Annotated in this window: 107 protein-coding genes, 2 tRNA genes and 1 riboswitch (1 of these 110 cut by a window edge); of the genes, 60 read left to right on the top strand and 49 right to left on the bottom strand. The window is 63.3% G+C overall.

Annotation, left to right across the window (positions count from 1 at the left end):
• Positions 1-47: 47 nt before the first annotated feature.
• Complete coding sequence (locus tag ACB031_RS10440; RefSeq protein ID WP_371139512.1) at positions 48-929, bottom strand: DMT family transporter; 882 nt, start codon at positions 927-929, stop codon at positions 48-50.
• A 96-nt stretch (positions 930-1,025) separates the two neighbouring features.
• Here ACB031_RS10440 and ACB031_RS10435 point away from each other — a divergent pair, with 96 nt between their 5' ends.
• Complete coding sequence (locus tag ACB031_RS10435) at positions 1,026-1,508, top strand: MarR family winged helix-turn-helix transcriptional regulator (RefSeq protein WP_011705436.1); 483 nt, start codon at positions 1,026-1,028, stop codon at positions 1,506-1,508.
• Between the two features lie 24 nt (positions 1,509-1,532).
• On the opposite strand, the gene ACB031_RS10430 is transcribed toward ACB031_RS10435, so the two are convergent.
• Positions 1,533-2,123, bottom strand: coding sequence for a TetR/AcrR family transcriptional regulator (locus tag ACB031_RS10430; protein ID WP_017781822.1), 591 nt, complete (start codon positions 2,121-2,123; stop codon positions 1,533-1,535).
• A 112-nt stretch (positions 2,124-2,235) separates the two neighbouring features.
• On the opposite strand from ACB031_RS10430, the gene ACB031_RS10425 reads away from it, so the two are divergent.
• Positions 2,236-2,901, top strand: a complete 666-nt coding sequence (locus ACB031_RS10425) for a peroxiredoxin-like family protein (protein ID WP_371139681.1) — start codon at positions 2,236-2,238, stop codon at positions 2,899-2,901.
• 77 nt (positions 2,902-2,978) lie between these two features.
• Here the strand turns inward: ACB031_RS10425 and mltB are convergent, their stop codons facing one another.
• The 8 genes from mltB to ACB031_RS10385 form a co-directional block, all read right to left on the bottom strand.
• On the bottom strand, positions 2,979-4,082 hold the full coding sequence (gene mltB / locus ACB031_RS10420; protein WP_371139511.1) for a lytic murein transglycosylase B: 1,104 nt from the start codon (positions 4,080-4,082) through the stop codon (positions 2,979-2,981).
• A gap of 95 nt (positions 4,083-4,177) precedes the next feature.
• Positions 4,178-4,780: a CDP-alcohol phosphatidyltransferase family protein gene (locus ACB031_RS10415; protein ID WP_244366281.1), complete on the bottom strand. Its 603-nt coding sequence runs from the start codon at positions 4,778-4,780 to the stop codon at positions 4,178-4,180.
• Between the two features lie 14 nt (positions 4,781-4,794).
• Positions 4,795-5,433: an ATP-binding cassette domain-containing protein gene (locus ACB031_RS10410; protein ID WP_244366277.1), complete on the bottom strand. Its 639-nt coding sequence runs from the start codon at positions 5,431-5,433 to the stop codon at positions 4,795-4,797.
• A 29-nt stretch (positions 5,434-5,462) separates the two neighbouring features.
• Complete coding sequence (locus ACB031_RS10405; RefSeq protein WP_371139510.1) at positions 5,463-7,133, bottom strand: ABC transporter permease; 1,671 nt, start codon at positions 7,131-7,133, stop codon at positions 5,463-5,465.
• Positions 7,133-8,317: an ABC transporter substrate-binding protein gene (locus ACB031_RS10400; protein WP_371139509.1), complete on the bottom strand. Its 1,185-nt coding sequence runs from the start codon at positions 8,315-8,317 to the stop codon at positions 7,133-7,135. The genes ACB031_RS10405 and ACB031_RS10400 overlap by 1 nt, the downstream gene beginning before the upstream one ends.
• A gap of 17 nt (positions 8,318-8,334) precedes the next feature.
• On the bottom strand, positions 8,335-10,485 hold the full coding sequence (locus ACB031_RS10395; RefSeq protein WP_371139508.1) for an FAD-dependent oxidoreductase: 2,151 nt from the start codon (positions 10,483-10,485) through the stop codon (positions 8,335-8,337).
• On the bottom strand, positions 10,485-11,066 hold the full coding sequence (locus ACB031_RS10390) for a carboxymuconolactone decarboxylase family protein (protein ID WP_371139507.1): 582 nt from the start codon (positions 11,064-11,066) through the stop codon (positions 10,485-10,487). Before ACB031_RS10390 ends, ACB031_RS10395 begins: the two co-directional genes overlap by 1 nt.
• 11 nt (positions 11,067-11,077) lie before the next feature.
• Positions 11,078-11,752 carry a DUF1499 domain-containing protein gene (locus tag ACB031_RS10385; RefSeq protein ID WP_371139506.1) on the bottom strand — a complete coding sequence of 225 codons (675 nt, stop codon included), beginning with the start codon at positions 11,750-11,752 and terminating at the stop codon, positions 11,078-11,080.
• A 51-nt stretch (positions 11,753-11,803) separates the two neighbouring features.
• Between ACB031_RS10385 and ACB031_RS10380 the strand changes: the two genes are divergently transcribed.
• Positions 11,804-12,364 carry a peptide-methionine (S)-S-oxide reductase gene (locus tag ACB031_RS10380; RefSeq protein ID WP_371139505.1) on the top strand — a complete coding sequence of 187 codons (561 nt, stop codon included), beginning with the start codon at positions 11,804-11,806 and terminating at the stop codon, positions 12,362-12,364.
• A 14-nt stretch (positions 12,365-12,378) separates the two neighbouring features.
• Here the strand turns inward: ACB031_RS10380 and ACB031_RS10375 are convergent, their stop codons facing one another.
• Positions 12,379-12,657, bottom strand: a complete 279-nt coding sequence (locus tag ACB031_RS10375) for a peptidylprolyl isomerase (protein ID WP_005299228.1) — start codon at positions 12,655-12,657, stop codon at positions 12,379-12,381.
• 81 nt (positions 12,658-12,738) lie between these two features.
• Positions 12,739-13,113: a hypothetical protein gene (locus tag ACB031_RS10370; protein WP_371139504.1), complete on the bottom strand. Its 375-nt coding sequence runs from the start codon at positions 13,111-13,113 to the stop codon at positions 12,739-12,741.
• A gap of 568 nt (positions 13,114-13,681) precedes the next feature.
• On the opposite strand from ACB031_RS10370, the gene ACB031_RS10365 reads away from it, so the two are divergent.
• Together ACB031_RS10365 and ACB031_RS10360 are read left to right on the top strand one after the other, a co-directional pair.
• Positions 13,682-15,457, top strand: a complete 1,776-nt coding sequence (locus tag ACB031_RS10365) for an autotransporter assembly complex family protein (protein WP_017783884.1) — start codon at positions 13,682-13,684, stop codon at positions 15,455-15,457.
• 79 nt (positions 15,458-15,536) lie between these two features.
• On the top strand, positions 15,537-19,319 hold the full coding sequence (locus ACB031_RS10360) for a translocation/assembly module TamB domain-containing protein (RefSeq protein WP_323996917.1): 3,783 nt from the start codon (positions 15,537-15,539) through the stop codon (positions 19,317-19,319).
• Between the two features lie 128 nt (positions 19,320-19,447).
• On the opposite strand, the gene ACB031_RS10355 is transcribed toward ACB031_RS10360, so the two are convergent.
• Positions 19,448-19,532 (bottom strand) — tRNA-Tyr (locus ACB031_RS10355).
• A gap of 52 nt (positions 19,533-19,584) precedes the next feature.
• Positions 19,585-19,669 (bottom strand) — tRNA-Tyr (locus ACB031_RS10350).
• Between the two features lie 125 nt (positions 19,670-19,794).
• On the opposite strand from ACB031_RS10350, the gene ACB031_RS10345 reads away from it, so the two are divergent.
• Positions 19,795-20,304 (top strand): VC2046/SO_2500 family protein, encoded by a 510-nt coding sequence (locus tag ACB031_RS10345; protein ID WP_042008255.1) that lies wholly within the window; start codon positions 19,795-19,797, stop codon positions 20,302-20,304.
• A 66-nt stretch (positions 20,305-20,370) separates the two neighbouring features.
• On the opposite strand, the gene hpf is transcribed toward ACB031_RS10345, so the two are convergent.
• Positions 20,371-20,709, bottom strand: a complete 339-nt coding sequence (hpf, locus tag ACB031_RS10340) for a ribosome hibernation-promoting factor, HPF/YfiA family (protein ID WP_010634460.1) — start codon at positions 20,707-20,709, stop codon at positions 20,371-20,373.
• A gap of 370 nt (positions 20,710-21,079) precedes the next feature.
• Here hpf and ACB031_RS10335 point away from each other — a divergent pair, with 370 nt between their 5' ends.
• The 5 genes from ACB031_RS10335 (at position 21,080) to yciA (ending at position 28,394) form a co-directional block, all read left to right on the top strand.
• On the top strand, positions 21,080-23,572 hold the full coding sequence (locus ACB031_RS10335) for a bifunctional diguanylate cyclase/phosphodiesterase (protein WP_244365400.1): 2,493 nt from the start codon (positions 21,080-21,082) through the stop codon (positions 23,570-23,572).
• Positions 23,573-23,681: 109 nt separating this feature from the next.
• Positions 23,682-25,598: a transglycosylase SLT domain-containing protein gene (locus ACB031_RS10330; RefSeq protein WP_117403925.1), complete on the top strand. Its 1,917-nt coding sequence runs from the start codon at positions 23,682-23,684 to the stop codon at positions 25,596-25,598.
• 179 nt (positions 25,599-25,777) lie between these two features.
• Entirely contained in the window at positions 25,778-26,776 is a 999-nt protein-coding gene (locus ACB031_RS10325; protein WP_017766068.1) for a LacI family DNA-binding transcriptional regulator, read from the top strand.
• Positions 26,777-27,034: 258 nt separating this feature from the next.
• Positions 27,035-27,847: an NAD-dependent epimerase/dehydratase family protein gene (locus ACB031_RS10320; protein WP_371139503.1), complete on the top strand. Its 813-nt coding sequence runs from the start codon at positions 27,035-27,037 to the stop codon at positions 27,845-27,847.
• Between the two features lie 148 nt (positions 27,848-27,995).
• On the top strand, positions 27,996-28,394 hold the full coding sequence (gene yciA, locus ACB031_RS10315; RefSeq protein ID WP_162519932.1) for an acyl-CoA thioester hydrolase YciA: 399 nt from the start codon (positions 27,996-27,998) through the stop codon (positions 28,392-28,394).
• Between the two features lie 6 nt (positions 28,395-28,400).
• Here yciA and ACB031_RS10310 read toward each other — a convergent pair whose 3' ends face one another.
• The gene (locus ACB031_RS10310; protein ID WP_005299261.1) at positions 28,401-28,625 is read right to left on the bottom strand and encodes a hypothetical protein; all 225 of its coding nucleotides are present in this window, start codon (positions 28,623-28,625) and stop codon (positions 28,401-28,403) included.
• Positions 28,626-28,736: 111 nt separating this feature from the next.
• On the opposite strand from ACB031_RS10310, the gene ACB031_RS10305 reads away from it, so the two are divergent.
• Complete coding sequence (locus ACB031_RS10305; RefSeq protein ID WP_005299265.1) at positions 28,737-29,582, top strand: endonuclease/exonuclease/phosphatase family protein; 846 nt, start codon at positions 28,737-28,739, stop codon at positions 29,580-29,582.
• 88 nt (positions 29,583-29,670) lie between these two features.
• Here ACB031_RS10305 and ACB031_RS10300 read toward each other — a convergent pair whose 3' ends face one another.
• Both ACB031_RS10300 and gloB read right to left on the bottom strand, forming a co-directional pair.
• A complete protein-coding gene (locus ACB031_RS10300; RefSeq protein WP_054545192.1) occupies positions 29,671-31,218 on the bottom strand; it encodes a LysM peptidoglycan-binding domain-containing protein in 1,548 nt (515 codons plus the stop codon).
• Between the two features lie 70 nt (positions 31,219-31,288).
• Entirely contained in the window at positions 31,289-32,053 is a 765-nt protein-coding gene (gene gloB / locus ACB031_RS10295; protein WP_371139502.1) for a hydroxyacylglutathione hydrolase, read from the bottom strand.
• A 71-nt stretch (positions 32,054-32,124) separates the two neighbouring features.
• Here gloB and ACB031_RS10290 point away from each other — a divergent pair, with 71 nt between their 5' ends.
• Positions 32,125-32,847 carry a methyltransferase domain-containing protein gene (locus ACB031_RS10290; RefSeq protein ID WP_010634452.1) on the top strand — a complete coding sequence of 241 codons (723 nt, stop codon included), beginning with the start codon at positions 32,125-32,127 and terminating at the stop codon, positions 32,845-32,847.
• Positions 32,848-32,890: 43 nt separating this feature from the next.
• Here the strand turns inward: ACB031_RS10290 and rnhA are convergent, their stop codons facing one another.
• Positions 32,891-33,355, bottom strand: coding sequence for a ribonuclease HI (gene rnhA / locus ACB031_RS10285; RefSeq protein WP_005299276.1), 465 nt, complete (start codon positions 33,353-33,355; stop codon positions 32,891-32,893).
• Positions 33,356-33,407: 52 nt separating this feature from the next.
• Here rnhA and dnaQ point away from each other — a divergent pair, with 52 nt between their 5' ends.
• Together dnaQ and ACB031_RS10275 are read left to right on the top strand one after the other, a co-directional pair.
• Positions 33,408-34,142 (top strand): DNA polymerase III subunit epsilon, encoded by a 735-nt coding sequence (gene dnaQ, locus ACB031_RS10280; protein WP_042050764.1) that lies wholly within the window; start codon positions 33,408-33,410, stop codon positions 34,140-34,142.
• Positions 34,139-35,407 (top strand): TIGR03503 family protein, encoded by a 1,269-nt coding sequence (locus tag ACB031_RS10275; RefSeq protein ID WP_371139501.1) that lies wholly within the window; start codon positions 34,139-34,141, stop codon positions 35,405-35,407. The genes dnaQ and ACB031_RS10275 overlap by 4 nt, the downstream gene beginning before the upstream one ends.
• 94 nt (positions 35,408-35,501) lie before the next feature.
• Here ACB031_RS10275 and ACB031_RS10270 read toward each other — a convergent pair whose 3' ends face one another.
• On the bottom strand, positions 35,502-37,019 hold the full coding sequence (locus tag ACB031_RS10270; protein ID WP_005299285.1) for an HD domain-containing phosphohydrolase: 1,518 nt from the start codon (positions 37,017-37,019) through the stop codon (positions 35,502-35,504).
• Positions 37,020-37,184: 165 nt separating this feature from the next.
• Complete coding sequence (fadE, locus tag ACB031_RS10265; RefSeq protein WP_216972620.1) at positions 37,185-39,641, bottom strand: acyl-CoA dehydrogenase FadE; 2,457 nt, start codon at positions 39,639-39,641, stop codon at positions 37,185-37,187.
• Between the two features lie 245 nt (positions 39,642-39,886).
• On the opposite strand from fadE, the gene lpcA reads away from it, so the two are divergent.
• The 3 genes from lpcA (at position 39,887) to ACB031_RS10250 (ending at position 42,053) form a co-directional block, all read left to right on the top strand.
• Positions 39,887-40,465: a D-sedoheptulose 7-phosphate isomerase gene (gene lpcA / locus ACB031_RS10260; RefSeq protein ID WP_005299294.1), complete on the top strand. Its 579-nt coding sequence runs from the start codon at positions 39,887-39,889 to the stop codon at positions 40,463-40,465.
• Between the two features lie 153 nt (positions 40,466-40,618).
• Positions 40,619-41,398: a class II glutamine amidotransferase gene (locus ACB031_RS10255; RefSeq protein ID WP_005299296.1), complete on the top strand. Its 780-nt coding sequence runs from the start codon at positions 40,619-40,621 to the stop codon at positions 41,396-41,398.
• A 319-nt stretch (positions 41,399-41,717) separates the two neighbouring features.
• Positions 41,718-42,053: an Hpt domain-containing protein gene (locus ACB031_RS10250; protein WP_005299299.1), complete on the top strand. Its 336-nt coding sequence runs from the start codon at positions 41,718-41,720 to the stop codon at positions 42,051-42,053.
• Between the two features lie 51 nt (positions 42,054-42,104).
• Here ACB031_RS10250 and yvcK read toward each other — a convergent pair whose 3' ends face one another.
• On the bottom strand, positions 42,105-43,016 hold the full coding sequence (gene yvcK / locus ACB031_RS10245; protein ID WP_005299302.1) for a uridine diphosphate-N-acetylglucosamine-binding protein YvcK: 912 nt from the start codon (positions 43,014-43,016) through the stop codon (positions 42,105-42,107).
• 112 nt (positions 43,017-43,128) lie between these two features.
• Between yvcK and ACB031_RS10240 the strand changes: the two genes are divergently transcribed.
• Complete coding sequence (locus tag ACB031_RS10240; RefSeq protein WP_371139500.1) at positions 43,129-44,313, top strand: FIST signal transduction protein; 1,185 nt, start codon at positions 43,129-43,131, stop codon at positions 44,311-44,313.
• Positions 44,314-44,331: 18 nt separating this feature from the next.
• Positions 44,332-46,428: an ATP-binding protein gene (locus ACB031_RS10235; RefSeq protein ID WP_162513168.1), complete on the top strand. Its 2,097-nt coding sequence runs from the start codon at positions 44,332-44,334 to the stop codon at positions 46,426-46,428.
• Positions 46,429-46,658: 230 nt separating this feature from the next.
• On the opposite strand, the gene ACB031_RS10230 is transcribed toward ACB031_RS10235, so the two are convergent.
• The 3 genes from ACB031_RS10230 to narQ form a co-directional block, all read right to left on the bottom strand.
• The gene (locus tag ACB031_RS10230; RefSeq protein ID WP_005299312.1) at positions 46,659-47,234 is read right to left on the bottom strand and encodes an LON peptidase substrate-binding domain-containing protein; all 576 of its coding nucleotides are present in this window, start codon (positions 47,232-47,234) and stop codon (positions 46,659-46,661) included.
• Between the two features lie 104 nt (positions 47,235-47,338).
• Positions 47,339-47,977, bottom strand: a complete 639-nt coding sequence (gene narL, locus ACB031_RS10225) for a two-component system response regulator NarL (protein ID WP_005299317.1) — start codon at positions 47,975-47,977, stop codon at positions 47,339-47,341.
• Positions 47,977-49,689: a nitrate/nitrite two-component system sensor histidine kinase NarQ gene (gene narQ / locus ACB031_RS10220; RefSeq protein ID WP_005299320.1), complete on the bottom strand. Its 1,713-nt coding sequence runs from the start codon at positions 49,687-49,689 to the stop codon at positions 47,977-47,979. The genes narL and narQ overlap by 1 nt, the downstream gene beginning before the upstream one ends.
• A gap of 79 nt (positions 49,690-49,768) precedes the next feature.
• Positions 49,769-49,908, top strand: a riboswitch (molybdenum cofactor riboswitch).
• Between narQ and moaA the strand changes: the two genes are divergently transcribed.
• The 16 genes from moaA to ACB031_RS10140 all read left to right on the top strand — a co-directional run bounded on the left by moaA (position 49,896) and on the right by ACB031_RS10140 (position 62,864).
• Entirely contained in the window at positions 49,896-50,891 is a 996-nt protein-coding gene (gene moaA, locus ACB031_RS10215; protein ID WP_371139499.1) for a GTP 3',8-cyclase MoaA, read from the top strand. (Overlaps the previous riboswitch by 13 nt.)
• A 248-nt stretch (positions 50,892-51,139) precedes the next feature.
• Positions 51,140-51,649: a ferredoxin-type protein NapF gene (napF, locus tag ACB031_RS10210; protein WP_005299325.1), complete on the top strand. Its 510-nt coding sequence runs from the start codon at positions 51,140-51,142 to the stop codon at positions 51,647-51,649.
• Positions 51,650-51,678: 29 nt separating this feature from the next.
• The gene (locus tag ACB031_RS10205) at positions 51,679-51,942 is read left to right on the top strand and encodes a chaperone NapD (RefSeq protein WP_017779249.1); all 264 of its coding nucleotides are present in this window, start codon (positions 51,679-51,681) and stop codon (positions 51,940-51,942) included.
• 147 nt (positions 51,943-52,089) lie between these two features.
• Positions 52,090-54,579 (top strand): nitrate reductase catalytic subunit NapA, encoded by a 2,490-nt coding sequence (napA, locus tag ACB031_RS10200; protein WP_017781794.1) that lies wholly within the window; start codon positions 52,090-52,092, stop codon positions 54,577-54,579.
• Positions 54,580-54,594: 15 nt separating this feature from the next.
• Positions 54,595-55,329, top strand: coding sequence for a ferredoxin-type protein NapG (gene napG, locus ACB031_RS10195; protein ID WP_371139498.1), 735 nt, complete (start codon positions 54,595-54,597; stop codon positions 55,327-55,329).
• Positions 55,326-56,201 (top strand): quinol dehydrogenase ferredoxin subunit NapH, encoded by an 876-nt coding sequence (gene napH, locus ACB031_RS10190; protein ID WP_371139497.1) that lies wholly within the window; start codon positions 55,326-55,328, stop codon positions 56,199-56,201. The genes napG and napH overlap by 4 nt, the downstream gene beginning before the upstream one ends.
• Positions 56,201-56,656 carry a nitrate reductase cytochrome c-type subunit gene (locus tag ACB031_RS10185; RefSeq protein ID WP_005299342.1) on the top strand — a complete coding sequence of 152 codons (456 nt, stop codon included), beginning with the start codon at positions 56,201-56,203 and terminating at the stop codon, positions 56,654-56,656. Before napH ends, ACB031_RS10185 begins: the two co-directional genes overlap by 1 nt.
• 11 nt (positions 56,657-56,667) lie before the next feature.
• Positions 56,668-57,258: a cytochrome c3 family protein gene (locus tag ACB031_RS10180; protein ID WP_005299345.1), complete on the top strand. Its 591-nt coding sequence runs from the start codon at positions 56,668-56,670 to the stop codon at positions 57,256-57,258.
• 268 nt (positions 57,259-57,526) lie between these two features.
• Positions 57,527-58,033, top strand: coding sequence for a molybdenum cofactor biosynthesis protein B (gene moaB, locus ACB031_RS10175; RefSeq protein WP_005299347.1), 507 nt, complete (start codon positions 57,527-57,529; stop codon positions 58,031-58,033).
• Positions 58,034-58,042: 9 nt separating this feature from the next.
• Positions 58,043-58,567, top strand: coding sequence for a cyclic pyranopterin monophosphate synthase MoaC (gene moaC / locus ACB031_RS10170; protein WP_010634440.1), 525 nt, complete (start codon positions 58,043-58,045; stop codon positions 58,565-58,567).
• Entirely contained in the window at positions 58,564-58,809 is a 246-nt protein-coding gene (gene moaD, locus ACB031_RS10165; protein WP_201899202.1) for a molybdopterin synthase sulfur carrier subunit, read from the top strand. Before moaC ends, moaD begins: the two co-directional genes overlap by 4 nt.
• A gap of 2 nt (positions 58,810-58,811) precedes the next feature.
• On the top strand, positions 58,812-59,285 hold the full coding sequence (moaE, locus tag ACB031_RS10160; protein WP_026141294.1) for a molybdopterin synthase catalytic subunit MoaE: 474 nt from the start codon (positions 58,812-58,814) through the stop codon (positions 59,283-59,285).
• 102 nt (positions 59,286-59,387) lie between these two features.
• On the top strand, positions 59,388-60,116 hold the full coding sequence (gene modA, locus ACB031_RS10155) for a molybdate ABC transporter substrate-binding protein (protein ID WP_371139496.1): 729 nt from the start codon (positions 59,388-59,390) through the stop codon (positions 60,114-60,116).
• Between the two features lie 153 nt (positions 60,117-60,269).
• Entirely contained in the window at positions 60,270-60,950 is a 681-nt protein-coding gene (gene modB / locus ACB031_RS10150; protein ID WP_016350259.1) for a molybdate ABC transporter permease subunit, read from the top strand.
• Complete coding sequence (gene modC, locus ACB031_RS10145; protein ID WP_371139495.1) at positions 60,947-62,023, top strand: molybdenum ABC transporter ATP-binding protein; 1,077 nt, start codon at positions 60,947-60,949, stop codon at positions 62,021-62,023. Before modB ends, modC begins: the two co-directional genes overlap by 4 nt.
• Positions 62,024-62,087: 64 nt before the next feature.
• Positions 62,088-62,864 carry an alpha/beta fold hydrolase gene (locus ACB031_RS10140; protein ID WP_017766042.1) on the top strand — a complete coding sequence of 259 codons (777 nt, stop codon included), beginning with the start codon at positions 62,088-62,090 and terminating at the stop codon, positions 62,862-62,864.
• An 84-nt stretch (positions 62,865-62,948) separates the two neighbouring features.
• Here ACB031_RS10140 and moeB read toward each other — a convergent pair whose 3' ends face one another.
• Positions 62,949-63,704, bottom strand: a complete 756-nt coding sequence (moeB, locus tag ACB031_RS10135; RefSeq protein WP_371139494.1) for a molybdopterin-synthase adenylyltransferase MoeB — start codon at positions 63,702-63,704, stop codon at positions 62,949-62,951.
• The gene (moeA, locus tag ACB031_RS10130; RefSeq protein WP_371139493.1) at positions 63,701-64,927 is read right to left on the bottom strand and encodes a molybdopterin molybdotransferase MoeA; all 1,227 of its coding nucleotides are present in this window, start codon (positions 64,925-64,927) and stop codon (positions 63,701-63,703) included. The genes moeB and moeA overlap by 4 nt, the downstream gene beginning before the upstream one ends.
• Before the next feature lie 304 nt (positions 64,928-65,231).
• Between moeA and folE the strand changes: the two genes are divergently transcribed.
• Together folE and ACB031_RS10120 are read left to right on the top strand one after the other, a co-directional pair.
• Positions 65,232-65,888 carry a GTP cyclohydrolase I FolE gene (gene folE / locus ACB031_RS10125; protein WP_005299391.1) on the top strand — a complete coding sequence of 219 codons (657 nt, stop codon included), beginning with the start codon at positions 65,232-65,234 and terminating at the stop codon, positions 65,886-65,888.
• A 396-nt stretch (positions 65,889-66,284) separates the two neighbouring features.
• Complete coding sequence (locus tag ACB031_RS10120) at positions 66,285-67,940, top strand: methyl-accepting chemotaxis protein (RefSeq protein ID WP_371139492.1); 1,656 nt, start codon at positions 66,285-66,287, stop codon at positions 67,938-67,940.
• A gap of 126 nt (positions 67,941-68,066) precedes the next feature.
• On the opposite strand, the gene ACB031_RS10115 is transcribed toward ACB031_RS10120, so the two are convergent.
• A complete protein-coding gene (locus ACB031_RS10115; protein ID WP_371139491.1) occupies positions 68,067-69,797 on the bottom strand; it encodes a formate--tetrahydrofolate ligase in 1,731 nt (576 codons plus the stop codon).
• Positions 69,798-69,863: 66 nt separating this feature from the next.
• Here ACB031_RS10115 and ACB031_RS10110 point away from each other — a divergent pair, with 66 nt between their 5' ends.
• Positions 69,864-70,280 (top strand): hypothetical protein, encoded by a 417-nt coding sequence (locus tag ACB031_RS10110; RefSeq protein WP_017766037.1) that lies wholly within the window; start codon positions 69,864-69,866, stop codon positions 70,278-70,280.
• A 23-nt stretch (positions 70,281-70,303) separates the two neighbouring features.
• On the opposite strand, the gene ACB031_RS10105 is transcribed toward ACB031_RS10110, so the two are convergent.
• The gene (locus tag ACB031_RS10105; protein WP_010634428.1) at positions 70,304-71,206 is read right to left on the bottom strand and encodes a LysR family transcriptional regulator; all 903 of its coding nucleotides are present in this window, start codon (positions 71,204-71,206) and stop codon (positions 70,304-70,306) included.
• A 111-nt stretch (positions 71,207-71,317) separates the two neighbouring features.
• Here ACB031_RS10105 and ACB031_RS10100 point away from each other — a divergent pair, with 111 nt between their 5' ends.
• From ACB031_RS10100 to ACB031_RS10085, 4 genes are all read left to right on the top strand, one after another.
• Positions 71,318-71,878, top strand: coding sequence for a YceI family protein (locus tag ACB031_RS10100; protein ID WP_010634427.1), 561 nt, complete (start codon positions 71,318-71,320; stop codon positions 71,876-71,878).
• Positions 71,878-72,615, top strand: a complete 738-nt coding sequence (locus ACB031_RS10095) for a hypothetical protein (protein WP_010634426.1) — start codon at positions 71,878-71,880, stop codon at positions 72,613-72,615. Before ACB031_RS10100 ends, ACB031_RS10095 begins: the two co-directional genes overlap by 1 nt.
• 186 nt (positions 72,616-72,801) lie before the next feature.
• On the top strand, positions 72,802-73,923 hold the full coding sequence (locus ACB031_RS10090; protein ID WP_005299415.1) for an adenosylhomocysteinase: 1,122 nt from the start codon (positions 72,802-72,804) through the stop codon (positions 73,921-73,923).
• A 37-nt stretch (positions 73,924-73,960) separates the two neighbouring features.
• Positions 73,961-74,272, top strand: a complete 312-nt coding sequence (locus tag ACB031_RS10085) for a SelT/SelW/SelH family protein (RefSeq protein ID WP_371139490.1) — start codon at positions 73,961-73,963, stop codon at positions 74,270-74,272.
• Between the two features lie 62 nt (positions 74,273-74,334).
• On the opposite strand, the gene ACB031_RS10080 is transcribed toward ACB031_RS10085, so the two are convergent.
• Positions 74,335-76,059, bottom strand: a complete 1,725-nt coding sequence (locus ACB031_RS10080) for a lysophospholipid acyltransferase family protein (RefSeq protein WP_371139489.1) — start codon at positions 76,057-76,059, stop codon at positions 74,335-74,337.
• A gap of 152 nt (positions 76,060-76,211) precedes the next feature.
• Entirely contained in the window at positions 76,212-77,435 is a 1,224-nt protein-coding gene (pepT, locus tag ACB031_RS10075) for a peptidase T (RefSeq protein WP_371139488.1), read from the bottom strand.
• A gap of 33 nt (positions 77,436-77,468) precedes the next feature.
• Between pepT and ACB031_RS10070 the strand changes: the two genes are divergently transcribed.
• Positions 77,469-77,768, top strand: a complete 300-nt coding sequence (locus ACB031_RS10070) for a hypothetical protein (protein ID WP_371139487.1) — start codon at positions 77,469-77,471, stop codon at positions 77,766-77,768.
• A gap of 735 nt (positions 77,769-78,503) precedes the next feature.
• Entirely contained in the window at positions 78,504-80,405 is a 1,902-nt protein-coding gene (gene speA / locus ACB031_RS10065; protein ID WP_005299427.1) for a biosynthetic arginine decarboxylase, read from the top strand.
• A 78-nt stretch (positions 80,406-80,483) separates the two neighbouring features.
• Here speA and ACB031_RS10060 read toward each other — a convergent pair whose 3' ends face one another.
• The 3 genes from ACB031_RS10060 to ACB031_RS10050 all read right to left on the bottom strand — a co-directional run bounded on the left by ACB031_RS10060 (position 80,484) and on the right by ACB031_RS10050 (position 84,215).
• Positions 80,484-81,002 (bottom strand): hypothetical protein, encoded by a 519-nt coding sequence (locus ACB031_RS10060; protein WP_371139486.1) that lies wholly within the window; start codon positions 81,000-81,002, stop codon positions 80,484-80,486.
• Entirely contained in the window at positions 80,999-82,981 is a 1,983-nt protein-coding gene (locus ACB031_RS10055) for an alkyl/aryl-sulfatase (RefSeq protein ID WP_371139485.1), read from the bottom strand. The genes ACB031_RS10060 and ACB031_RS10055 overlap by 4 nt, the downstream gene beginning before the upstream one ends.
• Before the next feature lie 325 nt (positions 82,982-83,306).
• Entirely contained in the window at positions 83,307-84,215 is a 909-nt protein-coding gene (locus tag ACB031_RS10050) for a LysR substrate-binding domain-containing protein (protein ID WP_371139484.1), read from the bottom strand.
• 313 nt (positions 84,216-84,528) lie between these two features.
• On the opposite strand from ACB031_RS10050, the gene ACB031_RS10045 reads away from it, so the two are divergent.
• Entirely contained in the window at positions 84,529-84,717 is a 189-nt protein-coding gene (locus tag ACB031_RS10045) for a hypothetical protein (protein WP_371139483.1), read from the top strand.
• 64 nt (positions 84,718-84,781) lie between these two features.
• Here ACB031_RS10045 and ACB031_RS10040 read toward each other — a convergent pair whose 3' ends face one another.
• The 3 genes from ACB031_RS10040 to ACB031_RS10030 form a co-directional block, all read right to left on the bottom strand.
• Positions 84,782-85,072, bottom strand: a complete 291-nt coding sequence (locus tag ACB031_RS10040; RefSeq protein WP_021469165.1) for a hypothetical protein — start codon at positions 85,070-85,072, stop codon at positions 84,782-84,784.
• Positions 85,073-85,352: 280 nt separating this feature from the next.
• Complete coding sequence (locus tag ACB031_RS10035; protein ID WP_371139482.1) at positions 85,353-87,359, bottom strand: methyl-accepting chemotaxis protein; 2,007 nt, start codon at positions 87,357-87,359, stop codon at positions 85,353-85,355.
• Positions 87,360-87,552: 193 nt separating this feature from the next.
• Positions 87,553-88,848, bottom strand: a complete 1,296-nt coding sequence (locus ACB031_RS10030; protein WP_005299451.1) for an amino acid permease — start codon at positions 88,846-88,848, stop codon at positions 87,553-87,555.
• Positions 88,849-89,106: 258 nt separating this feature from the next.
• On the opposite strand from ACB031_RS10030, the gene ACB031_RS10025 reads away from it, so the two are divergent.
• The 4 genes from ACB031_RS10025 (at position 89,107) to ACB031_RS10010 (ending at position 92,244) form a co-directional block, all read left to right on the top strand.
• Entirely contained in the window at positions 89,107-89,490 is a 384-nt protein-coding gene (locus tag ACB031_RS10025; protein WP_005299455.1) for a Rid family detoxifying hydrolase, read from the top strand.
• A gap of 22 nt (positions 89,491-89,512) precedes the next feature.
• Positions 89,513-90,802, top strand: coding sequence for a serine dehydratase subunit alpha family protein (locus ACB031_RS10020; RefSeq protein WP_005299458.1), 1,290 nt, complete (start codon positions 89,513-89,515; stop codon positions 90,800-90,802).
• A gap of 58 nt (positions 90,803-90,860) precedes the next feature.
• Positions 90,861-91,514 carry a transcriptional regulator gene (locus tag ACB031_RS10015; protein ID WP_005299461.1) on the top strand — a complete coding sequence of 218 codons (654 nt, stop codon included), beginning with the start codon at positions 90,861-90,863 and terminating at the stop codon, positions 91,512-91,514.
• A gap of 142 nt (positions 91,515-91,656) precedes the next feature.
• A complete protein-coding gene (locus ACB031_RS10010) occupies positions 91,657-92,244 on the top strand; it encodes a histidine phosphatase family protein (RefSeq protein WP_371139481.1) in 588 nt (195 codons plus the stop codon).
• Positions 92,245-92,301: 57 nt separating this feature from the next.
• Here the strand turns inward: ACB031_RS10010 and ACB031_RS10005 are convergent, their stop codons facing one another.
• The gene (locus tag ACB031_RS10005) at positions 92,302-92,979 is read right to left on the bottom strand and encodes an HNH endonuclease (protein WP_371139480.1); all 678 of its coding nucleotides are present in this window, start codon (positions 92,977-92,979) and stop codon (positions 92,302-92,304) included.
• Positions 92,980-93,328: 349 nt separating this feature from the next.
• Here ACB031_RS10005 and ACB031_RS10000 point away from each other — a divergent pair, with 349 nt between their 5' ends.
• On the top strand, positions 93,329-93,697 hold the full coding sequence (locus ACB031_RS10000; protein ID WP_371139479.1) for a VOC family protein: 369 nt from the start codon (positions 93,329-93,331) through the stop codon (positions 93,695-93,697).
• A 123-nt stretch (positions 93,698-93,820) separates the two neighbouring features.
• Here the strand turns inward: ACB031_RS10000 and ACB031_RS09995 are convergent, their stop codons facing one another.
• On the bottom strand, positions 93,821-95,404 hold the full coding sequence (locus ACB031_RS09995; protein ID WP_371139478.1) for an alpha/beta hydrolase: 1,584 nt from the start codon (positions 95,402-95,404) through the stop codon (positions 93,821-93,823).
• A gap of 471 nt (positions 95,405-95,875) precedes the next feature.
• Between ACB031_RS09995 and rluF the strand changes: the two genes are divergently transcribed.
• On the top strand, positions 95,876-96,910 hold the full coding sequence (rluF, locus tag ACB031_RS09990) for a 23S rRNA pseudouridine(2604) synthase RluF (protein ID WP_126882117.1): 1,035 nt from the start codon (positions 95,876-95,878) through the stop codon (positions 96,908-96,910).
• A gap of 76 nt (positions 96,911-96,986) precedes the next feature.
• Here rluF and ACB031_RS09985 read toward each other — a convergent pair whose 3' ends face one another.
• The 3 genes from ACB031_RS09985 to ACB031_RS09975 all read right to left on the bottom strand — a co-directional run bounded on the left by ACB031_RS09985 (position 96,987) and on the right by ACB031_RS09975 (position 100,928).
• A complete protein-coding gene (locus tag ACB031_RS09985) occupies positions 96,987-98,867 on the bottom strand; it encodes an exotoxin A binding domain-containing protein (RefSeq protein WP_371139680.1) in 1,881 nt (626 codons plus the stop codon).
• Positions 98,868-99,211: 344 nt separating this feature from the next.
• On the bottom strand, positions 99,212-100,432 hold the full coding sequence (locus tag ACB031_RS09980) for a cyanate transporter (protein WP_371139477.1): 1,221 nt from the start codon (positions 100,430-100,432) through the stop codon (positions 99,212-99,214).
• A complete protein-coding gene (locus tag ACB031_RS09975) occupies positions 100,425-100,928 on the bottom strand; it encodes a nucleoside deaminase (protein WP_371139476.1) in 504 nt (167 codons plus the stop codon). The genes ACB031_RS09980 and ACB031_RS09975 overlap by 8 nt, the downstream gene beginning before the upstream one ends.
• A gap of 110 nt (positions 100,929-101,038) precedes the next feature.
• On the opposite strand from ACB031_RS09975, the gene ACB031_RS09970 reads away from it, so the two are divergent.
• On the top strand, positions 101,039-101,887 hold the full coding sequence (locus ACB031_RS09970; protein ID WP_371139475.1) for a LysR family transcriptional regulator: 849 nt from the start codon (positions 101,039-101,041) through the stop codon (positions 101,885-101,887).
• Positions 101,888-101,909: 22 nt separating this feature from the next.
• Here the strand turns inward: ACB031_RS09970 and ACB031_RS09965 are convergent, their stop codons facing one another.
• From ACB031_RS09965 to ACB031_RS09940, 6 genes are all read right to left on the bottom strand, one after another.
• Entirely contained in the window at positions 101,910-103,109 is a 1,200-nt protein-coding gene (locus ACB031_RS09965) for an MFS transporter (RefSeq protein WP_371139474.1), read from the bottom strand.
• 109 nt (positions 103,110-103,218) lie between these two features.
• Complete coding sequence (locus tag ACB031_RS09960) at positions 103,219-103,686, bottom strand: GyrI-like domain-containing protein (RefSeq protein WP_371139473.1); 468 nt, start codon at positions 103,684-103,686, stop codon at positions 103,219-103,221.
• A gap of 40 nt (positions 103,687-103,726) precedes the next feature.
• A complete protein-coding gene (rsmS, locus tag ACB031_RS09955) occupies positions 103,727-103,882 on the bottom strand; it encodes a pleiotropic regulatory protein RsmS (RefSeq protein WP_005299504.1) in 156 nt (51 codons plus the stop codon).
• An 81-nt stretch (positions 103,883-103,963) separates the two neighbouring features.
• On the bottom strand, positions 103,964-104,434 hold the full coding sequence (locus ACB031_RS09950; RefSeq protein WP_017781751.1) for an acyl-CoA thioesterase: 471 nt from the start codon (positions 104,432-104,434) through the stop codon (positions 103,964-103,966).
• Between the two features lie 20 nt (positions 104,435-104,454).
• Complete coding sequence (locus ACB031_RS09945) at positions 104,455-104,754, bottom strand: hypothetical protein (protein ID WP_371139472.1); 300 nt, start codon at positions 104,752-104,754, stop codon at positions 104,455-104,457.
• Positions 104,751-105,602 (bottom strand): DMT family transporter, encoded by an 852-nt coding sequence (locus ACB031_RS09940; RefSeq protein ID WP_371139471.1) that lies wholly within the window; start codon positions 105,600-105,602, stop codon positions 104,751-104,753. The genes ACB031_RS09945 and ACB031_RS09940 overlap by 4 nt, the downstream gene beginning before the upstream one ends.
• A gap of 62 nt (positions 105,603-105,664) precedes the next feature.
• Here ACB031_RS09940 and ACB031_RS09935 point away from each other — a divergent pair, with 62 nt between their 5' ends.
• From ACB031_RS09935 to ACB031_RS09925, 3 genes are all read left to right on the top strand, one after another.
• Complete coding sequence (locus tag ACB031_RS09935) at positions 105,665-106,315, top strand: tellurite resistance TerB family protein (protein WP_371139470.1); 651 nt, start codon at positions 105,665-105,667, stop codon at positions 106,313-106,315.
• 229 nt (positions 106,316-106,544) lie between these two features.
• Positions 106,545-107,003: an N-acetyltransferase family protein gene (locus ACB031_RS09930; protein WP_371139469.1), complete on the top strand. Its 459-nt coding sequence runs from the start codon at positions 106,545-106,547 to the stop codon at positions 107,001-107,003.
• 372 nt (positions 107,004-107,375) lie between these two features.
• The gene (locus ACB031_RS09925) at positions 107,376-107,756 is read left to right on the top strand and encodes a DUF4354 family protein (RefSeq protein WP_336290410.1); all 381 of its coding nucleotides are present in this window, start codon (positions 107,376-107,378) and stop codon (positions 107,754-107,756) included.
• A gap of 96 nt (positions 107,757-107,852) precedes the next feature.
• On the opposite strand, the gene ACB031_RS09920 is transcribed toward ACB031_RS09925, so the two are convergent.
• On the bottom strand, positions 107,853-109,280 hold the full coding sequence (locus ACB031_RS09920) for a PLP-dependent aminotransferase family protein (protein ID WP_371139468.1): 1,428 nt from the start codon (positions 109,278-109,280) through the stop codon (positions 107,853-107,855).
• Between the two features lie 122 nt (positions 109,281-109,402).
• Here ACB031_RS09920 and ACB031_RS09915 point away from each other — a divergent pair, with 122 nt between their 5' ends.
• From ACB031_RS09915 to ACB031_RS09900, 4 genes are all read left to right on the top strand, one after another.
• Entirely contained in the window at positions 109,403-110,974 is a 1,572-nt protein-coding gene (locus ACB031_RS09915) for a cytochrome ubiquinol oxidase subunit I (protein WP_117404045.1), read from the top strand.
• Entirely contained in the window at positions 110,974-112,113 is a 1,140-nt protein-coding gene (gene cydB / locus ACB031_RS09910) for a cytochrome d ubiquinol oxidase subunit II (protein ID WP_010634395.1), read from the top strand. Before ACB031_RS09915 ends, cydB begins: the two co-directional genes overlap by 1 nt.
• 16 nt (positions 112,114-112,129) lie before the next feature.
• Positions 112,130-112,252 carry a cytochrome bd-I oxidase subunit CydX gene (gene cydX / locus ACB031_RS09905; RefSeq protein ID WP_017766001.1) on the top strand — a complete coding sequence of 41 codons (123 nt, stop codon included), beginning with the start codon at positions 112,130-112,132 and terminating at the stop codon, positions 112,250-112,252.
• Positions 112,253-112,330: 78 nt separating this feature from the next.
• Positions 112,331-112,777 carry the 5' end (the start) of an MBL fold metallo-hydrolase gene (locus tag ACB031_RS09900; protein WP_371139467.1) on the top strand. 513 nt of this gene lie beyond the right edge of the window, so 447 of the gene's 960 nt are visible here — the first part of the coding sequence; the start codon lies at positions 112,331-112,333; the stop codon falls past the right edge of the window.

Raw genomic sequence — 112,777 nt, 5'->3', positions numbered from 1 at the left:
ATGGCTCCTCTTTTTTATTGCGCTTTTTGTATTGTCCTTGAGCCGGCTTACGGCTTGCCGCACTGGCCGGTGCACGCCCGGCGGGCCTGCCAGCGCTTGAAGAAGGGGCGGGCAGGCAGCTTCATCAGAAACAGTGAGGCCAGGATCACCCCGATGCCGAGCCATTGGCGGGCATCCAGCGTCTCCCCCACCATCAGCACGCCGCAGGAGACGGCCACCATGGGGTTGGTGAGGGCCAGCATGCCCATCACCTCCGGGCCGTGGCGCTTGAGCCCCCACAGCCAGGCCCAGTAGGCCAGCGCCGTATTGAGCAGGATCAGCCAGAGCAGACCAGGAGCGCTTGCCGGCTGTGGCAGCGGCATGGGGCCGGCCAGCCACCAGGCGAGCGGGATCAGCATCAGGCCGCCCAGCAGCAGTTGCCAGGCGGTCAGCGCCAGCAGATCGCTGACCGGCCAGTGGCGCATCCAGCGGCTGGACTGACCGATGAGCAGGGTGGCCAGCAGGGCGCAGGTCACGCCGACAGGATCCAGATTGGCGGAAGGGTTGAGCAGCAACAAGACCCCGCCCAGCCCCATCAGGCCCAGCAGCAGCCATTTCAGGGACGGCCTGACGCCATCCTGCAGCCAAGCCAGCAACATCAAGACCAGTGGCAGGGTGGCACCGAGCGTACCCGCCACGGCCCCGGGCAGCCGGAAGGCGGCCACGAACAGCAGGGCGAAGAAGGCGGCGATGTTGCAAAACGCCAGCAGGCTCTGCTTGCCCCAAGGTAGGGGGGGCAGGCGCGGGTGCACCAGCAACAGGAGCAGGCCGGCTGGCAACGCCCGCCATACCGCCACCCAGTAGGGGGAGTAGTCGGTCAAGTAGAGGCTGACGACGGCATAGGTGCTGCCCCAGAGCAGGGGGGCCAGCAGGGCGATCAGCATGGGCATGCATTTGTCTCTCTATGAAGTATCTTTAAGTAAAGATAAATTAGCCTCTAATTGGTTTACCATCAAGTATCTCGATAAAAAGATAAGTGGCCGAAGATGGAATCAGATCATGTAGACCTGCTGCTGGCCCAGTGGGCCCGGCAGCGACCGGATCTCGACTGCTCTCCCATGGGCGTGCTGGGACGGGTGGCGCGAATGGCGGCGATCGCCGGACGGGAGGTGAGCGAGGAGCTCAAGGAGTGCGGCCTGCTCGGCAGCGACTTCGACATTCTGGCGACCCTGCGCCGAGCCGGCGAACCGCTCACCCCGACCGTGCTCTATCAATCCGCCATGTTGAGCTCGGGGGCCATGACAGCCCGGCTCGACAAACTGGCAGAGCGGGGTTTGATCGAACGTCAGGCCGCCCCGAGCGATCGGCGCAGCCTGCTGGTCTGCCTGACCGACGCGGGTCGGGAGTTGGTTGACCGGGCGGTGGAGCGGCACGTGGCCAACGAGCGGCGCCTGCTGGCGCCATTGACCCTGGCCGAGCAGGAGCAGCTGGCCGCCCTGCTCAAGCGCTGGCTGCTGGAAAACGAGTGACCCCCACAGCCTAGTGAGCGGTCGTCATGCCTCCGCAGACAAGATGGCCTGCATCTGGGCCAGCACGGCGTTCACCTTGGCGGCGGGCGGATGGGTGCGGCCCAGCACACGCAATCCCCACACCATGGTCATCAGCAAGGCGGCGGTGGCGTCGACGTCGCGCCCGGCGGCCAGCTCCCCTGCTGCCTGCGCCTGGCGCAGGGCTGCACTGACCCGCAGCTCGACCTCGGCGAGGTGGCTGCTGGCGGTCTCCTGAATGAGCGGGTGGTGACGGCCGATCTCCAGCAAGGTGTTGACCAGCAGGCAACCACGGTGCGCCTCGCTGGCGATGGCATCCCGGGCCACTGCATCGAGCAGGGCCTGCACGCCCGCCAGGGGGGAGGCTGCCGAACCCAGGATCTGCTCGATCTGCGCCAGGCTCTGCGCCGAATAGCGCTGCAGCACCTCCATGAACAACCCCTCCTTTGAGCTGAAGGCGCCGTACAGGCTGCTGGGCTTGAGTCCCATCCGTTCGACCAGCGCGGCAATGCCGGTGTTGCTGAAGCCGGTATCCCAGAAGGCGTTGAGGGCGATTTCCAGTACCTGTTCTCTGTCAAATGATGCGGGTCTTGCCATCTCGATTCCTGCCTTGTGAAACGTTATTTTATAGTGATCGCTAAAAAACAGCTTGACCATGGGTCGTGGTCCGCTTGATATTGTAGCGACCACTACAAAAAGGATGGTCATGATGCACACACTCGAGCAAAAAATCAAAGCGTACGATGAGCAGAAGCAGCGCCAGGTGCCGGCCCCGGTACTGGCCCTGATGGAGGAGGCGACCCGCAGCCTGCAAGCAAGCGGGCTGGAGCAGGCCGCCCTGGGACGCGGAGAGCGGATGCCCGACTTCGCCCTGCCGGATCAGCACGGGGTGGTGCGCCCGCTCTCCCACTATCTGGCGGAGGGGCCTGTGCTGCTCAACGTCTACCGCGGTGGCTGGTGTCCCTACTGCAACATGGAGATGCAGGCGCTCAACGCCGTGTTGCCGGCGCTGCGCGTGCGCGGTGTGAACCTCATCGGCATGACGCCGGAAACTCCCAGTTCGGCGCAGGATACCCTCACCGCCAACGAGTTGGCGATCACAGTGCTGAGCGATGAGGGCAACCGGGTCTCGGCAGCGCTGGGACTGGTGTTCGAGCTGCCGGAGGCGCTCAGGCCCATCTATGCCGGCTTTGGCATCGACATCCCGGCGAGCAACGGCGACGAGAGCTTCACCCTGCCGGTGCCGGCCAGCTACATCATCGGCCAGGACCGCACCGTGCTCTACCACTTCATCAACGCCGATTACACCCGTCGGGTGGAGCCGGCCGCCCTGCTTGCCGAGCTGGATCGTCTGGCGAAGGCGGGGGTGCTGTAAACGCACACTGCGCCCGAAGGCGCAGTGTGGATGGTTGGCGCGGCGGCCCCGAGGGCCGCCTTTTTTATCCGGCCGGATCAGAAACCGCCGCGGGCATCCTTGACCGCCAGCCCCAGCTGCCACACTGCCATGGCGTAGTGGGTGCTGTGGTTGTAGCGGGTGATGGTGTAGAAGTTGGGCAAGCCGTACCAGTACTGATAGCCGGTGCCCACATCCAGGCGCAGCAGGCTCGCCTCGCTGTGGTTGCCGAGGGTGCTGGTGGGAGTCAGCCCGGCGCGGCGCAGGGAGGCGACCGGGTAGCGAGTCTGGAAGCCGTGTTCGTAGCCGGGCAGCTGGCCCTGACCGCGCACCGCCACCGGTTGTCCCTTCTCCCAGCCGTGGGCCTTGAAGTAGTTGGCCACGCTGCCGATGGCATCCACCGGATCCCACAGGTTGGTGTGGCCGTTGCCGTTGAAGTCCACCGCATAGCGCTGGAAGCTGGAGGGCATGAACTGGCCGTAGCCCATAGCGCCGGCGTAGGAACCCTTGGGTTCGGTGGGATCCATCCCCTCGTCGCGGGTCATCACCAGGAAGGATTCCAGCTCGCTGGTGAAGAACTCGGCCCGGCGCGGGTAGTCGAACGCCAGGGTCGCCAGTGCATCCAGGATGCGGGTCTTGCCCATCACCCGGCCCCAGCGGGTCTCGACCCCGATAATGCCGACGATGATCTCGGGCGGCACCCCATAGATCTGCTGGGCGCGGTTGAGCTCGTTCTCGTACTCACGCCAGAAGCTGACGCCGTTCTGTACGTTGTCCGGGGTGATGAACTTGGCGCGGTAGCGATTCCAGGCGCCAGTCGGGCCGGTGGGCGGCGTGGTGGTGGGGGCCTGGGCATCCATCAGGCGGATGATCCAGTCATAGCGCTCGGCCTGGGCCAGCACCCGGTGCAGCTCAGCGCCGTCGAACCCGTGCTTTTGCACCATCCGCTGCACGAAGTTGTTCACATTGGCGCGATTGGCGAAGTCCCCCTTGCTGACTCCCGGCTGGCTCACCTGCCCGTAGAAGGGTTTGCTCGGTGGCGTCTGGTTGATGAAGGCGCTGTTGGGCTGGTGCTTGACCACGGGCTTGGCAGCCGGCGTGCTGCTGCAGCCATAGAGCATGGGAAACAGGGAGAGGGTGAGCACGGAGACAAGGCGACGCATAAGGTTCTCATGAGCCTGAAAAAGAGTGTCGCCATGGTAAAACATTGTCGTCCATGCGCAAGTGTTCCGTAGCGGCCCCCTCCCGCCGTCCTGCCTCAACGCAGGGTGTGGTAGCCGCTCCAGAGCCGGGTCAGGGTGGTGATGGCGCAGAGCAGGGCAAAGCCGTAGGCGAGCGGGGCGAAGGCGGCGGGCCACAGGCACATCAGCACGAACAGGGTTATGGTCTCGCTCCCCTCGGTGAGGCCGCCCAGATAGTAGAGGGACTTGTGGTGGTAGACCGGATTGTCGATGCCCCGCTTGCCCGCCATGATGGCAAATGCCAGAAAGCTCGAGCCGGTGCCCATGAAGGCAAACAGCAGGGTGGCGGCGGGCAGCGCATTGGCGGGGACGGCGAGGGCAAAGCCCAGCACCACGGCGGCGTAGAAGATGAAGTCGAGCGTGATGTCGAGAAAACCGCCGCAGTCGGTGATGCCGGTCTCCCGCGCCACGGCGCCGTCGAGCCCGTCCAGCAGCCGGTTGAGCAAGATGGCCACGAGCGCCCACTGATAGCAGCCAAAGGCCAGCAGCGGCAGCGCCAGCATGCCGATGGCAAAGCCGGTGAGGCTGACCTGGTTGGCGCTGATCCCGGCGCGACAGAGCGGTCTGGCGAGCCAGGTGAGGGGGCTGCGGATAACGGGGATCAGGTGGCGGTCAAACAAGGTGAACTCCTCGGTCAAAAACGGGATTCGGTGAGCTGGATTATGGTGCCCGGCGCGTCATCTTCGTCGTGGGTCACCAGAATGGCGGGGATGGCCAGCGCCTTGATCTGCGTGAACACCAGCGCGCGAAAGGCGGCCCGCAGCGGCTTGTCGAGGCGGGAGAAGGGCTCGTCCAACAACAATGCTTCGGGCTCGGCCAAGAGCGCTCGCAGCAGGCTGACACGGGCCTTCTGGCCGCCGGAGAGCGCCCCCGGCAGCTTGTCCGCCTGACTGGTCAGATCTACCTGCGCCAGCGCGGCCACTGCCTTTTCCCGCCGCGCTCCGAGCCCCTTCACGCTGGCCGGCATGCCGAACATCAGGTTCTCCGCCACCGTCAGGTGGTCGAACAGCAGATCATCCTGAAACAGCATGCCGATGCGCCGCGCCTGGGGCGGCAGTTGGGTGAGCCGGCGCGCGCCCTGGGTCACGTCCCCCTCCAGCCGGATGGGGCCGCTTGCGGGCAATACCCCCGCCAGCGCCGCCAACAGCGAGCTCTTGCCACAGCCACTGGGTCCCATCAGGGTCAACACCTCGCCCGGTGCCACCTGCAGGGCGGGCAGCGAGAGCAGCAGGTTCTCCTCCAGATAGAGGTGAAGAGGCGTGGTGCTCAACATATGGCTATCTCCATCATGAGAGTTCCTCGTCAGCGGGCGCCCTTGAGCGCCGGGTTGAGCCGGGCCGGCAGCCAGAGCGCCAGCAGATAGATAACGAGCGGCAGCAGCAGTTGCAGCAGGCCGTAGAGGCCCGCCAGCCGCCGGTTGAGGCCGCTGCCGATGGCCACCGCCTCGGTGGTAATGGTGATCACCCGGCCGGCGCCAAACAGCAGGGTCGGCAGGTATTGGGCCAGACTCACCGCCGCTCCGACGCCGAAGGCGAACAGCAGAGGACGGGCCAGCAGCGGCCCTTTCACCTGCCACCAGGCTCGCCACGGGGTGGCACCTAACAGCAGGGCGCTCTGGGTGATCCGCACGTCGAACTGGCGATAAGGGCCCTGCAGACACAAGTAAACATAGGGAAAGACGAACAGCAGCTGGCTCCAGAGCACCCAGCCCCAGCCGATGCCATCGCCCCCCCACCCGAGGCTGAACCAGTCCACCCCGAGCCGAATGCCGAACAGCAGGCTGGCCTGCGGCAGCAGCAGCGGCAGGCAGATGAGCCAGAGCGGCCAGGGGCTACGGCCCGCCTGCGCTTCCAGGCTCAGTACCGCCATCACCAGCGCTATCGCCCCGCTCGCCAATGCCAGCAGCATGCTGGTGGTCAGCAGCGGCGACAGGGTCGGCAGCAGTTCGAGCCAATGGCGGCCGCTCCACTGGCTCGGCCAGAGGGCGGGAAAGGGCCAGCGCCGGGTCAGCGACCAGAGCAGCAGCGCCCCCAGCACCGCCAGATTGATGGTGATCAGGGTCGCCACGCTGCCGGTGGCAAGGGTGCGGCCAAGAGTGCTTGGGTTGGCTCGCCTGCCATCGAGCCAGCCGGGTTTGCCAAGGGCTCTATGGGCCAGCTCGAGCAGCCGCAGCAGGGCCAGCAGCAGCGCCGTGAGGACGAGCAGCAGCAGGGCGCCGCTGGCGGTGGCGCCGCGCCAGGCCAGATCCGGGTCCTGATACCAGAGCCACAGGCGAACGGCCAGCGGGGCAGGGGCATCGGGCCCGAGCAGCTGGGCCAGATCCACCACCGCCACCCCGTAGGCGGCCACCGCATAGAGGGGCAGACGCAAGGCAGGCCACAGCGCCGGCAGCAGCAGGCGCCACCAGATCTGGGGGGCGCTGAAGCCAAGGCTCGCCCCCAGCCACTGCTGACGCGCCACCCTGGCGGGGTCTTGCGCACCGAGCGCCATCAGCAGCAGGAAGGGGGTCTCCTTGAGGGTCAAGGCGAGGATGAGCCCGAGCCCGGCGGGATCGCGCAGGGTCTGCCAGTCGGGGGGCAGCTCGAACCCGGTGAGGGTCGGCGAGAGCAGGCGTAGCAGCCAGCCGGAGGGGGCGAGCAGAAAGGCAAAGCCGATGGCAAAGGCGACGTGGGGCAGCGCCAGCAAGGGCGAAAGCAGCCGGCGCAGCCAGCCGACGGCCCGGCTGTCGCTGTGGGCCAGCAGCAGGGCGGTCAGCAGCAGGCTGGCCAGGGTCGAGGCGGCGCCAATCCACAGGCTCAGCAGCGCCGAGTGCCAGATGCCCGGCTGGGCCAGCAGCCGCTGCAGGTGGGCCTGACTCAGCCCCTCGGCCAGCAGCTGCCAGCCCCCCGCCAGCAGCGGGAGGCCAAAAACCAGGGCGCACCCCGCCGTGAACAGGGGGCGCCAAGCGGATGCAGAGCTGCCAAAGCGGCTCATCAGTGGCTGTAACGCTCGGCCCAGGCCGCTTCGAGCCTGAGTTGCCAGCTGGGATGGGGCTCAGCCACCGATTTGAAGCGCAGTGCCGGCGCCTGCTGCTGGGTGGCGGGCAGGGCATCGGCGCGCAGCACGCTGGGATCGCCCCAGAAGGCGGGCTCGGCCTTGCGCTCCTGGGCGGCGGGGCTCAGCAGGAAGTTCGCTACCACCTTGGCACCAGCACGGGCGTTGGCGTTGAAGGGGATGGCGAGGAAGTGGCTGTTGGTCAGCGCCCCTTTCGCCATGGCCACCGCCACCACGCTGGGGGGCAGGGTGCCGTTTTGCACAGCGCTCTGCGCCTCCTGCGGGTTGAAACTGATGGCCATCGCCAGCTCGCCGTCATCGAGCAGCTGGCGGGTTTCGGCGGCGCTGGTGGGGAACAGCTTGCCCTTGCGCCAGAGTGTCGGGTGCAACTCGTCCAGCCAGGCCCAGAGCGGGGCGGTAACTTTGGCAAAATCGGCATCGGTCGCCTCCCGATAGAGGGGGGCGGGATCCGGGGTCAGCTCCAGCAAGATCTGCTTGAGGAAGCTGGAGCCGTGAAACTGGGGCGGCTTGGGATAGGTGAAGCGGCCGGGGTGGGCCTGGGTCCAGGCGAGCAGGGCCGCCGCCGAGGTGGGCAGCGGGCTGACCTCTTCGCCGTTGACCATCAGGTTGATCTGGCCTATGCCCCAGGGGGCTTCCAGCCCCTCCACCGGCACGGTGAAGTCCTCGCTCACCGGCAGGGTACCGTCGACCAGCGCCATGTTGGGCAGCTCCCGGGTAAAGGGGGCGCCGAGCAGCCCCTGCTCCTTGAGCGCCTTGAAGTTCTCGCCGTTGACCCAGAGCAGGTCGATGGGGCCGCCACTGCGCTTGCCGGCCTGCTTGTTGGCCAGCAGCTGGCTGACGCTCTGGGCGATGTCATCCACCTTCACCTGCACCAGCTTGACCTGGTATTCGCGCGCCAGCTCCTGGCCGGCCCACACCAGATAGGCGTTGATCTCCGGGCTGCCGCCCCAGGCGTTGAAGTAGACGGTCTGCCCCTTGGCCTCCTCGAGGGTCTGCTGCCACTGCGGGTTGTCAGCGGCGTTGGCCTGGGTGAAGAGGAGGCTGCCAGCCAGCAGGGGCAGGGCACGCAGCAGCTGTTTGAACGAGGGCAATGAGTGTCGCATCTGGGTTACCTGGTTGGTCAGGCGCCGCGGCGCCAGCGGTGATAACGGGTCAGCAGCGCCAGCAGGGTGGCGGGCTGACGGGCCCGTCGCCACTCGCCCGCCACATACTTGTTCCCCTCCATCAGGGTGGGGTAGGCGTGGATGGTGGCGAGGATCTTGCCAAGGCCGAGGCGGTGGCGCATGGCGAGCACGAACTCGGCGATCCGCTCGCCGGCGTGAGTGCCCACTATGCTGGCACCCAGGATCTGATCCTTGCCGGGTACGGTGAGCACCTCGATAAAGCCCTGGCGCTCGCCGTCGGCGATGGCTCTGTCCAGCTCGGCCAGCGCGAAGCGGGTCAGCTCGAAGGGGATGCCCTGCGCCCTGGCCTCTTTCTGGTTGAGGCCGACCCGGGCAATTTCGGGGGTGGTGTAGATGGCGGCCGGCATGACCCGATAGTCGGCCCGAAAGCGCTTGAACGGGCTGAACAGGGCATTGACGGCGGCGTACCAGCCCTGATGGGCGGCGGCATGGGTGAGCTGGTAAGGGCCCGCTACGTCCCCCACCGCCAGAATGCTGGGGTAGTTGGTGGCAAGGAAGCCATCGACCGCCACCGTGCCGCGCGGGGTCAGCGCCACCCCCAGCGCTTCGAGCCCGAAACCGCTGACGTTGGCCACCCGGCCCAGCGCCAGCAGCAGCTGATCGCCTTCAATTATTTGCGTCTCGTCGCCCCGGCGCAGTTGCAGCCGGATGGGGAGATCCGAGGCCGCTGGCAGATAGTCGGCTCGCTCGGCGCGCCAGCCGTTGAGCACCCGCACGCCGTCGCGGGCCAGCTGCTCCGCCAGTAGCTCGGCCACCTCCCGCTCTTCGCGGGGCAGCAGCTGATCCGAGAGCTCTACCAGGGTAACGGGCACCCCAAGCAGGGCAAAACTCTGGGCCAGCTCGCAGCCGATGGGGCCGCCGCCCAGCACCAGCAGCTGGCGCGGTGCGCTGCGCAGCTGCCAGAGGCTGTCGGAGGTGAGCCAAGGCACCTGATCCAGCCCCGGCAGCTCGGGCACCAGCGGCCGGGCGCCGGTGGCGAGCACGATATGACGGCTGGCAAGGCGCTGACCATTCACCTCCACCTCCCAGGGAGAGACCAGCCTTGCCTCCCCCTGGATGCACTCCACCCCCAGCCCCTGATAGCGCTCGATGGAGTCGTGGGGTTCAACCTCCTTGATGACGCGGGCGACTCGCTCCATCACGGCGGCGAAATCGGCGCTGGTCTGGTTTGGGCCAAAGCCCAGTTCACTGGCCCGGCGCTGCTCGGCGGCAAAGCGGGCGCTTCGGATAAGCGCCTTGGAGGGGACGCAGCCGCTGTTGAGGCAATCGCCCCCCATCTTGTGCTTCTCGATGAGCGCCACCTTGGCCTTCACCGCCGCGGCGATATAGCTGGTCACAAGGCCGCCGGCCCCGGCGCCAATCACCAGCAGGTTGTAGTCATAGTGCGTCGGCTTGCGGTAGGGGGCGTACAGCCGATGCAGGGCGAGGCGCCGCTGCAGACCCTTGAGCAGCATCGGCATCAGCCCGAGCAGGGTCAGCGCCACCATCAGGCCGGGGGAGAGGATATTGCCGGTGCTGGTGAGGTTGGCGAGCTCGCTGCCCGCCAGCACGTAGACGAAGGTGCCGGGCAGCATGCCGAGCTGGCTCACCCAGTAGTAGGTGCTGACTCTGATGGGGGTGAGCCCCATCAGCAGGTTGACCAGAAAGAAGGGGAAGATGGGGATGAGGCGCAGGCTCAGCAGATAAAGCGCCCCTTCCTTCTTCATGCCGGCCTGCAAGCTGGCCAGCTTGTCGCCAAAGCGTCGCTCGACCCAGTCGCGCAGCAGAAAGCGGGCGCTGAGAAAGGCCAGGGTCGCGCCAATGCTGCTGGCAAAGGAGACCAGCAAGAGCCCCCAAGCAACGCCGAACACGGCGCTGCCGGCCAGGGTGAGCAGGCTGGCGCCAGGCAGGGAGAGGGCGGTGCTCACCACGTAGACGGCGACGAACAGCAGGGCGGCGGCGCCGAAATGGCGGTCGACCAGGGCGGCCAGCTCGGCCTGACGGGCCTGCAGCTGGGGCAGGCTCAGGTAGTGGCCCAGGTCGAAGGCGAAAAAGGCGCCGATGAGGCAGCCCATGACCAGCACCAGCAGCAGGCGGAAGCCTCTCATCAGGCATCCTTGCTGTTCGGCTGGGCCGGGCGCTCGGGTTGCACCGGCAGCTGGCAAAAGCCCTGCGGGGCGATATCGAGGGCGGCGTTGAACTTGGCCGACATGTTCTGGAAGGCGATGAGGCCGGTCAGCTCCACCATGGCGTCGTCGTCGAACCAGGGCTTGAGACGGGCGGCCTGCTCGTCGCTGACCCCATCGAGGCCCGTCATCGCCTCTGTGTAGTCGAGTACGGCTTTTTCTCGCTCATCGAACAGCGGGCTTTCGCGCCAGTTGGCGAGCACCTCCACCTTCTCGCTGGAGCCGGCTCTCTTTATCAGGGTCATGGCGTTGATGTCGACGCAAAAGCGGCACCAGTTGAGCTGGGATACCCGCACCGTCACCAGGGAGCGCAGCACGGGGTCGATGGGGGAGCGCTTGCGGTTGATGACGCCATAGAGGGTGGCGACGGCGGCAAACAGGCGTGGTGAGCGGCCCCAGCACTTGCCCGGAATGAGCACCTGGCCGTAGTTGCGCTTTTGCAACCAGAAAAAGGGGCGGATAAACCAGGCATATTCCCGATCGGGCTTGACCTCGACGCGCATGGATGACCTTCTTATTGCTTCAAATTGGGTTTGTAGGCCTGACCCAGCCGCTCGTTGAGGCGGATCAGAAACTCCTCTATACGGGCCCGGTTGGTGCCCAAGTCGCTGCGTCCCTGGCGGGAGGCGGAGCGCATGTCGATGCGGGTTTCGCTGGGCCCGGCAAAGACCCGCAGCGCCACGTCATCCTGAAAACCGAACCAGCCGGTGGTGACCACCGCCTCGAGCCCTTGTGGGCTTGGCCGCACCTGCCAGCCGAGCAGCTCCATCAGGGCGTGGGCCTCGGTGATCACCTCAGCCGGGGGGGCGCTGGTAAAGAGAGGACCGGGTTTCCCCTCAAATGCTTTCAAGGGGGCCGGATTAATGGGCAGATCCTGCGCCGTTCTGAGTTCGGCTGCCCAGCGCAGCTGGGGCGGGTTGCTGGGATCCGTGCTCACGTCGTTGACCAGCGGCGTGCGCAGCGCCTGCACCACGAAGGCCAGGGGCAACAGCAGGGGAACGACGCCCCAGCCGTTGGCGCAGCGGCTGCGACACCAGGGCAGGCGAACCAGCAAGGCGAGGGAGACGAGCGCCCCGAGCAGGCAGATGGCAAACCCCAGCCACCAGGGCCAGAGGTAAACACGGCTGCCGAGGGTGCCGGCGAGCGGCAGCAACCAGGCCAGCAGTGGCCACCACAAATAACTGGGCATAACGGGGATCCCCTGGTTATGATGAACAAGTGCCCAGAAGGATAAACTTAATTGACTGATAACGTTAGTAAATTTATCTCAATCCTGCTGCTTTTCCCAAGCGTTCCGCTGTGGGCGGACAGCGCCGTGCTGGCGGCGGGGGACATGTGGCGCGCCGAGGCCGTCTACGAGACCCTGCCCGGGGTCAGCCGGGTGGAGCCGGGCTATGTGATTCAGCGGGTGGCGACGGGGTCGAGCTGGCGGGAAGTGCCACCGCAGCGCCAGGCGGTGCGCATCGACTATGACCCGGTCAAGGTGGGGTATGGCGATCTGCTCAACGTCTTCTGGCAGCTGGTGGATGGGCGCGATGGCGACGGCCAGTATTGCAACCGGGGGCTGGCATTTGCGCCGGCCCTGCTGCCGAAGGATGACTATCAGTGGCGTTTGGCCCAGGTGAGCCTGACGCGCTGGCAGGCCCTGCACGGGCGGCCGAGCCGGGTAGCGCTCTGGCCGCAGAGCCGGTTCACCCCGGCGCCGGAGATGGAGGACTGGGCGGCGCGCCACCCCTGGCGTTTCGGCTTCTATGCCCGCCGCTGCGGTGGCTGGCCGGTGGAGCTGAACCCAGAGCCCTGAGCCGGGCCCTGAACTCAGCTGCGGTAGAGCACCTTGATAAGGTGGAAGCCGAACTTGGTGCGCACCGGGCCGAGCACGGTCAGCAGCTCGCCCTTGAACACGGCATCGTCAAACGACTTGACCATGTCCCCTTTCGAAAACTCCCCCAGATCGCCGAAGCGCTTGCCGGAGGGGCAGGTAGAGAAGCGCTTGGCCATCTGGCCGAAGTCGGCTCCCTTGGCAATCTTCTCCTTGATCTCCAGACACTCTTTCTCGGTCTTGACCAGGATGTGCTGGGCACAGGCTTTTTTCATCGGGGTGCTCCTCGGTAGCGGGCAAATCGGGGGCGCAAAGAGTACTCCAATTCCTGCCGCGCGTCAGCCGTCATCGGCATATCAGCCGCGGGCACGGGCCCCGAGCCGGGTTCTGGAGCGCGCCTGCCAGAGGATCTCCAGCCCGAGCAGGGCGTGCAGGCTCCAGATGGCCAGCGGATTGAGCCAGTTGCCCCCCAGCTGCAGGGTCGCCAGGGCGCTGCCTGCCAGCAGCAGGGTGATGCCCGGCAGGCGCCAGTGGGTCGGCAGCGGTGCCAGCATGGCCATGCCCAGCAGGATGGCGAGCCCGAACGGCAGGTTCAGCGCGGTGAAGGCCAGCGCCTGCTGGCCGTTCATGCCGGTCAGCAGGGCCAGCAGGGCGCTGCAACAGGCGAGAAAGGTGATGAATTCGAGTCGGTCGGCGATGTAGTCCGCCATCTGTTCGCTGCGTGCGTGCATACGGTGTCTCCTCTGGTGGGGCAGGGGTCTGATCCAATGGCTCCAGTGTGGGCGAGAAGTGAGCAGGGGGGCAGCGGGATAAATCGATTGGGTTGAACGAGGCTTTGATTGCGTGACGGCAACTGTTTGATCCGGCAAGATAAAATCCGCAGTCCCGCGGAGGGGCGAGTGAGATGGCCCAGTGTCGGCCAGGGGCCTGGCTGTGCCGCTTGGGGAGAGGGCATTGCTGCTATCTTGACCCGTTGCCGACAGTTGGTGTCGCGCCCATCGGGAAATCGGGGAGATTGCGCCGTCGGGCCGGATTGGCCGGCAGGGGCCATCTGGCCAGGCCCTGAGGGTCATGGATTGCCCTTTTGGGCTCATAGTGGCATAAGTCTGCGGGGGAATGGCTGAAAAATGGGCGGCCCGCGCGGGCAAAGGCTTCAATAATATGGCGAAATTCGCGGTCAACCCGCTCTGATGTCGAGCCGGGGATATGCTAGGATGAGGCGCGCTTGCGATCGAGTGAGCCTCATATTCGTTCTGAATATCGCATTATTTTAATCATGTTCTTCGGGGAAATTGACGTTTGACAGGATGCAATCCGCCCCTGCCTGCAGGGATCTCACCGCCCGCACGGGCTTTTCGTCGTGGGCTTCGCGCGCTGGGACTGAGCCTCTGTCTGCTGCTGTTCGTCACGCCCGCCATGGCGGCCAAACTCACCTATCAGATCAAGGGGTTGAAAGGGGAGAACAAGGACAACGTCGAAGCCTACCTCAATGCCCTGCCGGTCTATCAGGAGCGCCAGTACCGTCCGGCCCGCCCCAAGATCACCGAGAGCGTGCAAAAGGCGCTGCAGGTCTATGGCTACTACCAGCCCAAGATCACCCTGAGCCGGGACAAGAAAACCCCCTCTAAGGTGATCATCGAGGTGGATCCCGGCAAGCCGGTCATCATCTCCCGCCTCGACATCCTGCTGGAAGGGGATGCCGGCAGCGACGAGCTCTACAGCGAGCTGTTGGACAAGCTGCCCCTGAAAGAGGGGGATCCCCTCAACCACGGCAAATACGAATCCATCAAGGCGGATCTGGGCAGCCTGGGGCTGGCCCGCGGCTACTTCGACGCCAAGATCAGCAAGAGCCAGGTCAAGGTGTTCCCGGATCAGGGCACCGCCGAGATCTACATCCTGTTTCGCTCCGGCCCGCGTTACCACTTCGGCGAGATCCGCTACGACGCCACCCCGGAGGCGCTGCGTCTCATCCGCCCTCTCATCAACATCAAGAGCGGCGACCCCTATCTGGCGATCCGGCTGGCGGAGATGTCGCAGGATGTCTCCTCCACCAAGCTGTTCAAGCAGGTGGACATCAAGCCCCTCATCAGTCAGGCCGAGCATAACCGGGTGCCGGTGCAGGTGACTCTCTCCAACCGGGTCGATCACGAGATTGAAACGGGTATCGGCTATGCCACCGACGTGGGGCCGCGCATGAGTGCCACCTGGGAGAAGCCCTGGGTCAACCGCTACGGCCACCGGCTCAACGCCACCGCCAAGGTCTCCCAGCCCGAGGCGGAGCTCAGCTTCGACTACCAGATCCCGGTGGGCAACCCGCTGCGGGACTACTACTCGCTGCAGGCCGGCTATCAGTACAAGGACAACAACGATACCCGCTCCGATCTGACCACCTTCAGCGTGCACCGCTGGAAGCGGCGGCCGGAGAGCTGGGACCGGGACGTGTTCATCCGGCTGGAGAACGAGGTCTATACCCAGGGGGCCGACGAGGGCAACAGCTTGCTGTTGATCCCCGGCGTCTCTTGGTCGCGGCTGCGGGTGCGCGGCGGTCTGGTGCCCGACTGGGGTGATCGCCAGCAGCTCACCCTGGAGTTCTCCGACCCCTACTGGGGCTCCGACATCAGCTTCGTGCGGGTGTGGGGGCGCAGCAAATGGCTGCGTACCCTGGGGGAGGATCACCGCTTCCTGCTGCGGGCCGAACAGGGGGCCATCATAGGGGACAGCTTCTCGCTGGTGCCTCCTTCACTGCGTTTCTTTACCGGTGGTGATCAGACGGTGCGGGGCTACGGCTACGAGACCATCTCGCCGCGGGGCAGCGACGGCAAACTGCTGGGGGGCCGCTACGTGAGCGTCGCCAGTGCCGAGTACAACTACCGCTTCAGCGACAAGTGGCTGGGGGCCCTGTTCGTCGACAGCGGTACCGCCACGGTCGACTACAGCGAGGCCTGGAAGATAGGCACCGGGGTCGGTGTGCGCTGGGTGACCCCCATCGGCCAGGTCAGGCTCGATCTGGCGGTGGGCATTTCCGAAGATGAGAAGCCGCTGCGGCTCCACTTCGCGCTGGGGCCTGAACTATGATCCGGTCCTGCTCCACCTCTCTTCTCTTATGTTCTTCTGACCGGCCGCTGCGGCTGCATCTTTCGCGGGGGTCTGCACTGTGATCTGGGTAAAACGTATCTTTCTGTGGCTGATGGGGCTCATCTTCCTGCTGCTCATCGGCGTCAGCCTGCTGGGCTTCACCCATCAGGGCAACAAGTGGCTGTGGCAGCAGGCCAGGGCCGCCCTGCCTTCCCTCAAGGGGGAGCTGGTGGCGGGCCAGCTCGGCTATGGCTGGACCCTGGAAGGGGTCGGCTGGCAGGACGAGCTGGTGGATGTCACGGTAGATCGCGCCGTGCTGGACTGGGATCTGGGCAAGCTGCTGCAGGGAAAACTCTGGATCAAATCCCTTAACGTCACCCACCCTGTGGTGAAGGTGGCCGACTCCGAGCCGGCCCCGGAAGAGCCGTCGGAACCCTTCGTCTGGCATCCGCTGCCGCTGAAAATCCAAGTCGACAGCCTGAAGGTGGCGGATCTCGATGTGACTGTGCCCGGGGTCGGGGTGAGCCTCAAGTCCCTCGACATCGGCGCCACCCTCAGCCGCAAGGGGCTGATCGTGCAGGGGCCGGTGCTGGACGGCCTCAAGGTGACCCTGGCCGAGACGCCCGCGGCCGAGGCTGCCAAACCGGCTGGCGTCAAGGCGGCCCCCAACCCGCAAAACGTGGCCAAGGCTGCCGGCAACGGGAACAAAGCGGCAAATGCGGGCAAGGCGCAACCGCCCAAGCCGGCGGAGCCTATCGCGCTGCCCGCCATCCGGCTGCCGTTCCCCATCCAGCTGGAAGGATTGCAGGTCACGGCGTTTCGCTATCAGCAAGGTGAATTGATTGAAGGGCTCGACAAGCTGCTGCTGTCGGCCAGCGCCGAGGGGAGCGACATCGTGCTGCGCGAGCTCTCCTTGCGCCACGCCATGGCGGATCTGGCGCTCAAGGGCAAGATCCAGCTCAAAGAGGATTACCCCCTCGCCCTGACCCTGGATGCCAAGGCCCGCAAGGGGCTGCTGGATGGTGAGCTGCAGGGGCAGCAGGCCAGCCTGACCCTCGGCGGCTCGGTGGGCAAGCTGGCGCTGGCGTTGCAGGCCAAGGGGCCGGTGGTAGCCAATCTCAAGGGGTCTCTGGCGGCCCTCGACCCCGACTTGCCGTTTGATGCGGGGCTGGAGTGGAAGAGCCTGGGCTGGCCGCTGCATAAACCTGCCAAAGACGAGCCCAGCTACCGGCTGGAGAAGGGCACGCTGAGCGCCAAGGGCAAGCTCTCCGGCTACCAGTTTGCCTTGAATACCGCCGGCAAGGGCACGGACGTGCCCCCCTTCAAGCTGGCGCTGACCGGCAAGGGGGATCTGACGCAGCTGAACCAGATAAACCTGCTGCTCAACGCCCTCAAGGGGGAGCTCAAGCTGGACGGCAAGCTCGCCTGGGACAAGGGGGTACGCTGGCAAGGCACCACGGAGTTCAAGGGGATCAACCCGGCCGAGCTGGTGCCCGAGCTCAAGGGAGCGCTGGCGGGCAAGATTGCCAGCCGCTTCGAGCTCGATGAGGCAGGCCACTGGCAACTGCAACTGCCCGAGCTGAAGGTGGACGGCAAGCTCAACCAGTATCCGCTGGCCATCAAGGGCAGCGCGAGCGGCAACGACAAGATGGAGTGGACCATCCCGGCGCTGGCGCTGCAAAGCGGCCCCAACCAGCTGCAGACCAAGGGCAGCCTGAGCCAGCAGGCGTGGAAGCTGGATGCGGATCTCGACGCCCCCAACCTGGCCGGGCTCTATCCCGGACTCAAGGGGGACATCAAGGGGCAGGTGCGGCTGACCGGCAATCAGCAGGCGCCGCGGGTTACCACAGATCTGGCAGCCAGCCGCCTCTATTATGCCGGCACCGACCTGAAGGGGATCGCCATCAAGGGCGATGCCCTGGTCGGCGACAAGCCGGCAGGGGAGGTGGCCCTGACGGTGGCCAGCCTGGTGCAGGGGACGACCAGCCTCAGCCAGCTGGCGCTCAACCTGAACGGCGATCTCAACCAGCACGCCCTGTCGCTCACCATGAAGGGTGACCCGGTGGCGGCCAACCTCAAGCTGAGCGGCGGCCTGCGAGGGGATCGCTGGCGCGGCGCCCTCGGCGAGCTCAAGTTGAAGACGCCGCTGCGGCGCTGGGAGCTGAGCGCGCCCTGGGCCCTCGATCTCGATCTGCCGCGCCAGCGGCTGACCATGGGGGATCTCTGTCTCGGCTCCCAGGGGGCCAGCCTCTGTGTCAAGGGCAGTCAGGTATCGGCCCAGCAGGGCAGCCTGGAGTTTGCCCTCAACCAGTTCGACCTCAAGCGCCTGCGGCCCTGGCTGCCGGACAACTTCCGCTGGCAGGCGGTGCTCTCCGCCGACGGGCGGGCCAGCTGGCGCGGCAATCAGCCGACCCTGCACGCCACCGTGCGCACCACGCCGGGCACCTTCGTGGCCGACGAACTCAAGACCGACTATCAGCGCCTCGAGCTCGGGGTGGACTTCGAGCGCCAGCAGGCGGCCATCCGGCTCGACTTTGCCTCCGGGCAGATCGGCAACATCGACACCAAGCTCTATATCCGGGATCCCTCCGGTCGCGGCAATCTCTCCGGCCAGCTCAAGTTTGACGACCTCAAGCTGACCACCTTCGCGCCGCTCATCCCCGAGGTGCGCTCCCTGCAGGGGGTCATCTCGGCCGATGCCCGCTTCGACGGCACCCTGGCCTCGCCGCTGCTGTTTGGCCAGCTCAACCTGCTGGATGGGGAAGTGCAGACCCACTCCGACATGGTGACCCTCTCCAAGCTGGTGACCCGCCTCAAGATTGAAGGCAATCGGGCCGAGCTGGATGGCACCATGCTGGTGGGCAAGGGCCCGCTGGCACTGGGAGGCTGGCTGAGCTGGGCGCAGCTGCCGGTCACCGGCAGCCTCACCATCGAGGGCAAGGAGCTGGAAGCCCAGTATCCTGGCATGGGCCGGGTGCGGGTCTCCCCGGACATCGCCATCTCGCTGGGGGAGGAGACCCGGATCACCGGCCAGGTGGACATCCCCTGGGCGCGGATCCTGGTCAAGAGCCTGCCCGAGAGCGCGGTGGCGGTGTCGGATGATGTGACCGTGGTCTACGACGATCTGCCGCCGGTGCCCAAGGCCGCGCCGCTGCCGATGGAGATCAAGCTGGCCATCCGGCTGGGTGACGACGTGCGGCTGGAGGCGATGGGACTCAAGACCAAGGTGGGGGGCGGCATCAACATTCGCCAGGATCCCTCGCGGCCGCTGGCGGGCAACGGTCAGCTGGTGCTCAACGACGGGCGCTTCAAGGCCTATGGCCAGAACCTCATCATCAAGGATGGCCGCATCCTCTTCTCCGGCCCCCTCGATCAGCCCTACCTCAACATAGAGGCGTATCGGGATCCCGATACCATAGAGGACAAGGTGACGGTCGGGGTGCGGGTGACCGGGCCGGCCAGCAAGCCCAAGATCACCGTCTACTCGGAGCCGCAGATGGCCCAGTCCGAGCAGCTCTCCTACTTGCTGCGCGGCAAGGGGCTGCAGACCAGCGGCGAGGATGGCGGTTTCAACGGCCTGCTGGTGGCGGGCGCAGTCAGCCAGGCCAACGGCGTGGTCTCCAGTCTGGGGGAATCCCTCGGCATGAGCGATGTGGCCCTCGACACCGCCGGCAGTGGTGAAAACACCCAGGTGACCCTGTCGGCCTACCTGCTGCCGGGGCTGCAGTTCCAGTACGGGGTGGGGGTGTTCAGCCCCATCGCCGAGTTCAAGCTGCGCTACGAGCTGATGCCAAGGCTCTACCTGCAGGCCATGAGCGGGGTGGCCCAGGCGGTGGATATTTTCTATCGCTTCACCCTGTAGCGGGCAGAAAGAGACAAAAACGGGAGGCGATTGCCTCCCGTTTTTATGGGGGCGTTGAATGTACCGATAAATGTGGCGGGACGCTGAAAAGCGAAAACCCGGCGCGAGGCCGGGTTTTCTTGAATAGATGGTGGAGGGAGAAGGATTCGAACCTTCGAAGGCAGAGCCGTCAGATTTACAGTCTGATCCCTTTGGCCGCTCGGGAACCCCTCCACGGGGCATTGCTGATTTTGCATCACAACCTGGGTCGTGACGGCACTTGAAATGGTGGAGGGAGAAGGATTCGAACCTTCGAAGGCAGAGCCGTCAGATTTACAGTCTGATCCCTTTGGCCACTCGGGAACCCCTCCACAAGTGCGAGGCGCATACTAACAGATCTTCTGCGGTTGTGAACCCCTCGACGGGATTTTTCCTGCTCAAAGGATCGGATTTGCGGCCGATAAAGGATGAAACCACCGTTTCCAAGAGTTATCCCATGCTACCCAGCGCCGTTCGTGAGCAATGGCTGGTGGACGAAGCCCAGCTCGGGCAACGTCTCAACCAGGATCTCCAGCACGGAGACAGGGCGGACTTTCGTCTGCATCTGGCCCTGCTGACCGATGCGGTGGAAGAGCAGCCCTGGTTTGATCCCAGGCAGCCAGCAAAGGCAGAGAGTCGGGTCTGGCGCAGCCGCTTTGAGCTGCCACCGGCTACCCCATTGCAGGGGAGCGAGGATGATGCCGAGGCAAGCGTGCTCAACGAACGGCTGCAGCAGGGGGGCTCCATGGTGGATGTGCGGCTCTGGCTGGCGCTGCGTTCGCCGCCGCTGCTCGGTACCCCGCCTGCGCTGGAGCCCGCCGTCTATGACAACCTCTCGCCGCTTGGGCGCGAACGCTGGCGAGGCAAGCTGGCGGATCAGCCCAGACGCGAGGATCCCTTGCTGATGCTGCCCGTGCTAGATGCGCTCAAGGAGGGGGTGGATGCCGGTCTGCACTGGCTCAGCTGAGAGGACCAGGCAGCAAAAAGGCGGGGAGACCCCGCCTTTTGTGTGATGGATGTGTCGTGCCCTGGATCAGGCGTCGGCTTCGTCCGGCAGCGGGACTTCCTTGCCGGCCGCAGCGGCGCGACGGGCGATGGGTTTCTCGGTATGGCGGTTGATCTGACGCTCCAGTTTTTGCCCCAGTTCGGTGATGGCGGCGTACAAGTCCTCATGTTCTGCCTGGGCAAACAGTTTGCCGTTGGGGATGCCAGCAGTGGCTTCAACGATAAACATCAGACGCTCTTTGGAGACAATCACATGGGGTGTGATAAGAGGCACCTGAAGACGTTCGAGCTTGTCAAAGCGGGATTCAATGCGCTCGCGGATAGCCGGGGTGATCTCGATGATTTTGCTGGTAATTTCGATTTTCATATTGGCCCCCTTCGGGTCGTATTGCTTGTGTCTTCACCTTCAGATTACTCATGGCTGAACATTAAAATGTGATCTGTATCACTAAATGGTGCCTTGCTGCGAAGGGGAGGGGGAAATTGTGATCTTTTCCCGTTCTGCACCAAAAAGCACTTGAGCTCGACGAAACAGGCAGGCAGTATGGGGAAACTTGGATCGTTTCTGTCCCTTCGTGGCAGCGCCGCATGTCGACCTCATGTCCGGTTTTCACCGCTTAGTCTCGCATCTTTCGCACTTCCCCCCGCACCGCCCTTGCCGACGTGCGCGCTGAGAATGTGGGCGCTATCGAGTCGTCAGGGACTTGAACGTGGTTGTTGTGGTGTTGGAGTAGTACATGAAACAGCAAGCCACTCAGATGATGTGGTTTTATGATCGGCAACATGCCCAGTGGAGCCTGTCCGATCATGCCTCCTACCAGCTCTGGCAAGGGGAGGGGCCTCACCCCTGGTTCGGGCAACTGGCGGCGGATGACGAGGCCGGCTTTGCCGACTTTCTCGCCAGACTCTATCACTCCCAGCAACCGGCCCAGTTCATCGGCCACCTCGGCGACGAGAACGGCGAGGTGCGTCACGTGCTCTGGAGCGGCCAGTACGTACCGGCCCAGCAGATGTGCTGTGGCTGGATTGCGCCGCTCGACACCACCCGCAGCACCCAGCTGCCTGCCGATCTCTCCCAGCAATTGCCACTGCTGCAAGACCCCTTGCTGACCCAGCTGGCCCAGGCACTCTCCGCCCGGACCGGGCTCGATTTCTTCAATACCCTGGTCAGCCAGCTTGCCCACATTCTGGTGGCGGATGCGGTCTGGCTGGCGGAGCGCACCGGCAGCGAGCGGCTCAAGGTGCTGGCCTGTCACGGCATCGATCTCAAGGAGTACGAGCTGGCGGGCATGCCGTGTCAGCAGGTCTACCAGCGCGGCGAGACCTGCATCCTGCCGCTCACCGCCGAGCATCTGTATTGCGCCGGCTTCAAGGCTGGGCAGGGCTACTACGGCCTGCCGCTGTGTGATCGCAACGGCCAGTTGCTGGGACACCTGGCGCTGCTCTTCTCCGACCAGAGCGCGATCCCCAATCTGGGCTCGGTGCTGACCACCTTCTCCATGCGCATGGTGGCGGAGCTGGAGCGGCTGCAGAGCGATGCCCAGCTGCGCCTCTCGGCGGTGGCCTTCGAAACCCACGAAGGGATCATCATCACCGACCCCGACTTCAAGATCCTGCGGGTCAACCACGCCTTCAGCCAGATCACCGGCTTTGACAGCCAGCGAGTGATCGGCCTGCATCTGGGCAACGATCTCTGGTGCGGGCTGGGGGGGCTTGGCTACGAGCTCGGCAGTCTGAGCCGCTGGCAGGGGGAGACCCAGCGCCTGCACGCGGATGGCTATCCCTATCCACAGTGGGAAATCGTCACCCCGGTGCAGGATGACAGGGGGGCGATCAGCCACTTCGTTATCTGTTTTGAGGATATCTCCGAGCGCAAGGAGGCGGAGCGCCGCATCCAGGATCTCGCCTACTACGACGAGCTGACCGGCCTGCCCAATCGCCGCCAGCTGCACGAGACCCTGGCCCACGCCTTTGGCGAGGCGAGCCGCGACTATCTGATCGGCGCCCTGCTGTTCATCGATCTCGACCACTTCAAGACCATCAACGACTCCCTCGGCCACGCCACCGGCGACTGGCTGCTCAAGGAGGTGGCCAGCCGGCTCAAGCGGCTGGTACGCCAGGGGGATTGTCTGGCGCGCCTTGGCGGCGACGAGTTCGTGCTGCTGCTGCCCTCGCTCTCGGCCAGTCCCCCCCAGGCAGAGATGCAGGCCGACCTTATCGCCGAGCGGCTCATCAGCGAGATTGCGGCCCCCTACAACCACGCCGGTCAGGTGCTGCACATCGGCGCCAGCGTCGGCATCACCCTGTTCCCAGGCCGTGAGCAGGGGGTGGACGATCTGCTCAAGCAGGCGGACACCGCCATGTATCAGGCCAAGTCGGCCGGTCGCAAGACCCGGCGCTTCTTCGACGCTTCCATGCAGCTGCAGGCGGATCGCCGGCTGCTCATCCACAACGAGCTGCGCAGCGCCCTCAACCAGCAGGAGCTGACCCTCTACTACCAGCCCCAGCACATGGTGGAGGGGGGCGACATCATCGGCGTCGAGGCGCTGATCCGCTGGCAGCCGCCCGGTCGGGCGCTGGTCTCCCCTGCCGAGTTCATCCCCATCGCCGAGGAGACGGACCTTATCGTCGACATCGGCAACTGGGTACTGTACGAGGCCTGCGCCCAGTACGTGCGCTGGGAGGAGAACGGCATTCACATCCCGCAGCTGTCGGTCAACGTCAGCGCCAAGCAGTTTCACGCCGCCGATTTTGTCGACCGGATCCACGACGTGCTGGCCTCCACCGGCATGGATCCCGCCAGCCTGAATCTGGAGATCACCGAATCCGTGGTGCTGGGGCATGCAGAAGACACCATCAGCAAGATGAGTGAGCTCAAGGCGCTCGGCATCAGCTTTGCTATCGACGACTTCGGCGCCGGTTACTCCTCCCTGAGCTACCTCAAGCGGCTGCCGGCGGACGAGCTCAAGATCGACCGCTCCTTCATCCAGGACATACCGCGCGATGGCGACAACATGGCCATCGTCGAGGCGGTGATCGCCATGGCGCGTCACATGGGGTTCAACGTGACGGCGGAGGGGGTGGAGTCGCGCCAGCAACTGGAGTTTCTGCAGGCCCAGGGCTGCCACTTCTACCAGGGCTACCTGGCCTCCAAGCCACTGCCGGTACCCTATCTGGAGCGCTACGTGCGGCGCCTTGCCCGCAGTGAGAGCCTCGCCAGCGGCGAGTAAAAATAGTCTCGCCGGCGAGCTGTAGCCCCCGGGGTTAACGGGTAGAATGAGGGAATATGACACCACCGCCAACGGGCGGTGGCATTGCCTCTCAATGGAGACGTCTCTCGTGAAAGCCGTGCAGGGAATCATTTTATCGGCGCTGTGCGTGCCGGGGCTGCTGACGCAGGTGGCGGCGCAGACCCTGGAACAATCTCTCTATCGCCAGGCTTATGACGCGGTGCGGGCCGACGATCAGGCCCGTTTTCAGCAAATTCGTGCCCGTTTGACCCATTATCCGCTGCTGCCCTATCTCGACTACTACCAGCTGGCCTTCCGGCCCGGGGCGGCGGACTATGACGACGTGACCCGCTTCATCCGCGAGCACGGCGATACCCCCCAATCCAATCGGCTGGAGCGCAGCTACCTCACCTATCTGGCCCAGAGCCAGCAGTGGTCCCAGTTCCTGCGCTTCTACCCGGCCAAGCCGAACTCCACCGATCTGCTCTGCATGCACTATCAGGCGCGCTACTACACCGGTCAGCAGAGCCAGGCACTGCAGGAGGCGGGCAAGCTCTGGCTGAGCGGCCAGTCCCGTCCCGATGCCTGCGATCCCCTGTTCCAGCTCTGGCAGCAGGCGGGCTTGCGCACCCAGGAGAAGATCTGGACCCGTATGACCTTGGCCTTCGAGGCGGAGAACCCGAACCTCATCCGCCACCTCGGCGCCCAGCTCGGTAGCGGCATGAAGGCCTATGGGGATCAGATGATCACCCTGTTCGAGCAGCCCGCCAAGGCGATGAACACGGCCTATTTCACTAACGCAGCCCCTTCCCGGAAGTTGCTGCTGCTGGGACTGGCCCGCTATGCCAACCAGCAGCCGGAGGCGGTGCTGGGGCAGCTCGGCTATCTGCGCTCGCGTTTTTCGCTGAGCGCCGCCGAGCTCAAACCGGTGGAACGGGCGGTGGCCAGACGGCTGCTGCTCGACCGCTCCACCGCCCAGCGCAGCTGGCTGGATGCCACCGTAGTGCGCCAGGCCGACCCGGATCTGCTGGAGCTGCGGGCCCGGCTCGCCATCTGGGAGCAGGACTGGAAAGGGCTCTCCGGCTGGGTCAAGCGCATGCCCATGGGCCTGCAGAAGGAGGATCGCTGGCGCTACTGGCTGGCGCGCTCGCTGGAAGTGCAGGGCCAGCAGAAACCGGCGCGGGATCTCTATCTGGAGACCGCCAATCTGCGCGGTTTCTACGGCTTCATGGCGGCGCAGCGCACCGGCGTGCCCTATCGGATGAAGAACCAGAGCGTGGCGCACAAGGTGCCGGACTGGCGCACCGCCAGCCGCCGCTGGCCCTTCCTGCTGCGGGTGCGCGAGTTGCTCGACATGAACGAGATCACGGCGGCGCGGGCGGAGTGGATCCACAACATGGATCGCAACCCGGTGGCCCAGCGCCTCGAGTTTGGCCACATCGCCCTCAATCAGGGCTGGCACGAGCTGGCTATTCTGGCCAGCATCCGGGCCGAGGCCTGGGATGCGCTCGACTTGCGCTTCCCGCTGCCGCTCAAGCACACCTTCTCCCAGATGGCGCAGGAGCGGACCATGAACACCAGTCTGCTCTACGCCATCTCTCGCCAGGAGAGCGCCCTCTACCCGCTGGCGCAGTCGCCGGTGGGGGCGAGGGGACTGATGCAGCTGATGCCGACCACCGCCAAGGAGACGGCCAGCAAGCTGGGGGTGCCCTATCGCAACGAGCAGCAGCTGTTTGATCCCGCCATGAACATCCGCCTTGGCAGCGCCTATCTCAAGCGGCTGCTGGATGTGTATGACGGCAACCGGATCCTGGCGGCGGCGGCCTACAACGCCGGCCCCGGCCGGGTCAAACGCTGGCGCGATCAGAGTGCGGACAAGCCGATGGATGTCTGGGTCGAGAGCATTCCCTACAAGGAGACGCGCAACTATGTGCAGAACGTGCTGTCGTTCGACCTCATCTATCAGCACAAGCTGCAGCAGCCACTGCGCTTCATGTCCGAGCGCGAGCTGAGTCACGCTTATTGAGACGGCTGCCGCCCTGGCGGCAGCCGGATTCCCATTCCTTCCCCAAAATGGTTATTATCCCATAAGGTTTTGTTACAAAAGGAAACCTGCCAGGTGATCGGGCGCCCTCTCTTGGTCTGGCAGGTTCGTTATAATCGCCCGTTCAACACAGACAGGCTTCCCCAACAAAGGAATTGATAGTGGCAACGATTAAAGACGTTTCCCGGTTGGCTAATGTGTCCATTTCAACTGTGTCGCGAGTCATCAACAACACGGCGCAGGTGGCACCAGAAAAGCGTGAGGCCGTATTGGCGGCCATGAAGGAACTGAATTTTCGTCCCAACAGTTTTGCCCAGGCGCTGGTCAGCAAGCGCTCCAACTGCATCGGCGTGCTGGTGGGGGATCTGTGTGGTGGCCCCTTCTTCGCCCAGATGATGCGCGGCATCGAGAGCGTGGTGGACAGGGCGGATAAGTTCACCATCGTCATGTCCGGCAATCACGACGAGGTGCGCGAGCGCCACGCCATCCAGGCCCTGCTGCAGCGCCAGTGCGATGCGCTGATCCTGCACAGCAAGGCGCTGCCCGACGAGGAGCTGAGCGAGCTGGTGGCGGGTAGCACCCCGGTGGTCTTCATCAACCGCCAGGTGCCGGGCGCCGAAGATCGCTGCGTCTGGCTGGACAACCAGGCCGGCATCACCACCGCCTGCCAGCACCTGCTGGATGCAGGCCATCGCAAGATTGCCTTCGTCACCTCGGACGATGAAGAGTTCGTCGATGGCCAGCAACGGATGGCCGGGTATCACCACGCCCTGCAGCGGGCCGGCATCGCTCTTGATCCTGCTCTCATCGGTCGCGCCTTTGCCGACGAGAACGGTGGCTACGTGGCGATGGGCGAGCTGCTGGATCGGGGCGTCGAGTTTACTGCCGTGCTCGGCTTCAACGACGCCATGGTGGCGGGGGCCATCTCCTGCCTGCTGGAGCGCGGATACAAGATCCCGCAGCAGATTTCGGTGGTGGGTTTTGATGACATTCCCTATGCCCGCTACATCTATCCCAAGCTCACCACGGTGCGCTACCCCATCGAGGAGATGGGCGGCCGGGCCGCGGAACTGGCGCTGAGCCTGCTGGATCACAAGCCGGCCGAGGGGCTGGAGCTCAAGTTCGAGGCCGAGTTGGTCAGACGGGAATCCGTCGCCTGAGTGGCCGACATTGGCCCTGAACGGGCCAATGTCGCTCCCGAATTTTGCTGAAAAATTGAAAGCGTTTTCAGAAATCCTTTTCAACTGTGATCCGCTTCAAAGCTTTTTGGACTGCCTGCCACTAGCATAGGCCCCACGAATTAGGAGCCTGCGCTCCCGATTTTCCCGCTGTGGGAGGTAACTGGTTAATCCAGCTATTTCCTTCGTTACTTTCGACGGTCATCATGGATGGCCGTTTTTTTTTGCCAGGATTTTGTCATGACAACAGAGCGTGAATACCAGACCGGGATCGTGGGGGCAGGCTGGCTGGGACTGCCGCTGGCCCGGGCGCTGCAGGCCGAGGGCCGCCAGGTGGCGGTGACGGTCAGCTCGGCCGAAAAAGCCGCGCAGCTGACAGCAGAGGGGGTGAAGGCCTGGCCGTTGCAACTGGGCACCGGGCTGGCGGCCCTGCCGTTTCGCTGCCGCGAGCTGGTGATCTGCGTGCCGCCGAGCAAGGTCGAGGATTACCCGGCCGCCATCGCTCGGGTGGCTGAATTGGCTAAGGGTGCCGGCGTGCAGCGGTTGCTGTTCGTGAGCGCTACCTCGGTCTGGGGGCTGGGGCAGGGGGAGGATGAACACCCCATGCCTGCCCACGAGCGCGGAATACGGATGCTGGCCGCCGAGCAGGCGACGATGGGGGCCGGCATTGCATGCTCCATGGTGCTGCGCCCGGCCGGGCTCTATGGGCCAGAGCGCCATCCCGGCCGTTTCCTGGCGGGCAAGACCCTGGAGGGGGGCGGCCAGGCGGTGAACCTGGTGCATCTGGATGATGTGGTGGCCGCCTGCCTGCTGCTGCTGAAACAGGGCAAGGATGGGGATGCCTACAACCTGAGTGCGCCAGTGCACCCGCGCCGGGAGCAGTTCTATCCCTTTGCCGCGCGCCAGCTTGGCCTGCCGGCCCCGATATTCATCGAACCGGCCGGCCGGTTTGCCCCCGTCGAGGGGCAGCGCATCTGCGAGCAGCACGGGTTTGTCTATCGCTGGCCCGATCCGGCGCACTGGTTTGCCGAGCTGGCAGCCCAGGGTCACTAAGCATACAGCCCGGTGCTATGCGTGGGTATAGCGGTGGGGCACAGGCGGCTCCGCTCCTTGGCCGGGCCTGCCGTTTGACGGGCAATTGAGGTTTGCCAAGGGGGAGCTCGCCCCCTATCATGCCGCCATCCATATAGAGAGAGCGGTAATGATGGTAGATACAAGACGTCACCCCGATGGGGAACTGTTGCTGAGAACCCTGGCAATGCCAGCCGATACCAACCCCAATGGCGATATCTTCGGGGGCTGGATCATGTCCCAGATGGATATAGGTGGGGGCATCATGGCCAAGGAGCTGGCAAAAGGACGTATTTGTACTGTATCCGTCGAGGGCATGACCTTTCACAGCCCGGTCAAGGTGGGCGACGTGGTGTGCTGCTACGGGCGCTGTCTGAAGATTGGCCGCAGTTCCATGCGACTGAAGCTGGAGGTGTGGGTCAAGCCGGTGCTGCGTGAAAACGAAGCCCAGCGCTACTGCGTCACCGAGGGGATCTTCACCTATGTCGCCATCGACGAACAGGGAAAATCCCGTCCGATACCGGTCTGATCCGGGTCAGATAAGCCGGGCATTGATGATGGATATTTCCTGCTCAAACCCGGTTTTTTGCCGTATCATGCGTTCCAGCATCTCTTCCGAGCCGACGCACTGCTGGGTGTCGAACAGGCAGAGATCGCACTGGGGATCCCGTCTGATCTGATAGACGGTGGAAAGCTCCACTTGATGACAATTTCCTTGTTGATCATAAAACGTCACGCGGTACTGGTGCTGTCTCGCCATCGTTGAATTCCTTCTGGATGAGCCGGGCCGGACACGAGTTATGAGCCTAGTCGGCAGCGATGACGTTTGGGATGGTCATGACACAATGCAGAGGCAGGTGGTTGTTAGCCAATGAAAAATAGTTATCGCATTCTGGGTACGTCGCTACTGACGTTGGGACTGGTCGGCTGTTTCGAGGTGCCGGATCAGGATCACCTGGTCACGGCGCAGGGCATCATCCCTGGCGCCAGCTGCCAGAAGCCGCCGCTGGTGGCACTGGCCTCCACCGCCTTGCCCCGCGAGTTTGGCATTACCGTCTGGAATCTCTACAAGGGTCAGCGCAAAAACTGGCGCGAGGGACTGGACGAGTATGCCAAGGCCCAGGATCTGGTGCTGTTGCAGGAGTCGGCGACCCGCCCCGAGATGCTGGAGTGGCTCAAGGCCGGTGATTTCCAGTGGCAGCAATTGCAAGCCTTTACTCAGGGCGGCGTCTCCTTCGGTGTCATGACGGTCGCCAAGACGCCGCAGGCGTTCGTGTGCGGCGTGCGCTCCCCCGAGCCGCTGCTGCGCATCCCCAAATCCGGTCTGGTCAGCCTCTACCCGTTGCAGGGGGATCCTGACGGTGTGCTGGTGGTCAACCTGCATGCGGTCAATTTCGAGCTGGGGATGGCCACCTTTCGCGAGCAGATCAACGATCTGACCGCCCTCATTCATCGTCACCAGGGGCCCGTCATTCTGGCCGGGGATTTCAATACCTGGAGCGACAAGCGGGAGTTCTGGCTGAAGCGGCTGGTGAGCGATCTGGGGCTGCAGGAGGCGATCCCGATGCCGGATCTGCGCCGGACTGCCTTTGGCCGGCCGCTCGATCACCTCTATTACCGCAATCTGGATCTGGTGGAAGTGAGCAGCCCGGCGACCGATGCCTCGGATCACAATCCCATCGTGGCCCGTTTCGCGGCCCAGGCCATCACCCCCTAAGCCTGTTGATTGGCCGCTACGGCGGCCTGCTCCAGATAAAAAAATACCCCGCATCAGGCGGGGTATTTTTTTATGAAGTGATGAACGATCAGCTGTTGTTCTTCACGAACAGGGTCAGCTCCTGACCTGGCTTGAGGTAATCGCTCTTGCCCAGCTGATTCCAGCGCATCACGTCCATCACGGCGACCTGAAAGCGGGCTGCGATGGAGGAGAGGGAATCACCGCGGCGCACCTGATAGACCATGGACTTGTTGCCACCCTTGCCCTGCTTGGGCCAGACCACCAGCTTCATGCCCGGTTTCAGGGCCGATTTGGCGTTGAGACCGTTCCACTTGGCCAGCTCGTCATGGGTCACCCCGTGTGCCTGGCTGATGCTCCACAGATTGTCGCCGGCCCGTACCTTGTACTGGATCTTGCCGCTGCCACGGCTGGCGAGCTGCTGTGGCTTGCTCTGGACGCTCTGGCTGACTACCTGTTTGCTGCCGCTGGTCGGGATCATCAGGGTCTGACCACGGCGCAGGTTGTTGCTGCGCAGGTTGTTGGCCAGCTTGATCTGCTGCACGCTCACCCCGTGATTCTGGGCGATGCGGGAGAGGGTGTCGCCACTGGTAACCTGATAGGAGCGGGTGCGGATGCGCTCGCTCTGCGGCAGGTCGGCCAGGGCCAGCTCCAGGGTATCGGCATATTCAACCGGTACCAGCAGGCGATAGGGGCCCTTGGGCGAGGTCGACCAGCGGGTCAGCGCCGGATTGACCTCTTTCAGCTGGGCCGGGCGCAGGCCCGCCAGCTGGGCTGCCACGTTCAGGTCGATCTGACCTCCCGTGTTGACCACCCGCAGTTGCGGTTTGTTGGCCAGCACCGGCAGGGTGACATTGTACTTGTCCGCATTGCGGATCATGTCAGCCATGGCCAGGATCTTGGGCACGTACATCCGGGTCTCGCGAGGCAGATCGAGCGACCAGTAGTCGGTCGGTCGGCCAGCCTTCTGATTGCGGATGATGGCGTTGCGCACCCGTCCTTCACCGGCATTGTAGGCGGCCAGCGTCTGCAGCCAGTCGCCGTCGAAGAAACGGTTCAGGTACTCCAGATAATCCAGCGCGGCATTGGTGGAGGCCAGTACATCGCGGCGGCCGTCGTACCAGTTGTCGTGGCGCAGGCCGAAGTTCTTGCCGGTCGCAGGAACGAACTGCCACAGACCCACCGCATTGCTGCGGGATCGGGCGTGGGGATCGAACATGCTCTCGATCATGGGAATGGTAATAAGCTCCATTGGCAGCTCACGCCGTTCGATTTCCTCTACCATCAGATACAGGTAGGGCTCAGCCCGGCTGGCAATGGTCGCCAGATGCTTATCATTGCGCAACAACCAATCACGCTGCTGGCGGACACGGTCGTTCTCCTGCGGATCAAACTGCATATCATCGCTGATACGCACCCACAGGTTATCGGTGTCATCCAGTTCGTCGATCTGTTCGTCACCGAACAGGAAGCGCGCAGAATGTTTTTTATACGCTTTTTTGTTGACTTGGGGGGACTTGATCGGCTCGATTGCCGTTAGCGCCCGGTCATCCTGATGGCTCAGGTTTTGGCAGCCGCTGAGAAACAGCGCCGCCAATAAGGCCGTTCGTACCTTCATCTCGCTCAGGTCATCTTTGGGAAAAACAGCTCGCATCATAAGGGGCAATGGCCCCCTGATCAAGGTTTGTTCAAAAAACATCCTTCCATTGGCGCAGGATCGTGAAGGTATCTACCGGATTTTCCACGCATTTAAGAGCGTGTTTCTCAGCAGAAAATTTCACGGAATCTAGCTCGCAACGCAGAAAAACATTGAAGCGCTTCTCATCCCCCAGCCGTGAGGGGAGACTCGGCAGGCCCTGCTGGCGCAGCTTGCTGATCAGCCCGATCTGTTGCTGGATCGCCTGGTTGTCGGGCTCGACAGCGTGGGCGAAGCGCAGGTTGGAGAGGGTGTACTCGTGGGCACAATAAATGAGGGTGTCATCGGGCAGGGCGGCGAGGCGCTGCAACGATCCGAACATCTGGGCCGGGGTCCCTTCGAACAGGCGGCCGCAGCCGGCACTGAAGAGGGTGTCGCCACAAAACAGCATGCCGTGACCGTGGTAGGCGATGTGACCGTGGGTGTGACCGGGCACGTGGATCACCTCGAGGCTCAGGCCGTGCCAGTTGATCTGATCCCCGTCATCAAGCCACTGGCCGTGGTACGCCGGCATGGGGTCAAGCTTGGGGCCATAGAGGCGGGAATGGGGAAAATGTTCCAGCAACTCGCCCACGCCGCCCACATGGTCGTGATGGTGGTGGGTGAGCAGGATGGCATCCAGTTGCAGCTCCAGCACGGCCAGCCGTTCCAGCACGGGAGCGGCCTCGCCCGGATCGACGACCAGGCAGTGATTTTCGTGTCGGATCAACCAGATGTAGTTGTCGTTAAAGGCTGGAACTGTGATCACTGGATACATGAGTCTGCTTCTCTTTATGGAGGGTATCTTATATAACTGGATGGCGTTCGAACCCCAAGTTGAGCCCTATTATGCAGGTGGCACGTACCGAACAACAAATCGAGATCCCGACCAGCTGGTCGGCACTGCCCATGGGGGACTGGGTAGCGGCCGAGATCCAGGAGCGACTCGACAGCTGGTGCCCGCATCTGTTTGGTTATCATCTGCTGAAGGTCGGCGCGCTGAGCGCCGAGCTCTCCTGCGGTTGCTCCTCCATTCGCCACCAGATAGGGGTCGCCCCTGGCGGCCGCCTGCTGGATCTCAAGGGGGATCCGCTGGCCCTGCCGGTACGCACCGGCAGCGTGGATGCCTGCCTGCTGGCCCACTGTCTCGATTTTTCACCCGACCCGCACCAGGTGCTGCGGGAGGCGGAGCGGGTACTGACCGACGATGGCTGGCTCATCGTCAGCGGTTACAATCCGCTCAGCCTGGTCGGCATCGGCCATTGCCTGCCTTTCCTGCGTCAACATCTGCCCTGGTCCGCCCGCATGTTCACCCCGGCACGGGTCACCGACTGGCTGCAGCTGCTTGGCTGCGAGGTGATGTTTGACGAGCGCTTCGGCTATTCGTTCATGGGCAGGCAGAGCCGGATCGGCTGGTGGCGGGAGAGTGTGGGGCGGGATTACTGTCGGCCGTTTGCGTCTGTCTACGTGATAGCGGCGCGCAAACGGCGCTTCCCCTTGACACCGGTGCGCCGTCGCTGGCGTCTGCCGGGTTCCATCGCTACGCCGGGGATGGCGCGCCAGGGCGGCTAGTCGTCAGCCGCCGGGCAGGCTCATGTGCTAGAGGGGAAGGCGGTCAGGGTTGATAGCCGGTATCTTCGGCCAGCTGTTTGCCGCTGGCGGCCTCGCGGGCCAGCTCATCGCAGCGTTCGTTCTCCGGGTGTCCGGAGTGCCCCTTGACCCAGAGCCACTCGATCTGGTGGCGACTGACTTCCGCATCCAGCGCTTTCCAGAGATCGACGTTCTTGACCGGTTGACGGTTGGCGGTCATCCATCCCTTCTTCTTCCAGCCGATGATCCACTGGGTGATCCCCTGGCGCACATACTGGCTGTCGGTGGTGAGGCGTACCTGGCAGGGCTCGTTCAGAGTGCGCAGCCCCATGATGGCGGCCATCAGCTCCATCCTGTTGTTGGTGGTGAGGCGAAAGCCGGCGGCGATCTCCTTGCGATGCTTGCCGTAGACCATGACGGCACCATAACCACCCGGGCCCGGGTTGCCGAGGCAGGAACCATCCGTATACAAATCAATCTGTTTTAACATGAGGCTTGGGGTAAACTAGCGGGTAAAGCCGAAGTTTGACATAGATTGGATCATGAGCACACCCCAACTGAATCGCCAGATCATTCTGGATACTGAAACCACAGGTATGAACACGGCCGGTGGCCCCGTCTATCTGGGACACCGGATCATCGAGATCGGCTGTGTGGAGGTGATCAACCGCAAGCTGACCGGGAACCACTTCCACGTCTACATCAAGCCGGACCGGCTGGTGGACCCGGAAGCCATCCAGGTGCACGGTATCACCGACGAGTTCTTGCGTGACAAGCCGTCGTTCAGCCAGATTGCCGACGAGTTCATCGAGTTTATTCGCGGTGCCGAGCTGATTGCCCACAACGCGCCGTTTGACGTGAGCTTCATGGACTATGAGTTCAGCAAGCTCGGTCTCAACTTCAAGACTGCCGACATCTGCGGCATCACGGATACCCTGGCGATGGCGCGGGACCTGTTCCCTGGCAAGCGCAACAACCTGGACGTGCTGTGCGATCGCTACGGTATCGACAACTCGCACCGTACCCTGCACGGGGCCTTGCTCGATGCGGAGATCCTGGCAGACGTCTACCTGTTGATGACGGGTGGCCAGACCAAACTGAACCTGGCCACCGAGAGCAACGAGAATGAAAGCAACCAGGACACCAGTATCCGGCGACTGGAGAGCAACCGTCCACCGCTCAAGGTGATCCGGGCCAGTGCCGACGTTGAGGCGGTACACGAGGCGCGGCTGGATCTGGTGCAGAAGAAGGGAGGAGCCTGCCTGTGGCGGCAATGAGCAAGCTATGGGGCGGCCTGCTGCTGCTGGCCTCGCTGACGGCCGGGGCCAACGAGGTATTTGCCCCCTCCGACATCCCCCTGCTCGATAATCGCTTTCGCATCGATTACGGGGTGAAGGAGATCACCTTCATCGTGACGCGCAAGCCGGGCACTCCGTCGGTGATCCTGGTGCGGCCCGATGGCAGCAAGCTCTATGTGAGCAAGGTGACGCCGCCCGATGTCGGCTGGTTGGCGCTCAAGGATCAGGATCTCATTACCATCCGCAATCCCATGCCGGGCCCCTGGCAGGCCATTGGCGAGGTGGACCCCGACAACCGGGTGCGCCTGCTGTCGAACATCAAGCTGGAAACCGATCTGTTGCCGACCCAGCTTTACCAGGGGGAGAAGGTCAAGCTCAAATCCTGGCTGCTGATCGACGACGCGCCGCCCAAGGATGGCTACTACCTGTCCGATCTCGGCATGACGGTACGGCTGCAGCGTTTCAATGACGCCAAGCCGGAGGGGGAGCCGGTCGTCGATGAGGTGCTCGGTCACTATCGTGACGATGGCAAGGGGCTCGACGAGGTGCCAGGCGACGGCATCATGACCGCCGAGGCGGTGCTGGATGTGCCAGCCGGGAAATACCGGGCCATGTACAGCACAGGCAATCAGGTCTTCTCCCGTGCCCGCTATCAGGATGTGCTGATCTATCCGCTACCTGTCAGTTACTCCCTCGCGCCTCCCTCGCAGGAGTTCGGGGCCAAGCTCTCCTTCCTGATTGACGTGGATGAACTGGATCCCGCTTCCGTGGTGATCCAGGGCAAGGCGACCAGCACGGTCGGGACCAGCATGCCGTTCAATGCGGTGGCCACCGAACCCAAGGTGGAGGTGGATCTCTCCGCCATCAAGGAAGTCGGCCAATATGAGGTGACGGCTACCCTGTTTGGCACGACCCGCTTGGGCCGCGAAATTCAGGTGAGCCTGCCGGTCAAATCCTTCAATATCTTCCCGGTGCTGGCAACGCCGCCATCGGCCGCCTCTGCCGCGTCAGAAGCCTCGGCGGCAATTCCGAGCCAGGTCAAGTTCGAGGAAAAGGAGAGCGGCGGCTGGCTGGTCTGGCTGCTGGGTGGCACTGGCATATTATTGCTGCTCTTGCTCGGCGGCGTGGGCTTCATCGTGTTGCAAAAGCGGCGGGCGCTGAAAAAAGCCATGGCATCGCAAAAAGCCGAGAGCGAGAGCGCCAAACCGGAGGCCAAGCTGGATCTCAACCTGCCCGAACAATAGGTGAGGGGAATGCTGCAAGCAGCAAAAAGCCGCCTGTCAGGGCGGCTTTTTCTATATGGGCAGATTATTGGGGTGGTTGAACAACCCATCCAGCTCAATGTTCCCCGACGTAGATATCCTTGTGCTGTTCGCGGATCTCGAGGAATTTGTCGAGGTTGGCCAGCATCAGCTCCACCAGCTGGGGGTCGAAGTGCTGGCCTTTCTCCTCTTGGATCAGCGCCAGTACCTTATCCAGCGGCCAGGCCTTCTTGTAGCAGCGATCCGAGCCGAGTGCATCGAACACGTCGGCCAGCGCCACCACCCGCCCTTCCAGCGGAATGGCATCGCCCTTGAGGCCACGAGGATAGCCGCTGCCGTTCCACTTTTCGTGGTGGTTGCCGGCGATGGTGGCACCAATCTGGAACAGCGCCAGATCGCTGCCGGAGAGCATGTCCTGCCCCAGCTGGGCGTGGGTCTTCATGATCTCCCACTCCTCCGGGGTCAGCTTGCCCGGTTTGTGCAGGATGGCATCCGGAATGCCCACCTTGCCGATGTCGTGCAGCGGAGAGGCGCGCTTGATGAGCTCGCTCTGCTCCTCGCTCATGCCCAGCAACTGGCAGAACAGCTCGGTATAAAGGGCGACCCGCTTGACGTGCAGGCCGGACTCCTTGGAGCGGGTCTCCACCAGTTCGCCGATGCGGTAGATGATCTCGCGCTGGTTGTCGGCGATGACCTCGTTGAGCCGGATGTTCTCCAGCGCCACTATGATGTTTTCGGTGAACAGGCTGAGCAGGCCCGTATCCATCTGGCTAAGCTGGCGAGTGGTCTCGATGTGAAACAGCAGATGATGGCGGGGGTTCTGGCAGTAGAGCACCATCTGGTTGCCGTCATAGACGTTGGCGCGATTGTTCATGGCCTGACGCAGGATGACGGGAGCATCGGCCAGACGCAGCGACGGATGGCCCGGCAGCAGAGGTTCCAGGATCTGATCCCGTACCTCGTAGGCATACTGCTTCACATCATAGATATGTGAATCTTCCAGATTGAGCAGGGCACTGAGCTGCTCCTGGGCCCCTTCGACAAACTGCCGCAGTGCCCGCTTCTCGAAGATCCCCTTGGAGGCCTCGATGACCTTCTCCAGCCCCTGGCGGTTGCTCTCGAGGGTGCGGATGTCGCGATAGGAGCGCAGGCTGGCTCGCAGCAGGGTGCGCAGCTTCTGGGAGGTGAGCTCGGTCTTGTCCTTGTAGTCGTTGATGTCGTAGTTGCTGACCACGTCATCTTCCGGGGCCTGGCCCGGCTGACCGGTACGCAGCACGATACGCACCATCTTGTTTTGCAGATCCTCGCGCACGAATTTGACCACATCGAGACCGGCGTGATCGACCTCCATGACCACGTCCAGCAGCAGCAAGGCCACGTCCGGGGTCTTGGCGAGCAGCTCCTTGGCCTGAGCGGCTGAATAAGCATGCAAAAATTCAATGGGTCTATTATCGAATTCAAACTTGCTCAGGGTGATCTTGGTGATGCGATGCACTTCGGGCTCATCGTCCACAATCATCACCTTCCATCCAGCCTGCTGGTCGTCGAGAAGGGGCAGATCGTCATCGTCAATAATCAGGATTTGGTCATCCATCATGCAATCCTGTTTGGGATCCTGTGCTTACATTAACTGCTTCACTAAGGATAGGAAACTTATTGGGAAATAAAATTTGATCTGTGAAATCTCTTTGTCGTCATCCTGATCCTGCCCCATAAAAAACGCCTCCACTTGGGAGGCGTTTGACTATCTATCAGGCGTTCAGGCGGCTCTGTGATAGGCCGATGGCTCGAACAGGGCCTTGTTGGCGACCAGCTCGATGGGATCAAAATCATCGACGTTGATGGTGCGCAGACGGCTCTCTTCGGCGCGACGCAACAGGTCCGCTTCGGTCTGGTTGAGCACCCCGAGCGTCAGGCCCGCTTCTGCTACCTTGTCCAGTTGCATAAACGGACGCTTGATGCCGTCAGCCTTGCATACTTTCTCAAACAGCGGCTCGGCAGAGAGCACGTCGTCCAGTGCCTGCTCCAGCAGACCGAAGGGGTTGCCCTCTTCGCGGGTGAGATACTGCCCCTGGGCCAGTCGACTGCGGGTGTCGCTCGGGGTTTGCAGCAGGCGGGCCACCTGGTTGTCCAGCTTGTCGCTCGGACGTTTCAGGTCGCGGCCCAGTGGCAGCACGATGACGCGCAGGGCCAGCCCAATCCAGCGGTTCGGGAAGTTGCGCAGCAGCTCGTCGATCGCTTCCTGTGCCTTGAACAGGGCATCTTGCAGCGCCCAGTGCAGCAGCGGCAGGTCGGCGTGCTGACGACCCTCATCCTGATAGCGCTTGAGGGCGCTGGAGGCCAGATAGAGCTGGCTCAGCACGTCGCCAAGACGGGCGGAGACCCGCTCTTTACGCTTGAGCTCGCCACCCAGGGTGCCCATCGCCATGTCTGACAGGAAGGCCAGGTTGGCGGATAGGCGGGAGAGCTGTTGGTAGTAGCCCTTGGTCTGGTCCTTGAACGGCGCAGCAGCGAAGCGGGCACCGGTCAGACCCAGCCAGAAGCTGCGTACCAGGTTGCTGATGGCAAAGCCGACGTGGCTGAATACCGCCTTGTCGAAGTCCTTGAGGGCCTGCTCCTGATCCGGGTGGCTGGCCGCCAGCATTTCGGGCAGCACGTAGGGGTGGCAGCGGATGGCGCCCTGACCGTAGATGATCATGCTGCGGGTCAGGATATTGGCCCCTTCCACCGTGACGGCGATGGGTGCGCCCTGATAGCCACGGGCCAGGTAGTTGTTGGGCCCCATGCAGATGGCCTTGCCGCCGTGGATGTCCATGGCGTCGATGATGCACTTCTGGGCCCGGTCGGTGAGGTGGTACTTGACGATGGCGGAGATGACCGAGGGTTTCTCGCCCAAATCGATACCGGTCACGGTCAGCTTGGCGGCGGCGCCCATGATGTAGGCGTTGCCGCCGATACGGGCCAGCGGCTCTTCAATTCCTTCCATCTTGCCGATGGGCAGCTTGAACTGGCGACGGATGCGGCTGTAGGCGCCGCTCGCCAGGGCCAGCATCTTGACGCCGCCTGTGCTGTTGGAGGGCAGGGTAATGCCGCGTCCGACCGACAGGCACTCGACCAGCATGCGCCAGCCCTGACCGGCCATGGCCGGGCCGCCGATGATGAAATCGAGCGGGACGAACACGTCCTTGCCGCGGGTCGGGCCATTCTGGAACGGCACGTTGAGCGGGAAGTGGCGACGGCCGATCTCGACCCCTTTGATGTGGGTCGGAATGAGGGCGCAAGTGATGCCGAGCTCCTCTTCGTCACCCAGCAGGTGCTCTGGGTCACGCAGCTTGAAGGCGAGGCCCAGTACGGTGGAAATGGGGGCCAGTGTAATGTAGCGCTTGTTCCAGGTCAGGCGCATACCGAGTACTTCTTTTCCTTCCCACTCGCCCTTGCAGACGATCCCGAAGTCGGGGATGGAGCCTGCGTCAGAGCCTGCTTCCGGGCTGGTGAGGGCGAAGCAGGGGATCTCCTTTCCGACCGCCAGACGTGGCAGGTAGTAATCCTTCTGCTCATCGGTGCCATAGTGTTGCAGCAGCTCGCCCGGGCCCAGCGAGTTGGGCACGCCGACGGTGGAAGCGAGCACGGCGCTGGCGCCGCACAGCTTTTGCAGCACGCAGGACTGGGCGTAGGCAGAGAACTCCAGGCCACCGTACTTCTTCTTGATGATCATGGCGAAGAACTTGTTGTCCTTCAGGTATTGCCATACCTCGGGGGAGAGATCGGCCCGCTCATGGGTCACTTCCCAGTCGTTGACCATGCGACACACCTCTTCCACCGGGCCGTCCAGGAAGGCCTGCTCTTCGGCAGAGAGGGTGCTGACCGGGATGGCGTGCAGCTTTTTCCAGTCCGGGTTGCCGGCAAACAGGTCGGCTTCCCACCAGGTGGTACCCGCCTCAATGGCCTCTTTCTCGGTGCGGGACATCTCCGGCATGATGGACTTGTAGAGCTTGAACAGCGGCTTGGTCAGTTGATTGCGACGAAAATCCACCAGATTGAGGGGAATGGCGATCACCGCAAACAGTACCCAGACCAGCAGAGGAACGTGGCCATAGAGGGTGCCGGCAATCAGGGCTGCCGCCGTGGCAAGCGTGGAGGTGAACAGAGACGCCCGGCGATAAGCCATGGCGCCGATCACCAGGATCACTCCGAGCAGAGTGAGGGTCGTCGTCATTTTTCGCTCCTTGCATGAGTTGCCGAAATTGGGTGAACTGGGGGTTAACCGATCCAGAGGTCTGACCTGTTGGATATGGCCTCTGTTGTAATTCATACGCACAAACTTATCAAGCTGTTTACAAGCTCGTTACCTTGGCTCTGTGATCGGCATAACGTAGTGCCGGCGCCATCTTGACGGGCGGGGGGCGACTCCGGGATTGGCTTGTGCGACAATGGCGCCGCCCATATTTTGGAAGAGACATCATGTACCAAGAACTGATCCGCAATGAATTGACCGAAGCTGCCGGCGTGCTCCAGGCGTTCCTGGCAGATGAGCAAAATCTGAAGAACATCGAGGCCGCCGCCAAGCTGCTCGCTGACTCCTTCAAGCAGGAAGGCAAGGTACTCTCCTGTGGCAACGGTGGCTCCCACTGTGACGCCATGCATTTTGCCGAAGAGCTGACCGGTCGTTATCGCGAGAACCGCCCCGGCTATGCCGGCATCGCCATCTCCGATCCCAGCCACCTCTCCTGCGTTTCCAACGACTTTGGCTACGACTACGTCTTCTCCCGCTATGTGGAAGCGGTCGGCCGTCGCGGCGACGTGCTGCTCGGCATCTCCACCAGCGGTAACTCCGGCAATATCCTGAAGGCCATCGAGGCGGCGCGTGCCAAGGGCATGAAGGTGATTGCACTGACCGGCAAGGATGGCGGCAAGATGGCCGGTCTGGCCGATGTGGAGATCCGGGTGCCGCACTTCGGTTATGCCGACCGCATTCAGGAAGTGCACATCAAGGTGATCCACATCCTGATCCAGCTGGTCGAAAAAGAGATGGCCAAGTAAGGATGTGATCCCGCGCCGGAACCGCTGAATCCTGTGGGTTTATGTTCCGGCCGGCGTGATCCGGTGCAAGAGGTCGGTCGGCAAGGTTCTGCATTTCCTGCCGGGCGACCCCTTGAACGAGCAACGATCAAGTAAGCAAGGAGCCCGCAGCCTATGTGCGAACTGCTCGGCATGAGTGCCAATGTGCCGACCGATATCTGCTTCAGTTTCACCGGCCTGATGCTGCGCGGCGGCAAGACGGGACCCCACAAGGATGGCTGGGGCATCACCTTCTACGAAGGGAAGGGCTTTCGAACCTTCAAGGATCCCGAACCCAGCGCCCAGTCCCCCATCGCCAGGCTGGTGCAGGCGCTACCCATCAAGAGCCGCGCCGTGGTCAGCCATATCCGCCAGGCCAACCGTGGCTGTGTGTCGCTGGAAAATACCCACCCCTTTACCCGCGAACTGTGGGGCCGTTACTGGACCTTTGCCCACAACGGCCAGTTGACCGGCTACAAGAAGCTGGCCACCGGGCGACACAGGCCGGTGGGGGATACCGACAGCGAGCACGCTTTCTGCTGGTTGCTCGAGCGGCTGGAGCAGAAATACCCCAGGCGCCCTGCCAATTTCCCCGCCATGTTCCGTTATCTGGCGACCCTGTGCGACGAGCTGCGTAGCCTCGGGGTATTCAACATGTTGCTGTCGGATGGGGAGTTCGTGATGACCTATTGCAGCAACAACCTCTACTGGTTGACCCGGCGAGCTCCATTCGGGGAGGCACGTCTGCTGGATGAGGATGTCGCCATCGATTTTCAGAGCGAGACGACCCCGAACGATGTGGTGACCCTGATTGCCACGCGGCCGCTGACCGGCAATGAAGACTGGGTCAGGATGGCGCCTGGCGAGTTCAACCTGTTTCGGCTGGGTGAGCGGGTATCTGCCGATCAGAAGTGATAACACCCTGATCTCAATGTAAAAAAATACCAGGGTAGAATCCTACCCTGGTTCTTCGCAGCAGCCATACAGGCAAAAGGGATGAGAGAGGTGTTGCTGAGTCGCATCATTCTCACGGCTGTCATTGTTATTTAATTGTTAATTTATTGGCAACCATTATGTTGCAATCCGGCCATCTATTGTCTGGTTAGGCGAGCTCGATCACGTTTTTCATCCTATGCCCCGTGCGGGCCTGATTGTTGGTAGGGAAGTAGACGTGACGGTACCATGCCGGGCATCTATAGTATGGTCTGTTTGAATACCACGGGAGGATGATGAAATGGAGTGGCTGGATCAGAAGGTATTGCGACAATTGGCGGAAGATATCGGCCAGGAGATGATGCCGGTGGTGATCTCGGTGTTTATCGAGGAGGTGGGGGAGCAGCTTACTCAACTGCGCCCACTCTATGAGCGTCAGGACTGGACTGCTCTGGCCCGGCTTGCCCACAGCATGAAGTCTTCTTGCGGCAGTTACGGTGCTCAAGTCAGCTATCAGCAGGTGATGGCACTGGAGCTCGCCTGCAAACAAGCGGATGGGGCCGAGGTCGCCCGTCTGCTCAACGAGCTGGAACAATCTCTGCCTCAGGTGCTCTCCCACCTTGCCAACTACCATTGAGCCCGGGCAGCCGGCGCATGGGCGCCGGACTTGCCAGACTCAACCTGCCCGCTAGCGTTGATTGACCAGTTGTTGGATCACCCTGTCCAGGGCCAGTTTCAGTTTCAGGCGATCATGGCGATGGGGCAGCGCGGCTTCACCCAGATCGGCCTGGATCAACCTGCCAGCCAGTTCAGGTTGGTACTCTCCTGCAGGAGCAAGGATGGCATCGAGCCGTCCCGTACCGACCCGTGATTCCAGCCAGCGCCACTGATCGAGCAGGCTGAGCTGGCCAGCCGGGCCATTCTCCGCCACCAGATTGCAGATGAACACCAGCATGGCGTTGCTCTCGTTGATGGCCTGCGCCACTTCCGCCAGCAGCAGCGGGGGCATGATGGAGGTGAGAAAACTGCCGGGCCCCAGAATGATCATGTCGGCCTGCTCCAGCGCCTGTACCGCCTCGCGGGTGGCTGGTACCTCGGGGCTCAGGCTGAGTGAGAGCGGCGGGGTATCGAGCTGATCGATGGATACTTCCCCCAGGATCTGGTTGCCACAGACGGTGTGGGCACACAGGTCGGTGGGAAATTCAGACATGGGTAACAATTGTGACTCTATTTTCAGCATGTCGCTGATGAGCTTGATAGCATCAAGAGGGCGCACGCAGAGGTTGTCGAGTGCCAGCAGCATCAGGTTGCCGAGGTTGTGGCCGGCCAGTTCACCACGACCGGCGAAGCGATACTCGAACAGCAGGCTGCCGATGCTGGGATCGGTGACCAGTTGATTCAAACAGTTGCGCAGATCACCCCAGGCGATACACTCCTGGCTCTTGCGCAGTCGTCCGGTGGAGCCGCCATCATCCGTGGTGGTGACGATGCCGGTCAGGCGCGATCCCAGGAACGAGAGGGACGAGAGCACGCGGCCCATGCCATGGCCGCCACCGATGGCGACGACCCGGTCAAAATCATTGATGTTCTTTTGCCACATGCGGCTGTCCTGTGGTTGGTCTCGATTGAGAGCATTCTAGTCGATGAAACGGGATAATTGTTTGATTAAGGTATGATTTTTGCTTACCCCCAGCATCATGCACAACTAGGAGATGGTGTTGAACTTTCTGACGGCTCACTCTCTTGAAGAGACCTCCCTGCTGGCTGCCCGACAGATCAGTGAGCGGCTGCTCGCTCAATCACCCGATTCCCCTTCGCTGTTGTTGGTCTATTTTACTCAGGCTCATGATGCCGAGGAACTGCGTCATTATTTCAAACAGCAGTTCCCGTCGTCCCGGCTGATCGGTTGCAGCTCCTGCGGCGGGGTCATGACCCAGACCGGCCACCATGCCCGCCAGGGGCGGGGGGTGGCGGTTGCGGCCATCTACGATGACAAGGGCGCCTACGGTGTGGCGGGTCAGGCGGGGGCTGCCGTCGATGTGCGCCAGTTGCTGCGCAGCGCCATTGCTGACGGGGGCCGCCCCGGCGAGTTGCCGCAACTCATCTTGTTGCATGCAAGCCCGGGCCAGGAGGAGGCGATGCTGGAGAGCATCGAAGCCGAACTGGGCACAACGGTGCCGGTGGTCGGCGGCTCCGCCGCCGACAACAGCGTGAGCGGGGAGTGGCAGTTGTGCTGGGACGAGGGCAGTACTCGCGAGGGGGTGGTGCTGGCGGTGCTCTATCCCGATTGCCAGCTGGCGTTCCAGTTCCACTCCGGCTATGTCCCCACCGAACAGCGCGGCATCATCACGGCGTTGGCAGGACGTGAGATCCTCACCATCGATGATGAACCGGCCGCCACCGTCTATGCCCGCTGGACTGGACGCACGACGCCCTGGCCTGTGGGGCCCATCCTGCGAGAAACCACCTTGTCTCCGCTGGCCAGGCAGGTTGGCACCCTGGATGACATGCCCTATTACAAGCTCTCCCACCCCGAAGCCGTGACAGAAGGTGGCGGATTGCGCCTCTTTACCGATACTGAGGTCGGGGAGCGGTTGCTGCTGATGTACAGCAGCCAGGAGGGCCTGTTGCAGCGCTGTCTGAATGCGACCCGCATCGAGCCAGAGTACGGCATGGCCACCGAGATGCAGCCGTTTGGTGCCCTCGTGATCTTTTGTGCTGGTTGCCGCTTGGCTCTTGGTGATAGCTTATGCCAATTTGTCGATCAATTTCATACCCGGCTGGGGGACATCCCCTTCATCACCCCGTTCACCTTCGGTGAGCAGGGACGTCTGCCACACGGTGAGCTGGCACACGGCAACCTGATGATATCGAGTGTGATCTTTCTCGACAGCTGACACTGCGCTGGAAACAAGATGATTGGTAATACGGAACTGGAAGCCCTTGGCGACAAGCTGCAGACCACCCTGGTGGAGCTGGTGCGCTGTCGGGAGCGCGAGGCCAAATACCGGCAGGAGTCGCAAACCCTGCTGTGCGGGGTGGCCACCCTGGCCGATGCCCAGACACTGGAGCAGGTGCTGGACAGCCTTATCCAGGTGCTGAAACCCTTCATCGGCTTCGAACACGCGGATGTGGTGGCCTGGGAGGGCGAGGGGGGGCTGACCCACCTCAGCACCCAGGAGGGGGAAGTGGGCCGCCCCTGGCAGCTGACTCCTATCTTCTCCCGGGCCATCGAGGGAGAGACCCTGGTCATCTATGACCCGACCCAGTTGCCCGAGCTGGCGCCGCTGGCCGATGTGACGGGCTGGGCCAGCGTCATGATGACGGGGCTGCGGGCCCCCGGTTTCTCCGGCGTGCTCATCTGCCGCCACTCCCTGATGGGCACCTTCGATCTCAAGAGCAAGGCCGCCATGCAGCGCTGCCGGCCACTCATTTCCCAGGCATTGGTCAACATCGCCTATCGGGCCCGCTTGCAGGAGCAGGTTGAACTCAAGACCCTGGCGTTGCAGGCGGGTGAGCAGCGTTTTCGCAGCTTTGCCGGCATGGCCTCCGACTGGTTCTGGGAGACGGATACCGAGCACAGGCTGAGCTACGTCTCGGCCCCCGGCCAGCAGGAAGAGATGCTGGTGCATCAGACTGGCCAGAGTCTCTACGACTACGCCTATGACAGGCGGGATCCCGAATGGGGCAAGTACCGCCGGCTCATCGGCTTGCACCTGCCGGTACGGGCGGTGCGGGTGCAGGTTAGCCTGGCGCGGGGGCCGCGCTGGATGGAGATCAACGCCGAACCCTGTTTCGACGGGGCCGGTGTTTTCATCGGCTATCGCGGCACGGCGCGGGATGTGGGCAACCAGATCCGCCGTGAGCAGGAGCTGGCCAGGGCGCGGGACGAAGCGGAGGCTGCCAACCGCGCCAAGTCGCAGTTTCTGGCCATGATGACCCATGAGATCCGCTCCCCCATGAATGCTGTGCTGGGCATGCTTGATCTGCTGCAACACGCCCAGCTCGAACCCCAGCAGCAGACGCTGCTTGGCCATGCCACCCATGCGGCGCGCCTGCTGCAGACCATCATCGACGACGTACTCGATTTTTCGAAGATTGAGTCTCACACCCTGGAGTTTCACTGCGAGACGCTGCAGCCGGCCCAGCTCTGCCAGTCCCTCATCGAGCCACTGCTGGCGCGGGCTGTCGCCAAGGGCATCGATCTGCGCTGGCAGGTCGATGAGGCCGTGCCGGCCCAGTTGCAAGGGGATCCGGTGCGCCTCTCCCAGGTGATCAGCAACCTGCTTGGCAACGCGGTGAAATTCACCAGCACGGGTCGGGTGTTGTTGCAGCTGGAGTGGCATGATCAGCAGTTGCGGGTGACGGTGACCGACACCGGGATCGGCATCTCGGCCGAGGATCAGGCGCTGCTGTTTGAGCCCTTTTCCCAGGTGGACAGCTCGGCCACCCGCCGCTTCTCCGGCACCGGACTGGGGTTGGCCATCAGCAAGCGACTGGTGGAATTGATGGGGGGCAGCATCCATCTGCGCAGTGCCCCCGGCGAGGGCAGCTGTTTCTGGTTCGATTTGCCGGGCATGGCGCTGCCATGCGAGTGCAGCAGCCGACCCGAGCCGGATCAGCAGCCCATTCAGGCTCTGGATGTGCTGGTGGTGGAGGACAGCCCGGTCAACCAGCTGGTGGTCTCGCTTATGCTGCAGAAGCTGGTGAGCCGGGTCAGAGTGGCCGCCAACGGACTGGAGGCGCTGGCGCAGGTCGCGCAGCAACAGCCGGATCTCATTCTGATGGACATGCGGATGCCGCAGATGGATGGACTGGAGGCGACCCGCCGCTTGCGGGAGCTGGGTTACCGCATGCCCATAGTGGCGCTGACGGCCAACGCCATGGCGGAAGACAGGGCCCGTTGCCTGGCGCAGGGCATGGATGACTTTTTGGCCAAGCCCATCAGTCTGATGCGGCTGCGAGAGTGCCTGCAACGCCATTTTCATCCCGCATCAGCGAATCGCAGCTAAAAAAAATGGTCAACCTGGGTGGTTGACCAATTCTTCAGCAAATACTGAAGAGAGCACGGGATAAATCGGGTTGTACGATTCTATATGAAAAAGTCGTGCCAACTTTTCAGAACCGGTTTTACAGGGCTTGCAGCGCGATTATCGGTTTTTATTGCGTCTTGCAATTTGCAAAATGCGAAATTGACATTTTCATTATCGGAATATTTGCATTTTGCAAAGCCAGACTTGACTCACTGTGCGATCAGTCGGCGCAAGAATTGACGAGCCGCTTCGCTATTTTGTTTGGCAATCAACATCTGCTTCTCATAGATCGGCATCGGCAGGATCTCGAGCCAGCGTTGGCAGAGCCAGGCTGCATCGTCAAACCGCTTGTCCGGATAGAGCTCGTCGAGCTCCGGATATTGTTCGAACACTTCCTGCAACCGGGTGACCAGCGGCTTGTCGCTGAAATTGGAGTGGGTGCTCGGCCAGTTGGGCAGGGCCTCGACCTTGGCCCGGCGCAGACCCAGCTCGTCCGTCTCCATCTCGTGGATGCAGAACCGTTCCATGCCGAGCACGGTGACACCGAGCAGGCCGTCATTCAGGGTGTAAAAGTCGGTGACTTTGACCCGGGTGCCGACCGGCAGGATCCGACCCGACTTGCCCGAGGTGGTTGCCTCTTCCATCACGATGCCAAACCCCTGGTCATTGATGAATGACTCTTTGAGCATCTGCAGGTGGCGCGGCTCAAACAAACGCAGAGGAAGCTTGCCACCAGGCAGGATGTGGGAAGGCAAGGGGAACAGTGCCAAAGGTTGAAGTTTCATGTTCCATCCTCCATTCAGTTGTTACTGAACAGGACAATGCAGCGACTGTGCCAGAGGATGAAAAAAGCCACCGGACGGTGGCTTTGGCTGGGTAAAAAGGGGGCTTAGTTGCGCTGCTCCAGGTACATGACAGCCGCTTCCACGCGGCTTTGCGCCTCGAGTTTCTTGAGCAGGCTCTTGACGTGAACCTTGACCGTGCCTTCGGAAATATGGAGCACGGAGGCGACCTGTTTGTTGGAGAGGCCCTTTGCAATTTCACGCAGGATTTGCATTTCGCGACGCGTTAAGCTCTCCAGCTTCTGCTGCAGGTGATCCAGTTCGTAGATGTTCTCGAGGTAGGGGCGCAGCGGTTCGCTCAGGATCTGCTTGCCGGTCATCACGTCTGCCAGCTGGGCCAGCAGCATATCGGGTTCGGTGTCCTTGAGCAGGTAGCCGTCGGCGCCGGCCTTGAGCAGGGCCACCACATCCTGACGGGCATCGGAGACGGTCAGGATCACCACCCGGGAGGTCACCTCCTCGGCACGCAGCGCCTTGAGGGTGTCCAGGCCCGAGAGGCCTTTCATGTTGAGGTCGAGCAGGATCAGGTCCGGTTCGGACTCCTTGGCCATGGCGACGGCGTCGGTACCATTGGAAGCTTCACCGACGACCTCGATGTTCTCTTCCAGTGCCAGCAGTTGCACAATCCCTTTGCGCATGAGGGGATGGTCATCCACGACCAGAACACTATATTTCATCTCGTCCATCAGGCGTCTCTTGTTAGGCTGGTGGGAAAGGTCAGATGTACGCAGGTGCCTCTGGGCGGCCTTTCGCTGATGGTCAGCAGGCCATGCAGCTTGTTGGCACGCTCGTTCATGATGCTCAGGCCGTAGTGGTTGACCGCCGAGCTTGCGATCCCTATTCCGACACCATCATCTGAAATCTGAACCTGGATGTTACCATCGGCGAGGGTCTCACAGCTAACATCAATCACTTGTGCGCTGGCATGTTTGATGGCATTGAGGACTGCCTCACGGATCAGCTGCAAAATGTGAATGTGCTGACCCGCCTCGAGGTCGGTATCGGCCAGACCGTAATGGAGCCTGATCTCGGCCTGGGTCTGCGGCTTGAGCTGCTCCAGCATCACCTTGATGGCTTCGCCGAGATTGGCGTCACCAATGCTGAGGCGGAAGGTGCCGAGCAGCTCGCGCAGTTGGGTGTAGGCGCTGCCAAGTCCCTCGTCGATCTGCTGCATGGCGGCTTCGGCCTTGGCGGTATCCCCCTTGGCGAACGAGCGCTTGAGCAGGGTGGCCTGGATCTTGAGATAGGAGAGGGCCTGGGCTAGAGAGTCGTGCAGCTCGCGGGCGATGACGGCCCGCTCTTCCATCAGCAGCAGGCGCTGGTGTTGCAGCAGGGTCTGATCCTTGTGCAGCACCTGAGCCAGCAGCATGGAGAAGTTCTTCATCAGCCGCTCGTCGATGGGGTGGCTGCTGATGACGTCGAGCCGGCCATACTCCTGCTCGTCCATCTGCAGATAGAAGCTGACCACCGCCTCCAGATCGCCGGGCCAACCCTTGCGGCCGGTGATGTAGTCCGGCATGGCGTTGTGCTCGAAACGGGTCAGCCGGATGTAGTCGATGTGCTGGTGGGCCGCCGCCCGCTCCAGCAGTTTGAGCAGGGTGCGCCGGCTCAGCGGCGCTGCGTGCAGCTTCTGGGCTGTGCTGTAGAGAAAGGAGAGGGTGTCGTTGGCCTGTTGCAGCTTGGCAGTCTTCTCTTCCACCTTGCTCTCCAGCTCCCGGTAGAGCTTGCCGAGCTCATCGGCCATGGTGACGAAGGCCCCTGACAGCTCCCCCAGTTCGTTTTCGCAGCGGGGGGGCAGGGTCAGATCGAACTCCTGGCGCTGGATCTGGCGGGCGCAATAGACCAGCTGGTTGAGCGGTGCCACCACCTGCTGGCGGGTAAAGCGCACCGTGAACCAGGCGATGGTGATGATGGAGAGCAGCCCGAGCCCCTCGGCCAGCGCCAGCATGCGCACCTTGAACTCCACGTGATACTGCATCTGGTTGACGAAGTCATCGATGGCGGCGACGAACTGCTCTGTGTTATCCGTATAGCGCCGCGGGGTGGCATTCTCGATGTGCTCGCGCATCACCTGCCACTGCTGCAGCACCTCGCCGTAGGTGCGACGCAGGGAGGCTGGCGTGATCCAGCGCTGGGTCTCCTGCAGCTCGGCGGCGTGCAGGGTCTGCTCGAACTGATCGAGCCGGCTCAGCACCTGCTGGCCCTGCTCAATCTCGTAGGCCATCCGGTAGGCCTGCATCCGCAGGGAGCCGGAGAGGTTGATCGCCTTGGCATCGGGCACCGAATAGAACAGGGTCACCATGGCCACCACGGCGATCAGGCTCGCCATGAACAGGATGAGCACCATGGAGCGTCCGATGGCGCTGCTGACCGAATGTACTTTGAACCACTTTCCCATGCCGGCTCTCTTCCTTCACTGCAGACAATAACCCCACAAAGTAGCATGGGAGTGTACTCCAACTTGTGCTAGCATCGAAAAACTAGATGAACTCCGAGCGGTTTTGCCTAAGTCCTCATGATAGGGGGAAACCGCCGTCAGCCGATGTTCGAGCTGTAAGGGTCAGGAAAGAAATGCCCTGGCCTCCCGTATTTGGAAAGGTGTTTATGTCGCCACTGCAAGATGGTTTTTCCCGTCGTTTTTACTATTTGCGCCTGTCGGTCACCGACGTGTGCAATTTTCGCTGTACCTACTGTTTGCCGGATGGCTATCGGCCACCGGCCGGTGGCAAGGTGGGGCGCCAGCCCTTTCTCTCTCTCGAAGAGATCCGCCGCGTCGTCGGTGGCTTTGCCGCCATGGGCACCCGCAAGGTGCGTCTGACCGGCGGGGAACCCTCCCTGCGCCGGGACTTCACCGCCATCATAGAGACGGTGGCCAATACCCCCGGCATCGAGAAGGTGGCCATGACCACCAATGGGTATCGTTTGAAAGAGCGTGCCAAAGAGTGGTTCGATGCGGGCCTGACCGCCCTCAACGTCAGCGTCGACAGCCTGGATCCGCGTCAGTTTCACCAGATCACCGGCGAGAACAAGCTGGCGGAGGTGATGGAGGGGATCGAAGCAGCGCTGGCCGCCGGCTTCAAGTCGGTCAAGATCAATGCCGTACTGCTCAAGGGTCTCAACGACCACCAGCTGGATGCCTTCCTGGCCTGGATCCGGCACCAGCCCATCGAGCTGCGTTTCATCGAACTGATGCAGACCGGCGAGATGGATACCCTGTTTCGCGATCACCACGCCAGCGGGGCGCTCATCAAACAGCGTCTGCTCGATGCCGGTTGGTTGCAGCAGCTGCGTGGCGACGACGATGGCCCCGCCCAGGTATTCATGCATCCGGAGTCGATGGGTGGGGTCGGGCTCATCATGCCCTACAGCAAGGATTTCTGTGCCGGTTGCAACCGGCTGCGGGTCTCTTCCCTCGGCAAGCTGCACCTCTGCCTGTTCGGCGACCATGGGGTGGAACTGCGTGATCTGTTGACGGATGACAGCCAGCAGGATGAATTGCAGCAGCGGATCCGCAGCGCCCTTGCCGGCAAGGCGGCGACTCACAGGCTGCACGAAGGCAATGCCGGCATGACCCCGCATCTGGCCTCCATCGGTGGCTGAGCGGCCTCGCTCGAAAAAATAGCCATCGATTAATAAGCAATCCTCAAATGGGGGTATTTTGTCTTGCCCCCGTTGTTCTTTCCTGCGCCAAGGGTTTGATCCAGCGCAAGAATCCCCCCTGTTTATCTCCCTGGTGGTATATCCCTGAACTTGTCAGGGCCGCAATATACACCCACTCTTATAATAGGTATTGAAAATACCTGTCATGGGACTCACTCGTGCGCCATCACCTGCAACAAGGAGCCGTTATGCCGGATGGGGTCAACCTGTCGCGTCGCAGTCTGTTTCGGGGTCGTCTGACATCGAATGAACCTCGGGTACAACTGCCCTGGTCCGTCGCCTGGTCCGACTTTGCCGCCGACTGCACCCGCTGCGGTGACTGTCTCACGGCCTGTCCGGAGCAGATCCTGGTCAAGGGCGATGGTGGTTTCCCGACCGTGGATTTTCTGCGCGGTGAGTGCACCTTCTGCGGAGAGTGTGTCGCCGCTTGCAAAGTGCCGATATTTCGTCCGACCACGGAGGCGCCCTGGCAATACATCGCCCATATTGAAGCCAGCTGTCTGGCTCAGGGTCAGGTGTTCTGCCAGCGCTGCCAGGACAGTTGCGAGCCCCGGGCGATCCATTTCTCCCCCGTGCTGGGCCGGGTGCCGACCCCCAGCATCGAGGCCGCAGCCTGCACCGGTTGCGGTGCCTGTGTGAAGGATTGTCCGGTCGGCAGCATCCGGGTGGGAGCCCCCGCCAGCGAGGAGTCCAGATGAAGCAAGATGTGTGTGAAGCAGGAGCCACAATGAAACAAGAGTTCCATGTATCGAGTCTGGTGGTGTTGACCCAGCCCTCCTTGCGTCATCGGCTCGCAGAGCAGATTGCCACCCTCGAGGGGGCCGAGATCCATGCCGTCAGTGACGAGGGCAAGCTGGTGGTGACCCTGGAAGGCCCGAGCCAGCGGCCCATCATGACGGCCATCGATGCCATCAATGCGATGCCGGGCGTGCTCTCTGCCGCCCTGATTTACCACCAGTTCGATGAGCTCGATGCCCAGTGCAAGGAGTAGCGCCATAAGGTCGAGCCTGCGTGACTCATCATGATGGCCGCCATGGATGCACAGAAAAACGACGCCAGGGTTCTAGTTCGCCGCCCTGAGCCAAAACCAGTTCGATACACTCGACAACTTACGCGATAAGCAATGTGAGGATATGCCATGAAGCTGAGTCGACGCGACTTTATGAAGGCCAACGCGGTGGCGGCAGCCGCTGCCGTGGCTGGTGTCAGTGCCCCCACGCTGGCGGCCAATCTGATCACCAGTACCGACAAGACTGCCATCACCTGGGACAAGGCGCCGTGCCGTTTCTGCGGTACCGGCTGTTCCGTGCTGGTGGGTTCCCAGGATGGGCGCGTCGTGGCGACCCAGGGCGATCCCGATGCACCGGTCAACCGCGGTCTTAACTGCATCAAGGGTTACTTCCTGTCCAAGATCATGTATGGCCAGGACAGGCTGACCCAGCCCATGCTGCGCATGACCAACGGCAAGTTCGACAAGAACGGCAACTTCGCCCCCATCAGCTGGGATCAGGCCTTTGACATCATGGCCGAGAAGTTCAAGGCCACCCTGAAAGAGAAGGGCCCGACCGCGGTCGGCATGTTCGGCTCCGGCCAGTGGACCGTGTGGGAAGGCTATGCCGCCGCCAAGCTGATGAAGGCCGGTCTGCGTACCAACAACCTGGATCCCAATGCCCGTCACTGCATGGCGTCCGCGGTAGTGGGCTTCATGCGTACCTTTGGCATGGATGAACCCATGGGCTGCTACGACGACATCGAGCAGGCCGACGCCTTCGTGCTGTGGGGCTCCAACATGGCCGAGATGCACCCCATCCTCTGGTCGCGCATCTCCGATCGCCGCCTGTCCCACCAGGACGTGCAGGTGCACGTGCTCTCCACCTTCGAGCATCGCAGCTTCGAGCTGGCGGACAACGGCATGGTGTTCACCCCGCAGACCGACTTGGCGATCCTCAACTACATCGCCAACTACATCATCCAGAATGACAAGGTGAACTGGGAGTTCGTCAACAAGCACACCCAGTTCCGCAAGGGCACCACGGACATCGGCTACGGCCTGCGCCCCACCAACCCGCTGCAGCAGAAGGCCAAGAACCCGGACAACGGCGATTCCACCCCGATGAGCTTCGACGACTTCGCCAAGTTCGTGGCGGATTACGATCTGGAGTCCGTCTCCAAGCTCTCCGGCGTCTCCAAGGACAAGCTCGAGAAGCTGGCCCAGCTCTATGCCGATCCGAGCAAGAAGGTGGTCTCCTACTGGACCATGGGGTTCAACCAGCACACCCGCGGTGTCTGGGCCAACAACCTCTGCTACAACATCCACCTGCTGACCGGCAAGATCTCCCAGCCGGGTTCCGGTCCCTTCTCCCTGACCGGTCAGCCCTCCGCCTGCGGTACTGCCCGTGAAGTGGGCACTTTCGCCCACCGTCTTCCGGCCGACATGGTGGTGACCGAGCCCAAGCACCGCGCCATCGCCGAGAAGATCTGGAAGCTGCCGGAAGGCACCATCCCGGAGCAGGTGGGCTACCACGCCGTACTGCAAAACCGCATGCTCAAGGACGGCAAGCTCAATGCCTACTGGGTGATGTGCAACAACAACATGCAGGCCGGCCCGAACATGAACGAAGAGGGGCTGCCCGGTTATCGCAACCCGGCCAACTTCATCGTGGTCTCCGATCCTTACCCGACCGTGACCGCCCAGGCGGCCGACCTCATCCTGCCGACCGCCATGTGGGTGGAGAAAGAGGGGGCCTACGGCAACGCCGAGCGTCGCACCCAGTTCTGGCACCAGCAGGTGAAGGCACCGGAAGGGGCCAAGTCCGACCTGTGGCAGCTGATGGAGTTCTCCAAGCGCTTCACCGTGGAAGAGGTGTGGCCGGCGGAGCTCATCGCCAAGATGCCGGAAGTGAAGGGCAAGACCCTGTTCGACGTGCTCTATGCCAACGGTCAGGTCAACCAGTTCCCGAAAGAGCAGAGCAAGGGAGCCCTGAACGACGAGGCAGAGCACTTTGGTTTCTACGTCCAGAAGGGGCTGTTCGAAGAGTACGCCACCTTCGGGCGCGGTCATGGCCACGATCTGGCTCCGTTCGATCAGTATCACGAGGCCCGTGGCCTGCGCTGGCCTGTGGTGGACGGCAAGGAGACCCTGTGGCGCTATCGCGAAGGGTTTGACCCCTATGTGAAAGCGGGCGAAGGGGTGCGTTTCTACGGCAAGCCCGATGGCAAGGCGGTGATCTTCGCGCTGCCCTATGAGCCGGCCGCCGAGGCACCGGACAAAGAGTACGACATGTGGCTCTCCACCGGTCGCGTGCTGGAGCACTGGCACACCGGCACCATGACCCGCCGGGTCCCCGAGCTCTATCGCGCCTTCCCGGATGCGGTACTGTTCATGCACCCGGAAGATGCCAAGGCTCGCGGCGTGCGCCGTGGTGAAGAGGTGATCGTCTCCTCCCGCCGTGGCGAGGTGAAGACCCGGGTCGAGACCCGCGGTCGCAACCGTCCGCCCAAGGGACTGGTGTTCATGCCCTTCTTCGACGCGAGCCAGCTGGTCAACAAGCTGACCCTGGACGCCACCGATCCGCTCTCCAAAGAGACGGATTACAAGAAGTGCGCCGTCAAGGTCGTCAAGGCATAAGGCGGGGAGCGCGAGATGAGTCGTAGTCGGCGCCAGTTTCTGGCCGACATGGCCAAGGGGGCCTGCGGTGTGGGCCTGCTTGGCGTGGGGCTCGGCGGCATGGCGCGCCAGCAGGTGCAGGCCATGCCTGCCCAGGCGCTGCGCCCGCCGGCTGCCCTCGACGAGGCCGAGTTCCTCGGCGCCTGCGTGCGCTGTGGGCTCTGCGTCGAGGCCTGTCCCTACGACACCCTCAAGCTCGCCCGGTTGTTTGGACCCGTGACCACCGGCACTCCCTACTTCAAGGCGCGTGCCGTCCCGTGCGAGATGTGTGACGACATCCCTTGCGTGGCGGCTTGCCCGAGCGGGGCGCTGGATCAGGCCATGACCGACATCGATCAGGCGCGGATGGGGGTGGCGGTGCTCATCGATCACGAGACCTGCCTCAACTACCTGGGGCTGCGCTGCGACGTCTGCTACCGGGTCTGCCCGCTGATTGACAAGGCGATCACCCTGGAGCTGCAGCACAACCAGCGCACCGGCAAGCACGCCATGTTCCTGCCCACGGTGCACAGCGATGTCTGTACCGGCTGCGGCAAGTGCGAGCACGCCTGCGTGCTGGAAGAGGCAGCCATCAAGGTGGTGCCTCGTCAGCTCGCCAAGGGGGAGCTGGGCCACCACTACCGGCTCGGCTGGGAAGAGAAGGCAAAGGCGGGCAAATCGCTCATAGGCGACAGGCTCACCCTGCCAACCCGCAAACCGGAGGGGCTATGAGTCGTTATCCGGGAGCTGAAGCCACGGCCAGGCTGGGTTGGTGGCGCGCCCATCGCTTCCTGCTGTTGCGCCGGCTCAGCCAGTTTGGCGTGCTGGGGTTGTTCCTGCTGGGACCGCTGGCGGGCATCTGGATCCTCGAGGGCAATCTCTCCAGCTCGCTGCTGCTGGAGACAGTACCCCTCACGGATCCGCTGACCCTGCTGCAGTCGTTGGCGGCGGGACATTGGCCTATCCCCACCCTCTGGCTGGGGGCCGGGCTGGTGCTCGCGGGTTACTGGCTGATCGGGGGGCGGGTGTTCTGCTCCTGGGTCTGTCCGGTCAACCTGGTCACGGATGCCGCCGCCTGGCTCAGGGGAAGGCTAGGTCTCAAGGGCAACGGTCAGTTCAACCGCTCCACCCGCTACTGGCTGCTGGCCATGGTGCTGGTGGCGCCGGCCATCACCGGTGTGCTGGTGTGGGAGCTGGTCAATCCGGTGTCGCTCACCCTGCGCGGCCTGCTGTTCGGCATGGGGGCGGGCTGGACCTTGCTGGCGGTGCTGTTCCTGTTCGACCTCTTCGTGGTGGAGCGGGGCTGGTGCGGTCATCTCTGTCCGGTGGGGGCCTTCTATGCCCTGGTCAACCGGGTCGGGTTCATCAAGATTTCTGCCAAGGGGCGCGAGCGGTGCAGCAACTGCATGGATTGTTATGCGGTCTGCCCGGAACGTCCCATCCTGCGCGGCCCCGTTCACGGTGCCAAGCGTGGTCACGGGCCCTTGATTGCGGCTCAGGAGTGTACCAACTGCGGCCGTTGCATCGATGTCTGCGCGGAGCAAGTTTTTGAAATCACTGTAGGTTTTGCCGTCAAGGCAGAGAAAACGTCGGAGAACAAATAATGAAGAAGCTGATTGGAGCAATGCTGGCCTGTCTGATGGCAGGTTCCTTGATGGCGGCAGTCCCCGAGATCACCAACAGCACGGGGGGCATCAAGTCGGAACGGGGGAGCACGGATCTGGTGACGGATGCCGACGCGGCCCCCATGAAGAACTTTCGCAAGGATGGTGATCTCTACGATCGCCAGTACATGCATCAGCCCCCGCTGATCCCCCACGACACCCGCAACTATGAAGTGGACAACAAGGTCAACAAGTGCTTGGCCTGTCACAGCTTCAAGAACGCCAGCGCCATGAAGGCCCCCAAGATCAGCCCGACTCACTTCGAGACCCGTGACGGCATGACGTTGGGAGAAGTGTCCCCCCGCCGCTACTTCTGCCTGCAGTGCCACGTGCCGCAAGCGGATGCCAAGCCGCTGGTGGAAAATACGTTTAAACCAGTTGAAGCCTTGAACTGAGGAATCCATAGATGAAATTACCCGGCTTTATCCAGCGTCTGTGGACCACCTTCAAGTCCCCCTCGAAGGCAGCCCTCTGGGTACTGCTGCTGATGGGCTTCTTCGGCGGGGTCATCTTCTGGGGCGGTTTCAACACCGCCATGGAAGCCTCCAACACCGAAAAGTTCTGCACCAGCTGCCACGAGATGAAGGACAACGTGTTCGTGGAGTACCGCGACACCATCCACTATGCCAACCGTTCCGGCGTGCGGGCCAGCTGCCCGGATTGCCACGTGCCGCACGAGTGGACCTACAAGATCATCCGCAAGGTGCAGGCCTCCAAGGAGTTGTGGGGCATGATCACCGGCAAGGTGGACACCCGCGAGAAGTTCGAGTCGCACCGGCGCGAGATGGCCGAGCGGGAGTGGAAGCGGATGAAGGACACGGATTCGAGGGAGTGTCGCAACTGCCACAACTTCGAGTACATGGACTTCTCCCTGCAAGGCAAACGGGGTGCCCAGATGCACTCCACCAGCCTCGCCAGCGGCGAGAGCACCTGTATCGACTGCCACAAGGGCATTGCTCACCAGCTGCCCGACATGACAGGGGTGAAGGGCTTCTAAGTCTGCACCAGCAACGAGGCCGGGGTTACCCGGCCTCGTTCATATTTCGCCCGGCCAGGGCAAAAGCACCACTGTGCCTCCTTTAAATCCCCCCTCTGGTGCGAGTTTTGATAGAATCGGCCCGCCGTGAGTCGCAGCGCATGACAGCAAGGTCAAAGGTTCAGCCCGGGCGGGCATGGACCGTGCCACCAGCGAGCGCTGTCAGCCGGGATCCTGGCCGCTTTTCTTCTTCTCTTTGCTCACGGTCCTTTGCCATCAGGAGCTGCCCATGGGACAGAAACATAACGCATTCATTCCCCTCAAGATCGCCGTGCTGACGGTCTCCGACAGCCGCACCGCTGCCGATGACAGCTCGGGCGACTATCTGGTTTCCGCCCTCGCTGAATCGGGCCATCAGCTGGCCGACCGGGCGCTCTGCCCCGACAATCTGTTTCGTATTCGCGCCCAGGTGAGCGACTGGATCGCCGATGAGGGAGTGCAGGTGGTGCTCATCAACGGCGGCACCGGCTTCAACGAACAGAACCGGGTGCCCGAGGCGGTCGGGGTATTGTTCGAGCGCACCGTGCAGGGCTTTGGCGAACTGTTTCGCCAGCTCTCCTTCGCCGACATCAAGGGTGCCGCCATGCAGAGCCGCGCGCTGGCGGGTCTCGCCAATCGCACCCTGATCTGCTGCCTGCCGGGCTCTACCGGTGCCTGCCAGCTGGGGTGGGAGAAACTTATCCGCGATCAGCTCGATGCCCGCACCAAGCCGTGCAACTTTGTCTCCCATCTTTGAGGGCCTCTGATGAACCCGACCGAATCCAAGCAACCTCAGCCCGGCCTGACCCATCTCAACCAGAGCGGCGAAGCCCACATGGTGGATGTGACCGACAAGCAGGTGACCGAGCGTGAAGCCCGCGCCGAGGCGTTTGTCGCCATGGCTCCCGACACCCTGGCCCTGATCCTGAGCGGTCAGCACCACAAGGGGGACGTGTTCGCCACTGCCCGCATCGCTGGCATCATGGCGGCCAAGAAGACCTCGGATCTCATTCCCCTCTGCCATCCGCTGGCATTGACCCGGGTGGAGGTAGAGATAGAACCCCAGGCGGCGCAAAATAGGGTCCATATTCGCACCCTCTGCAAGCTCTCGGGCAAGACAGGGGTGGAAATGGAAGCGCTGACCGCCGCGTCGGTGGCAGCGCTGACCATCTACGACATGTGCAAGGCGGTGCAAAAGGACATGGTGATCGAACAGGTACGTCTGGTGGAGAAAAAGGGCGGCAAGTCCGGTCACTTCCAGTTGAATGCCGGTGCAGGAGAAAACGCATGATCAAGGTACTCTTTTTTGCGCAAGTCAGAGAGCTGGTGGCCTGCGACGAGCTGAGCCTGCCCTGTGACTACGCCAGTGCCGAGGCGCTTCGCGCCGCCTTGTGCGAGCGCGGCGACAAGTGGGTGCTGGCGCTGGAGGCGGGCAAACTGCTGGTGGCGGTAAACCAGACCCTGGTGCCGCTGGATACGCCCCTCCATGATGGCGATGAGGTCGCCTTCTTCCCGCCGGTGACCGGAGGCTGATGATGAGCGAGGCAACCATGACCGATCGCATCCTGGTGCAGCGGGAAGACTTCTCGCTGGCCGATGAATATGCCCGTCTCGCCGCCCGGCAGGACACCGGCGCCGTGGTCAGTTTTGTCGGCAAGGTGCGCGACTTCAATCAGGGGGAGCACGTGAAGGGGCTGGCCCTCGAGCACTACCCCGGCATGACCGAGAAGGCGCTGACGGACATAGTGGCCGAGGCACGCAGCCGCTGGCCCCTGCAGGAGTGCACCCTGATCCACCGCATCGGCGAGCTGCTGCTCGGCGATCAGATCGTGCTGGTGGTGGTGAGCAGTGCCCACCGCGAGGCCGCCTTCGAGGCCTGCCACTTCATCATGGATTTCTTGAAAACCCGGGCGCCGTTCTGGAAAAAAGAGCTGACCGCCGAAGGAGTACAACGCTGGGTCGAGGCCAAGGAGAGCGACAACACTGCCGCCGCCCGCTGGCAAGCTTGACCTGTTCAAGGGGCTGGCTCATCGGGAGCCGCGGCCCCTGTTTTCGGGGCCGCCCCCTTGGCTGGGGAGCGATAGAAGCGGCCCCACTCAGGAGGTAAAGGAATGAAACCGCTGTTATCCGTTGTCATCGCCGGGGTCTGCGCCAGTGCGCTGCAGGCAGGTGCCGTGCAGGCCGACGAGGTCAAGGTGGCTGTGGCCGCCAACTTCAAGGGCACCATAGAGCGTATCGGCAAGGCGTTCACCGCCAAGACCGGCCACACCCTGGCCATCTCCTCCGCAGCGACCGGGGTGCTCTACACCCAGATCAGCCACGGCGCCCCGTTCGATCTCTTCCTCTCCGCCGATGTGAAAACCCCGCAGAAGCTGGAGCAGGAGGGCAAGGGCAGCAAACGTTTCACCTACGCCATCGGCCAGCTGGGTCTGTGGCAGAAGGGGGGGCCTGCTCCTGACGAGGCAACCCTGCGCGGCTGGAAGGGCAACCTCGCCATCGCCAACCCGAAGACCGCGCCCTACGGCACTGCCGCCATGGCGACTCTCGATCATCTCAAGATCGATCCCAAGCAGTACCGCCTGCTGACCGGCACCAACATCGGCCAGACCTGGCAGTTCGTCGACACCGGCAACGCCGAGCTGGGCTTCGTCGCCTGGGCCAACCTGGTGGAAGCGGGCAAGACCGGTGAAGCCTGGGCCGTGCCGGCCGACTTCTATCCGCCCATTGAACAGCAGGGGCTGGTATTGAAGAAAGGGGAGGCGGTCGAGGCGCTGGTGGCCTGGCTCAAGGGGCCGGGTCAGGCAGAGATCAAGGCGGCGGGTTATGCGCTGCCCCAGTGATGGCGCAACAACACACCTGCCTGATGAGTGGCCGGCCCTCGGGTCGGCCCACTCTTGCGATAAGGATGCACACCATGCCGTTGCCTGAATTCATCTGGAAATGCGGCTCAATCGATGTGTCTGGTGCTGGATCTGGCGTTGGGAGCGCGTCCGATGAGTGAAGGGGATCTGCTGGCGGTCTGGCTCACCCTGAGGCTGGCAGCCAGCACTACCGCCATCCTGTTGCTGCTCTCGCCGCCGTTGGCCTGGTGGCTGTCGCGCAGCCAGCACAGGCTCAGACCCGTGGTGGAGGCCCTGGTGGCGCTGCCGCTAGTGCTGCCGCCGACGGTGCTCGGCTTCTATCTGCTGCTGGCCTTCTCCCCCTCCTATGGCCTGGGCGCCTGGTGGCGCGACACCTTCGGCGCGCCGCTTGCCTTCAGTTTTACCGGTCTGCTGCTCGCCTCCATCCTCTACTCTCTCCCCTTCGTGGTGCAGCCGCTCACCTCCGCCTTCGTCAACATGGGCAACAAGGAGCTGGAGGCCGCCGCCACCCTGGGGCTCGGCCCGGTGGAGCGCTTCTTTCACATCATCTTGCCGATGACGCTGCCCAGCTTCGTGATGGCGGCGGCGCTCGGCTTTGCCCACACCCTGGGGGAGTTCGGGGTGGTGCTGATGATTGGCGGCAACATCCCGGGTGAGACCCAGGTGCTCTCCATCGCCCTGTTTGATCACGTGGAGACGATGGACTATCAAAACGCCCACCTGCTGGCGGGCGGCCTGATGGGCTTCTCGCTGGTGATGCTGGTGCTGGTGTACGGCGTACTGCAGCGCCGGCAACGGAGGCTGTTCGGATGAGCGACACCGGCAAGGCGAAACCGCTGCATCTCAAGGCGAGGCGGGCGTTTGGCGCCTTTACCCTCGACTGTGAACTGGCCCTGGAGCTTGGGGGGATCCTCGGTCTGTTCGGCCCCTCCGGCTGCGGCAAGAGCAGCCTGCTGCGCATCATCGCCGGGCTGGACCGTGCACCGGACGACACGTTGAACTGGCAGGGCAGGGGGCTGAGCGATCTGCTGCCCGAGGCGCGCCGCATCGGGCTGGTGTTTCAGGATTCGCGCCTCTTCCCCCATCTGAGCGTGCTCGGCAACCTGCAACTGGCGGCCCGCAAGGGGCGAGGGCGCTGGCAACCCGAGGCGCTGGCGACCCGGCTCGGCTTTGCCGAACTGCTGCCCCAGCCGGCTCACGGCCTCTCCGGCGGCCAGCGCCAGCGGGTGGCACTGGCCCGGGCCTTGTTGGCCGAGCCCGATCTGCTGCTGCTCGATGAACCTTTCTCTGCGCTGGACAGACGCAGCCGCATCCATCAGGCCCACGTGCTCAAGGGTTTGCAGCAGGAGAGCGGCATTCCGATGATCTTCGTCAGCCACGCCATGGAGGAGGTGAGCCTGCTCTGCGATCAGCTGGTGCTGCTGGCGGATGGCCGGGTGGAGGCACAAGGCCGGCCGAGCGAGATCTTTGCCCGCACCGATCTGTCGCTCGCCAGTCGCGACGATGCCGGGGTGATGCTGGCGGCGACCCTCTCTCACTACGATGACGACGAGCAGATGGCGACCCTGCAGCTCGGCGAGCAGCAGTTGCGGGTCACCATGACCCAGGTGCCGGACGACGGTGGCCCCCTGCAGATCAAGGTGGCCGGGCGGGACGTGGTGATTGCCACCGCCCCCATCGAACACTCCAGCCTCTCCAACTGTCTCACCACCCGATTGTTGGCCGAACGCGAAGTGCGCCCCGGTCAGACCCTGTTGCAGTTGGCGCTGGGTCAGCAGATACTGCTGGCCCGGATCACCAGCCGCTCCGCCAGACGGCTGGCGCTCGCCCCGAACCAGCAGATCTACGCCTACATCAAGGCGGTGAGCCTGGTCAGCGAGGGTTGAGCGGATTGCAGAAGAGGCAGAAAATCAGGATGGTTCAGCGGATGAGTCGAGAGGCAATGAACTGATGCGCCGCAATCAGGTGATGAAATCCAACGGTCTTGCCCTGCGCAGCGCGGGGGAGGGCCCCTTGCTGTTGCTGCTGCACGGGCTGGGCTCCTCCAGCCTCGACTGGCAGGCGCAGATCGAACGCTTTTCCGAACACTACCGGGTGGTGGCGCTGGATCTGCGCGGCCACGGCCAGAGCATGCAGGAGGGGCCGTTCGACGTGGCGACCCTGGCGGCGGACGTGGTGAACTGGCTCGATGAACAGCCTGAGCCCGCCTGGGTGGTGGGGCTCTCCTTGGGGGCCATGGTGGCGCTGGAGCTGGCGTTGCAGCTGCCACACAAGGTGCAAGGGCTGGTGCTGGTCAACGGCTGCAGCGAATTTCTGCTGGAGACACCGAAAGAGCAGGAGCGCTTTGCCCAGCGGCTCAAGTGGCTGCGCTGGTTCGGCCTGCGGCCGCTCGCCTGGTGGCTAGGTCGTGAGCTTTTTCCCGGCCCCGACCTTGCCCAGGTGCGCCATACCTTCCGGCTGCGTTTCGTGCGCAACAAGAAAAAAACCTACAAGGCGCTGCTGGAAGCGCTGCCAGGCTGGTCGGTGCGCGCCCGGCTTGGCAACATCTGGCAGCCGGTGGCCATCATCTCCACCAGCCACGACTATCTGCCGCTCGCCAAACGGGTGGAGCAGTTCGCCTCTCTGCCCAACGCCACCATTCACACCCCCAATGGCCACCACGCCTGGCCGGCGGAAGATCCCTCCGGCTTCAATCATCTGTTGCAGCGGATCCTCTCTACCCATTGATGAAGTGATGGAGAACAGTGGCAGATAAAAAAAGCCGACCCCAGGGTCGGCTTTTTTGTTGGTGCAAAGGCTCGCTGGGATGGTTCACCCGTGCGAGCAGACCGGGCAGTCGGGGCGCTTGGGCAGCTTCATTTCGCGAAAGGTGCCGCCAAGGCCGTCGATCATCAGCAGGCGGCCGCTGTAACTGCGGCCCATCCCTACCAAGAGTTTGATGGCTTCGAGCGCCTGCAGGCTGCCCACCAGACCCACCACAGGTGCCAGCACCCCCGCCTCGACGCAGGTGAGCGCCTGCTCGCCAAACAGGGCGCTGAGGCAGGCGTAGCAGGGTTCATCCTGCTGCCAGGTGAAGCTGCAGATCTGGCCCTCCAGCCGGATGGCGGCGCCGCTGACCAGCGGCACGCCGTGCTGGCGGGCCTTTTGGTTGAGCAGGTTGCGAATGGCCAGGTTGTCGGTGCAATCCAATACCAGCTGGTGGCGTGGCAACAGGGCATCGAGCAGCGCCTCGTCGGCCACGGCGGTGTGGGTCTCCACCTCAAGCCAGGGGGTGAGGGCGCGCAGGGAGTGGGCGGCGGAGTCCACCTTGTCGTGGCCGATGCGCTCATCGTTGTGCAGCACCTGGCGCTGTAGGTTGGAGAGCTCCACCTTGTCGAAATCGACCAGGGTGAGCCGGCCGACCCCGGCCACCGCCAGATACTGGCTGGCGGCGCAGCCAAGGCCACCGGCGCCGATCACCAGCACGTGAGCCTGCTTGAGCGCCTCCTGCCCCTCGAAATCGAAGGATTTGAGGATGATCTGGCGGTTGTAACGCAAGAGCTCGGCGTCGCTCAGGATCTCACTCACAGCAGCAATCCCCCGAACGGTTCGACGGTGACGGTTTCCCCTGTGGCGACCCGGCCCCGCTCGCGCTCCAGGACTATGTAGCAGTTGGCCCGCGACAGGGAGCTGAACACGGCGGAGTCCTGCGAGCCGGTGCTTCGCACCTCCAGGCCGTTTGGCCCCTGAGTCAGGATGCCGCGCTGGAAGTCGAGCCGGCCCGGCGCCTTCTTGAGCGGCTCTGCGGCAGTGGCTTGCAGCTGGAGCGGGCGCTCGAAACGCTGACCCGCCAGCTTGGCCAGCGCCGGTTGCACCAGCTGGTCGAAGGTGACCATGGCCGAGACCGGGTTGCCCGGCAGGCCGAAGAACCAGGCGTGGGGCAGGCGACCGAAGGCAAACGGCTTGCCCGGCTTGATGGCCAGCTTCCAGAAGCCGATCTCGCCGAGCTCCTCCAGCAGCTGTTTGGTGAAGTCCGCTTCCCCCACCGAGACGCCGCCGGTGGTGATGAGGGCGTCGGCCTCGCGATCGGCCTTCAGGAAGGCTGCGCGCAGCTGAGCCGGATCGTCTGGGATGATGCCAAGGTCGAGGCAATCGCAGCCCATGCGATCCAGCATGGCCCGCACGCCGTAGCGGTTGGAGTCGTAGATGTCGCCGTGGGCAAGCGGGGTACCGACCGGTTTGAGTTCATCACCGGTACTGAAGATGGCCACTTTCAGCGGTCGGCGCACCGACACGGTGGCAATGCCGAGGGAGGCCAGCAGCGGCATCTCCCGGGCGGTGAGGCGAGTACCGGCAGCGAGCACGCTGGCGCCCTCGCGGATGTCTTCGCCGCGGCGGCGAATGTTCTGGCCGGGCACCGGGGTGGTCAGAAAGGTGATCCTGTCGCCGTCGGCCTGGGTTTCTTCCTGCATCACCACCGCATCCGTCCCGGCCGGCACCGGGGCGCCGGTCATGATGCGCACGCAGTGGCCGGCGGGCCACTCACCCGGGTAGGGCTGACCGGCGAAGGCCTTGCCCGCCATGATGAGGGGGGCACCGTTGGCGAGATCAGCCAGCCGCACCGCATAACCGTCCATGGCGGAGTTGTCGAACGGGGGCACGCTGAGGGGGGAGGCGATATCCGCGGCGAGTACCCGGCCAAGGGCCTGCGGCAAGGGCAACTGTTCGCTGTCGCAGCAGCCGTCAAGCTGTGCCAGCATGCCCTGCAGGGCGTCGCTCAGGGGGAGTAGTCCGCTGGTATCAAATCCCATGTCATGACCTCATTGTGTGATGGAGGGGGTGTGAAGGGCGGATTATCCCAAAAATCCATGCCGATGGGCAGGTTGCAGCAGGATAAAACCGTTTGGCTGTACAGATAGGCAGCGACCGGGCAGCGCGCCTCCCCCCGTATGGGTAGCGCCGGCGAAGTAAAAGCCGCCAGATTGGCATAAAGTCAGGGAACGGGCTTGAGTTAGCTTGAATTATGACAATAATCGCCGTCTACTATTGCGCCACAACCGAGTGCCGTCATAGCGAGGCGGCCATCATAGTCCCTGAGCGTGGGAGAGGAACAAGATGACGAGCTTAAGTCGGGAAGCCCTGTTGGTCAGGGCCGCCCTCGAGGCCGAGGGCCTCGAAACACCTCTGGTGGCCAATACCCTGGACGGCCAGCAGAAGCGGGAGAAGATCGAGGGCCACATGCGCGCCATCATGGAGACGCTGGGGCTGGATCTGGCCGATGACAGTCTGGCGGAGACACCGCACCGCATCGCCAAGATGTACGTGAACGAAATCTTCTCCGGCCTCGATTACGCCACCTTCCCCAAGGTGACGGTGATCGAGAACAAGATGAAGGTGGACGAGATGATCATGGTGCGGGACATCAGCCTCACCAGCACCTGCGAGCACCACTTCGTCACCATCGACGGGCTGGCCCACGTGGCCTATATCCCCCGCGGCAAGGTGATCGGGCTCTCCAAGATCAACCGCATCGTGCAGTTCTTTGCCCGCCGTCCTCAGGTGCAGGAGCGCCTGACCCAGCAGATCCTGCTGGCGCTGCAGACCCTGCTCGGCACCAAGGACGTGGCCATCAGCATCAAGGCGACCCACTTCTGCGTGAAGGCCCGCGGCGTGATGGACTCCACCTCCTACACCACCACCACCTCCCTGGGTGGCGTCTTCAAGACCCAGCCCGATACCCGCGCCGAGTTTCTGGCCGGTCTGAAAGGCTGATCTGCCAGGAGATGTGTCGCCACTGCGGCACGTCTCCTCGCTTTCCCCTCTTTTTTCACTGCCCCTGACGGCCCGCTGGCTGTCGGATGGTCGCACCGACAATTTTCCTCAAGGGATGGACATCCCCGGTCGATATATCCCGTTATGGCTTGTGCGCATCTTTCGGGAGTGCGTTCAAGTCTTCAAGGTGCCAGAGCTTTGGCTGCTCTCTTGGCCGGGTGGGTCTGTTGATAAGAGACCTGCGCTCAGCCGGGCATCTTGTAAAAAATGTCGCCTCGTTCATGCAAGGACATAGATTCATCAAGGCTGGATGAGCCGCCATGGAGGCGGTGACCGCGGGCCGTATGCGTACGGTTCAGACGAGCGTTATCTGTTCACTCATATCCAGGACATGCCATGAATACCAGTACCATGACCATCGGCAAGAAACTCACCGCGGGTTTTGCCATGCTCGGCCTGATGATGGCCTTTATCGGCGGCTTCTCGCTGCTGCAGTTTGGCAACATGAACCGGGCCGCCATCGGCTTTACCGACAGCATCTTGCCCGCCGTGGTGCGCACCAGCACCCTGGGCGAGACCATCAATACCCTGCGCCGCTATGAACTGGATGTGTTTCTGGTGGCGGCCGACCCGCAGCAGAAAGCCCACTATCGCGACCTTGGCGAGCAGACCCTGCAAGAGGTCGCCCGGCAGGTCAAGGCGCACGATGCCACCATCTGGGCGGAAGACGTGGAAGAGCGGCGCACCTTCGACATCGTCAAGCAGGACTGGGACAAGTACGTGGCCCTGCACCAGCGCATCCGGCAGATGCAGGATGGCGGCCAGCTGGCCGAGGCCCAGCAGCTGTTCATGAGCGAGGGGATCACCCTCTACACCAACCTGGCCAAGTCGGTGGGGGATCTGATCCGCATCAACCACGGCTACTCAGTGGGCTCCCGTGCCCAGGTGGTGGCTGCGTTTGACAGCGCCAAGCTGAGCATCATAGTGGCGCTGGTACTGGGTCTGCTGCTGGCGGGGGCGCTCTCCACCGTGCTAACCCGCCAGATCCGCGATCCGCTGGTGATGCTGGCCCGTCAGGCCCAGCGCATCGCGAGCGGTGATCTCGGCAAGAGCGAGTTGCAGGAGTGGATCCGCGGCAATCGCTTCAAGCGTGACGAGCTGGGTCAGCTCGGCGCCGCCATCGACCGCATGCAGGGTTCGCTGGCGGATCTGGTGAGTGAAATCGCCGGCTCCGTTAGTCAGCTCAGCAGCGCAGTGGAGGAGGTGAGTGCCATCTCCGAGCAGTCCGCCACCGGCATGGCTCGCCAGCAGAGCGAGGTCTCCCAGGTCGCCACCGCCATGAACGAGATGCAGTCCACCGTCAACGAGGTAGCCCGCAACACCACGGACGCCATGAGCGCCGCCAAGGATGCCTCCCGCACCTCGACCCAGGGCAACCAGGTGGTGCGCAGCGCCATCAGCAGCATCGAGGAGGTGTCGGTCAAGATTGAGCAGGCGGGCGCCGTGGTGCAGCAGCTGGAGCAGGACAGCACCAACATCAGCATGGTGCTTGATGTCATTCGCGGCATTGCCGAGCAGACCAACCTGCTGGCCCTCAACGCGGCCATCGAGGCGGCGCGCGCCGGTGAACAGGGGCGCGGCTTTGCGGTCGTAGCCGATGAAGTGCGCTCCCTGGCCCAGCGTACCCAGAACTCCACCGCCGAGATCAGCAAGATGATCGAAGTGTTGCAGGAGCGCACCGCCGAGGCAGGTAGCGCCATGCAGCTGAGTCGCCAGCAGATGCAGGAGAGCGTGGGGCTGGCCCGGGAAGCGGGTAGCAGCATCGACACCATCAATGGTGCCGTCACCCAGATCACCGACATGAACACCCTGATCGCCACCGCCACCGAGGAGCAGAACGCGGTGACCGAGGAGCTCAACCGCAGCATCGTCAACATCCACAATGCGGCCGACGAGAACGCCCTGGGGGCCCAACAGACCGCCCAGGCCTGTGTCGAGCTGAGCAAGCTGGCCAATACGCTGCACCATATGACCCAGCGTTTTACCCTCTAAGAGCGTTTGGCAGATAGCAAAAGGCCCCGTCCAGTGACGGGGCCTTGTTGTTTCTGGCAGGCGTTTTGATCGCAGGGTCGATGAGCTCAGCGTCATCGGCCGGCGCCAGACCCTTTATCCGGCCATTTAGCTCAGGCCGACGATATCGCCGTGCTCGTCGATATCGATATGACGGTAGGCCGGCAGGCTGCCAAGGCCCGGCATGGTCATGATGGGGCCCGCCAGGGCATAGACGAAGCCGGCGCCGGCGCAGAGCTTTACCTCCTCGATGGGCACCTCGAAGTCGGTCGGCACCCCCTTGAGGGCCGGGTCATGGCTGATGGAGAGCGGCGTTTTGGCCACGCAGACCGGCAGGTGGCCCCACCCCTCGGCAGAGAGTTGCGCCAGCTGGCGGCGCGCGCGCTCAGAGAGCTGCACGCCACGCCCGCCATAGCCGCACTCCACCAAAGTGGCCAGTTTGGCGTCCAGACTCGCCTCGTCGGGGTAGAGCAGCTTGACCTTGCCTGGCTGCTCACAGGCGGTTACTACGGCTTGGGCCAGCTCGCCGGCACCGGCCCCGCCCTGGGTAAAGGCGTGGGAGATGGCACAGCCAGAAGCGCCGGCTCGCATCGCCTCGCGGGCCAGCAAGGCCAGCTCCGCCTCGCTGTCGGTGGGGAAGCGGTTGATGGCGACCACCACGGGTATGCCGTAGCGGCGGGCGTTGGCGATGTGCCAGCCGAGGTTGGCGCAGCCCTGCGTCAGGGTCGGCAGATCCTCGCCCAGCAGGCTTTGGGGCAGCGGCTGGCCCGGGCGGATGTCGAGCAGGCCGCTGTTGGCCTTGAGGCCGCGCACCGTCGCCACCAGCACCACGCAGGCCGGTACGATGCCGGATTGGCGGCTCTTGATATTGAAGAACTTCTCCAGCCCCATGTCAGAGCCAAAGCCTGCCTCGGTCACCACGTAATCGGTGAGGCCGAGGGCCATGCGATCGGCGATCACCGAGGAGTTGCCGTGGGCGATGTTGGCAAAGGGGCCGGCGTGCACCAGCACCGGGGTCTGCTCCGTGGTCTGCATCAGGGTCGGCTGCAGGGCCTCCTTGAGCAGCACCGTCATGGCGCCCGCCACTTCCAGCTGCTCGGCGGTGATGGGTTTGCCGTGCAGGTCGCGGGCCAGCTGGATGCGGCCGATGCGCGCACGCAGATCGTTCAGATCGCTCGCCAGCGCCAGAATGGCCATCAGCTCGGAGGCGGCGGTGATGACGAAGCGATCCGCTCGCTCGACGCCGTCGGCGGCGCCCCCCTGGCCGATGGTGAGGTGGCGCAGGGCGCGGTCGTTCATGTCGAGGGTGCGCGGCCAGAGGATGTGGTCTGCATCGATATCGAGCCGAGGCAGGCCGGTTCTGGCGCTGAACTGGTCACCGAGTTTGCGCTCATGGAACAGGCGGGCATCGAGGGCCGCCGCCGCCAGATTGTGGGCGGCGGTGAGGGCGTGAAAGTCACCGGTGAGGTGCAGGTTCATCTCCTCCATCGGCACCACCTGGGCGTGACCACCACCGGCGGCGCCCCCCTTGACCCCGAACACTGGCCCGAGGCTCGGTTGGCGGATGGTGGCGATGCTGGGCTGGCCGATGTGGTTGAGCCCCATGGAGAGGCCCAGGGTGGTCACTGTCTTGCCCTCGCCAAGCGGGGTGGGGGTGATGGCGCTCACCAGCACCAGCTTGCCCGTCGGTTTGGGGAGCGACTTGAGCAGCTCGAGGCTGAGTTTGCCCTTGTAGTGGCCGTATGGGCTCAGCTGGTGCGAAGGGATGGCGAGGCGCTCGGCCAGCGCGTGAATGGAGAGGCGGGGGGACTGGCGGGAGATCTCGATATCGCTTAGCATCAGCACCTCGTTGGCATGTCAGGTCAAATATGCGGCGAAGTCTAGTGGAATCAAGAGGGTTATCCAATGAGTAATAATATTTTGTCCGGCAATCGTGAGCTGCATCTAACGCCCATCGAGCTGGATCTCAACGCCCTCTATCACCCGCCCAAGCAGCCGCTCACCGCCCTTGGCATCGTCAGCGCCTTCATTCCGCTGTTTGGCTATGGCTGGCAGGCGATGACCCAGGATCCGGAGACCCACTTTCGCCACGAACTGGCCAAGCGCATCAACAAGCACAAGACCGACGAGGCCAACCTCATCCTGATCCTGCAACTTGCCGGCATGCTCGATTGCCACTGCCTGCACATCAGGCTGCCCTATGCCCTCGGCGATGAGCAGCTGGCGACCCTGCGCCAGCGGCTGCCGCGCTGGCAGCTGAACCTGCACGACGTACTGCTGGTGGCCGAGTTGCCGCTGCCTGCCGAGAGTGCCGCCTCATAGCTATTCTGTCACCGCGGCAAAACTTAAGCCTTGCGATCCCAGTAGTGGGGGGCGAGATAACGCTCCTGCACGAACTCGATGAAACAGCGCACCTTGGCCGAGACGAAGCGGCGATGCGGATAGAGGGCATAGAGCCCCACCTGCCCCTTCTCCCACTCCGGCAGCAGTGACACCAGGGCACCGGAGCGCAGCGCATCGCCGACGATGAAGGTGGGCTGCAAGATGATGCCCTGATCGTCGCAGGCAGCCCGGGTCAGGGCCACCCCGTTGTTGGCCCGCAGCGGCCCCTGCGGGCGCACGCTCAGCTGCTCGCCATCCCGTTTAAATACCCAGTCAGGCTGGGTCAGGGTATAGAGCAGGCAGTCGTGCTGCTTGAGATCCTCCGGGCTGTTCGGCGTGCCCCGACGGGCCAGGTAGCCCGGGCTGGCGCACACCTCTAGCCGCATCATGGCCAGCGGTTTGGCCACCAGGGAGGAGTCCGGCAGGTTGCCGATGCGCAGCGCCAGATCGAACCCCTCTTCCACCAGCGCCACCCGCCGGTCGCTGTACTCTATCTCCAGCTTCAGATCCGGGTAGCGTTCACGAAACAGCGGCAGGGCGGGGGAGAGGTGCAGGTAGCCAAAATCCATCGGCACCGACAGCTTGAGGGTGCCCTGGGGCTGCTGGTTGTTGCGGGTCAGCTGGCTGTGGGTCTCTTCGAGCTCCGCCAGCAGCGCCTGGGAGCGCTGGTAGTAGAACTGGCCCGCCTCGGTGGGGTTGACCTGGCGGGTGGTGCGCGACAGCAGCCGGGTGGAGAGCGACTCCTCCAGCTGCTGCATCAGCTTGGAGGTCATGGCGACCGAGATGCCGAGCTGGTTGGCGGCCTTGGTAAAACTCTGACACTCCACCACCTTGATGAAGGTGCGCATGGCGGCTATCTGGTCCATCTTTCACTCTCAGTTGATAATTATTTTAATAAATCGCTGATTATCTATGTCCGGTATGGAGGTTAGCATCTTGGCTGTTGTTGTGAACCCCCAATATGAAGGAACGAACGGATGAAGATGACCAAGGCCCTGCTGGCCTCCTGCCTGTTTATGGCGGCGCCTCTGATGGCAGCCGATTACGATGTGGATGCGGCGCATACCACGGTGCAATTCAAGGTGGGACACCTCGGCTTCTCCGAGCTGGTGGGTCGTTTCAACACCTTCAGCGGCACCTTCAGCATGGACGATGCCAACCCGGCTGCGGCCAAGGCGAGCTTCGAGATCGATGCCGCCAGCGTTGACTCCAACCACGAGCCACGCGACAAACACCTGCGCAGCCCCGATTTCCTGGACGTGAAGCAGTATCCCAAGATGACTTTCGTCAGCTCCGGCTACGAGGGCACCAAGGATAAGGGCGTGCTGAAAGGCACCCTGACCCTGCACGGCGTGTCCAAGGAAGTGGCCTTCGATCTGGTTCACATCGGTGAAGGCAAGGATCCCTGGGGTGGCTACCGCAGCGGCTTCAACGCCACCACCACCATCAAGCGCAGCGACTTTGGCGTGAACTACATGGTGCCGAACATTCCGGACGAGATGACCATCGCACTGTTTGTCGAAGGTGTGCGCAAGTAATGGGCGCGGCACTCCTGTTTCAAACCCTGGCGGCTCCTTTGGGGGCCGCTTTGCTGTCGTGGCGCTGGCCGCGGCTGGGATACCTGTGGGGCGCCCTGGCGCTCTGGCTGGTGGGCTGCTTGCTGGGCGGTGCCTACGGGCTGCCGGTCAAAGCGTGGCAATGGCTGCCACTCACCCTGTTGGTGCCTGCCCTGGCGGCGCAGCTGGCCGACCAGCGGGCCGCGCTTGTGCTGTTTGCCGCGCTCGGGGCACTGGTGTGGTGGCAGGGGCTGGCCTCGGTGCTGGCAAGCGAGCCCGCCATCTGGCTGGCGTTGCTGCCTGCCATTGGCTGGCTGGGATGGACCGGACTGCGCGGTGACAGCCGCGAGGGGCTCGGCTTTGCCCTCGGCTTCATCTGGCTGGCACTGGTGATCGGCATCGACGGCAGCCTGCTGATTGCCCAGCTGGCCGGTGCGCTGGCGGCCTTCGCCGGTTTCCGTGCTCTGCTCGGGGCCTTTGCCGGCAGCCAGGTGGCGCCTGCGGCGCTCGGGTTGGCGCTGGCCTTTATGCAGATGCTCGCCTGGCAATACGTGGAAGTGCCGCTGCTGGTCTTGCTGCCGGTCTGGCTGCTGCCGCTGCTGGAGTGGGCACTGCGCAACAAACCCTGGTTCCAGCGCTGGGCCCTGCTGATCCTGCTGGCGGGCGTAGGGGCGGGTCTGAGTCTGTGGAAGGTGTGGCCAGAGGCCTCTCTTTACTGATTTTTAGCATAAAAAACAGGCAATTAACCCAAAAGTTGCCGACTTCGTCATAGTCTGTACAGATAAAGATTGAGCCCCATAGTGGTTTCAGATAAAAAGGATTTTCAATTATCTGGACACACACAGAACCCGGTCTGACCGGGTTCTGTTTGCCTGCTTGTTTGCGGCGCGCTAAGGAGGCCACAGTTGCGCAGTCAAGGATCTGAGCATCTGTTTTTTCGCCATTTCACCGAGCAGGGACGTCTCGACGGTCTCTGCATCCTGCTGGTTACCCATCTGCTTCCCGATCGCCCCCAGTTTATCCAGGCCCTCGATCAGATCGGGCGGATCGGCGCCATCCTGCCCAAACCCAAGTCAGTTCACGGACCGACCCTGACCTGGGCCCAACAGCACTATCCGGTGCTGCCCCTCAACCGCCAGTGGACCAATACCCCGCAGGGGGTGATAGAGCACATAGCCCCGCTGGTGGCGCCCCATGAGCGGCTGATCATTCTCGATATCGGCGGCTATTTCGCCAGAACCCAGGCCACCCTCAGCGAGTATTTCGGCCCCCGTTTCCTCGGGGTGGTGGAGATGACCGAGAACGGCCATCAGCGCTATGAGCAGGAGGTGCTGTCTACTCCGGTCATCTCGGTGGCGCGCAGCCCTCTCAAGCAGGCCGAGGATATCCAGATCGGCCTGAGCGTGGTCTACTCCGCCGAATCCCTGGCCCGCACCCTCAACCGCACCTTCAATGTCTGCCAGGCCGCCCTGTTTGGCTACGGCAAGGTGGGGCGCAGCATCGCCCGCGAGCTCAGGTGCCGCAACCTGCATCTGGAGCTGGTGGAGACCGACGTGCTGCGCCAGGTGGAGGCGCTCTCCCACGGCTTCAAGCTGGTGGGCAAGGCCGAGGCCCTCAGCCGGGCCGAGCTGGTGATCTGCTCCACCGGCAACGGCGCGCTGGACCTGGCGGATCTGCAGCGGTTGCGCCCCGGCACCATGGTTGCCTCGGTCACCTCGGCGGACGACGAGTTTGCGTTCTGTCTCTCCCAACTGCCCTGGCCGAGCGAAGAGGTGTGCCCCCACGTGCTGGCGCTGACCCGCCCCGACGGCAGCACCATCTTCCTGCTCAACCGGGGTGAGGCGGTCAACTTCGTCCACGGCGCCGTCATCGGCGAATATGTCTACCTGGTGCTGGCGGAGATCATCGAAGGGGTGCGCCAGCTGGCGTTGCAGCCGCTGGCCCCCGGTCTGTTCGACCTGCCGCAGTCGACCATGCGCACCATTGCCCGCCACTGGCTGGCCGACTTCCACGGGGTCACCCAGTGAGCCTCTTTTTTATTGCCGCCATTGATGGAGTGACCACATGAGTAAGGCGACCTTGTCCACCCCCAAACCCCGCATCGAGATCCGCTACTGCACCCTCTGCCGCTGGATGCTGCGCGCCGCCTGGCTGGCCCAGGAGCTGCTCTCCACCTTCGACAGCGAGCTGGGGGAGGTGGCGCTGGTGCCGGCCAGCAAGGGGGAGTTTCGCATCCTGGTGGACGGGGTGCAGGTGTGGGATCGAGTGGCGGACGAGGGCTTCCCCGAGGCCAAGGAGATCAAGCAACGGGTGCGCGATCTCATCGCCCCAGAGCGCGATCTGGGCCACGCCGATCGCAAACCGACTGCAGAGTAAACCGCAGCATCAATGACAAAGAGAGGGAGGCGCAGGCCTCCCTCTCTCGTTGTGGCGTCCGCTCAACGGTCGGCAGCTGTGCCCGGCTTATCTTCGGCGGGGAGGCCGATATAGCGGGCCCGCTTGTGGGGCTTGAGGCGGCTCACATCCACCCACACCAGGCCGTCGATGCAGTGGTTGAAGTCGGGGTCGATTCCAAAATCCATGAACTGCACGCCGCCCGGCTCGCACAGCTCGGAGTACTGCTTGTAGAGGGTGGGAATGGCGCAGCCCAGATTGTCGAGGCGGGCCTTGAGCTCCTTGAGATCGGCGCCGTAATCCAGCCCGGCAAACAGGAGCGGTGTGGCCGGGTAGGGGCGGCGCGAGGGGGCGAGCGCGAGCTCGGGGGCAAAGTGCTGGCGGTAGAAGCTCACCAGCAGATCCTTGGCCGCCGCCGGCAGGCTGCCGGAGAGCGACACCGGGCCGAACAGGTAGCGGTAGTCGGGATAGCGGGCCAGATAGGCGCCGATGCCAAACCAGAGGTAATCGAGCCCCCGTTTGCCCCAGTAGGCGGGCTGGATGAAGCTGCGGCCAAGCTCGATGGCAAGCTCCAGCCTGGGCAGCAACTTCTCTTCAAAGCCGAACAGGGTGTGGCTGTAGAGGCCGCCTAGCCCCTTGCTGGCCAGCAACTCGGCCACTGGCGCGAAACGGTAGGCACCGATGATCTCGAGCCGGGCCGGATCCCAGAGAATGAGGTGGTGGTAGTCATCGTCGAAGGCATCGAGATCCCGCCGCTTGCCGGAGCCTTCCCCCACCGCCCGAAAGGCGATCTCCCGCAGGCGCCCCAGCTCGCGCAGGATCACCGAGTGACTCAGCTCGTGGCGTCGGTAGAGGTAGATCCCCTGGCCGTCCGGGGTGTGGCCGAGGGCCTCGCAGGATTCGATGGCCTGCTTGAGCTGGCGGCGCTCCTCCGGCAGGGCGATGGGGGCTTCGGTGGCCAGCAAGCCCCGCTTGCCACGCCCGATGCGATAGAGGTGGCTGCGCACCAGTCGGGCCGCGCTCTTGGCGGGCAGCTCCTGCACCCCGCTCACCGGAATGCGGGCACCTATGGTGATGGCGATGCGCTTCCCCTGCTGGCGAAACAGCTGCTTGACCAGCAACAGCCCCGCCCAGTCGTTGTTGAGCCAGGCGGCGAGATAGAAGGAGAGTCCATTGCACCCATCCAGGTGGATCGGCACCAGCGGGGTGCGGGTGCGCTGGGCCAGCTTGATGAAGCCTGATTGCCAGGGGCCGTCCTTGACCCCCTTGGGGCCGAGGCGCGACACCTCGCCGGCGGGAAAGATCACCAGCGCCCCTTCTCCCGCCAGGTGTTCCCCCATCGCCAGGATGGCGCGCCTGTCTGTCTTGCCCCCCAGGTTGTCCACCGGCAGCAGCAGGGGGCGCAGCGGCGTCAGCTGGGCCAGCAACTGGTTGGCCACTATCTTGACGTCCGGCCGGATGCGGCCGAGCAGGCGCAGCAGGGCAAGCCCGTCGAGGGAGCCGATGGGGTGGTTGGCGACTATGATGACCCGGCCGCTGGCCGGAATGTGCTCGAGCTGGGCCTCGCTCACCCGGTAGTCGAAGTCGAGCTCGGTCAGCGCCTGCTCGACGAAGTCGAGTCCGCGCAGATGGGGGTGGCATGCGGCGAAGCGTTGAAACGCCTGCTCGTGCAGCAGCCAGCGCAGCCCTTGTCGGAGCAGGGGGCGCAGCAGATCGTTGGCCGACAGGCGGGGCAGGTGTTGTTGTAGCAGGTCATCGACACTGAACATGGGCTGGGCTCCGATGAGTCGTTGCCCTAGCGTGACGCCCTTTTGTTCCCGCCCCATGGCAGCGGGATGACAGTTTGATGGCAAAGAGGGGAGCCGGTTAACCGGCTCCCCTCTTTGGTCATGCTTTGGTCATGGCGGTGACGATGGCCGGTTTAGTCGCGCCAGGCCGAAGTCAGGCGCACCAGCTCCACCAGGGTGGCGACCGCTTTTTCCATGGATTGCAGCGGGATGAATTCGTGCTTGCCGTGGAAGTTGTGGCCACCGGTAAAGATGTTGGGACAAGGCAGCCCCATGAAGGAGAGCCGGGCGCCGTCGGTACCGCCGCGAATGGGTTTTATCTTTGGCGCCACGTCGGCGGCCAGCATGGCGGCCTTGGCCAGCTCGACTATGTGCATGTGCGGCTCGATCTGGCTGCGCATGTTGCGATAGCTGTCGGTCAGGGTGAGCTCGATGCGCGCTTTGGGGGCCTCCAACTGCAACGAGGCGACCCGCTCCTTGAGCTGGGCCTTGCGGGCGGCAAAACCCTCGTCGTCGAAGTCGCGGATGATGTAGTGCAGGCAGGTCTCCTCCACTGTGCCGTTCATCTGGGCCAGGTGGAAGAAGCCCTGATAGCCGTCGGTGCACTCCGGGGTCTGCTCGGCGGGCATGGCGGCGTGGAAGCGGGCGGCCAGGGTCTGGCTGTTGATCATGCAGCCCTTGGCGGTACCGGGGTGCACGTTGTTGCCGATAAAGCGCACGGTGGCGCCGGCGGCGTTGAAGTTCTCGTACTCGAGCTCACCGAGCTCGCCGCCGTCCACCGTGTAGGCCCAGCGGGCCGGGAAGCGGTCCAGCGGGAAGCGGTCGGCGCCGCGGCCTATCTCCTCGTCCGGGGTAAAACCGACCCAGACATCGCCACGGGGGATCTCGGGGTGGGCCAGCAGGTGGTCGATGGCGGTGAGGATCTCGGCGATGCCCGCCTTGTCATCAGCCCCCAGCAGGGTGGTGCCGTCGGTGGTGATGAGATCCTGTCCCAGGTAGTTTTTCAGGAAACGGTAGTCGCGAATGGCCAGCACCTCGTCACCCTTGCCCAGGCAGATGTCCCCACCCTGATAGTTTTCGATGATCTGGGGCACCACCTGCTCGGCCTCGTAGTCAGCGGTATCCATGTGGGCGATGAGGCCGATGGCCGGCGCGTCCGGCTGGTTGCCCGGCAGGCAGGCGGTGAGGTAGCCGTGCTCGTCCAGGGTGACCTGGCTCAGCCCCATCTGCGTCATTTCGTCACAGAGGGCGCGGGCGAAGACCAACTGTCCCTCGCTGCTGGGACAGACGGGATTGGTCGCATCGGAGCGGGTATGAAAAGTCACGTAACGCAGAAAACGCTCAAGCAAGGTATCCATTGGCAAGCCTCAAACCTGTGGTGGAGGGTCATTGTGGCCAATCTGGCGGCGGGGCTTTTTGCGTCAGCTCAGTTTTTGCCACATTTTTTGGCGAAGATCGGGTTGGAAAGGTGTAAGGTGGTTCAGGCTGTGGTTGTTGATATCAATGACAGCATAAAATGGTCCATCAAGCGCATTTTTAAGCTGCTTGTGATGGGACTCAGTTTTCCGTCAATGCCCTTGGTGGCGGGGGAGGGGCGAGGACGGGCAAGACGGGGTTATTTTCAGGGTGAAAAAGGGCACGTGGCGGGACTTCTCCCCCCGCTTGCCAGGCCCGCTGGCGACAAGATTTGATCGCCTTATGAAAAGCTGTTTTTGAACACTATTTTTTATTGTCACCGCTGGCGGTAAGTGTGTACACTCCGCGCCGATCCAAGGGCAACCCTGAGCAGGCAGAGGCCGCCAGACTCCCGCAGGATCATACGCCTATAGGGCGAGGCACGCAGAAACGACAGACACTGCTAGGGTATGGTTTCTTTAATACCGGTTAGGCTCCGGTATCAGGGAGAACAACGGACTCTCATTTTCCGGCTGACCGAGTGAGCCATCGGCTCATCATCTTCCCTTGTCATGGGCGGTCACTGGCGGTGAGCTGGCTGTGGTTGTTGTCGTCTATCAACACGCTTGCGTGCTGACGCCTTCGCATCTCTTCCTTGAAACCCTCCCCTGCTGTCGTGACGGCTGCCGAATGATGAACGAACGACGTGGCTGATGTCGTTTGTCATCAAAGTACCGCGGCGCTGGTTGCAGCACCGCATACCGTTGAGCTTGATGTAAAGCCACCAGCCCCACATCAAGACTCGTTACTTCCCCAAGATCCACCAGGCAGCCTAGGCTTGCCGCGATGAACCAGGGAGGTGGCGACAGGTGAACGTTCAGGTCAACCCGCGGCGTCAGCGCCCGGTGCCGGACGTCTTGCCTTGCTCGCCCGCAGGCCGCTTCGGCGCGCCGCACCTGCTCATCGATGGTCTGGATGTGATTGAGGGTAACGAAGGCGGCCACCGGCCGCTCATTTGCGAGGCATAGCCCATGACTAACTGGTCCAGCAAGGACTCCTTGAAGGTCTACAACGTTCCCTACTGGGGTGCGGGTTTTTTCAACATCAATGACGCCGGTCATGTGACCGTCGCTCCCGACAAGTCACGCCCTGACGCACAGATCGTGCTCTCCGATGCCATCGAACAACTGCGTCAATCCGGGCTGACCACTCCGGTACTGCTGCGTTTCCCCGACATCCTCAAGAGCCGGGTCGATGCGTTGTTCAACGCCTTCGGTCAGGCCATCGAGAAGTCAGGCTATGAAGGGGACTACCTGTGCGTTTACCCGATCAAGGTAAACCAGCAGCGTCGCGTCATCGAGACCATCAGCCAGTCCTACAGCGACAAGCCCCGGCTTGGCCTGGAAGCTGGTTCCAAACCGGAACTGCTGGCCGTGCTGTCCCATCACCATGAGCAAGGCTCGGTGATCGTCTGCAACGGTTACAAAGACCGCGAATATATCCGCCACGCCCTCTTGGGCAACCTGATGGGCCACAAGGTCTACATCGTGGTGGAGAAGCCCTCCGAGCTGGAAATGGTGCTGGACGAGTCAGCTCGCCTCAACATCAAGCCCAACATCGGGGTGCGTGCCAAGCTCGCTTCCACCGGCTCCGGCATGTGGGAATCGAGCGGCGGCTCCATGTCCAAATTCGGTCTGTCCGCCTCCCAGATCCTGGCGCTGATCGAGCGTCTGCGTGGCCTGGGCAAGCTGGACTGCCTGCAGCTGCTGCACTTCCACCTGGGTTCCCAGATCGCCAACATCCGCGACATCCAGGGCGGTATCCGCGAGTGCGGCCGTTTCTACGCCGAACTGCGTCGCCTCGGTGCCAACATCGAAGTGGTTGACGTGGGTGGCGGCCTGGGCGTGGACTACGAGGGAACCCGTTCCCAGAGCCACTGCTCCGCCAACTACAGCCTCTCCGAGTACGCCAACAACGTGGTGTGGGGCATCGGCGACGTGTGCCGCGAGTTCGACCTGCCGCACCCGACCATCATCAGCGAGTCCGGCCGTGCCCTGACCGCTCACCACGCCGTGCTGGTCACCAACATCATTGGTGCCGAAGGGGTGGAGATGAACGACATCAGCGCGCCGGACGAAGATGCGCCCACCATTCTGCAGAACATGTGGAAAGGGTGGCTGGACCTGCGCGGCGAAGATCCCTCCCTGCTGGAGATCTTCCACGACTCGGTGGCAGACCTGGGTGACGTCAATACCCAGTACACCATGGGCCTGCTCAATCTTGAACAGCGTGCCTGGGCCGAGATGCTGCACCAGAACACCTGTCTGGCGCTCAAAGAGATGCTCAATCCGGTCAACCGCAACCACCGCGCGCTGGCTGACGAGCTCTCCGAGAAACTGGCTGACAAGTGCTTTGCCAACTTCTCCCTGTTCCAGTCCCTGCCGGATGCCTGGGGTATCGGTCAGGTGTTCCCGGTGATGCCGCTGGCCGGCCTCGAGCGTCCGCTCACCCGCCGCGGCATCCTGATGGACATCACCTGTGACTCCGACGGTCAGGTCGAGCACTACGTCGACGGTCTGGGTGTGGAAAGTACCCTGCCGATGCCGGTCTACGGTGAAAATGAAGAGTGCCACGTCGGCTTCTTCCTGGTGGGTGCCTATCAGGAGATCCTCGGCGACCTGCACAACCTGTTCGGTGACACCCACTGCGCGGAAGTGTGGCTGGACGAGGAAGGCAAGATGGACATTCGCAACGTGGTACGCGGTGACACCGTCGACCAGCTGCTGCGTTACGTCAACATCGACCCGTCCGTCATTCGCGAGAACTACCAGCGGATCGTTTCCCACCCGGCATTGGACGACGCGGCTCGCAAGGCCCTGCTCGAAGAACTGGAGCTGGGTCTGCAAGGCTACGCCTATCTGGAAGACGAATAAGCGCCCGTGCTGGTTCGTTGCCCCGATGGCAGCAAAGAAAAGGGAGGCAGATGCCTCCCTTTTTTCATATCTGAACGGTCATGAGCCCAGAGCCAGGTGCAAGTCGTGCTGCAATTGCCGGCCCTCCTCGCCCGGCAAGGCAACCACTCCCAGCTGCAGCGCCTCCTCTATGGTGAGGGTGCCGGCCAGCAGGGCGTCGAGGGCCGCCTCGCTTAGCAGCATCATCCGATCCTTGGGGTGCGGGCCGGCAGTATGGAGCTGGAGCAGCAGTGACTCCTTGCCACGCAGCCTCGACCAGAGCCCGGAATCGACCAGCAGGATGGAGACGCCGCCCCTGACGCCGGCCTGCTGGAAGCGGCTCTTCAGGGTCTGCAGCCAGGCCTGGCTGCGGGCAAACCCCGCCTCGCCGGTGAGGCTAGGCAGACGGGCCACCCTGTCATCATTGACCGCTGCCGCGGTCGCCATGGCAACGTCGAGTGCGCCGGGCCAGCTCTGTTCAAACGGATTGGGGTAGAGTGCGTCATAACCGCAGGTCTGCCCCATCCCGGGGATGAGGCAGAGCAGGGTCATGCACACGCGCAGGGTGCGTCGCATCATGGGGTCACTATGTTGAACCAGAAGTTGAACTTGTCGAGCAGGCCGACGAAGTCGCTGAAGGTCTGTTGGTTCCCCTGAACCTTGATCTCGCCGCTGGCGATCTTCTGCTCCAGCGTGCCCTGACCCAGCTGGATGTCGTCCAGGGTCTGCTTGCTCAGGGTGAGGGTGACATCCGGCTTGGCGGCATAGTGGGTGGTGTGGTTGAGCACGGCGTTCTCCAGGCTCAGGGTGTGTTTCTCCCCGATGTCGGTGAAGTCCATGTTGATGACCATCTTCTTGCCGGCCGCTTTCTCCGGATTGATCCGCACCGCCAGATAGTCGAACAGCATGCTGGGGCTCATGGCGCGAATGGTGTCCGGCGAGGCGGTGACGGTACCGCCAGCGGTGGGCACGCCGTTGCGCAGCTCATAGGCCCCCTGCAGATAGACGGAGCGCCATGGGCCGGACTCGGCCTGATAGCCCAGCTGCTCGAGCGCATCGGCCAGCAGCAGCTTGCCCTCCTGATTGTTCGGGTTGGCGAACACCAGGTGCTTGAGCACTTCCGCGACCCAGCGATATTCCCCCTTGTCGAACGACGCCTTGGCTTTCTTCAGCAGCGCCTGCTCACCGCCCATGAACTCGACGTATTTGGGACCGACCATCTCGGGTGGCAGGTTGTCCAGATCGGAGGGGTTGCCGGAGTACCAGCCCATGTAGCGCTGATAGACGGCCCGGCTGTTGTGGCGCAGGGTGCCGTAGTAACCGCGGTTCGGCCAGAAGTCGTTGAGCTCGGGGGGCAGGGCAATCTTCTCTGAAATCTCCTCACCCGTGTAGCCCATGTTCATCAGCCGCACCGACTGGTCGTGGATGTACTTGTAGAGATCCCGCTGCTTCTTGAAGTAGTCGACGATGCTGGCATTGCCCCAGCGCGGCCAGTGATGGCTCTGGAACTTGACCTGGGCCTGGTCGCCCCAGGTCTCGATGGTCTCGTTGAGGTAGCTGGACCACTTGAGGGCATCACGTACCTGGGCGCCGCGCAGGGTGAGGATGTTGTGCATGGTGTTGGTGGTGTTCTCGGCCATCCAGAGCGCCTTGCTCTCCGGGAACCAGGTGTTCATCTCGGCCGGCGCTTCGGTGCCCGGGGTCATCTGGAAGACCATCCGCACGCCGTCCAGGGTAACCTCTTCCCCGCTCTTGGTGATGAAACGGGTCGGCAGCAGCAGGGAGGGCACGCCGGTGGAGGTAGTCTGCCCCAGGCCGCCATTCACGCCTCCCTGGGCATTGCGCGGCAGCAGGGCGCCATACATGTAGACGGCGCGGCGGGCCATGGCGTTGCCGGCGATGACGTTTTCCGAGACCGCATGCTCGGTGAACCCTTCGGGGGCGATGATCTGAACCCCGTTCTTTTTCACCTCGTCCGGCGAGTTGAAGAGGCCGGCGGCCCCGCCGTAGTGATCCACGTGGGAGTGGCTGTAGACCACGGCAGTGACCGGCCGCTCGCCCAGGGTCTTGTTGATGAAGGCGAGGGCCGCCTTGGCGGTCTGCGGCGAGATCAGCGGGTCGAAGACGATCCATCCCTTGTCACCCTGGATGAAGGTGATGTTGGAGAGATCGAAGCCGCGGATCTGGTAAATCTTGTCGGTCACCTTGAACAGCCCGTACTCCATGTTCAGCTGGGCATTGCGCCACAGGCTCGGGTTGACGGTATCCGGCGCCGTCTTGTCCAGGCCGATGTAGGTCTTGTATTGCTCCAGATCCCACACCACGTTGCCCTGCTCATCCTTGATGGTGAGGGTATCCGGTTTGGCGATGAAGCCGCGCCGGGCGTCCTCGAAATCCTGCTTGTCGTTGAATGGCAGGGTGTGCAGCACATTCTGGTTGGCCTGGATGGTAAATTCGCTGGCTGGCTTGGGGTTGATGACGGCCCAGGCCGGCTGCAACAGCAGGGAGCCACAGAGGCATAGGGTGACAATGGTGTGCGTCGAGAACTTGAGCTTCATCTGTCTTTCTCCAGATTGTGGTGGGCAGGCAGGACCAAGTGTAGTCAGACTCTGATGCCTCCCAGTAATAAACAGGGTGAGTGACGGGTAGCCGAGATGACGCCAGCCATGGCTGGCGCTATCCGGACCCGGAGTGAAACGTTGGGCGAGAGATGCCCCTGACGACATGTCCCATGAACATGGTCAGCATCGATTGGTTAGTCGGGCGTTGCGGCATTGCGCCGAGGGCACGGCAACGGGGTCGGCACCAGAGTAGTCAAGCCGGCCGCAACAATCATGGCAGCCGGCAATAAACGACAGTTAAGCGGTGGTTAAATGAGGAGGGTCAGCTTGCGGCAATCAGGTGCAGTTGGCGGATAAACCACTGGAGGGCGGGATCCCGGCCCTGCGCCTGGTGCCAGCTGATGTAGACGGGGCAGTGGCTGGAGGCCCAGGGCAGCGGAAAATCCTTGAGCCGCAGGGTATCGCGCACCTGTTCGATATGCCACTGGCTGACCACGCAGAGCCACTCGGTCTGGCTGACCAGGGAGAGGGCGGTGAGCAGGGCGTTGCTCTCATAGGCAATCTTGCGGGGAGGCAGGGCCTGGTCACTGAGGCTGCGGATGACCCAGTCGTCCTTGCGGCGCACATCCCAGACCACGTGCTCCTCGGCAAAGAAGGTCTCGAAGTCGAGGCTTTCCCCGATGCGCGGATGATCGGCGCGACAGGCCACCCTGAGCTCCAGGGTCAGCAGGGATTCGTTGCAAAAGCCGGTCTCTTCCAGCGCCGTGCTGGCCAGCACCAGGTCGATGTTGCGAAGGCGCAGCGCCTGCTGACGCAGGTGCTCTTCAAACATGCCGGGCACCGACTCCACCCGGCAGTGGGGCGCCACCCTGGCCAGATGGGCGAGCAGCGCCGGCAACAGCAGGAGATCGAGGTCCGGGTGGCTGGCGATGCGAAAGATGCGCTGGCTGGTGAGGGGATCGAACGCCTGATTGAGCAGCAGGGAGCGCTCCATGGTGTGCAGGGCGGTGCGGATCTCCCGGTGCAGGGCTAGGGCACGGCTGGTGGGGATGATCCCGCGGCCATCGCGGCGAAACAGGGGCTCGCCGATGAGATCGCTGAGCCTGCGAATGGCCTGACTGATGGCGGCGGGGGTCATCTCCAGGCTGGCGGCCGCGGCCGATACCCCCTTCTCGGTCATGACGCGATCGAAGATGCGAAACAGGTTCAGATCTATGTGGGAGTGGCTCATCTATACCTCCTCTGCGGGCCTGGTCGTGTGGCGCCAGGCGCTGGCTGTCGCCGGGCCCCGCCATGGGGTGAAGGGCGCCTGAGGGGCTGCGTAGGATCCGCTGCCCCAGCTCACATTGTGGCGGGCGTGGCTGACTGAGAACTTAACGAGCAGCATATGACCATCGCTGAGGCAGAAGAAGCGCCTTTCGGGGCTCTTTTACCGAGAAATGGTGGCGTCGGCAACCTGGCTTGATCTGCATCAAGTTTGTAACGCTCTGGTTACTTTACGGTCGAAAAAGGATGTGGGTAGTAGGTAACAGAAGGATGGATGTATGGAACTTGAAAGGGACCCGAGATGTTATACCGACGTCTGTATCGACGGTAAGTGGTATCACTATGACCACTGCAGCACGCACGTTTACATGCTGATGGGAGGGGCGGCGCCGAGCATGACGCTGGCTTATGAGCCCAGCAGCGAGGAGGAGTTGATCGAGATGCTCCGCCAGCTCGCCTGCTGTTGAACCATATTGCTGCGGCCATCGGCAGCTTGCTGATGGCCGCATTTCGTCTATCTGCTCAATTTACTCAACTTTCTTGGCGCTGCCCCCGCAGTGTCTTGCCGAGCCCCTGCACGGCGACGGCCGCGGCGTAACCGGCGTCCGATTTGCCTAGCTCATCGGCCACGTAGAGGAAGTTGGAGCCATACTTCTCCACCGCCTCGCGCGGGTTGGCCGCGTCGATGAAATCCTCTTCCACCTCGAACCCCTGCGCCAGCAGCGCCTCTTTCTCGGGCAGGAAGGTGGGGGAGGCCATGTCGATAAAGGTGTACTGCTGCCGGTTGGAGGCCGGGATAGAGAAAAACTGGTACTTCGCCATTTGCGATACCTCGCCTGAACGGTTGTGTCGTGATGCGAGCTTCCTCTCGCCGAACTCTCGTCGAACTGCCTCTCGGGCGTCGAACTGATCCCCGGGCCTGTTGCAGGCAATAAAGGTAACGTTCGAATCTTGTTGTGGCTGAAGATTACCCCGCTTTATCCTCATCGCACAATGGGTAGTTGATACTTTTTTCGCCAAGAAAAACAATACGGCCCGACCGTCTGAATTGGCAAAAAAAGCCAGCCCCGGCAAGGGGCTGGCGTAGGTGACGGGCGCTGGCTCAGAGCACGAAGCTTTGCACCATGGCACGCAGCTGCTCGGTGAGCTGGTGGATCTGGCGGGCGGCGTCGCGGGCGGCGTTGGCCACCTGCAGCGCCTCGTCGCTGCCATCGGAGATGCGCACCACGTTGCGCTCTATCTCGTTGACCACGGCCCCCTGCTGCTCGATGGCGCTGGCGATCACCGAGTTGGTGTCGACCATGCTGCCCACCCGTTCGGTGATGGCGCCAAAGGCCTGCTGGGCCTCCTGGGCCAGACTGACCCCCTCCTGCGCCTCGCGGCTGGCGGCGGACATGGCGCTGACTGAGGCACGGGCGCCGGTTTGCAGCTGCTCGATCATCTGCTGGATCTCGACCGTGGCCCCCTGGGTGCGACTGGCCAGCGAGCGCACCTCGTCGGCCACCACCGCGAAGCCGCGCCCCTGCTCGCCGGCGCGGGCCGCCTCGATGGCGGCGTTGAGGGCCAGCAGGTTGGTCTGCTCGGCGATGCCGCGGATCACCCCGATGACGCCACCAATCTGGCTGCACTGCTGCTCCAGCTGGCCGATGGTCTCGGCGGTACGCAGCACCTCGCGATTGATGTGGTCGATGGCCTTGATGGTACGCTCGACCACCGCCTCGCCCTGGCCCACCACGGCCTGCGCCTCCTGGGTCATGCGGGCGGCCTGCTGGGCGTTGCCTGCCATGTCGTGGGAGGTGGCGGCCAGCTCCTTGATGGCGGTGGCCACCTGATGGGTCTCCCCTTGCTGATCGGCGATCACCTCCTGGGAGCGGCAGGTCCGCGCTTCGATGTCGGTGGCACTCTCCACCACGCTGATGCCGTTCTCCCGCACTCGCAGCATCAGGGTGCGCAGGGTCTGCAGGGTCACGTTGTAATCCCGGCTGATGGCGGCCAGCTCATCCTGGCCGACGATTTCGATCTGCTGGCCGAGATCTTGGGCGTTGACCCGGGCGGCGATCTCCCGCACCCGGCCCACGGTGGCGCGCAAGGAGAGATAGGCGCCGATCATCAGGTAGAGATAGACCAGCAGGATAGCGGTCAGCGGCCCGGTCACCCACCAGAAGTGGCGCTGGTTGGCGGTCATGCGCTGGTGCAGGTCCGCCTCCAGCCGCTGGCGCACCTGACCGGCCAGCGCCGTGATGGCGGCATCCAGCCCATCCCCCAGCGCCAGCACCTCCTGGCTGGAGAGCTGCACCTGCTGATCCTTCATCATCTTGTTTTCCAGGGTGTCGACCCCCTGATGGGCCTGCTGCAACAGGGCGTCAGTCTGCTGGCCCAGCTCGCTGCGATAGGCGGGGGCCATCTCATAGAGCAGGGTCAGGTCGGCCTCCAGCTCCTGCAGGGTGGCGTTGATGAGGTCGAGGCGAAAGCGCAGGGCGCTATACCCTTGCGCCTGAAACAGGCCGAAGTCGGCGATGGTGGCGGCTCTGTCCCGCACCTGGGCCAGCAGATCGCGCAGTTGCGGCAGTCGCTCGCTGGCGAGCACCACCATGTAGTAGGTGCCGAGCGCGGGATCCTGCACCAGGCTGCTGGCGGCGGTAATGCTCTTGTAGAGGTGGCGCACCTCGGTCAGCAGCTTGTCGTGGCGCAGGTTGCTCTGCTCCACCTCGAGCCCGAGCGCCTCGTTTTGCAGGCTGGACCACTCCTGGGCGAGGGCATCGAAGGTGGGGTTTTGCTGTCCACTGGCGGCAAAGGCGGCCAGGCTCGCATCGACGGCCCGGGCTGCGGCCTTGACCTCCTCCTCGCCGACCGGGTTCTGCTCATAGCCGTGCCGGGTAACCAGGTTGCGGTGGGTCAGCAGGGCCTGTTCGATGGCGGGCAGCGGCGCCAGCTTGACCACGCCGGCCAGCTCCTTGCTGGCCTGGGCATTGTCGTCCTGCAGCCGGCCCAGCAGGTTGGTCATGCTGTAGGCGAGCGGCAGCAGCATCAGGCAGGACCAGAGCAAAAACTTGTACTTGAAGGAGAGCTGATTGCCGAGCCGGATGGCGGGCGTGAATATCCATTTCATATGAAGCCTCGGGCCCCGAGGGGGGCGTGTAGCGGGATGGCTGGATATTACTCCTCGCCGGGGAGGCTCGGTTGGAAGGGCGGTGGAAGTTGTGATCCTCTTGGCTTTTTCACTCAGGAAGGGGGCTGAATGGGTCAAACAGACGGGCCACCCTCAGGGTGGCCCGCCGCCGATGACACAGGGTGCCGGCAGATCAGTTGAAGGCGAGGAAGGGCGAGACGCAGAGCAGCAGACCGGTGACGATGATGATGTAGAGGGAGACCCCCTTGTACTTGTGCAGCGCCGGCACCTGATAGACCAGGTAGGCCGGGATGAGGCAACCCACCATGCCGAAGATGGGGCTGCAGATGGAGGTGAAGCTCAGCACCGGGGCATTGAGCACGATGGCCCCCCAGGAGAGCAGCACGGTGAACACCATGATGCCCTTGCCCACCAGCCCCTTGTTGATGCGATCTTCCGGCATCACCCGGCGCAGCAGGTTCATCGCCAGCCCCTGGCAGGCCTCGCGAAAGCCCAGATAGACGCCGAAGTAGGCGGTCATCACCGCGAAGATGTTGAGGGTCAGGCTCAAGAGTTTGAGGGTCTGACCCGGCATACCCTGGGCCACCATGGCCAGCGCTGAGATGTTCTCCTCGGAGGCCTTGACCGCCTGCTCGTGGCCCATGGCCAGGGTGAAGGAGACGGCGTAGAAGAACACCACCACGAACAGGATGCCGAAGGCGATGTTCATGGCGCGCATCGCCTTGAAGCGGGCCACTTCCAGGGATTTTTCCCGGGAGCGGTAGGAGATCACCATGGGGCTCAGGCTCTGGATGAAGAGAATGGAGGTGAGGGTGAAGGGGAGCATGACGATGGCATCCTTCAGCCAGTCACCGCTGGCCGGCATGGCGGTGATGTTGGCGGCATCCCACTTGCCCACCATCATCAGGCCGAGCACAGCCACCACGCTGATCTTGGTCAGCACCATGAAGGTGGAGATCTTGAACAGCAGGTTTTCGCCGCGCGAGGCCAGCGCCACCAGGGCGCAGATCAGTACCAGCCCGTAGAAGGGATTTTCGGAGAGCAGTTGCTGGGTGACCCCGAAGCTTTGCAGGAAGGAGGCGCTGTCATTGGTGATGGCGGTGGAGTAGACGAACACCCAGATCACCAGCATCACGAAGTAGAGGGCGCCAAGCAGCACGCCCCAGTTCTTGCCGAGGTAGCCGCTGATGACGCTGGGGTAGTCCTTGCACTCGGGCGAGGTGGCCAGGGTATTGATGAAGAGGCGCTGGAACATGTACATGGCCGGGTAGCCGATCACCGCCGACAGCAAAAACACCCACAGCCCCATCAATCCCACCTGCACCGGCAGGAAGACGATCCCCGCCCCGATGGCCATGCCGATGCTCATGATGACCCAGCCCCAGTCGGTGCTGTCAAAACGAACCGCTTCTTTCCATTCCAGCGTGCCCATCACGGGCCGGGTGAGTGTCGTACTGTGCGCGTCCATAAAATACCTTGTTTTTGTAGGGGTAAAAATCAGGCGCAAATATAGTTGAATAAAAAGCGGCAAAACAATGCTTTTTATCGCTCTTCTACCTAAAGAGGGAGACAGATCACGCTTTCAATTTGCGTCTGCTACCGAATTTATCGCTGTTTTTGCAGGTTTTAGTTGAATGGAATGCCTAATAAGCAAATAATGTTGAACAAGACAAGACTGTTGATTACAAATGATTGCAAAAATAATTGCATTTTAAGGAGTGGCGATATGAAAAAGATCATAGTGGCGGATGCCGCACCCGATGCCATCGGTCCCTACAGCCATGGCACTGCCTATGGCGACCTCATCTTTACCTCTGGCCAGCTGCCGGTGTGCAAACAGCAGGGCGGCGTGGTGGAAGGGGGCATCGAAGCCCAGAGCCGTCAGGCGCTGGAGAACCTCAAGCATGTCTTGGAGGCCGCCGGTGGCAACCTGGATACCGTGCTCAAGACCACCTGCTATCTCGCCGAAATCAGTGATTTTGCCGCGTTCAACGAGGTTTATAAACGCTATTTCCTGAAAGATTGTCCGGCCCGCAGCTGCTTTGCCGTGAAGGATCTGCCGATGGGTGTCAGGGTTGAAGTGGAAGCGATCGCTCACATCGCTGGTTAATGTTGATAGAAAGGGTGTTCTGATGAAGCAAGCGTGGCAGCAGTATCTGCAGATTATTCAACAGGTTGTCAAACCGGCGCTGGGCTGTACCGAGCCCATCGCCGCCGCTTATGCCGCCGCCGTCGCCGCCCGGCAACTGGGCTGCAAGCCCGTCCGGCTGGAGGTGGTGGTGTCGGACAACCTCTACAAGAACTCCATGGGGGTCTATGTGCCGGGCACAGGCAAGATTGGGCTGGCCATTGCCGCTGCCGCCGGCGCCATCGGCGGCAACGCCGAGGCCGGGCTGGAGGTGCTGGCCGCCATCACGCCGGCCCAGGTCGCAGAAGCGCAGGCGCTGATCGATGCAGGCCAGGTGCAGGTTAGCCGCACCTCGGCCCCCGAGTTCATCTATTGCCGGGTCCGCTTGCTGGGCCTTGATGCTGAGGGCACCGAGCACAGCGCCGAGGTGACCTTGTGCGGCGGCCATACCCGCATCGTCGAGCAGCGCCGCAATGATGAAGTGACCTTCACGGCCGAGCAGGGCCAGGGGGGCGCCACCGGCGCCATCTGCGATGGGGTCGACATCAGCATCGCCGCCATTCATGAGTTCGCCACCCAGGTGGAGTTTGAGCAGATCCGCTTTATCCTGCAGGCCTCCGAGCTCAACGGCAAACTCTCCGACGAGGGGATGAACAACCCTTATGGCCTCGAGATCGGCCGCACCATGCAGCAGAACATCCAGGCCGGCCTCATCGGCGAGGACGTGATGAACCGCATCGTGATGCGCACTGCGGCGGCCTCCGATGCCCGCATGGGGGGCGCCAGCCTGCCGGCCATGAGCAACTTCGGCAGCGGCAACCAGGGCATCGCCGCCACCATCCCGGTGGTGGTCATCGCCGAGCGCTTTGGCGCCAGCGAAGAGCAGCTGGCCCGCGCCCTCATCATGAGCCACCTGGGGGCCATCTACATCAAGTCCCACTATCCGCCGTTGTCGGCCTTTTGTGGCAACACGGTCACCAGCGCGGCGGCGGCCATGGCCATGGTCTATCTGGCGGGCGGCAGTTTCGAGCAATCCTGCCACGCCATCCAGAACGTGCTGAGCGACAGCGCCGGCATGGTGTGCGATGGCGCCAAGGCCTCCTGCGCCATGAAGGTGAGCACCTCCTCCGGGGCGGCGGTGCGCGGCTTCCTGATGGCGCTCAACAGCCATGCTGTGTCGGGGCAGGGGATTGTGGCGGGCAACGTGGAGCAGACCATTCGCAACGTGGGCCAGATGGTCAAAGACGGCATGTCTGCCACAGACAGCACCATTATTGATATCATGTCCGCCTGAGTGTCCCTGTCGGCTGCCGCCCTTGCACGGGTCGGCGGCCCTTTTATAAGGTTTCAATGTGAAGCTGCAAGAGCTGAGTCAGACCGATTTCGAGATCCTCAAGGCGATGGAGATCATCGTGGACGGCATCGCCGCCATGTATGGTCAGCACACCGAGGTGCTGCTGCACAGCCTGGATGCGCGCAATCCGTCGATCATCAAGATTGCCAACGGCCATATCACCGGGCGCAGCGTCGGAGCCCCCATCACCAACCTGGCGATGATGAAACTCAAGAGCGGGCAGGATATCTCCAGCCCCTACATGACCAAATGCGCCACCGGCAAGACGCTGCGCTCGCTCACCACCGTCATTCGCAATGGCGAGGGGCAGGCCATCGGTCTGCTCTGCATCAACACCGACATGGATGCCCCGCTGCAATCCGTGCTGCGCACCATGATGCCGGAGTGTCTGCACGGCCACGATGGTCACGCCACCCCGGAGGTGTTTGCCCGCAACATCGACGAGGCCCTCAACAGCACCATCGATACCGTCAGTGCCGAGGTGCGCGGCAACGAGGCGGTACCCCCGTCCCAGAAGACCCGGGTCATGGTCAACCAGCTGCACGAGCTCGGCATCTTCGAGCTCAAAGACAGTGCCCAGATCGCCGCCCGCCAGCTCGGCATCTCGGTTCACTCCATCTACCGCTATCTGCGGGAGATCAAGAAGGGCTGAGCGCGGCGCCTGCCGGCATAAACGGGTCACCATTGACCCGTTTTGTTTTTTTCTTTCCCCCGTCTGTGCCTTGGCTGCCCCGGCACATCTGCTACCATGCCTCTCTTGTTTTTGTTATCTCGTTGAACCTGCTGGAGAAACCATGTCCCGTACCCTCTATCTGCTGCGCCACGGCCAGACCCGTTACAACGCCGAACTGCGACTGCAGGGGCGCTGCAACTCCGAACTGACCGCCAAGGGCGAAGCCCAGGCCCTCGCCATGGGGGCCCGTCTGGCCACGCTGCTGACCGAGCCCGCCGACTGGACCATTTACGCCAGCCCCCTCGGCCGGGCGCGCCAGACCGCGGAGCGGGTGTGCCAGCAGCTTGGCTTGGACCAAGCGCGTATCGTCTGGGACGAACGGCTGGTGGAGCTGGGGATGGGGGAGTGGGAGAGTCGCCGGGTGCCCGAGCTGCTGGCGGCTTACCCCGAGCTGGATCTGGAGCAGCCAGACTGGTATCTGCAGGCCCCAGAGGGGGAGAGTTTTCAGAGCATTCAAGGCCGGGCCCTGAGCTGGCTGCAGGATGAGCAGATCGCCGAGCGCGCCATCGTGGTCTCTCACGGCCTGTTCGGCGCCATGCTGCGCGGCGCCTATGCGGATCTGGACTACACCACCACCTGGCTGCAGGAGCTGCCGCAAGATGCCTTCTTCAAACTGAGCGGCGGCCACATCGAGCGGATCCCCTGCTGACCCCGACCAAAACGGCTCGCCAATGGCGAGCCGTTTTTTATGAGTGAAGAAGGCGCGTTATTCTCGTACCAGTCTGGGTAGCGCCTGGTAAAGGGCCTCACGTTTTTGTGCTTGGTTGACGCCATAGTGCAGCTCACGGTGGCAATTAGGGCAGAGCGCCACCGTATTGCTGATGGTATCCGAACCCCCTTCTGCGAGTGTGCGCAGATGATGCACCTCTAAAAAGGCCTCCCCCGTGGTGGCATGAAAAGGGGCTGGTTGTGCGCAGCTTTCGCAATGGCCCGCCGCCGTCATCAATACCCAAGCTTTCACCTTTGGATCTCGCCCATAGCCAGGACTGGCCCCATAACGCTGCTCTGGTTCTTGAATGCCCGTCGGCATGGGGAGTGTTGGCTTGGTCTGGTAGCGGCTCACTTGATGCTCAAAGGCAGCCTTGCCGGTATAGGGTTGGCCATCGAGTTCACAGAGCAGGCGCTCTATGATGGGGGCATTGTGGGGGCCCACGTTCTTAGCCGGCTTGAGACCTGATACCCAGATTCGTCCTAGCAGGGCGCAGATATAGGAGATGTTCTGCATTCGATATTCGAATGCCTTCTCGGTGCGGCCAAACTGGTTAGCGAGCTCGGTGTAATAGCGCTTTTTGACGAAGGGGATGCCATTTTGCTCCATGGTGCGCATCGCCAGATAGGCGCTGACCGTCGCCCTTAGTTCCTCTTCTGTCCATGACTCGCGCAAAACTGGTTCCTCAGCCCTGTTTCTCGGTCGCCCTGAGCCCCGACATGATCGGGATGGCCCCATCCGAGTTACCTGATATGGCGCGCATCTTAATCCAATCGACACCTTATTTCAGCTGTGTCGGTACAATAATGTGTTCATCATCAACCAATTACGTTAGTTGTGGCCTGTAAGAGACTTATCATACGCAGTGATCAGGCCACCGCCGCCTTCACTCAGCTAGCGGCTTTGCTCGGCCATCTTTGCACCATTCGGCACAGTTGATTGGTAGACAATTGGGTATGATGAGGGTGCCCACAGATTAGTCTGTCGGGCTAGCGCTATCGACATACATCAGCCAGGAGGGGACATGATCAGCCATATCGACCATCTGGTATTGACGGTCAGTGACATCGAGCGGGCCGTCGCGTTTTACAGCTCAGTGCTCAACATGGAAGCCATCACCTTTGGGGCAGGGCGCCGGGCCCTGCGCTTTGGCAACCAGAAGATCAATCTGCAACTGCTGGGGCAGGAGTCGCGCAACCGGGCGCAGGTGGGCTCGGGGGATCTCTGCCTCATCACCCGCTGGCCGCTGGATCAGGTCATCGCCCAGCTCCATTGCCACGGGGTGGAGATAGTGGAGGGGCCGGTGACCAAGAGCGGGGCCTGCGGCCCCATCGAGTCGGTCTACTGCCTGGATCCGGATCAAAACCTGATTGAGATCAGCCGCTATCCCTGATGGCGCTTGGTATCGGGTGATTGACGGTGGATACCGTTCTGCCGGGGCGATTGGGGCAAGTGGTGAGAGGCCCCGCGCTGGCCCTATCTTGACACACAGCCGCAACGGGTCCTGGCCAGTGCCCTAGAAGGGAGCCTCGTTCTCCTGCGCATCCTGTAGAAACTGTTCCCGCTCTGCCTGATAGGCGGCCTCGTCTTCGCTGTCCCAGACCGGGGTTGGCTGTTTGCCGGCCGGCGGTTGGGCAGGCGCTGTCAGCGTCTCTATCACCTTCTGCTGCAGATAGGGGAAGAAGGGGTTGGAGGAGGTGCGGGTGAGGGCGCCGGGGTTGACGATCAGCACCCCGCGCTCACCGCGCAGGGCCAACCCCCCCAAATTGATGCCGTATTGCTCGCGCTGTTCGGGCCGTGGCGCCATACCATAGAGGGGGTCATCCATCGGGAAGGGCAGGGCCACGTGGGAGAGGGAGTAGATCTCCCTGGGGTAGTCGATGTCGAGAGGCTGGATCTGCTCAGGCCCACCGCCGGCCGGCAAGCTGCTGGCCTGGGTGCGGGTGCTGGCGGGAGCCTGATTGCCCACCACTGTCAGCCGGTAGGAGAGCGGCGGGCGCGGCAGCAGGTGGCTCAGCGCCAGCTCGGAGGCGCTGCTCAGCAGCGGGCCGAACAGGGTGCCGCGGTTGATGTCGAACAGCACCAGCTCGCTGCCGTTGGCAGGCAGGAAGTGATAGAGATCGGCGATGATAGAGCGGGTACTGACGGTGTAGTCCATCACCGACTGGAAGGTGAGGGTGGGCGGGAAGGCCGCGAGTGTGCCGCTGGCAGCCTGCTCACGCACCTGCTGCTGGATGACGTGGGTCAGCCGGTAGGACTGGCGTGCGCCGTTGACCGGAAACGAGTTGTATTTGAAGGGGTTGAACTCCGGCATGGTGTCGAGCCAAGCGGCGCTGGCAAAGGCGGGCAGCAGGGCGGGCACCGCCTTGAGGCCGGCGAAGCGGGCAAAGCGGGTCACCCCTATCATGGGGGAGATGAGCACCAGTCGATCGGGCCTTGCCAGTGCCCCTCTCTTGTCACCTTCCGCATCGAGCGCATATTTCACCGCCAGCGCGCCGCCGTTGGAAAACCCCACCAGATGCAGCGGCAGCGGGCTTGGCGCCAGCACTTTGGCTTCGCGCACCGCCAGCCGGGTGGCGGCCAGCCAGGTCTCCCAGTCGATATCGACCAGCCCGGCCGGCACGGTACCGTGGCCCGGAATGCGCAGCCCCAGGGCGATGAAGCCCTGCTCGCGGTAGCGCTGGGCCAGGTGGCGCAGGCTGTAGGGGGAGTCGGTCAAACCGTGCAGGAACACCGCCACCCCTTTCACCTCGCCGCTTGGCCGCAGCAGATAGGAGCGGTTCCAGTCAGTTTCGAAATGAGCCGGATTGATGGGGGCATCCTGATAGTAGCGATTGCTGTCGAGCTGCTGCTCCGGCGGCGTTCTGGCGATCACTTCCTTGGTCACCAGCTCGAACAGCTGCTGCTCGTGGGCCAGATAGGCCTGCCAGTCGCTGCCATCGAGCTGCTCGGCGCTGAGCTCGGGCGGCACCAGGGTGTGCCAGGGTTGCAGCGGTTCGGCCTGCCAGGCGAAGTAGGCGATCAGGGCCCAGCCGAGCAGCAGCAAGCCCAGCAGGCTGAGAAGAAGGCGGCGAACGAGGCGGCGGGTGCGAGCCAGCATGGGCGAGTCCTTGGCACTGATAAAAGAGAGGCGGCCCCGCGTCCACGGCAGCCGTACTAAAGCTCGAAAGCTGGCTTAAAGCCTAAGGGAAACAAGATGATAAGTACAGGCAGCAGGCCGGGATGAGGTTAATGAGGGGCGCCAGGGGGGGAGGCATTGGGCATTGTCAGGTCTGGGGATAAGGCGCTTTCATGGCGGCACTTGCCGCCTGCTGCGCCGTTTATATGGAGACGCATGGCGCACCGTTTTGGCGTGACGCGGCGCGCATTTTGCGGGAAGCGGGAGGGGGCGGGTGCAACTATCCTGCGTGTGCGGCAGAGCAATGTGCTAATGTGCCGGCGTTTTTTGCTGACAAGGCCGACCTCGGCCGGTTTTAAAGATGGAGTGATATGCACAATTTTGACCTGGTGAGCCGGCCATCCCGCGCTCTGATGAGACATGCGCAGGCCGTGGGCCGCTGGCAGGTGACCCATGCTGGCTGATGAATCCATGCGTCTGAACAAATACATCAGCGAGAGCGGCATCTGCTCGCGTCGCGAGGCCGATCGCTTCATCGAGCAGGGCAGTGTCTTCATCAACGGCAAGCGGGCCGGGGTGGGGGATCAGGTGTTTGCCGGGGATCTGGTCAAGGTCAACGGCCAGGTGATCGAGCCGCGCGAGGCGGACAGCCTGGTCTTCATCGCCCTCAACAAGCCGGTGGGCATCGTCTCCACCACAGAGGCGGGGGAGAAGGACAACATCGTCGACTTCGTCAACCACAGCACCCGCATCTTCCCCATCGGCCGGCTCGACAAGGACTCCCAGGGGCTCATCTTCCTCACCAACCACGGCGATCTGGTCAACAAGATCCTGCGGGCGGGCAACGATCACGAGAAAGAGTATCTGGTGACCGTCGACAAGCCTGTGACCGACGAGTTTATTCGGGGCATGAGCGCCGGGGTGCCGATCCTCGGCACCGTCACCAAGAAGTGCAAGGTGAAGAAAGAGGCGCCGTTCGTGTTTCGCATCACCCTGGTGCAGGGGCTGAACCGCCAGATCCGCCGCATGTGCGAGCACTTCGGCTTCGAGGTGACCAAGCTCGAGCGTATCCGCATCATGAATGTCAGCCTCAAGGGGCTGCCGGTGGGCGAGTGGCGCGATCTCGACGGTGACGAGCTGATCGAGCTGTTCAAGCTGATTGAGGACTCCTCCTCCGAGGTGAAACCGGCCAAGGGGGCGCAACCGGCCAATGCTCAGGGTGGCAAACCCAAGGCGCCTGCGGTGCAAGGCGGCAAGTCGGCACCGGGCAAGAAGCCACGGCGCGACGACGATCACGAGATTGGTGGCCGCCCCAACGTGCCGGGCCCGGAGGCGTTCGAGAAACGGACCCCGGCAGGCAAGGGGGCTGCGGGCAAAGGCGGCTCGGCCAAAGGGAGCGCAGGCAAAGGCGCCCCGAACAAGGGGGCCAAACCGGCCGCCGGCAAGCCGCGCGCCGGTCAGGGTGGGCGACAGAAGAAGGGGCGCTAGGCGCCCTCTCACTCCCCGCGTTGACAGTAAAAAACACCGGCCACAGGCCGGTGTTTTTGTATCGATGAACCGCGATTCAGAGGTCTTCGCGGGGCTGGGTGGTGTAATCAGGCAAGCTGCTGATGGCGCTCTCTTCCTGCGGCACGCTGGCAGGGTCAAGATCGCCGCCGACATTGCGTGGATCGGTCGGTATGGTGGAGGGGATCACCACCGCCTGCTCCGCCAGCCGCCAACCCAGAATGGTTTCCAGGCGGCCGCCTTCCTCTTCCGGTCCTGTGATGGCCTCCAGCTGCAGCGGCAGGGGGTGACCAATCAGGCGACCGACCTCATCGACGGCGCCGGGATCGGCCAGGGTCTGCTGGGTCGCGTAGAGGCGGGACAGTGCGGCGCGCGGCACATACACCCGCAGCAGCACGCCATTGCGGATGCGGCCACGGGCATCCGCTTCCTGATCCTGGGCGTAACCGTAGGCGAGGGCCGGATCGCCGGCGACATAGAAGCCTTGCCAGGGGGCGATGGAGGATTGATCCCGTTCATGCACCCCCTCAAACACTATGCTGTGGGCGGCTTCGAGGAAGGTGCCGTGATAACCGACGAAGAGATAACCGCGCGCCAGCAGCTGGCGATGGGCCTGCTCCAGGCGGGTCACCGACCAGTTGCGAGTACCGGCCGTGCTGAAGCTGACCTCGTCCCCGTCACCCAGGAAGCTGGCACCATTCGGATAGTCCCGCTCCTGCAGGGCATCGGCGCTGTCGGCTGGCGCCAGGCAGTTGAGATCGGCGGCGGGGCAGGTGAGATTGACCACGTCGGCGCTGGCGGCCTGCTCTTGGCTATTGCCCGCCTGCTGGTGGCTGAAGGCATCGCTCTGGGCGGCCGCCATGCTCAGGGCCAGCCGTGCCTGGGCCGGGTTTTCCCGAATGGCTTGCGCCAGCTGCCCTCGTGGCGTTGAGCCATCCTCTGGCGTGGTGTTGGCCAGCGCCTGGGTGATCACGGTATCAAGCTGGGACCATGGCAGGCGGGTCAGCAGATAGAGGGTGACGAGATTGTGGACCGGATAGCCGCACTGGCTGAGCTCTTCCCAGCCTCTGGGCTGACGGCTTCTGGCCAGGGATTCAAGGGGGATGGCGCAAACCTGATGGGTGGTGAGGGCCGCCAGACCGTCTCCCTTGGCAAAGTGCAGACGATGACTGATGGCGGTCGGTACGATATGGGTGTCGTGAGAGGCGGGTGCGCCGGCCAATACCCGGTAGACCTTGCCTTCCCAGGTATCACCCAGGTTGCAGGTGCGCTGCGACAGGTAGTTGTAGACCGCATCCAGCGGATCCAGCAGGCACAACACCTTGCCGGTGTGCCACTCGCTCCAGCGCTTCTGACGACTGTGCTGGGTGGGCGCCGCCACGAAGCCGACCCCGGCCGCACTGAGGGTGAGGCTGCGATTGATCTCGTTGTTTTCCACGTGCCTGACGAAGAGCGTCGAGTTGCTGGCCATGGTGCGCAGCAGGTCATCGCTCACTTCGATGCTGTAGATGGGGGAGATATGGCTCACCTCGGATCCTGCATCCAGCTCGTGGAAGAAGACCTTGATGCTGGCGGGGGCATCGTCGCCGACGGGAACCAGCCAGTGCAGCGACCAGTTGCCGCGCCCCTGGCGGGTATAGCTGTAGGTGCGTGGGCCCTTGCCCGCGGTGGCGCTGGTCAGGGTGATGGTGGTGCCATCCGTGCGCAGGGTCAGCGCATTGCCGAGGGCCAGTTTGAGGCTGTCTCCCCCTTCCTCCAATACCATGGAGTAGTGCAGTACCCCGGATCCGGCCTGTTCACCCAGCAGGCTGGCGACATCGAGCTGGCTGGCGCGCACCCCCTGGGCTAGATCCAGGGTGCAGCGGGTGGCGCACTCCTGCCACAGGTTGAATGACTCGTTGGCCATGACCGGTGAGATGGCACCGCCTAGCATGGCCAAGCCACCGAGTAGAGAAGCCCATTTTGTGTTTGTCTGCATGTGATTTCCTTTGTGTGATAGCAAAGCCACTGGCGCGTGGCGCTCTCCTCCCTGATGAATACAGCCTCTTCCCTGTCAGACGAAACGAGATTAATTCTCGTCTGAGTGCCTTACCTTAATGGGCTCATATGGCAGCACAACCCTCCATATGGGAAGGTTTAATATGTTATAAATCAGATGGATATGTAGTTTTTTGCTGATGATTTGCTCAGCTGGCCCGATACCGGAAAGCGAGCAAAGGATGGGAAGGAATAGCAGGGGGGTGAGCTCGCCTCCTCATTCGGGAAAGAGGAGGCGAGCGCAGATCAGTTGATGGGGGCAGGAGCAGGAGAGGCTGTGGCCAGCTTCATGGCACGCGGGTAGCGGCGCGGATCCAGTCGCAGCACCAGCAGGCTCATCAACACCAGGCCGGCGAGCTGCCACTGCCAGGCGGCGGCGAAGTCACCGCTCAGGTGATGCAGGCGGGCCGCTACCCAGGGGCCGGTGGCCGCCAGCATGAAGCCGAACCCCTGCATCAGGGCGCTGAGGGTGCCGGCGCGGCGCGGATCCGGCAGGTGATCCAGCGCGATGACCATGATGAGGGAGAAGCTGCCGCCAAGCCCGGCGCCGCACAGCATGCACCAGAGGATGGGGGCGGCCGTCGGCGCCAACCAGAGGCCGCCAAAGCCTACTAGTTGCATGGCGATGGCCAATCCCATCCAGGGGCGGCGGTCGAGCCGGCGGGCGGCCAGCAGCGGCAGGCCGAGGCCGCTCATGGTCTGGGCCAGTGCCAGCCAGGCCACTAGCTCGCCCCCCTGCTGGGGGCTCCAGCCCTGCGCCATGTAGGCCGGCGCCAGCCAGGCCACCACGATGCCGTAACCGCTGTTGATGATGCCAAAGCAGCTTATCAGCAGCCAGCTGCGGGGCAGGCTGATGAGGCGCTGCTCGCCGCCGCTGGATACCGCCACCGGCGCTGCGGGCAGCCGTACCCGCCAGCCGAGCCAGCCCATGGCCAGCAGCACCGGCAGGCTCCACAGCGCCAGCGCCTGGGACCAGTCGAGCCGGGCGGCGAGCTGCGGGGTGAGGCTGGCACCCAGCGCCCCGCCCCCCATCATGCAGGCCGAGAAGATGCCCATTACCAGCGGCACCTTCTGCGCAAATGCCTGCTTGATGAGGCCGGGCAATACCCCCTGCACCAGGGCCGAGCCCAGCCCGCAGAGGGCGGCGCTGGCGATGAGCAGGGCGCCGCTGGCTGCCTCCAAGCGCATGGCGCTGCCCATTCCCAGCAGCAGCAGGGCCGCCCCCAGCAACTGGCGCGGCCCGCTGCGACTGCGCAGGGCCGGGGTGAGCAACACGCCGCCGCCGATGAGCCAGAGCGGCAGCAGAGTCAGCCAGGCCAGGGTGTCCATGCCAAGCCCGAGCGCCTCGGCAATGTCGCGGCTCAGGGGGCCGATGGCGGTGAGAAACGGCCGCAGGTTGAGCCCGATCAGGATCACCAGCACCAGCAGGGCCTGCTGCTGGCGCGTATCGATGCGGGCCTCAAGCATGACTTTGTGCACCATAGAGCTCGGCGGCGGCCAGCGGGCTCGGCAGCTTGATAAGCGGCAGTGGGGCTGGCGCGAGGGGCAGGGCCAGCTTGTGGTAGGCGGCCGTGCTGTCAAAGCCGAACGGGGCTGCATCCTCGTTATCGAAGGCGTAATAGACGGCGGCGATGCCGTTCATCACCAGGGCGCTCAGGCACATGGGGCAGGGGTGACCGCTGGCGTAGACGATGGCACCCGCCAGCGGCCCGACCTGGCTGGCCTGGCGCAGGGCTTCCAGTTCGGCGTGGCGGGTGGGGTCGCCATCCTGGTGCATGGCGTTGACGGCGCTGGTCACCAGCTGGTTGCCTTGTACCAGCAGGGCGGCAAAGGGTCTGCCCCCCTGCTGGCGGTTATGGAGGGCCAGTTGCAGCGCCTGCTCCAGCCACTCCTGATGAGTGGGGTTGGTGGTGAGCGAGGCGATCAGGCGTGAGCCGGCGGGTTCGACAAGGGAGTGGGGCATGGCGGATCCTCGAGGCAAGGGAATGGGAGGAGACCAGCCTAGCGGGGAAGCCAGTCATGGGGAAATTAAATGATAGAATGGCATGCAGTGGTTTTGTAAATGGAGTCACCATGCTGGATCCCCTCTTGCTGCGCAGCTTTGTCGCCATCGTCGACAGCGGCAGTTTTACCCGCGCCGGTGAACGGGTGCACCTCACCCAGTCCACCATCAGCCAGCAGATGCGGCGGCTCGAGCAGCAGCTCGGCTGCCCGCTGCTGGACCGCTCCGGTCGCCAGGTGGTGACCACGGCAGAGGGGGAGAAGCTGCTGGGGCTGGCCCGCAGCATCCTGGCCTTGCTGGCCCGGGCCGAGGAGCAGGTGGCCGAGGCCAGCCTGCAGCTGAGCCTGGGAGTGCCGGAGGATTTTGCCGCCGGTGCCATCGCCCCTGTGCTGGCGGCCTTTGCCCGCGATTACCCGCAGGTGCGGCTGGAGGTGCACAGCGGCCTCAGCCACGAGATCTGGCAACGCTTCGAGGCTGGCGAACTGGACTTGGCGCTGGTCAAACAGGCGCGGGGACAGGGGGCGCCGCGCGCCTGCTGGCGCGAGCCGCTGGCCTGGGTCGACAGTCGTGCCTGGCCCGCCAGCGAGCGGGATCCCCTGCCGCTGGTGGTGTTCCCGAGCGAAGGGCTCTATCGGCGGCAGCTGACCGAGGTACTCGACGTTCTGGGGCGGCGGTGGCGCATCGCCTACGTCAGCGCCAGCCTGGCCAGCCTGCAGGGGGCGGTGAGCACCGGGATCGGGGTCAGCTTGCTGCCCCGGCGCCTGCTGCAGCCGGATCAGCAGGAGCTGACCCACTGGCCGGCGGTGGCGCCGGTGGAGCTGGCGCTGCACCTGGGGGCGGAGCGCGGCGAGCCGCTCACGCGCCTTAGCGAGGCCCTCATCAGCCTGTGTGATCGGGTGATGGGGCCCGCGGAGGGTTGAGGGAGCGTAGGTAGGGGCCTGCTTAGCGCACCCTGGTGCGCACGATGAGCAGGGTGATGAGCGCCAGGGTGAAGACGAGCGGGGCCCAGGCGCCGTGATGGCTCACCAGGGTGGCGCCAGCGGCGGCCACCCCGGCTACCCCTTGCTGCAGGAAGCCGCACAGGGCCATGGCATAGGCGCCGTGCTCGCGGCCATCGCTCACCGCCAACGCCATGCTGTTGGGAAAGAGCACCGCCTGCCCGAAGATGATGAGGCAGTAGCAGGTCATCATGGCCACCAAGCCAACGCTGCCCTGCAGGGCGCCCAGTGCCCAGAGCAGCAGCATGCCGCCGGCCGCCAGCAGTATGAGCGCGGCCCCCTGGCGCATCAGCTGACGGCCTCCCACCCGGGCGACCCGCCGGTTGACCGTCATGGCGCCGGCGAAGTAGGCGACCCCGATCAGCAACCCCAGGCTGCCGAAGGTGGTGACCTCGAGGGCAAACCCCTGCTGCAGCACGAAGGGGCTCACCTCCTGCAGGGTTACCGTGATGGCAAAGCCGATGCCACCGACGCAGGCCGGCCAGAAAAAGCCGGGGCGGCGCAGCAGGCTGGCGTAACGGGCCCACATGCCGCCGCTCGCCGCCGCCGGATTGGGCCCCTGCAGCGGCAGGCTGCTCATCAAGAGCAGCGCCAGCACGCCGACCCCGGCCATCAGCACGAACCCCAGCTGCCAATGGGCATAACGGCTGATGAGGCCGCCTATCCACTGACCGCCGCCGAGGGCGGTGATGAAGGCGATGGAAAGTACCGAGAGGCGGCGCGCCAGCTCATCGCCGTGCCAGTGATCCCGTACCAGGATGCGGGCGATGATGGCCGCCCCGCCGGCCGCCACCCCTTGCAGGGTGCGCAGGATCAAGAGCAGCGGCCCCTGGCTGGTGGTGGCCAGCAGCAGGCTGAGGCCGACAAACAGCAAGAGTGACAGGGCGAGGGGCAGCCGGCGACCGTAGCGATCGGCGGCGGCGCCCCAGAACAGCACCGGCAGGGCGGCGCCGATGACGAACAGCGAGATGGAGAGTTCGGCCCCCTGCCGGGTCATGGCGAGATCCGTCATCACCATGGGCAGGGAGGGGAGGTAAACGGTGGTGGCCATCTGGGCCATGAAGACGATGAGGCAGGCCAGCGTCATGATGCGGGCGGAGCGGCTCCAAAGACCAGCCTGGTCGAGACATTCCTGGTTATCCATAACAACTCTCGGGCAGTAGGGGTGCCATATCCTTGCACTGCCCGTGCGCCGAGTCAGCCCCTCGTCTGGGTTAAACCTGGCCGGTTTATCAGGGCAGAGCGCGGTATGCTCAGGCGATGGCCTGGCGCGGCAGCACGGCGAGCCAGAGTTCGACCTCGCCGCTGCCGGTGTCCGGGTCAAAGGCGGCGCCATAGCGCTCGAAATCGGGCTGGTGGGCCGACTGGTAAGCGGACTGCGCCAGCCACTCCAGCGCCAGCTGCCAGGTGTGCGGCATGGTCGAGACATGCCCCTGATGCAGGAAGACGGCATAGGTCTGGGGCTCGATGCGCATCCGCCCCAGCATCTTGGGCAGCACCTCCAGCGCGGCGACCTCTACCGCACACATGTATTCGCACTCGGTGGCGGTCACGCCGCAGATGACGCCATAGGCATGCTCGCCCAGCTGGCCCGGCAGCGGACCCAGGGCGCTGAAATCGCGCCACTGGCCGCCGAAGTCGGCGTGGGCGAAGGCATGGTGACGGCGCAGGCCGGCAAGCTGCATGGGGCGGCCGGTTTCGAAACGAACGGGATCTGTCATGACACCTCCTGTGCAGGATGGGGTGGCAGCGCTGCCGCGCTCAGCACTCCTTGCCTTCGTTGAGCTTGCGCTGATAGTCCGCGGAGACGATGGCCAGCGCCGCCAGGGCGAGGGCCGGCTCAATCCGGTTGGTCTCCAGCAGTTCGATGAGATCCACCGCGAGCTGGACCTCGGGCGGGGCAGTTTCCAATGACATGACAGACTCCGTAACGGGGAAAACGCCATTATACAGGGCCGCACCCGGATGGGGACCTGTCTGGTGTTGCGGGCAACCCGGCTAGAGGTGCTGGCGCATCTCCTGGTCGATCTGCTCGCGCAGGGCCATCAATTTGAGGGCGTACTGCTGCAGCTGCCGATCGCTCTCGTTCTGCGGTTGCCACTGGGGCACCGGGGTCGGTTTGCCGTGCTCGTCCATGGCCACGAAGATGATGATGCAGTGGGTGGTCTTGTGGCGCTCCTGCTGGGTCGGGTGGCGGCTGTAGACATCCACCGCCAGGTGCATGCTGGTGGTGCCGGTGTGGATCACCTGGGCGTGCACCTCCACCAGCTGGCCTATCTGGATGGGGCGCAGAAAGCGGATCCCCCCCACATAGACGGTCACCGCATAGCCGCCGCACCAGCCGGCGGCGCAGGCGTAACCCGCCTGATCGATCCACTTCATCACCATGCCGCCGTGCACCTTGCCGCCGAAATTCACATCGGCGGGCTCGGCCAGAAACTGCAGGGTCAGTTCGCGGGGTGGGGTCATGGGGTCTCCTTGATTGAGGGTCATTGCCGGTAGCTTTTGCGATAGGCGTCAGCCTGTTGGCAGGGGGGCAGGTTGTTGAGATCGGGCCGTTTGTTGCCCTCGCGCTGGCCGAAGCTGGCGAACTCCTGCTGGCACTTGGCGGCCTTGCCGCTCGCCTTGATGCAGGCGTCGATCCGCTGTTGCTTGCCCTGTTCGACCAGCTGTTGCTGGGCCTGCTGGCAGGCCGCATCCAGCTTGGCCTGTTTGGCATCTCTGTCCTCCACTGCGGCCAGCAGAGGGAGCGAGAGGGCACAACCGAGCAGCAATACGAGCATCTTCATGATGATTTTTCTCCTGATGGGGGGCGTCCGGCGATGACCAGGGCGATCCCCCCCAGGATGCCCAGGGTCGACAATACCAAGCGCAGCGACCAGGACTCATCCAACCAGATGAGCCCGGCCAGGGCGGCGAGCAGGGGCACCAGCAGCTGGACGCTGGCGGCCAGGGTGCGGCCAAGGTGAGGCAGCACCAGATACCAGAGCGCATAGCCAAGGCCGGAGGCCAGCGCCCCCGAGGCCAGGGCATAGCCGATGGCGGCGGGGCTGGTCTGCAACTGCCCGAACAGCAGATAGAGCAGGGCGGCCGGCAGGCTGGCGCGCAGAAAGTGGCCGGCGTTGGCGGCGACCGGGTCGGCCAAGCGTGAGGCCCGCAGGGTATAGCCGGCCCAGGCGATGCCGGCCACTATCATCAGGGCCGCCCCCAGCGGATCCGGCGCACTGAGGCCGGGCAGCAGCAACACCACCAGGCCCGCCATGGCGAGCAGCAGGCCGAGCCACTGGCGGCGGGGCAGGGGCTCCCCGCGCAGCAGGGGCGGCGCCAGCATGCTGAGCTGGACGGCGGCAAACAGCAGCAGGGCGCCGGTGCCCGCGGTCAGGGTGAGGTAGGAGAACGAGAACGCCGCGCCATAGGTGATGAGGGCCAGGGCGCCGCCCCAGTCCCCCTGGCGGGGGGATTTTTTGCGCGCGCCGCACAGCAGCACCAGCACCAGGGCGCCGCTGGTCAGGCGCAGCAGGGTGAAGAGGGCGGGATCCATCCGCTCTTCGAACAGGGCGAGCCGGCAGAGTACCGAGTTGGCGGCGAACGCCATCAGGGTCAGCAGGGTCAGCGACAGCAGGCGGGGCAGTGGCATCCATTCACCTTGAGTTCAGTGGGGCAGGTTCAGCATGGTTCACCATCCAACGAGGAGGTCCCATGAAACAAATGCTGGAGCAATTGATGGGAGCTGGCAAGGGCTGGCTCAACGAAGGTGGCGACAGCCGCAAGGCGCAGATGAAGGGGATGGCGCAAGGGGGCCTCGCCGCCGGTGCCATGGCCCTGCTGCTTGGCAACAAGAAGGTGCGCAAATATGGCGGCAAGGTGGCGGCGGTGGGCGGTGCGGCGGCCCTCGGCGGCCTGGCCTACAAGCTCTATCAGGACTGGCAGGCCCAGCAGTCTGCCCCGGCCCAGCCGACCCAACCCCTCGATACCCTGCAGGGCAATGCGCTGGATGCCAGAGCCGCGCTTCTGGTGCGCGCCATGGTGGCGGCGGCCCGGGCCGACGGCCATATCGACGCCGACGAGCGTCAGAAGATCCAGCAGTACCTGACCGAGCAGGGCCAGAGCGATGCGGCCTGCTGGATTGATGCCGAGCTGGCCCGCCCCCTGGATCCCCACGCCCTGGCGCGGGAGGTGACCGACATGGAGCTGGCCACCGAGGTCTATCTCGCCTCCCTGCTTGCCATCGACGTGGATCACTTCATGGAGCGCGGTTATCTGGACGAGCTGGCGCGCGCCCTCAAGCTCGATGAGAACCTCAAAGGCAGCATTGAGCGCCAGGTGGCCCAGCTGGATGCCCCCGCCTGACCCCCGCTCAGTACATGGATTGTCGACAAGGCCCCGTGACGGGGCCTTGTTGTTTTCAGATACCTGCCAAAGGCTGTTGCGGCACTTCTTGTCTGGCCGGGCAGCCACTATGATGGAGCCCGGGTCAAAGGGAGCAGATGAGACCGTCTCATCGCCAGGGCACGTCATCGCCAGGACACATCATCGTCAGGACACATCATCGTCAGGACACAGAGGCAAGGAGCATTCATTGGAAATACGCAAGGCACGTGAGCAGGACATAGACGCCATCCTCGAGCTGAACCGGCAGATAGGGGAGATCCACTTCGCGCAGGCGCCGCAGGTATTCTGCCCGCCATCCCCCGAGGAGCGGGCCTTTCTGCTGGCAGCCATCGTCGCCGAAGATCGCCTGTTTTGCGTGGCCGAGCAGGAGGGGGCCGTGGCAGGCTTTCTGACCGCCCGCATCGACATCAACGAGACCATCCCGTTTCTGAGCAAGGAGCCCATCTGCCGCATCGGCACTCTGGTGGTCGATGAGGGGCAGCGCTCCCGGGGGATCGGCAAGGCGCTGATCGCCCATTGCGATGAGTGGGGCAAGGCGCAGGGCGCCAGCCAGTTGCGGCTGGAGGTGATGGCATTCAACGAGCGCGCCAAGGCGCTCTACGAGAGGTTGGGGTTCAAGATGCTGTCACAGACCATGGCCAGGTAAACCAGGTTATCTCCCAAACAGAGGCCCGTTACGGGCCTCTGTTGTTTGCTCTTGGCGCCGCATTATTTTCTATCGCTCTTTGGCCATCGGTTGCCAATATTGAGTGAAACAATATTATTTTGCTGCGTTGTCATTGATAGAAAATGACAGTGCAAGTCAGGTTTGTCATATTTCAAAACAACTTGTGCAATTGTAAGTAAATGTAATTGCGCCCTTTACTCCGGGTGGGTGAAGATCATATTTTGAAAATGTACTTAACCCGACATGGTTACGATTTAATAAAGTCAATCATGGTGCCAAGTAATATTTACTGATGACCTTTCTGTTTTTTATAAGGCGGGTCTATTTACATTTTTTTATCAGGAGATTGAGATGAGAAACTCTATTGTTGCGGCCGCTCTGGTACTGGCTGGTTCCGGTTTCGCCGCCAATGCCGCAACGGTTGGGGATATCGCCGTGTATGCCACAGAAAAATCGCATGGTTCGATATCGATAGGAACCAATAACGCTTACACAAAAACCTTTGATATTGCCTTGGCCAAACTATCAGGTGGTGATATTGATTTATCAAAGGTGTGTTTGAAAGCATACGGCAGAAATAATCAGGTGTTCAACGCTGACACGGTTGATGAAGCCCTGCTGTCAGGCGTTCTCAAGCAGGGGGGAATGGTCAAGGGAATTGCTGTCTTTGCCGATAATAATGATGCTGTCCTTGACGCCACGTTGGTGAAAATATCTGACAACTGCCATTAAATGGCACTCCTTATTGATGACTGGGTAAATGCCTGTTCCCATGTGCAGGGGGCAAGCGCACTTCCCATCCGGGTCATGTGTTATTGAGTCAGACCTCTATTCACATGACGTGCCCTGTTTGAGTGTGGCGTCGATAAGCCCGGCCAGCTTGATCAGGGCCTGTTCCAACTGCTCGTTCCAGGGATGGGAGCTGTTGAGTCGCAGGCAGTGGTTGTGCAGCCCCTTGCTGGAGAAGAGGGCGCCGGGGGCCAGCGAGAAACCGCTGGCCAGCGCCCGGGCGTGCAGGGCGCGGCTGTCGAGGCGCGGGTCAAACTCGAGCCAGAGAAAGTAACCGCCATCGGGGGAGGAGATGCTCACTTCCCCCGGCAGCAGGCGCAGCAGGGCGGCCCGCATCTGCTGCTGGCGCTGGGCCAGGGTGTGGCGCAGCCGGCGAAAGTGGGCATCCACCCCGCCCTGGCGCAGCATCTCGGCCAGCGCCAGCTGGCTGGGCACATTGGTGGAGAGGGTCGACATCAACTGCAGCCGCTGCACCCGCTCGGCGTGGCGACCGGCCACCACCCAGCCGACCCGAAAGCCCGGTGCCAGACACTTTGAGAAGGAGCTGCACAGCAGGCTCTCACCCCGGGTATCCCAGTATTTGATGGGCCTTGGCCGCTCACGGCCAAAATAGACCTCGGCATAGACGTCATCCTCCACCAGCGCCACCCCGCGTCGGTTGAGCAGCGCCATCAGCGCCTGCTTGTGCTCATCCGGCATGGTGTGACCCAGCGGGTGCTGAACATTGCCCATCAGCCAGCACGCCTTGATGGGGCGCTGGGCAAGGGCCTCCTCCAGCAGGGCGAGGTCGATGCCCACCCCGGGGATCACCGGGATCTCCACCGCATTGAGCTTGAGTCGCTCGATGGCCTGCAGGGCGCCATAGAAGGTGGGGGACTCCACCACCACCCAGTCACCGGGCTCGGTCAGCACCTGCAGGCTGAGGGAGAGCGCCTCCATGGCACCGGTGGTGATGATGATCTGCTGGGGATCCACCGCCAGCCCCTCGCTGGCGTAACGCTGGGCGATGGCCCGGCGCAGCGCCTCGTTGCCGGGGGGCAGGTCTGCCACCGTGCTGAAGGGGTCGAGCCGGCGCATGCAGCTGGCCAGCGCCCGGCCGAGCTGGGGATGAGGGAACAGGGTGGGGTCGGCCACCGACATGCCAAGGGGCACCAGCCCCCGTGACTTGCTCGCCTGCAACACCTCGAACACCAGATCGTTGATGTCCACCGAGCCGCTGTAGTGCGCCTGCTGGGGCAGGCTGGCGGCAGGGCGGGAAGGTGCCGCCTTGACGTAGTAGCCGGACTGGGGGCGGGCGAGGATCCGCCCCTGGCTCTCCAGCAGCTGATAGGCCTGCAGCACCGTCATGGGGCTCAGGCCATGGGTCTTGCAGCTCTGGCGGATGGAGGGGATGCGCTCGCCGGGTTGCCACACCCCGGCTTCAATCTGCTGTTGCAGGCGGTCGGCCAGCTGACGGTAAAGGGACATGTGATGCAGTAACTGTTATAGGTGTAATTCAATATAACTGCATCTGTTATAGGTGTCATGCTCCGTGGTGTACTTGTCTTGCACAAAACGTGCAAGGTAAATACAACAAAAGAGAGTGACGCATGATCAATCCGGATGACGTGGTCAGCCTGTCGCGCCTGCAATTTGGCGCCACGGCCATGTTCCACTTCCTGTTTGTGCCCCTCACGCTGGGGCTGTCCTGGATCCTGGTGATCGCAGAGTCGGCCTATGTGATGACCGGCAAGGTGATCTACAAGGACATCACCCGTTTCTGGGGCAAGCTGTTTGGCATCAACTTCGTGATGGGGGTGACCACAGGCATCACCCTGGAGTTCCAGTTCGGCACCAACTGGGCCTACTACTCCCAGTATGTGGGGGACATTTTCGGCACCCCGCTGGCGGTGGAGGGGTTGATGGCCTTCTTCCTCGAGTCGACCCTGGTGGGGCTCTTCTTCTTCGGCTGGGACAAGCTCTCCCGCGGTCAGCACCTGCTGGTGACCATGCTGGTGGCGCTCGGCTCCAACCTCTCGGCGCTCTGGATCCTGATCGGCAACGGCTGGATGCAGAACCCGGTGGGCGCCGAGTTCAATCTGGTGACCCAGCGCATGGAGCTGGTGGACGTGGCCGCGGTGATCTTCAACCCGGTGGCCCAGGTCAAGTTCGTGCACACGGTGGCGGCGGGCTATGTGGCCGCCTCCCTGTTCGTGATGGGGGTGAGCAGCTGGTATCTGCTGCGCCGCATGGAGGTGCGCTTCGCCCTGCGCTCCTTCGCCATCGCCTCGGGCTTTGGGCTGGCCGCCATTCTCTCGGTCATCGTGCTGGGTGACGAGTCGGGCTATCGCACCGGCGAGGTGCAGAAGGTCAAGCTGGCCGCCATCGAGGCGGAGTGGGAGACGGAGCCCGCGCCGGCCGCCTTCACCCTGTTCGGCTTCCCGGATCAGGGGGCCGAGACCACCCACGCAGCCATCAAGATACCCTATCTGATGGGCATCATCGCCACCCGCTCCCTCGATGAGGCGGTGACCGGCATCAAGGATCTCAAGGCCCAGCACGAGACCCGCATTCGCAGCGGCATGGTGGCCGCCGGGGCGCTCGAGCAGATCCGCGCCGGCAACGACTCGGCCGAGAACCGTGCGCTGTTCGACCAGCACGGCCAGGATCTCGGCTACGGGCTGCTGCTCACCCCCTATGCCAGCAACATCGCCAAGGCCGGTGAGGCCGAGATCGCCAGGGCGGTGGAAGACTCGGTGCCACAGGTGGCGCCGCTGTTCTGGGGCTTTCGGATCATGGTCGGGTTGGGGGTCGTGATGCTCGGGCTGTTCGTGGCGGGTTTCGTCCAGCTCTGCCGCAACCGGCTGCTCGCCTCGCCCCGCCTGCTCAAGGCGCTGCTGTGGAGCATTCCACTGCCCTGGATTGCCATCGAGGCGGGCTGGTTCGTGGCCGAGTTCGGTCGCCAGCCCTGGACCATCAGCGACGTGCTGCCGGTGTCGGCCTCAGTGTCGCTGCTGCAGCCGGGCCAGCTCTGGTTCAGCCTGATCTCCATCTGTCTCATTTACTCCTGCCTGCTGGTGGTGGAGCTGTTCCTGCTGCGCCGCGTGATCCGCCAGGGGCCCGCCGTGCTGCATACCGGCCGCTACAGCGGTGAACAACCCGAACTTGCGAGGATCGCCTGATGGATTATGAAACCCTGAAACTCATCTGGTGGGGGCTGGTGCTGTTCATGTTGGTCGGCTTCATCGTGATGGATGGCTTCGATCTGGGCATCGCCATGCTGCTGCCGGTGGTATCGAAAGAGGATGAAGACCGCCGACTGGTGATCAACAGTGTGGGGCCGGTGTGGGAGGGCAACCAGGTGTGGCTCATCGCCGGCGCCGGCGCCCTGTTCGCCGCCTGGCCGCTGGTCTACGCCGCCGCCTTCTCGGCGCTCTATGTGCCCATGATAGTGCTGCTGCTTGGCCTCTTCCTGCGCCCGGTGGGCTTTGACTATCGCAGCAAGCTGGCCGATCCCCTCTGGCGCCGCTGGTGGGATCGCGCCCTGGTGGCCGGTGGTCTGGTGCCGACCCTGGTGCTCTCTGCCGCCATCGCGCTGGTGATGCAGGGCCTGCCGTTTCGCTTCGACAGCGCACTGCGCCTGCACTACGGGGCCTTCGACTTCCACTGGAGCTGGATTGCCAGCGTGGTGGCGACCGGGGTGAGCCTGCTGCTGCTGCACGGCGCCAGCTTCCTGCAAGCCAAGGTAACGGGCACCCCTGCACTGCGGGCCCGTGGCCTCGCCATCCTGCTGGCACCGCTGGTGACTCTCTGCTATCTGCTGGCTGGCTGGCATCTGCTGGGGTTGCCGGGTTATCAGCTGACCGGCCTGGCGGGCCAGCCCTTTGACCCCAATGCCGCCATCAGCCCGTTGATGAAGGGGGTGATCCCCCACGCCTGCGGCTGGCTTGGCAACTACTTTGACTACCCGCTGCTGTGGCTGGTGCCCCTCATCGGCGCCCTGGCGCCGCTGGCCAGCGGCATCGCCGCCTGGCAGGAGAAGGGACGGCTGGCCCTGCTGGCCAGCGGCCTGGCCTGCGCCGCCATGCTCTGCTCGGTGGCCATCGCCCTGTTCCCCTTCGTGCTGCCCTCGTCGCTGGATCCGGCCAGCAGCCTGACCCTGTGGGACGGCACCTCCAGCTTCAAGACCCTGACCATCATGTTCGGGATCGTGCTGGTGCTGATGCCCATCAACCTCGGCTACACCGGCTGGGTCTACCGGGTGGTGCGCGGCAAGCTGGATCGTGCCGGCATCAAGCGCGACAGCCATCAACTCTACTGACCCCAAGGGAGCCGCTATGTGGTACTTCACCTGGATTCTGGGCCTGGGTTTCGCCCTGTTGCTGGGCCTGTGCAACCTGCTCTGGCTGGAAGCACGCTGGGAAGCCGATGAACGGGATGAACCCCGCTCTCAACCCTGATCCCCCTCGGTCGGGGAGGGCAGACACTGCCTCACCCCGACCCCTTTCTCTTGTCATCCAACCGACAGGTAATCCGTTATGAAACAGACAATCAAAGCGGTGACGCTGGCCATCGGCTGCGCGCTCGCCACCGCGCCGGCCTGGGCCGAGCCCGTACAACTGACGCCACTGGACAAGGCATTCACCCTGCAGGTGCTCGGCAGCGGAGGCCCCATCTCCGACGATCTGCGCGCCTCCTCCAGCGAGGTGATCTGGTGGAAGGGCAAATCGCGCATCCTGATCGATGCCGGTGGCGGCGTCTATCTGCGCTTCGGCCAGGCGGGCGCCAAGCTCGAAGAGGTCGACTTCATCGGTATCACCCACTTTCACACCGACCATGTGACCGACCTGCCTGCGCTGCTCAAGGGGGCCTACTTCTTCAAGCGCAGCGATCCCCTCGATCTGGCGGGGCCGCAGGCCGGCTCGGCCTTCCCCAGCATGAGCGGCTACTTTGACGCCCTGTTCAACCCGAGCAAGGGGGCCTAT

Origin of the sequence: Aeromonas sp. S8(2024), assembly GCF_041403085.1 — a bacterium.
Taxonomy (GTDB): domain Bacteria; phylum Pseudomonadota; class Gammaproteobacteria; order Enterobacterales; family Aeromonadaceae; genus Aeromonas; species Aeromonas dhakensis.
The sequence above is the reverse complement of the archived record's forward strand: the minus strand, read 5'-3'. Positions and strand labels throughout refer to the sequence as shown.

Coding starts and splice junctions, on each gene's coding strand:
- ACB031_RS10440 (WP_371139512.1), bottom strand. CDS start 929: ATGCCCATGCTGATCGCCCTGCTGGCCCCCCTGCTCTGGGGCAGCACC.
- ACB031_RS10435 (WP_011705436.1), top strand. CDS start 1,026: ATGGAATCAGATCATGTAGACCTGCTGCTGGCCCAGTGGGCCCGGCAG.
- ACB031_RS10430 (WP_017781822.1), bottom strand. CDS start 2,123: ATGGCAAGACCCGCATCATTTGACAGAGAACAGGTACTGGAAATCGCC.
- ACB031_RS10425 (WP_371139681.1), top strand. CDS start 2,236: ATGCACACACTCGAGCAAAAAATCAAAGCGTACGATGAGCAGAAGCAG.
- mltB (WP_371139511.1), bottom strand. CDS start 4,082: ATGCGTCGCCTTGTCTCCGTGCTCACCCTCTCCCTGTTTCCCATGCTC.
- ACB031_RS10410 (WP_244366277.1), bottom strand. CDS start 5,433: ATGTTGAGCACCACGCCTCTTCACCTCTATCTGGAGGAGAACCTGCTG.
- ACB031_RS10405 (WP_371139510.1), bottom strand. CDS start 7,133: ATGAGCCGCTTTGGCAGCTCTGCATCCGCTTGGCGCCCCCTGTTCACG.
- ACB031_RS10400 (WP_371139509.1), bottom strand. CDS start 8,317: ATGCGACACTCATTGCCCTCGTTCAAACAGCTGCTGCGTGCCCTGCCC.
- ACB031_RS10395 (WP_371139508.1), bottom strand. CDS start 10,485: ATGAGAGGCTTCCGCCTGCTGCTGGTGCTGGTCATGGGCTGCCTCATC.
- ACB031_RS10390 (WP_371139507.1), bottom strand. CDS start 11,066: ATGCGCGTCGAGGTCAAGCCCGATCGGGAATATGCCTGGTTTATCCGC.
- ACB031_RS10385 (WP_371139506.1), bottom strand. CDS start 11,752: ATGCCCAGTTATTTGTGGTGGCCACTGCTGGCCTGGTTGCTGCCGCTC.
- ACB031_RS10375 (WP_005299228.1), bottom strand. CDS start 12,657: ATGAAAAAAGCCTGTGCCCAGCACATCCTGGTCAAGACCGAGAAAGAG.
- ACB031_RS10370 (WP_371139504.1), bottom strand. CDS start 13,113: ATGCACGCACGCAGCGAACAGATGGCGGACTACATCGCCGACCGACTC.
- ACB031_RS10345 (WP_042008255.1), top strand. CDS start 19,795: ATGCTACCCAGCGCCGTTCGTGAGCAATGGCTGGTGGACGAAGCCCAG.
- hpf (WP_010634460.1), bottom strand. CDS start 20,709: ATGAAAATCGAAATTACCAGCAAAATCATCGAGATCACCCCGGCTATC.
- ACB031_RS10335 (WP_244365400.1), top strand. CDS start 21,080: ATGAAACAGCAAGCCACTCAGATGATGTGGTTTTATGATCGGCAACAT.
- ACB031_RS10320 (WP_371139503.1), top strand. CDS start 27,035: ATGACAACAGAGCGTGAATACCAGACCGGGATCGTGGGGGCAGGCTGG.
- yciA (WP_162519932.1), top strand. CDS start 27,996: ATGATGGTAGATACAAGACGTCACCCCGATGGGGAACTGTTGCTGAGA.
- ACB031_RS10310 (WP_005299261.1), bottom strand. CDS start 28,625: ATGGCGAGACAGCACCAGTACCGCGTGACGTTTTATGATCAACAAGGA.
- ACB031_RS10305 (WP_005299265.1), top strand. CDS start 28,737: ATGAAAAATAGTTATCGCATTCTGGGTACGTCGCTACTGACGTTGGGA.
- ACB031_RS10300 (WP_054545192.1), bottom strand. CDS start 31,218: ATGAAGGTACGAACGGCCTTATTGGCGGCGCTGTTTCTCAGCGGCTGC.
- gloB (WP_371139502.1), bottom strand. CDS start 32,053: ATGTATCCAGTGATCACAGTTCCAGCCTTTAACGACAACTACATCTGG.
- ACB031_RS10290 (WP_010634452.1), top strand. CDS start 32,125: ATGCAGGTGGCACGTACCGAACAACAAATCGAGATCCCGACCAGCTGG.
- rnhA (WP_005299276.1), bottom strand. CDS start 33,355: ATGTTAAAACAGATTGATTTGTATACGGATGGTTCCTGCCTCGGCAAC.
- dnaQ (WP_042050764.1), top strand. CDS start 33,408: ATGAGCACACCCCAACTGAATCGCCAGATCATTCTGGATACTGAAACC.
- ACB031_RS10275 (WP_371139501.1), top strand. CDS start 34,139: ATGAGCAAGCTATGGGGCGGCCTGCTGCTGCTGGCCTCGCTGACGGCC.
- ACB031_RS10270 (WP_005299285.1), bottom strand. CDS start 37,019: ATGGATGACCAAATCCTGATTATTGACGATGACGATCTGCCCCTTCTC.
- fadE (WP_216972620.1), bottom strand. CDS start 39,641: ATGACGACGACCCTCACTCTGCTCGGAGTGATCCTGGTGATCGGCGCC.
- lpcA (WP_005299294.1), top strand. CDS start 39,887: ATGTACCAAGAACTGATCCGCAATGAATTGACCGAAGCTGCCGGCGTG.
- ACB031_RS10255 (WP_005299296.1), top strand. CDS start 40,619: ATGTGCGAACTGCTCGGCATGAGTGCCAATGTGCCGACCGATATCTGC.
- ACB031_RS10250 (WP_005299299.1), top strand. CDS start 41,718: ATGGAGTGGCTGGATCAGAAGGTATTGCGACAATTGGCGGAAGATATC.
- yvcK (WP_005299302.1), bottom strand. CDS start 43,016: ATGTGGCAAAAGAACATCAATGATTTTGACCGGGTCGTCGCCATCGGT.
- ACB031_RS10240 (WP_371139500.1), top strand. CDS start 43,129: ATGGTGTTGAACTTTCTGACGGCTCACTCTCTTGAAGAGACCTCCCTG.
- ACB031_RS10235 (WP_162513168.1), top strand. CDS start 44,332: ATGATTGGTAATACGGAACTGGAAGCCCTTGGCGACAAGCTGCAGACC.
- ACB031_RS10230 (WP_005299312.1), bottom strand. CDS start 47,234: ATGAAACTTCAACCTTTGGCACTGTTCCCCTTGCCTTCCCACATCCTG.
- narL (WP_005299317.1), bottom strand. CDS start 47,977: ATGGACGAGATGAAATATAGTGTTCTGGTCGTGGATGACCATCCCCTC.
- narQ (WP_005299320.1), bottom strand. CDS start 49,689: ATGGGAAAGTGGTTCAAAGTACATTCGGTCAGCAGCGCCATCGGACGC.
- moaA (WP_371139499.1), top strand. CDS start 49,896: ATGTCGCCACTGCAAGATGGTTTTTCCCGTCGTTTTTACTATTTGCGC.
- napF (WP_005299325.1), top strand. CDS start 51,140: ATGCCGGATGGGGTCAACCTGTCGCGTCGCAGTCTGTTTCGGGGTCGT.
- ACB031_RS10205 (WP_017779249.1), top strand. CDS start 51,679: ATGAAACAAGAGTTCCATGTATCGAGTCTGGTGGTGTTGACCCAGCCC.
- napA (WP_017781794.1), top strand. CDS start 52,090: ATGAAGCTGAGTCGACGCGACTTTATGAAGGCCAACGCGGTGGCGGCA.
- napG (WP_371139498.1), top strand. CDS start 54,595: ATGAGTCGTAGTCGGCGCCAGTTTCTGGCCGACATGGCCAAGGGGGCC.
- napH (WP_371139497.1), top strand. CDS start 55,326: ATGAGTCGTTATCCGGGAGCTGAAGCCACGGCCAGGCTGGGTTGGTGG.
- ACB031_RS10185 (WP_005299342.1), top strand. CDS start 56,201: ATGAAGAAGCTGATTGGAGCAATGCTGGCCTGTCTGATGGCAGGTTCC.
- ACB031_RS10180 (WP_005299345.1), top strand. CDS start 56,668: ATGAAATTACCCGGCTTTATCCAGCGTCTGTGGACCACCTTCAAGTCC.
- moaB (WP_005299347.1), top strand. CDS start 57,527: ATGGGACAGAAACATAACGCATTCATTCCCCTCAAGATCGCCGTGCTG.
- moaC (WP_010634440.1), top strand. CDS start 58,043: ATGAACCCGACCGAATCCAAGCAACCTCAGCCCGGCCTGACCCATCTC.
- moaD (WP_201899202.1), top strand. CDS start 58,564: ATGATCAAGGTACTCTTTTTTGCGCAAGTCAGAGAGCTGGTGGCCTGC.
- moaE (WP_026141294.1), top strand. CDS start 58,812: ATGAGCGAGGCAACCATGACCGATCGCATCCTGGTGCAGCGGGAAGAC.
- modA (WP_371139496.1), top strand. CDS start 59,388: ATGAAACCGCTGTTATCCGTTGTCATCGCCGGGGTCTGCGCCAGTGCG.
- modB (WP_016350259.1), top strand. CDS start 60,270: ATGAGTGAAGGGGATCTGCTGGCGGTCTGGCTCACCCTGAGGCTGGCA.
- modC (WP_371139495.1), top strand. CDS start 60,947: ATGAGCGACACCGGCAAGGCGAAACCGCTGCATCTCAAGGCGAGGCGG.
- ACB031_RS10140 (WP_017766042.1), top strand. CDS start 62,088: ATGCGCCGCAATCAGGTGATGAAATCCAACGGTCTTGCCCTGCGCAGC.
- moeA (WP_371139493.1), bottom strand. CDS start 64,927: ATGGGATTTGATACCAGCGGACTACTCCCCCTGAGCGACGCCCTGCAG.
- folE (WP_005299391.1), top strand. CDS start 65,232: ATGACGAGCTTAAGTCGGGAAGCCCTGTTGGTCAGGGCCGCCCTCGAG.
- ACB031_RS10120 (WP_371139492.1), top strand. CDS start 66,285: ATGAATACCAGTACCATGACCATCGGCAAGAAACTCACCGCGGGTTTT.
- ACB031_RS10115 (WP_371139491.1), bottom strand. CDS start 69,797: ATGCTAAGCGATATCGAGATCTCCCGCCAGTCCCCCCGCCTCTCCATT.
- ACB031_RS10110 (WP_017766037.1), top strand. CDS start 69,864: ATGAGTAATAATATTTTGTCCGGCAATCGTGAGCTGCATCTAACGCCC.
- ACB031_RS10105 (WP_010634428.1), bottom strand. CDS start 71,206: ATGGACCAGATAGCCGCCATGCGCACCTTCATCAAGGTGGTGGAGTGT.
- ACB031_RS10100 (WP_010634427.1), top strand. CDS start 71,318: ATGAAGATGACCAAGGCCCTGCTGGCCTCCTGCCTGTTTATGGCGGCG.
- ACB031_RS10095 (WP_010634426.1), top strand. CDS start 71,878: ATGGGCGCGGCACTCCTGTTTCAAACCCTGGCGGCTCCTTTGGGGGCC.
- ACB031_RS10085 (WP_371139490.1), top strand. CDS start 73,961: ATGAGTAAGGCGACCTTGTCCACCCCCAAACCCCGCATCGAGATCCGC.
- ACB031_RS10080 (WP_371139489.1), bottom strand. CDS start 76,059: ATGTTCAGTGTCGATGACCTGCTACAACAACACCTGCCCCGCCTGTCG.
- pepT (WP_371139488.1), bottom strand. CDS start 77,435: ATGGATACCTTGCTTGAGCGTTTTCTGCGTTACGTGACTTTTCATACC.
- speA (WP_005299427.1), top strand. CDS start 78,504: ATGACTAACTGGTCCAGCAAGGACTCCTTGAAGGTCTACAACGTTCCC.
- ACB031_RS10060 (WP_371139486.1), bottom strand. CDS start 81,002: ATGATGCGACGCACCCTGCGCGTGTGCATGACCCTGCTCTGCCTCATC.
- ACB031_RS10055 (WP_371139485.1), bottom strand. CDS start 82,981: ATGAAGCTCAAGTTCTCGACGCACACCATTGTCACCCTATGCCTCTGT.
- ACB031_RS10050 (WP_371139484.1), bottom strand. CDS start 84,215: ATGAGCCACTCCCACATAGATCTGAACCTGTTTCGCATCTTCGATCGC.
- ACB031_RS10045 (WP_371139483.1), top strand. CDS start 84,529: ATGGAACTTGAAAGGGACCCGAGATGTTATACCGACGTCTGTATCGAC.
- ACB031_RS10040 (WP_021469165.1), bottom strand. CDS start 85,072: ATGGCGAAGTACCAGTTTTTCTCTATCCCGGCCTCCAACCGGCAGCAG.
- ACB031_RS10035 (WP_371139482.1), bottom strand. CDS start 87,359: ATGAAATGGATATTCACGCCCGCCATCCGGCTCGGCAATCAGCTCTCC.
- ACB031_RS10030 (WP_005299451.1), bottom strand. CDS start 88,848: ATGGACGCGCACAGTACGACACTCACCCGGCCCGTGATGGGCACGCTG.
- ACB031_RS10025 (WP_005299455.1), top strand. CDS start 89,107: ATGAAAAAGATCATAGTGGCGGATGCCGCACCCGATGCCATCGGTCCC.
- ACB031_RS10020 (WP_005299458.1), top strand. CDS start 89,513: ATGAAGCAAGCGTGGCAGCAGTATCTGCAGATTATTCAACAGGTTGTC.
- ACB031_RS10010 (WP_371139481.1), top strand. CDS start 91,657: ATGTCCCGTACCCTCTATCTGCTGCGCCACGGCCAGACCCGTTACAAC.
- ACB031_RS10000 (WP_371139479.1), top strand. CDS start 93,329: ATGATCAGCCATATCGACCATCTGGTATTGACGGTCAGTGACATCGAG.
- ACB031_RS09995 (WP_371139478.1), bottom strand. CDS start 95,404: ATGCTGGCTCGCACCCGCCGCCTCGTTCGCCGCCTTCTTCTCAGCCTG.
- rluF (WP_126882117.1), top strand. CDS start 95,876: ATGCTGGCTGATGAATCCATGCGTCTGAACAAATACATCAGCGAGAGC.
- ACB031_RS09980 (WP_371139477.1), bottom strand. CDS start 100,432: ATGCTTGAGGCCCGCATCGATACGCGCCAGCAGCAGGCCCTGCTGGTG.
- ACB031_RS09975 (WP_371139476.1), bottom strand. CDS start 100,928: ATGCCCCACTCCCTTGTCGAACCCGCCGGCTCACGCCTGATCGCCTCG.
- ACB031_RS09970 (WP_371139475.1), top strand. CDS start 101,039: ATGCTGGATCCCCTCTTGCTGCGCAGCTTTGTCGCCATCGTCGACAGC.
- ACB031_RS09965 (WP_371139474.1), bottom strand. CDS start 103,109: ATGGATAACCAGGAATGTCTCGACCAGGCTGGTCTTTGGAGCCGCTCC.
- ACB031_RS09960 (WP_371139473.1), bottom strand. CDS start 103,686: ATGACAGATCCCGTTCGTTTCGAAACCGGCCGCCCCATGCAGCTTGCC.
- rsmS (WP_005299504.1), bottom strand. CDS start 103,882: ATGTCATTGGAAACTGCCCCGCCCGAGGTCCAGCTCGCGGTGGATCTC.
- ACB031_RS09950 (WP_017781751.1), bottom strand. CDS start 104,434: ATGACCCCACCCCGCGAACTGACCCTGCAGTTTCTGGCCGAGCCCGCC.
- ACB031_RS09945 (WP_371139472.1), bottom strand. CDS start 104,754: ATGAAGATGCTCGTATTGCTGCTCGGTTGTGCCCTCTCGCTCCCTCTG.
- ACB031_RS09940 (WP_371139471.1), bottom strand. CDS start 105,602: ATGCCACTGCCCCGCCTGCTGTCGCTGACCCTGCTGACCCTGATGGCG.
- ACB031_RS09935 (WP_371139470.1), top strand. CDS start 105,665: ATGAAACAAATGCTGGAGCAATTGATGGGAGCTGGCAAGGGCTGGCTC.
- ACB031_RS09925 (WP_336290410.1), top strand. CDS start 107,376: ATGAGAAACTCTATTGTTGCGGCCGCTCTGGTACTGGCTGGTTCCGGT.
- ACB031_RS09920 (WP_371139468.1), bottom strand. CDS start 109,280: ATGTCCCTTTACCGTCAGCTGGCCGACCGCCTGCAACAGCAGATTGAA.
- ACB031_RS09915 (WP_117404045.1), top strand. CDS start 109,403: ATGATCAATCCGGATGACGTGGTCAGCCTGTCGCGCCTGCAATTTGGC.
- cydB (WP_010634395.1), top strand. CDS start 110,974: ATGGATTATGAAACCCTGAAACTCATCTGGTGGGGGCTGGTGCTGTTC.
- cydX (WP_017766001.1), top strand. CDS start 112,130: ATGTGGTACTTCACCTGGATTCTGGGCCTGGGTTTCGCCCTGTTGCTG.